Raw genomic sequence first — 110,386 nt, 5'->3', positions numbered from 1 at the left:
AAATAGCCGGTAAGGCGCCCGGAGCACGGGGCTGCCGGCCTATTGAGCTGCACGATACCGGCTCGTACAAACAAGGAAAAGAACCATGGGGAACATGCTCAGGAAAGGCCAGGTCGCGCTTGTCAGAATATTCAGTGGCGATGATCCCGTCCGTCTTTTCAGCCTGATGCTGGCGGCTTACCTGGGGATAAGTGCCAGCGCCATGCCTTCGTCGATGGCGTCCTGTTGCCAGCACCACACCACTCAAGCCTACTCAGGGCTGGCCTTGCCCATCAGTCGCGATTCCAACCTGACCCTGGACGCCGAACCGGTGCTGGGTCGGACAGCGCTACCTACGAACCTGCAGCAACCGGCCCCGCGTTGGGTCTTCTAGAGGGCGCGGCAATGATTCTGAACAAATATTGCAAATCCGTCGCAGCGTTCCGGCCAGCGTTACATTGCTCCCCGCTGAGTGGCACACGGGGGCACCTGGAAGTGCTCCGACACAGGGAGTGTCAACCGCCAGGCTGGCGGCACAACGCGCGCTTGCGTGCGTCGTTGAAGGGGAATACAGGGAGTGCCTCCTCAGGACTTTGGGCCGGGCGACCTGTCGCCCTGGTCCCGACACAGGGACGTGTCACTTTCTCCGGTTCCTGCCCCCTTCCCTCCCACGCCCGACCCGCACCCTCTCCTTGGGCGACGCCCCGCAGCGTCCGGCTTTCTGCCCATGCGCTGCCTCAGGTATGGTGCGTAGGATCTCGCTGTGGTTTCCCCAAAGGCTCAAAGCATATCCATGAATGACCTCTGCCCTTTTCCGTCCGCTGGCCGGCCTGCGCTGGCTCGTGTCGCACTGCTGGTGGCGGGGCTGATCCTGCCGCTGGCCGGGGTGCAGGCCGCGCCTTCACGACTGCCCTATATCGATGACAACCAGCAATGCCGCGGCCAGCCTCTGCCGGCGACGGTGGAACACTTGACCGGCGAAGCCTGGAAGCTCGACACCAAGGGCCGGGAAGTGGCTCTGGAAGAAGGCATGAGCATCGATGAGAAGGAAGGGATCAAGACCTCGCCTTCGGCATTTGTCAGCCTGTCCCTGGGAGACGGCTCGCGGGTGGTGCTGCCCTCCAGTTCCCAGGTCACTCTGCTGCTCAACGCCCAGTACGCGATTCCTCAAGTGGTGCTGGAGCAGGGCCAGATCGAATCCTATGTGATCAAGCGCAAGAGCGATCACGACCGCTTCCAGATCGTCACGCCAGTGGGCGTGCTGGGGGTTCGCGGCACCCACTTCCGGGTGCGCAATGATGATCAGCAGTCCCTGGTGGAAGTGCTTAATGGCCAAGTGGCGGTCAGCCGTACTGATGACTTGCCCGACCCGACGCCGCGCCGCAAGCGCCCTGTGGATAAACCGGCGGGCCCGGTGCCGGGGGAAGTTCAGGTCATGGCGCGTCAGGGGCTGCGGATCCACAAACAGGGCGAGCTCAAGCCGGTGGAACTGCTGGCCGCGCCACGGCTGCTGGGGCAGGCCGGGAAAACCGGTGAGCTGCCCGTCTGGCAACTGATCCTGCAACCGTTGCCCGGGGCCAGCCGCTATCGGGCCCAGGTCGCCACTGACAAGGATTTCCTGAACATCAAGCAGGAGCAGTTCTCCAGCAGCCCGCAAGTCAACTTCACCGGCTTGCAGGCATTTTTCTACCATGTGCGTCTCTCGGCGTTCGATGAGCACGGCCTGGAAGGCGAAACCGGGGTCTACGACATCTTCTACTACCCCAGGACCAGCCGTGTTGAATAACCCTTCGGTGGGCCATCGATGAGTCGGTGGCGCCTGCGGGCCGATGGCCGTGAACCGACCCAGGCCCAGCGTCTTTTTCGTGGCCTGGTGCGGGAGTGGTTGTGGGTCAGCCTGATCCTGCTGCCGTTGACGGCGGTGCTGTCCCTGAGCCATGGCCTGGCCCTGAATAACCTGTTCTACGACAACCTTCGGCGCTTCACCCCGCTGCCGGTGGACCCGCGAATCCTGCTGGTGACGATCGACGACTACAGCCTCCAGCAACTGGGGCGCTGGCCCTGGCCGCGGGCCGTTCATGGCCAGTTGCTGGACCGGCTGGGCGCGGCCGAGGCCAAGGGGGTTCTGTTCGATGTGATCCTCAGTGAACCCGGCAGCACGGTGGAAAACGACACCCGCCTGGCCAGCGCCTTGTGCCGGGCCGGCAACGTGTTCTTGCCGGTGCTGCGCCAGAGCGTTGCCCGCTACGGCCAGGACCTCGAGGAAATCCCGCCAGTGCCGTTGCTGAGCAATTGCGCCCGAGGGCTGGGCCATATCAATGCCGAAGCGGATGCCGACGGCACGGTGCGCAGTGTCTATCTGCGGGAAGGCCCGGTGCAGGCGCCTCGGGCGCAACTGACGTGGTTGCTGTACCAGCTGACCGAGGCCGATCCGCTTTCCTCGCAGATGCCCGGGCCCGGCAAGCCCCGGGTGGCGCAGGGCTGGCTGCGGGCCAACCCGGTGCGCATTCCCTTTATCAGCGCCGACGCCGGTTTCCCCAGCGTGCCCTATGTCAGCGTGTTGCGCGGCGAAGTGCCGCCGGAGCTGCTGCGTGGCCGGCTGATCCTGGTGGGGTCCACCGCGCCGGGGCTGGGAGACCGCTACGTGACTCCGCAGTCCGGCAGCCAGGGCACCACGCCGGGTGTGGAGATCCAGGCCAACCTGCTCAATGGCTTGCTCCAGCACCGGAGCGTGGTGGCCCTGGGCAAGTGGTCGGGGATGCTGCTGTCCATGGCCCTGACCGCTGTGTTGCTTGGGCTGCTGCTGTGGCGGCCGCGCCACGCGCTGTGGATAACCCTGGGGTGCATGGGCCTGGGCCTGGCGGGCTCGGTGCTGATGCTGCGGCAGGGCTACTGGTGGTCGCCGGTGGCCAGCCTGTTGGGCATGTTCCTGGCTTACCTGATCTGGAACTGGCGTCGGCTGAGCGTGATCCTGGCCTATTTCGGCTGGGAACTGGCGCGCCTGGACAGCGAACCCAAGGTGCTGCCGGAACGCCGCCACAGCCAGACCCCGGCCGGGGACGTGCTGCAGGGGCAGATCGTGGCCCTGGAGCAAGCCCTGAGCCGCACCCGCGACACCCGGCGTTTTATCGCCGATGGCCTGGAGTACCTGCCAGTGGCGACCCTGATCAGCGACCCCGACGGCAAGATCCTGTTGGCCAACCGCAACGCTCGGGAAGTCTTCGCCCATTCCCTGGTGGGCAAAGGGCTGGTTGCCCAGTTGGCTGCCCTGGGGTATCCGGGCCTGACGGACCCGGCCCAGTACCCGCGGCTGGAACAACTGCCGGCGGTGGAGTTCCGTGATGTTCAACAGCGCAGCCTGCGCATGGAACTGGCCCCGCTGCTACCGGTGGACAGCGATACCGCCATTGGCTGGCTGCTGAGCCTCACCGACCTCAGCGTCGAGCGCGATGCCGAGCAGCAACGCAGCGTGCTGCTGCGGTTTCTGTCCCACGATCTGCGTGCGCCGCATTCGGCGATCCTGGCGCTGCTGGATGTGCAACGGCATCAGCCGGCGATGCCCAGGCAGGTCTATGTGCAGATTGAACAGCAGGTGCGCCGGGCGCTGGGGCTGACCGAGGCTTTCGTGCAGTTGGCGAAGGCCGAGTCGGAGGTCTACCAGTTCGAGCCGAGCATGTTCGCCATGCTGGTGCTGGATGCGTTCGACCAGGCCACGACCCTGGCCCAACTGAAGGACATCCACCTTGAGCATGATCTGGATGACGAGGCCGAGAGCCTGGTCCTGGCGGATCAGTCGCTGCTGACCCGGGCCCTGTTCAACCTGCTGGAGAACGCCATCAAGTACAGCCCGGCCGAGTCCAGGGTGAGGGTGCAGGTCAGCTGTAGCCCGGGCTGGCTGCGCTGCGAGATCCGCGATGAAGGTCGCGGCATCGATGCCGCGGATATGCCCCAGCTGTTCGGCCAGTACCAGCGCTTCGCCTCGGCCAAGGGCATCGATGGCCTGGGCCTGGGCTTGTCCATGGTCAAGGCGGTGGTGGACCGGCATCAGGGGCGCATCAGTTGCCAGAGCGTGGTGGGCCGGGGCTCCTGTTTCATTCTCGAACTGCCCTTGCTGGAGCAATGACCTCCCCGGGATATCCGGGTCGAAAAAAAACCGGCTTCAAGGCCGGTTTTTTGTCTGCGGTAAAAACTTATGCACGTTTTTCCACATTTTATTAGTTTGAGAAATATATATATAAATCAGTAATTTATAAGCGAATTTCGGACCTCGTACGAATATTCGTACACAGGTTATCCACAGAAGCTCATACAGCAACCTTATCCGTGGAAGTGGGCAATGGTGGCAATGAGCCCATGTCCCGTTGAGCCTGCTCGTTCCACGCCGCGACCCGGTCATTGAGCTCGGCAATGGCCCGCGGGCCGCTGCCTTCGGCGTACATCGGTGCGCCAATGGTCACGGTGATGGTGCCGGGGCGCTTGGCCCAGCCGGTCTTTGGCCAGAACTTGCCGGCATTGTGCGCCACTGGCAGCACCGGCAGGTTGGCGTTTACCGCCAGGGCGCTGCCGCTGCGGGAGAACTTGCCGACGGTGCCATAGGGCACACGGGTGCCTTCGGGGAAAATCAGCACCCAGACGTTTTCCTTGAGCAACTCGTCGCCCTTGCTCGCCACTTGCTTGAGCGCAGCCTTGGGGTTGTCCCGGTCAATGGCGATGGGCCGTAGCATGGCCATGGCCCAGCCGAAGAAGGGTACGTACAGCAATTCGCGCTTGAGCACCTGGCTCAGGGGCTCGAAATAGGCCGAGAGGAAGAACGTCTCCCAGGTGCTCTGGTGATTGGAGACGATCACGCACGGCCGCTCGGGAACGTTTTGCGCACCCTTCACTTCCACGCGAATGTTCAAAAATACCTTGGTCAGCCACAGCGCGCAGCGACACCAGTAGACGTTGATAAAGCGGTAGCGCGCCTTGAAGGGCAGGAACGGCGCGATAAAAAAGCTCAGGGAGCACCACAGCAAGGAACTGGTGCCCAACAGCAGGTAAAAGAAAAAGGTTCTGATGGCCTGCAGGATCGACATAGCGGCATTTACCATTGCGGGCATGCCCGCCTGTTAAAAAGCGCTCTCCCGAACAGTCCTTGGTCAGGATGCCAGAAGGGGCCTAATTGTGGATAAGTTCAGCGGCAACGGCCGCCAGGTCGTCAAAAATCAAGGTGCCTACCGGCAGGGTTTTCCCCAGAGTCTTTTCGCCTTTCCCGGTCTTTACCAATACTGGCTGAGAGTCGACGGCTTTTGCGGCTTCCAGGTCACCGAGACTGTCACCGACAAACCATAGACCTGTCAGATCTGCCTGATAATGCTCGGCAATGGTCCGCAGCATGCCCGGTTTCGGTTTGCGGCAAGCGCAGCCTTCGTCGGGGCCGTGGGGGCAGTAGACGATCAGCCCGACCTCGCCGCCCTGCTCCGCCACCAGCTCGCGCAGGCGCGCGTGCATGGCGTCGAGGGTGGCCAGATCATAGTAGCCGCGAGCGATGCCGGACTGGTTGGTGGCCACCGCCACCGTCCAGCCGGCCTTGCTCAACTGCGCAATGGCTTCGATCGCGCCGGGGAGTGGAATCCACTCCTGCACCGATTTGATGTAGGCATCGGAGTCGTGATTGATCACGCCGTCACGATCGAGTATCAGCAGTTTCACAGCAGTTCCTTACCTGATCAGCTCAGTACCGAAATATCCGCCACGCCTAGGAACAGGCCCCGCAGGCGCGCCAGCAGCGCATAGCGGTTGGCCCGAACATTGGCGTCTTCGGCATTGACCATCACCGCCTCGAAGAAGGCGTCCACCGGCTCGCGCAGGGCCGCCAGGCGGGCCAGGGTCTCGCTGTACTGACGAGCAGCGGCCATGGGCTGTACCGCCTGGTCCGCCTGCTGGATCGCCGAGTACAGGGAGAACTCGTTGGCGTTGTCGAAGTACTTGGCTTCGACGGTGGTCGGCACGTTGCCTTCGATCTTGCTCAGCAGGTTCGACACGCGCTTGTTCACAGCGGCCAGGGCGGCGGCTTCCGGCAACTTGCGGAAGGCCTGCACGGCTTGCACGCGCTGGTCGAAGTCCAGGGCCGAACCCGGCTTCAGGGCACGCACCGACAGGTAGGTGGCGACATCCACGCCTTCGTCTTCGTAACGCGCACGCAGACGGTCGAAGATGAACTCCAGCACCTGGTCGGCCAGGCCGGCGGCCTTGACCTTGCTGCCGAAGGCGCTGACGGCGAAGGCCACGGCGTCGTTCAGGTCGAGGTCGAACTTCTTCTCGATGAGGATGCGCAGCACGCCCAGGGCCGCACGGCGCAGGGCGTAGGGGTCCTTGCTGCCGGTCGGCAGCATGCCGATGCCGAAGATCCCCACCAGGGTGTCCAGCTTGTCGGCGATGGCCACGGCGGCACCGGTCACGGTGCTCGGCAGCTCGGCGCCGGCGCCACGTGGCATGTACTGCTCGTTCAGGGCCAGGGCCACGTCTTCCGGCTCGCCGTCATTGAGCGCGTAGTAGTAGCCGGCTATGCCTTGCATCTCCGGGAACTCGCCGACCATTTCGGTGGCCAGGTCGCACTTGGACAGCAGGCCGGCACGGGCCGCGCGCTGGGCGTCGCCGCCGATGCGCGGGGCGATGAAGGCGGCCAGCTTGGAAATCCGTTCGGCCTTGTCGTAGACGCTGCCGAGTTTTTCCTGGAAGACCACGTTCTGCAGGCGCAGGTTGAAGTCTTCGAGTTTCTGCTTCTTGTCCTGCTTGAAGAAGAACTCGGCGTCGGTCAGGCGTGGGCGCACGACTTTCTCGTTGCCCTCGATGATCTGGCGCGGGTCCTTGCTCTCGATGTTGGCCACGGTGATGAAGCGCGGCAGCAGCTTGCCGTCCACGTCCAGCAGGCAGAAGTACTTTTGGTTGTCCTGCATGGTAGTGATCAGGGCTTCCTGGGGCACGTCGAGGAAACGTTCCTCGAACGAGCACACCAGCGGCACCGGCCATTCCACCAGGGCGGTGACTTCGTCCAGCAGGTCCGCCGGGACGATCGCCGTGCCTTCCTGCAGGGTCGCCAGTTCCGCGGTGCGCTTGCTGATCAGCTCGCGGCGCTCGTTGGCGTCGGCCAGCACGTAGGCGGCACGCAGGTCGGCCAGGTAGTTGGCTGGCGACGTGATGCGCACGCTTTGCGGATGATGGAAGCGATGGCCACGGGAATCGCGACCGGCCTTCTGGGCGAGGATGGTGCAGTCGATGACGGTGTCACCGAGCAGCATCACCAGCCATTGGGTCGGGCGCACGAACTCTTCCTTGCGCGCGGCCCAGCGCATGCGCTTGGGAATCGGCAGGTCGTTCAGCGAATCCTCGACGATGGTCGGCAGCAGGCTGGCGGTCGGCTTGCCCTTGATGCTCTGGCTGTAGCGCAGTTTCGGGCCGCTCTGGTCGATCTCGCTGAGGTCGACGCCGCACTTCTTGGCAAAGCCCAGGGCTGCCTGGGTCGGGTTGCCTTCAGCGTCGAAGGCCGCCTGGCGTGGCGGGCCGTCGAGGTTGATGCTGCGATCCGGCTGCTGGGTGGCCAGCTGGGTGATCAGCACCGCCAGGCGCCGTGGCGCGGCGTACACGTGCTTGGCCTGAAAGCTCAGGCCGGCGCTCTGCAGGCCTTTCTCGATGCCGGCCAGGAAGGCTTCGGCCAGGGTGTTCAGGGCTTTGGGTGGCAGTTCTTCAGTGCCCAGTTCAACCAGAAAATCTTGCGCACTCATTGTGCCGCCTCCAGCTTAGCCAACACTTCATCACGCAGATCCGGGGTCGCCATCGGGAAGCCCAGCTTGGCACGGGCCAGCAGGTAGGCTTGCGCAACGGAACGCGCCAGGGTGCGGACACGCAGAATATATTGCTGGCGCGCGGTGACCGAGATGGCACGGCGGGCATCCAGCAGGTTGAAGGTATGGGAGGCCTTCAACACCATTTCATAGCTCGGCAACGGCAGCGGCTGATCCAGCTCGATCAGGCGCTTGGCTTCGCTTTCGTAGAAATCGAACAGTTCGAACAGCTTCTCGACGTTGGCGTGTTCGAAGTTGTAGGTCGACTGCTCCACTTCGTTCTGGTGGAACACATCGCCATAGGTGACCTTGCCGAACGGGCCGTCGGCCCAGACCAGGTCGTACACCGAGTCCACGCCCTGCAGGTACATGGCCAGGCGTTCCAGGCCATAGGTGATTTCGCCGGTCACCGGGTAGCACTCGATGCCACCGGCCTGCTGGAAGTAAGTGAACTGAGTCACTTCCATGCCGTTGAGCCAGACTTCCCAGCCCAGGCCCCAGGCGCCCAGGGTCGGCGATTCCCAGTTGTCCTCGACGAAACGGATGTCGTGCACCAGCGGGTCCAGGCCCACGTGCTTCAGGGAACCCAGGTACAGCTCCTGGAAGTTCTCCGGGTTGGGCTTCAAGACCACCTGGAACTGATAGTAGTGCTGCAGGCGGTTGGGGTTTTCGCCGTAGCGGCCGTCAGTCGGGCGACGACTGGGCTGCACATAAGCGGCGTTCCAGGTTTCCGGGCCGATGGCCCGCAGGAAGGTAGCGGTGTGGAAAGTGCCGGCGCCTACTTCCATATCGTAGGGCTGAAGTACCACACAACCTTGCTCGGCCCAGTACTGCTGGAGGGCGAGGATCAAGTCTTGGAAGGTACGCACGGCTGGCGTAGGCTGGCTCACGAAATTCACCTGTTACTTGGGCTGCGATTTAAGGAGCGGGAGTATACCCGATTCAGTCCTGCGCACGCCCCCTGGAGCCTTATGCCACGCTGCTTTTGGTGTTCCGAAGATCCGCTGTACATGGCTTATCACGATCAGGAGTGGGGCGTGCCGCTGCGCGATGGGCAGCGCTTGTTCGAGTTGTTATTGCTCGAAGGGTTCCAGGCCGGGCTGTCATGGATCACTGTGCTGAAGAAGCGCGAGCACTATCGCCAGGTGCTGTTCGGCTTCGATGTGCAGCGCGTGGCGCAGATGAGCGACGCCGAGATCGACGATCTGATGCAGGACCCCGGCATCATCCGCAACCGCCTCAAGCTCAATGCCGCCCGGCGCAACGCCCAGGCCTGGCTGGAGCTGGAGGACCCGGTGGCCTTTCTCTGGTCCTTCGTCGACGGCGTGCCGAAGATCAATCATTTCAACGACCGCAGCGAAGTGCCGGCCGTGACCCCGGAGGCCGAAGCCATGAGCCGCGGCCTGCGCAAGGCCGGCTTTACCTTCGTCGGGCCGACCATCTGCTACGCGCTGATGCAGGCGTCGGGGATGGTCATGGATCACACCCGCGACTGTGATCGCTACGCCATCCTGGTCGATGCGCGGTTAGAATAGCCGGCTCGCGACACGCTTCATGACCGACAGATCAGGAGTCATTTGTGGATAAGTTCAAAGGCGCCCTGCTGGTGGGCGCTCTGCGGTTGTTTGCCCTGCTGCCCTGGCGCGCGGTGCAGGCGGTCGGCGCGGCCATCGGCTGGATCATGTGGAAGACACCCAATCGTTCCCGCGACGTGGTGCGCATCAACCTGGCCAAATGTTTTCCACAGATGGACCCGGCGGAGCGCGAGCGCTTGGTGGGCCAGAGCCTGAAAGACATCGGCAAGTCCCTGACCGAAAGTGCCTGCGCCTGGATCTGGCCGGCGGAGCGCTCCCTCGCCCTGGTGCGCGAAGTCGAGGGCCTGGACGTGCTCAAGGACGCCCTGGCCTCGGGCAAGGGCGTGGTCGGCATCACCAGCCACCTGGGCAACTGGGAAGTGCTCAACCACTTCTATTGCAGCCAGTGCAAACCGATCATTTTCTACCGCCCACCCAAGCTCAAGGCGGTGGACGAACTGCTGCGCAAGCAGCGGGTGCAACTGGGCAACCGTGTGGCGGCCTCCACCAAGGAAGGCATCCTCAGCGTCATCAAGGAAGTGCGCAAAGGCGGTGCAGTGGGCATCCCCGCCGACCCGGAACCGGCCGAATCCGCCGGGATCTTCGTGCCCTTCTTCGCCACCCAGGCGCTGACCAGCAAGTTCGTGCCGAACATGCTGGCCGGTGGCAAGGCGGTCGGCGTGTTCCTGCATGCCCTGCGCCTGCCCGACGGTTCCGGCTACAAGGTGATCCTCGAAGCGGCCCCGGAAGACATGTACAGCACCGATACCGAAACCTCCTGCGCCGCCATGAGCAAAGTGGTCGAGCGCTACGTGGGGGCTTATCCGAGCCAGTACATGTGGAGCATGAAGCGCTTCAAGAAGCGTCCGCCGGGTGAGGCGCGCTGGTACTGAGGGAGCTGGCACGATCTGTGGATAACCCCGTTCCGGAAGTTATCCACAGCACACTGAACAAGGGCGCAGAAGATGTCCGAGCACCGCAAGTCGTTTCGCATCAAGATTTCCCACGAAAGCATCGGCGAATGCCTGGGGCAGACCCGCAACCTGTCCGCTAGCGGCGTTTATGTGCAAAGCCCGGCCCTGGCGAAATTGCCCAAGGGCGCGGTGGTCTATGGCCAGGTGCAGGGCTTGCCAGTGGCGGCGCCCAGGGTGCGCATGGAAGTGGTCCAGGCGGATGCGGAAGGCATTGCCCTGCGCTACCTGTAAATCGCGGTAGCCGCTGCCGAGCGCTGCGCCAGCAGCTACAGGGTGATGTCAGCCTCGAGACTGGCGCTCCAGCTTTTTCAGGAACACGGTCATTTCCTTTTCCGCCTGTTTGTCGCCATGCCCTCGGGCCGCTTCCAGGCCCTGTTCCCAGGCCTGACGCGCCGCCGCCAGGTCGCCCTGCCCCTGGCAGGCCTTGCCCAGCAGTTTCCACGCCGCTGAATACTTGGGGTCGAAGCCTACGCAGCGCTGCAGATGCTCGGCGGCCTTGGCGAATTCGCCCTGATCCAGGTAACCCTTGCCCAGGCCAAAGCGCAGCAGAGCGTTATCCACACCCTTGGCGAGCATTTTTTCCAGCGACTCCAGCATCGTGGTCACTCCTGTGGATTCTGTAGCCGCTGCCGCAGGCGGCGATAAGGCACGGCGGCTACAGCGTGGTTGATCAGAAGAAGCTCAGGCCGACGTGGAACAGTTTCTCTACGTCGCGAATGTGTTTTTTATCCACAAGGAACAGGATCACGCGATCTCCGGCTTCGATCACCGTGTCGTCGTGGGCGATCAGCACTTCCTCATCGCGAATGATCGCGCCGATGGTGGTGCCCGGCGGCAGGCCGATGTTCTCGATGGCGCGGCCAATCACCTTGCTCGACTTGGCGTCGCCATGGGCAATGGCCTCGATGGCTTCCGCCGCGCCACGGCGCAGGGAGTGCACGCTGACGATGTCGCCGCGGCGCACGTGGGCCAGCAGGGTGCCGATGGTGGCCAGCTGCGGGCTGATGGCAATGTCGATGTCGCCGCCCTGGATCAGGTCGACATAGGCCGGGTTGTTGATGATGGTCATGACCTTCTTCGCCCCCAGGCGCTTGGCCAGCAGCGAGGACATGATGTTGGCTTCGTCGTCGTTGGTCAGGGCCAGGAAGATGTCGGCGTCGGCGATGTTCTCTTCCAGCAGCAGGTCGCGGTCCGAGGCGCTGCCCTGCAGCACCACGGTGCTGTCCAGGGTGTCGGACAGGTAGCGGCAGCGGGCCGGGTTCATCTCGATGATCTTCACCTGGTAGCGGCTCTCGATGGCCTCGGCCAGGCGCTCGCCGATCTGCCCGCCACCGGCGATGACGATGCGCTTGTAGGATTCCTCCAGGCGGCGCATCTCGCTCATCACCGCGCGGATGTGCGCCTTGGCGGCAATGAAGAACACCTCGTCGTCGGCCTCGATCACCGTGTCGCCCTTGGGCATGATCGGCCGGTCGCGACGGAAGATCGCCGCCACCCGGGTGTCGACGTTGGGCATGTGCTCGCGCAGCTGGCGCAGTTGCTGGCCCACCAGCGGGCCGCCGTAGTAGGCCTTGACCGCCACCAGTTGCGCCTTGCCTTCGGCGAAGTCGATCACCTGCAGGGCGCCGGGGTGCTCGATCAGGCGCTTGATGTAGTTGGTCACCACCTGCTCGGGGCTGATCAGCACGTCGACCGGGATCGCATCGTTGTCGAACAGCCCGGCGCGGGTCAGGTAGGCGGCTTCGCGGACCCGGGCGATCTTGGTCGGGGTGTGAAACAGGGTGTGGGCAACCTGGCAGGCGACCATGTTGGTTTCGTCGCTGTTGGTCACCGCCACCAGCATGTCGGCGTCGTCGGCACCGGCTTGGCGCAGCACGGTCGGGAAGGAGCCGCGGCCGTGCACGGTGCGGATGTCCAGGCGGTCGCCGAGGTCGCGCAGGCGTTCGCCGTCGGTGTCGACCACGGTGATGTCGTTGGCTTCGCTGGCCAAGTGTTCCGCCAGCGTGCCACCCACTTGCCCGGCGCCGAGGATGATGATTTTCATCCAGTCACTCCCTTAAAACCGTTTAGCCGCGTGCGGCGGCAATCTTGATCAGCTTGGCGTAGTAGAAGCCGTCGTGGCCGCCCTCTTGCGCCAGCAACTGGCGCCCGTGGGGCTGCTTGAGGCCGGCCGCAGGCTGCCCCAGTTGGCCGCCGATGTCCAATTCGCGAGCACCCGGGGTACGCGCCAGGAAGGCTTCGATGACCTCGGTGTTCTCGGTCGGCAGGGTCGAGCAGGTGGCGTAGAGCAGGATGCCGCCGACTTCCAGGGCCTGCCACATGGCATCCAGCAGTTCGCCTTGCAGTTGCGCCAGGGCGGCGATGTCTTCCGGCTGGCGGGTCAGCTTGATGTCCGGGTGGCGTCGGATCACCCCGGTGGCCGAACACGGTGCGTCCAGCAGGATCCGCTGGAACGGCTTGCCGTCCCACCAGGCCTGGGTGTCGCGGCCGTCGGCGGCGATCAATTGGGCATCCAGCCCCAGGCGGTCGAGGTTTTCCCGCACCCGCACCAGGCGCTTGGCCTCCAGGTCCACCGCCACCACGCCGGCCAGCTGCGGCTGCACTTCGAGGATGTGGCAGGTCTTGCCGCCGGGGGCGCAGCAGGCGTCCAGCACCCGTTGCCCCGGCGCCAGCTCCAGCAGCTCGGCGGCCAGTTGCGCGGCCTCGTCCTGCACGCTGATCCAGCCTTCGGCAAAGCCCGGCAGGCTGCGCACGTCGCCGGCCTCGTCGAGAACGATACCGTCCTGGCTGTAGACGCAGGCCTGGGCCGCCACGCCGGCAGCGCTCAGCAGTTGCAGGTAGGCGTCGCGCGAATGATGCCGGCGATTGACCCGCAGGATCATCGGCGGGTGGGCGTTGTTGGCGGCGCAGATGGCTTCCCATTGCTCGGGCCAGAAGGCCTTGAGGGATTTCTGCAGCCAGCGCGGGTGCGCGGTACGCACCACCGGGTCGTGTTCCAGCTCGGCCAGCAGCGCCTCGCTTTCGCGCTGGGCGCGGCGCAGCACGGCGTTGAGCAGGGCCTTGGCCCAGGGCTTTTTCAGCTTGTCGGCGCAACCCACGGTTTCGCCGATGGCGGCGTGGGCCGGCACGCGGGTGTAGAGCAACTGATAGAGGCCCACCAGCAGCAGCGCCTCGACATCGGCATCGGCGGTCTTGAACGGTTTCTGCAGCAGCTTGGTCGCCAGCGCCGACAGCCGCGGCTGCCAGCGCGCGGTGCCGAAGGCCAGGTCCTGGGTGAAGCCGCGATCCCGGGCTTCGACCTTGTCCAGTTGGGTCGGCAGCGAGCTGTTGAGCGAGGCCTTGCCGTTGAGTACCGCGGTCAGGGCCTTGGCGGCGGCCAGGCGCGGGTTCATTGGGCGTCCGCCGCTTGGCCGAGCACAGTGCCGAGGGCGAACTTCTCGCGGCGGCTGTTGAACAGGTCGCTGAAGTTCAGCGCCTTGCCGCCGGGCAGTTGCAGGCGGGTCAGGCACAGTGCCTGTTCCGCGCAGGCGACGAGCAGGCCGTCCTTGCTGGCGCCGAGGATCTGCCCCGGGGTGCCCTTGCCTTCGGCCAGGGTTGCGGCCAGGACTTTCAGGGCTTCGCCATTCAAGGTGCTGTGGCAGATCGGCCAGGGATTGAAGGCACGGATCAGGCGTTCCAGCTCCACGGCCGGGCGGTTCCAGTCGATGCGCGCCTCATCCTTGTTCAGCTTGTGGGCGTAGGTCGCCAGGCTGTCGTCCTGCACTTCACCTTCCAGGGTGCCGGCGGCCAGGCCTTCGATGGCTTGCAGCACGGCGGGCGGGCCCATTTCGGCCAGCCGGTCGTGCAGGCTGCCGCCGGTGTCTTCGGCGCTGATCGGGGTGCTGACCTTGAGCAGCATGGGCCCGGTGTCCAGGCCCGCTTCCATGCGCATCACGGTCACCCCGCTGTGCGCGTCGCCCGCTTCCACGGCGCGCTGGATCGGCGCCGCACCGCGCCAGCGTGGCAGCAGTGATGCGTGGCTGTTGATGCAGCCCAGGCGCGGGATATCCAGCACCACCTGGGGCAGGATCAGGCCGTAGGCCACCACCACCATCAGGTCCGGCTTGAGCGCCGCCAGTTCGGCCTGGGCCTCGGCATTGCGCAAGGTCGGCGGTTGCAGCACCGCAATGCCGTGCTCCAGGGCCAGTTGCTTGACCGGGCTGGGCATCAGCTTTTGCCCACGCCCGGCCGGACGGTCCGGTTGGGTGTAGACCGCGACGATCTGGTAAGGGCTGTCGAGCAGGGCCTTGAGGTGTTCAGCGGCGAATTCGGGGGTGCCGGCAAAGACGATGCGCATCATGGGTACTCGCTTAAAAAGGGGACGCAGGTGAAACGATCGCGGGCAAGCCCGCTCCTACACAAAACCACCATTGTAGGAGCGGGCTTGCCCGCGATGCACCACTGGATAAGGAATCAAGCCTGTTGGCGATGCTGCTTTTCCAGCTTCTTCTTGATCCGGTCACGCTTGAGCGTGGACAGGTAATCGACAAACAACTTGCCGTTCAGGTGGTCGCATTCGTGCTGGATGCACACCGCCAGCAAACCTTCGGCGATCAGTTCGTAAGGCTGGCCGTCACGGTCCAGGGCCTTGATCTTGACCCGCTGCGGGCGATCGACGTTTTCGTAGAAGCCCGGTACTGACAGGCAGCCTTCCTGATACTGGTCCATCTCGTCGGTCAGGGCTTCGAACTCGGGGTTGATGAACACCCGTGGCTCGCTGCGGTCTTCGGACAGGTCCATGACCACCACGCGTTTGTGCACGTTGACCTGGGTTGCCGCCAGACCGATGCCGGGGGCCTCATACATTGTTTCAAACATGTCGTCGACCAACTGACGCACTTCGTCGTCCACTACGGCCACTGGTTTGGCGATAGTGCGCAGGCGCGGATCAGGGAATTCGAGGATGTTTAAAATGGCCATAAGCGTAATTGCTACACGTGTGAAGTAAGGGCGGAGTCGGCGTTCACGCAGGTTCTGGACCTGGGTCGCCGATGCAAAACGTGCTCTGGGAGGGAGCGAGCCGCGCAGGCTCTGGCGTTTCACGCGAACGCACATAATAAAGGGATTCAGCCCATGAGGAAATCACTGTTCGCCCTGCTGGCGGTGGTCAGGAGCGGTGAACCCGTGCGCGACCCGGCTGGCCGCGGTGCCGTTGCAGAGCCCCGATGAGGCGGCCGGCTGGCTGAGGGTGTTTCGCCGCGACGACAGGCTTGGCCATGGTTGGGTACTCGCGGCCTCGCGCTCGCTGGCGCTGCTGGACAAGCTCCGGCGCCCCTGAGGAGGGTCGTTCCTCAACAAGTTACCAACAGAGTTATCCACAGCTTGTTCCAGCCTGGGCTGGAGCCCTGACGATCAAGGATGATCCATGTCGAACCCGATGACCGGCAGTATTTCCCCGGCGGAACTGGAGGCTCGCTTGCGCTTGCACGGCTTGCCCGAGCTCGGCCCCGTACGCTTTCAGCGCTTGCTTCAGGCGTTCGGTTGCGCCTCGAAAGCCCTGGCTGCGCCGGCCAGTGCCTGGCACTCGCTGGGCCTGCCGTTGGCCTGTAGCGAAGCCCGGCGCAGCAGCGAAGTGCGTGAGGGCGCCCGCCGCGCATTGGCCTGGATAGATAGCCAGGCCCAGCATTTATTGATGTGGGACCAGCCTGGCTACCCGCCTTTGCTGGCGCAGCTTGCCGACGCGCCGCCGCTGCTGTTCGTGGCTGGCGACCCTTCGATTCTCGAGTGGCCGCAGTTGGCGATGGTCGGCAGCCGTCGTGCTTCGCGGCCAGGGCTGGACAGCGCCGCGGCCTTTTCCCGAAGCCTGGCCGGTGCCGGTTTTGTCATCACCAGCGGCCTGGCCCTGGGCATTGATGGCGCTGCCCACCAGGCGGCGCTGGATGTCGGTGGGCGCACCGTGGGGGTGCTGGGCACCGGCCTGGAAAATTTTTATCCACAGCGGCATCGGGCCTTGGCCAGGGCCATGATCGACCAGGGCAGCGCGGTGGTTTCCGAGTTCCCGCTGGACACCCCCGCGCGCCCTGAACACTTCCCGCGGCGCAATCGAATCATCAGCGGCCTGTCTCTGGGCGTGCTGGTGGTGGAAGCCAGCGTCGCCAGCGGTTCGCTGATCACCGCCCGCCTGGCGGCGGAGCAAGGCCGCGAGGTGTATGCGATTCCCGGCTCGATCCACCACCCTGGCGCTCGGGGCTGCCATCAGTTGATCCGCGATGGCGCGGTGCTGGTGGAAAGCGTCCAGCATATTCTCGAAACCCTGACGGGCTGGCAAAACCTGCCGCCCAGCGCCGCGCCCCAGGCCGTGGCCAGCGCACACCCATTGCTGGCCCTGCTGCTGGCCGCGCCCCACAGCAGCGAAGCCTTGACCCGCGCCAGCGGCTGGCCCCTGCCGCGGGTGTTGGCGGCCCTGACCGAGCTTGAGCTTGAAGGCCGCGCGGTCCAGGAAAATGGGCATTGGTCTGCGCGTCTGAGCTAGGTTTTATAAGCAGGATCGGTAAACTGCGCACAGCTTTTATGTGGAGAGTCGGTAATGGTCAGCAGTTGGCGTGTGCAACAAGCCGCACGAGAGATTCGCGCAGGGGCGGTGATTGCCTATCCAACCGAAGCGGTCTGGGGCCTGGGGTGCGATCCGTGGAATGAAGAAGCGGTGGATCGCCTGCTGGCGATCAAGTCGCGGTCGGTGGACAAGGGCCTGATCCTGATCGCCGATAATATCCACCAGTTCGATTTCCTCTTCGAGGATTTCCCGGACACCTGGATCGATCGCATGTCCAGCACCTGGCCGGGGCCCAATACCTGGCTGGTGCCCCACCAGAACCTGTTGCCTGAATGGGTCACGGGGGTTCATGACACGGTGGCGCTGCGGGTCAGTGACCATCCGCTGGTGCGTGAGCTGTGCTCGCTGGTGGGCCCGCTGATCTCCACCTCGGCCAACCCCCAGGGGCGCCCGGCGGCGCGTACGCGGTTGCGCGTCGAGCAGTATTTCCGTGGGCAACTGGACCTGGTCCTGACTGGAAGCCTGGGTGGGCGCAAGAACCCGAGCCTGATCCGCGATCTGGCCACCGGCAAGGTGGTGCGGCCCTCCTGAGGCATCGGTGGCGAGGGCGCTTGCTCCCGCTCGGCCGGCCGGCGCCCCGGCGCGCAGCGGTCGTAAAGTCGGTTATCGCGGTGTTTCAGGCAGAGACGGGTCGCTGGTTTTGGGCTGGCTGCGCCATCCAGCGCGAGCAAGCTCGCTCGCCACAAGGGCCAGCCCGGTTTCCGGCAGCAGGTATTGACCTCAATCAGGCAAGAGCACCGTCGAACCCGTGGTGCGCCGCGCCGACAGCTCGATATGCGCCTTGGCCGCCTCCGCCAGGGCGAAGCGCTGGCCAATCTCGATCTTCAGCTTGCCGCTGGTAATCATGCCGAACAGGTCGTCGGCCATGCGTTGCAGGTTTTCGGCATTGTTGGCGTAGCTGGCCAGGGTTGGCCGGGTCACGTACAGCGAGCCCTTGGCCGAGAGAATCCCCAGGTTGACCCCGTCCACCGCGCCGGAGGCGTTGCCGAAGCTGACCATCAGCCCGCGCGGCGCCAGGCAGTCCAGGGAGGTCAGCCAGGTGTCCTTGCCCACGCCGTCGTAGACCACCGGGCACTTCTTGCCATCAGTCAATTCCAGTACCCGCTGGACCACGTCCTCATGGCTGTAGTCGATGGTTTCCCAGGCGCCCAGGGCCTTGGCGATGGCGGCTTTCTCCGGCGAGCTGACCGTGCCGATCAATTTCACCCCAAGGGCCTTGGCCCATTGGCAGGCCAGGGAGCCGACGCCACCGGCGGCTGCGTGGAACAGCACGGTTTCGCCGCCTTTGAGTTCGTAGGTCTGGCGCAGCAGGTACTGCACGGTCAGGCCCTTGAGCATCACCCCGGCCGCCTGTTCGAAGCTGATGGCGTCCGGCAGGTGCACCAGGTTGGCTTCCGGCAGCACGTGCACATCGCTGTAGGCGCCCAGTGGGCCGCTGCCATAGGCCACGCGGTCGCCGACCTTGAACCGGGTCACCGCGCTGCCCACCGCCTCGACCACGCCCGCGCCTTCGGCGCCCAGGCCCGAGGGCAGGGCCGGCGGTGCGTACAGGCCGCTGCGGAAATAGGTGTCGATGAAGTTCAGGCCGATGGCCTTGTTGTTGACGCGAACCTGTTGCGGGCCCGGTTCGGCGGGTTGGTAATCCACATACTCGAGTACTTCGGGGCCGCCATGGGCGCGGAACTGGATACGTTTGGCCATCTGTACTCACTCCTTGGTCGTCGCGTGAAAGGGTTCTATCGGACTCCTCTGCTTGACCTTCGTCAACTGCGGAGCGCCCCGGCGCGGTGTTATGCTACGCGCCCATTTGCGCCGGCCCGTGTTCCATCCCTAGCGCCGCGTAGTTTTGCCCGATTCAAGGTGATGCCATGACTACCCGCACCGAGGCCGTGAAAGCCTACCTGCTCGACCTGCAAGACCGCATTTGCGCTGCACTGGAAACCGAAGACGGTGGTGCGCGCTTCATCGAGGACGCCTGGACTCGCCCTGCCGGTGGCGGCGGACGCACCCGGGTGATCGGTGACGGCGCGGTGATCGAAAAGGGTGGGGTCAACTTTTCCCATGTGTTCGGCAGCGGCCTGCCGCCTTCGGCCAGTGCTCACCGGCCTGAGCTCGCCGGTCGCGGCTTCGAGGCCCTGGGCGTGTCCCTGGTGATCCACCCGCACAACCCCCACGTGCCGACCTCCCACGCCAACGTACGGTTCTTCATCGCCGAGAAGGAAGGCGAGGAGCCGGTCTGGTGGTTCGGTGGCGGTTTCGACCTGACCCCCTACTACGGCAACGTCGATGACTGCGTGCACTGGCACCGGGTCGCCGAGCGTGCCTGCGCGCCCTTTGGCGCCGATGTCTACCCACGCTACAAGGCCTGGTGCGACAGCTACTTCCACATCAAGCACCGCAATGAACCGCGGGGCATCGGCGGCCTGTTCTTCGACGACCTCAATGAGTGGGATTTTGACACCAGCTTCGCCTTCATGCGCGCCATCGGCGATGCCTACATCGAGGCCTACCTGCCCATCATTCAGCGCCGCAAGGCCTTGGCCTACACCGCCCAGCAGCGTGAGTTCCAGGAATTCCGCCGTGGCCGCTACGTGGAGTTCAACCTGGTCTACGACCGTGGCACCCTGTTCGGCCTGCAATCGGGCGGGCGCACCGAGTCGATCCTCATGTCGCTGCCGCCGCAAGTGCGCTGGGGCTACGACTGGAAGGCCGAGCCGGGCACAGAAGAAGCGCGCCTGACCGAGTACTTCCTGCAAGATCGCGACTGGCTGGCGGCCAGCAACTAAACCGCACCTACCGTGTAGGAGCCGGCTTGCCGGCGAAAAGGCCGTCACGGCGGGTGTTGAACACAGGAGGAACGATGGATCAGTACGTTGTCTTTGGTAATCCGATCGGCCACAGCAAGTCGCCGTTGATCCATCGGCTGTTCGCCCAGCAGACCGGCCAGCAGCTGGAGTACGACACCTTGCTGGCGCCCCTGGACGATTTCGCCGGCGCCGCTCGCCGTTTCTTCGCCCACGGGCGCGGGGCCAACGTCACGGTGCCGTTCAAGGAAGACGCCTATCGCCTGTGTGACAGCCTGACCGAACGCGCCCAGCGTGCCGGTGCGGTGAACACCCTGAGCAAGCAGGCCGATGGCCGCCTGCTGGGGGACAACACCGACGGCGCCGGGCTGGTACGCGACCTGACGGTGAACGCCGGGGTCAGCCTCAAGGGCAAGCGCATCCTCCTGCTGGGGGCCGGCGGCGCGGTGCGGGGCGCTCTGGAACCGCTGCTGGCGGAACAACCGGAAGCCGTGGTGATCGCCAACCGCACGGTGGAAAAGGCCGAGCGGCTGGCCGAGCTGTTCGCCGACCTGGGGCCGGTCTCGGCCAGTGGTTTCGATTGGTTGCAGGAGTCGGTGGACCTGATCATCAATGCCACCTCCGCCAGCCTGTCGGGCGAGCTGCCGCCGATTGCCAGCAGCCTGATCGAGCCGGGCAAGACCGTGTGCTACGACATGATGTACGCCAAGGAGCCGACGCCGTTCTGCCGCTGGGCCAGCGACCACGGCGCGGCGCGGGTGCTGGATGGCCTGGGCATGCTGGCCGAGCAAGCGGCGGAAGCCTTCTACCTGTGGCGCGGCGTACGCCCGGACAGCGCCCCGGTGCTGGCCGAACTGCGTCGCCAGCTGGCCCAGTAACCCCCTGAAGATCATGTGTGGCGAGGGAGCTTACTCCCGCTCGGCCGCGTAGCGGTCGTAAAGCCGGCTATCGCGGTGTTTCAGACAGAGACGGGGCGCGGGTCTTGGGCTGGCTGCACCATCCAGCGCGAGCAAGCTCGCTCGCCACAGGCAGCGCCCCGGCAGGCCGTGGGCTCAGTCTTCGAAGCGGATCGGGCAGTGCGCCGGCCCTTCCAGCCTGATCAATTCCTCCTTCACCGCCTGCCGCGCCCGGCGCAGGGTCAGGCTGCGGCCCTGACGCCGCAGTCGGCGCGCTTCCTGGTGCAGCATCGCCACCCCTGAATAGTCGATGAAGTTGATCTGCCGGGCGTCGATCACCAGTTTCGGTGCGTGGCAGCGCTGCAGGCGCACCTGCAGGTAATGGCTGGCGCCGAAGAAGATCGAGCCGCCCACCCGCAGGATGTCTTCGTCGCCTTCGCTGGACTGCTGCACCCGCGGTTGCGAAGTGCGCTTGAGGTAGAAGAACAGCGACGCCAGGACCCCGGCATAGATCGCGGTCTGCAACTCCAGGAGCAAGGTGGCGACACAGGTCAGGCTCATCACCACGAACTCGGCGCGGCTGACCCGGAACAGCGCGCGAATGCTCCGATGGTCCACCAGCCCCCAGCAGATCAGCAGGATGCTGCCGGCCATGGCCGGGATCGGGATATGCGCGATCAGCCCGGCGCCGGCCACGGCGAACAGCGCCACCCACAGCGCCGAGAACACCCCGGCCAGGGGCGAGCAGGCTCCGGCCTCGTAGCTCAGTCCGGAGCGGGTAAAGGACCCCGAGGACAGGTAGCCGGAGAAGAACGCGCCGACCATGTTCGACAGGCCCTGGGCGCGAATTTCCTGGTTGGCGTCCAGCAGTTGTTCCGAGCGCGCTGACAGCGAGCGGGCAATCGACAGGCTGGTCACCAGCCCCAGCATGCCCACCGCCACCGCGCTGGGCAGCAACCGCAGGATCAGTTCCAGGTCCAGTGGCAGTGGGCTCAGCGGCGGCAGCCGACCGACAAAGGCGCTGACCCGCTGCACATCGCCAAACAGCCCCGGCAACAGCCACGCCGCCAGGGTGCTGAGCACCAGGCAGATCAACAGGCTCGGCCAGCGCGGCGCCAACAGCTTCAGGGCAATACCCACCGCCAGGGTGGCCAGCCCCAGCAGCAGCGAAGGCCGGTCCACGGCACCCAGGTGTTGCAGCAACTGGCCCAGGCTATTCAGGGCCGTGGCCTGGTTCGGCAGATCCAGCCCCAGCAGGTTGGGCAACTGGCCAATGGCGATGACCACCGCCGCGCCGAGGGTGAAACCCAGCACCACCGAGTGCGAGACGAAGTTCACCAGGGCGCCGAAACGCAGCATCCCCAGCAGCCACTGAAAGACCCCGGCCAGCAGGGTCAGCAGCAGGATCAGGGTGATGTAGTCTTCGGACGCCGGCACCGCCAGGGGGCTGACGCTGGCGTACAGCACGATGGAAATCGCCGCCGTGGGGCCGCAGATCAGGTGCCACGACGAGCCCCAGAGGCAGGCGATCAGCACCGGGACGATGGCCGCGTACAGCCCGTATTCCGCCGGCAGGCCGGCGATCAGCGCGTAGGCGATGGATTGCGGCAGGGCGAGGATCGCACCGCTCAGGCCCACCAGCAGATCACGACCGACGCTGGCGCGGGTCTGGCGTGGCAGCCAGCCGAGAAAAGGCAGGAGTGAATGGCGGTTGGGCCAGGCCATGGTTGCTCACGGATGGGTGGATTCGAGGGGGCCAGGGTAAAGCATTGTCAGGCCTCGGGCATGTGCCGAGGCTGGCCCCTCGTCCCGGAGGAGCCGGCTTGCCGGCGAACGGCCGCTGGCTGGTGCTCTACAACATGCCCTTCACCGCGGCCAGGGCGTCCTTGCCGTCGAGGGTCCGGACCCCTTCCAGCCACTGCTCCAGCACCGCCGGGTTGGCCTTGATCCAGGCCTTGGCCGCGTCGGCATTGCTGAGTTTGCGGTTCACCACCTCGGCCATGATGCTGTTCTCCATGTCCTGGGTGAAACGCAGGTTGGACAGCAGCTTGCCGACATTCGGGCAGGCCTGTGCATAACCCTTGCGGGTCAGGGTGTAGACGCTGCCGCTGGCGCCGAAGTACTGCTCGCCGCCGGTGAGGTAGCGCATGTTCAGCTGCACGTTCATCGGGTGCGGGGTCCAGCCGAGGAAGGTGATGAAACGCTGCTTTTTCGTGGCCCGGGAGACTTCGGCGAGCATCGCCTGTTCGCTGGATTCGATCAGCTTCCACTGGCCCAGGCCGAACTGGTTGTGCTTGATGATTTGTTGCAGCGACAGGTTGGCCGGCGCGCCGGAACCGATGCCGTAGAGCTTCTTGTCGAACCGGTCGGCCAATCTGTTCAGGTCGGAAAAGTCATGCACCCCGGCCTCCCACACATAGTCCGGCACTGCCAGGGTGAATTCGGTGCCTTCAAGGTTCTTCGCCAGCTGGGTGACGTCGCCATTGGCCACGAACTTGTCGTAGAAGCCCTGCTGCGCCGGCATCCAGTTGCCCAGGAACACGTCCACCTGGCCATCCTTGAGGCCGCCGTAGGTAATGGGCACGGCCAGGGTGTCGATCTTGGCCTTGTAGCCCATGCCTTCGAGCAGGAAGCTGGCGATGGCGTTGGTCGCGGCGATGTCGCTCCAGCCCGGATCGGCCATCTTCACCGTCGCGCATGAGTCGGCCCAGGCGGATGCGCTGCCGAAGACCAGAAGCCCGAATGTCAGTGCTGTGGATAACCTTTGCATGCTCTTCCCCTCAGGTTTTATGGGTGTTGGCAGGGTTGTGGATAACGCGCCTTGCGCTCCAGATCGTCGAGGTCGATGTGGTTGCGCATGTACTGCGCACTGGCGTCTACCTGTGGCTGGTGGTCCCAGCTCTTGCGCGTGCCCCGGTTCAGGGCGTCGGCCACCAGTCGGCGGCGGCGCTGGCTGGCCAGGACCTGTTGGTGAATGGCCGGGATGTCCCACTTGGCCCGGGCCTCGGCGAGGAAGGCGTCGAACAGCGCGCGGTGCCCGGCCGACCGGCTGAGGTCGACGCGCTCTTGCGGGTCGTTGGCGACATCGAAGAGCAGGCACGGGTCGTCTTCGCTGTAGATGAATTTGTAGGCGCCGCGACGAATCATCATCAGCGGGCTGAGGGTGCCTTCGGCCATGTACTCGCCGAACACTTCATCGTGGCCGCCCTGCCCTTGCAGGTGCGGGACCAGGGAGCGGCCGTCCAGGGGCAGGTTGGGCTCCACATGGCCGCCGGCCAGTTCCACCAGGGTCGGCAGCAGGTCGGCGGTGGACACCGCGGCGCCGACCCGCCCGGCGGCGAACTGCCCCGGTGCCCAGATCAGCAGCGGCACCCGGGCAGCCATTTCGAACCAGTGCATTTTGTACCAGAGGCCGCGTTCGCCGAGCATGTCGCCGTGGTCGCCGGAAAACACGATCAGCGTGTCGTCCGCCAGCCCGGTGTCTTCCAGGGTCTGCAGCAGCGTGCCGACGTTGCTGTCGATGTAGCTGCAGGCGCCGAAGTAGGCACGCCGTGCGTCGCGGATCTTATCCACAGGCAGCGGCTTGTCCCACAGGTCGTAGACCTTGAGCAGGCGCTGGGAATGCGGGTCCAGCTCGCTCTGGGGCGGGGTCTGGGGCAAGGGGATTTCGTCGTCGCGGTACAGCTCCCAGAAGGCCTTGGGAATGGTGTACGGGTCGTGGGGGTGGGTCATGGAAACCGTCAGGCAGAACGGTTGGTCGCCGGCTTCGCGCACATGGTCGAACAGGTACTGCCGGGCCTTGAACACCACCTCTTCGTCGAAATCCAGTTGGTTGGTGCGCACGCAAGGGCCGGCCTGCAGCACCGAGGACATGTTGTGGTACCAGCTGGGGCGCACCTCGGGCTGGTCCCAGTTCACCGCCCAGCCGTAGTCGGCGGGGTAGATGTCGGTGGTCAGGCGCTCTTCGTAGCCGTGCAACTGGTCCGGGCCGCAGAAGTGCATCTTGCCCGACAGCGCGGTGCGGTAGCCCAGGCGCCGCAGGTAGTGGGCATAGGTGGGCACGTCGGCGGGGAAGTCGGCGGCGTTGTCGTAGGCGCCGATCTTGCTCGGCAACTGGCCGCTGACCAGGGTGAAGCGCGAGGGTGCGCACAGCGGGCTGTTGCAGTAGGCGGCGTCGAACACCACGCCCTGGGCGGCCAGGCGGCTGAGGTGCGGCAGCTTGATCGGCGATGGACCGTAGAACGGCAGCAAGGGCGCGGCCATCTGGTCGGCCATGATGAAAAGAATGTTCTTGCGCTTCATGGGCTCGCGGCATTCCATAGTCGATGGTTATGCGAAAGTGCTGCAATCGAGCATGGATTCCATGCCTTTGGCGGTAAAGCCCATGCACGGCAATGACTAGGATAAGCAACGCTTATGTATGAAGCCCTTGGTGACCTGTCCCTGGACCTGCTCCGGGTGTTTGAAGCGGCCGCGCGTCTGCGCAGCTTCACCGCCGCGGCGGTGGAACTGGGGACCACCCAGCCGGCCATCAGCCAGCAGATCAAGCGCCTGGAAGAGCAACTGGCGGTGCGCCTGTTCGACCGCATCTACCGGGGCATCGAGCTGACCGAGTCCGGCGCGCTGTTGCTGGAGCAGGTACAGGTCGGTTTGCAGAGCATCGATGCCGGCCTCAGCGCCCTCAGCCAGCAGCATCAGCACGAGGTGTTGCAGGTGGCCACGGATTTCGCGTTTGCCGCCTATTGGCTGATGCCACGCCTGCACCGCTTTCATCAGGCCAACCCGCAGGTGGATGTCAGCCTGGTGACCAGCGAGCGCAGCCACAGCATGTTGCGCAGCGATATCGACGTGGCGGTGCTGTTCGGCGAAGGGCGTTTCAAGCAAGGGGAAAGCCACTGGCTGTTCAGTGAGGAAGTGTTTCCGGTGTGCAGCCCGCTGCTGCTCAAGGACCGCGCCGCGCCGCTGCCTGCGCGCTCGCTGCTGGAGCTGCCGCTGCTGCACCTGCGGGGCGAGAACAGCAGCCACTGGTTCGATTGGAGCGGGGTGTTTCGCGAGCTGGGCCTGGCCGGCGCCCCGGCCCCGGGGCAACTGCGCTTCGACAACTACACGCTGCTGATCCAGGCAGCCATTGGCGGCCAGGGCGTGGCCATCGGCTGGCGTCACCTGGTGGACGACCTGCTGGAGCAGGGCCTGCTGTGTCGGCCGATCACCGAGCGAGCGCTGTCCGGCTACGGCTACTACGTGGTGCTGCCGCAGCGTAAGCGTCGTGGCCCGTTGATCCAGCGTTTCGTCGACTGGCTGATGGCCGAACAGGCCGACAGCGCCCAATCCCTCAAGGGGCTGGCGTTGCCGTCCATCGCTCTGTAGGCGGCTCATGGCACCATGGCGCGTGCACCGCGCTGGCCTGGGCCAGGACAATTTCATGAGGATTTCGACATGCAACGGATCAAGGGCTATCACGCCCATGTCTATTTCGACGCCAGCACCATCGATCAGGCCCGGGCCTTGTGCGAGCAGGCGGCGCAATTGTTCCCGCTGAAAATGGGCCGGGTTCACGAACGGCCAGTGGGGCCGCATCCGGACTGGAGTTGCCAGCTGGCGTTCAAGCCGGCGCTGTTCGCCGAGCTGGTGCCCTGGCTGATGCTCAATCGCCAGGGCCTGGTGGTGCTGGTGCACCCGATCACCGGCAGCGACCTGCGCGATCATCGCGATTACCCGATGTGGATGGGGGCGACCCGGCCGCTGGATCTCTCGGACCTCAGCGACGGGTCTGTGGACTATCAGCTCTAGGCTTCAGCCCAGGGCTTGCAGCACCTCCTCGGCGGCCCGTTCACCGGCCCGTACCGCGCCCTCGAGGTAGCCGCACCAGACGTCGGAGGTTTCACAGCCCGCCCAGTGCAGGCTGCCCACGGCGGGCCGCAGGTGCTGGCCATAGCGGCTGAGCACCTGCGGCTTGAGGGCGGTGACGCAGCCGGCACTCCAGGGTTCGCGCGACCAGTCCTGCTCGACATACCCCAGCGGCTGCCGCGCCGCCTCGCCAAACAGGGCCACCAGCTCTGCCAGCACCCGGGCGCGGCGTTGCTGCGGCTGGTCCCGCAGAACCTGCGGGTCGACGAACGCCAGCAGCACCCCGCCCCGGGCCGGATCGCCCGTGCTGTCGAAGGTCACCTGGACCAGGCCGCGGTCATTGCTGCTGGCGCCGCTGAGGCCGGCGTCGCGCCAGAACGGCCGCGAATAGTGCAGGTGCACTTTCATGCCGCTGTAGCCGCTCCAGTTTTCCTGCAGCGCCTGGCGCCCCGCCGGCAGCGGCGGCGAGAACTCGATCCGGCGGACATCGGCCGGCATCATCGCCACTATGGCGCGGCGGGCCCGGATCAGGCCCTGGCGGCAGTGCAGGAGCAGCGACTGGTCGTCGCGGGTGACGATGCGCTGTACCGGGCAATCCAGCCGCAGCCGGCCGTCCAACTGCTCGGCCAGGCGCAGGGATAGCGCCTGGGCACCGCCCTGCAACCGATACTGCTGGGCCTGTTCGTCCAGGGCGTCGAAGCCCCCGGCAGAGGCCAGGTAGAACAGCAGCCAGAGCAGCGAGACTTGCCCCGGTTCGGTGCTCAGGGTGGTGCCGATGGTGCTGGCGACGGCTTCCCGTGCGGCTTCGCTCAAGCCTTCGCGGTCCATCCAGGCTTCGACGCTCAGGGCATCCAGCGCCGCCGCGTCGGGCGCCAGCCAGGGCGCGCTGCCGGGCACGTGGTCCGCCATGGCTTCCAGGCGCCTTTGCACGTCCTGGCGCTCGCGGCGTGCCTGGGCGTCATCCCGCGGGCCGTCGCCCAGGACCACCGGCTCGCCTTCGTCGTATTGCTCCAGCAGCGGGATATCCAGCTCCCGGGCCAGTTCCAGCACCCGGCACTGGCTGGCGCCTATCCACTGGCCGCCGCCATCCACCCACAGGTTGTCGCCGATGGCCTGGTTCCAGGTACGCCCGCCTACCCGGTCGCGGGCCTCCAGGACCAGCACCCGCAGGCCCGCGTCCTGCAGGGCGCGGGCGGCCACCAGCCCGGACAGGCCCGCGCCGACCACAGCCACGTCGACTTCCGCCGGCCCCGGGCCGCCCGGGACACCGGCAGCGCCAGGCTGGTCGTGATGGGCAGCCAGCAGCTGCCGAGAAAAACCCACAGGATTCATCAGTTGATAGCGCATGTTACCTCCACTTGGTAACCAAGTTGCCACAGCCAAAAAAAGACCGCGTCCAGCGGTCGGGGTGAAAGGGTCAGCCTCGGGAAGTGCGCACCGAAGCCAGGTAATAGGGCAAGGGGTCCTGCCGGCTCGACAACTGCCTGGCCAGGGTCAGGTAGAACCAGCGCACGGTCTGGGGCTCGCCTTCCTGCGGTTGGGCCTTGTCGCTCCAGCGTTGCCAGAGGGCCATCTCCATTTGCAGGATGCGATTCTTCCCGGCCGCGGTAACGGCCTGCCAGAAGCGCTGGCTCAAGTGTTCGGCCTGTTGCGGGTCCAGGTCATCGGGATAGGCCTCCACCAACTGCAGCAGGCGTTGGCGCTGCTGGTCGCTGGCATGGCGCGCGGCAGCCTCCAGCAGCCCGGTGGCATACAGTTCCTGGTATTCGGCCAGGTCCTGCAGCAGGTCGCGGGCGGCGTCCGATTGCAGCTTGTCGGCGTGCCTTAGCAGCAGTTCCAGTACCCGGGCGTCGGCCTTGGCCGGATCGCAAACCTTGCTTGCGCCGCCCTGGCGGACTTCCACCAGGCCCAGGTCCTTGAGCTTGTGCACCGCCTGGCGCACGGTGATCCGCGAAACCCCGTAGCGCTCGGCCAGCAGGCGTTCGGCAGGCAGGGCTTCGCCCGGGGCCAGCAGGCCGTCGAAGATTTCCACGAACAGGCCCTGCAGCGCAGCGTCGCTGGCGTGTTCGGCGGTTGGGGGCGGAGTGTCGTCGAGAGTGTTCATGGGTGGAAAATTTACTTGGTTACCAAGTTAAGTCAAGGTCATTCCCAAGCATTTTTCCACGCGGTGCCGGGGGCTGGCAGGCCCCCAGGCCCCCAGGCCCCCAGGCCCCGCGAGGCGTCAGTAGAGCACGCCGTCGAGGATCTCGTAGACGATGCCGCTGCCGACTTCGATCAGGAAGATATCGCCCCCCATGCGCCGCCATTCATAGCCGCGGTACACCGGCAGGCGTGACAGGGCGCGAGGGTCCAGGCGTTCGCCGTAGTAGCCGCGTGGCAGCGGCTGGCCGCGCATCAGGCGGATGCCGGGAGGTGGCGGTGCACCCCGCACGAAGTAGCCGTGATTGTCGTGGATGGTCTGGCGTACCGGGCCGAAATCCCGCGGTGGGCCGCCGCGGCGATCATCCCCGGGCCCGCGATGTTCATTGCCGCGGTTGTCCCAATGGCCCTGCGGTGGGCCGCCGCGATCATGATCACCACGTTCGTCGGCCATGACGTGTAGCAACGGGCTGGCGCTGAGCATCAGCACTGCAGCACCGGCTATCAGACGCTTGGGCATTTTCATCAGGTATTCCTCGCAGCACAAACAGCAAAAAGGGTTTCAGAGCGGTGGCTCTGAAACCCTCGGTCTTGCCTGTTTAGTGTGTCTGCGCGGGCGCTAATTCCTCTGTATCAGGAACTTTACCCTCAGCTGACACGGGCCTGACGTACGCCCTCGGCCAGGGCCGCGCACAGGCTCAGGACACCGTCCACCGCTTGCTCGGAAGACTCGGCATGGGCGATCTGGTCGATCAGCGCCGAGCCCACCACCACGCCGTCTGCCAGCCGGGCGATGGCCGCGGCCTGCTCCGGGGTGCGGATGCCGAAACCGATGCTGATCGGCAGCTCGGTGTGGCGGCGCAGGCGGGCCACGGCTTCTTCCACGTGCTCCAGGGTGGCGGCGCCGGCACCGGTGACTCCGGCCACCGAGACGTAGTAGACGAAGCCGGAGCTGCCGTCGAGAACCTTCGGCAGGCGTGCATCGTCGGTGGTCGGTGTGGTCAGGCGGATGAAGTCGATGCCGGCGGCCTGGGCCGGGTCGCACAGTTCGCTGTTATGTTCCGGCGGCATGTCCACCACGATCAGGCCATCGACCCCGGCAGCCTTGGCGTCGGCAATGAAGCGCGGCACGCCGTAGTGGTGGATCGGGTTGAAGTAGCCCATCAGCACCAGCGGGGTGTCGCTGTTGCCCGCGCGGAATTCGCGAACCATCTGCAGGGTTTTCGCCAGATTTTGCTTGGCGCCCAGGGCGCGGATGTTGGCCAGCTGGATCGCCGGGCCGTCGGCCATCGGGTCGGTGAAGGGCATGCCCAGCTCGATCACGTCGGCGCCCGCCGCGGGCAGGCCCTTGAGGATCGCCAGGGAGGTGTCGTAGTTCGGGTCGCCAGCGGTGACGAAGGTCACCAGGGCGGCGCGGTTGGCTTCCTTCAGCTCGGCAAAGCGGGTTTGCAGGCGGCTCATCAGTGTTTCTCCTGCTGCGACTGTTGCATGTGGTGCATGACGGTTTGCATGTCTTTGTCGCCACGGCCCGAGAGGTTGACCACCATCAGGTGATCCTTGGGCAGGGTCGGCGCGCGCTTGAACACTTCGGCCAGGGCGTGGGCGCTTTCCAGGGCCGGGATGATGCCCTCCAGGCGGCAGCACTGGTGGAACGCGGCCAGGGCTTCGTCGTCGGTCACCGAGGTGTATTCGACGCGGCCGATATCGTGCAACCAGGCGTGTTCCGGGCCGATGCCGGGGTAGTCGAGGCCGGCGGAAATCGAATGGGCGTCGATGATCTGGCCATCGTCGTCCTGCAGCAGGAAGGTGCGGTTGCCGTGCAGCACGCCCGGTACGCCGCCGTTGAGGCTGGCGGCATGCTTGCCGGTCTCGATGCCGTAGCCGGCGGCTTCGACGCCAATGATCTGCACGCTTTTATCGTCGAGGAACGGGTGGAACAGGCCCATGGCGTTGGAACCGCCACCGATGCACGCCACCAGGCTGTCCGGCAGGCGGCCTTCCTGGGCTTGCATCTGCTCGCGGGTTTCCTTGCCGATCACTGCCTGGAAGTCGCGGACCATGGCCGGGTACGGGTGCGGGCCGGCCACGGTGCCGATCAGGTAGAAAGTGCTGTCGACGTTGGTCACCCAGTCGCGCAGGGCTTCGTTCATCGCGTCCTTGAGGGTGCCGGTGCCGGCCACTACCGGGATCACTTCGGCGCCCAGCAGCTTCATGCGGAACACGTTGGCTTGCTGGCGCTCGATGTCGGTGGTGCCCATGTAGATCACGCAGTCCAGGCCGAAGCGCGCGGCCACGGTGGCGGTGGCCACGCCGTGCATGCCGGCGCCGGTCTCGGCGATGATGCGTTTCTTGCCCATGCGCCGGGCCAGGAGGATCTGGCCGATGCAGTTGTTGATCTTGTGCGCGCCGGTGTGGTTCAGCTCTTCACGCTTGAGGTAGATCTTGGCGCCGCCGCAGTGCTCGGTCAGGCGCTCGGCGAAGTACAGCGGGCTTGGGCGGCCGACGTAGTCGCGCTGGAAGTAGGCCAGCTCCTTGAGGAACTCGGGATCTTCCTTGGCCTTTTCGTATTCGCGGGCCAGGTCGAGGATCAGCGGCATCAGGGTTTCGGCCACGTAACGGCCGCCGAACGTGCCGAACAGGCCGTTGTCGTCAGGGCCATTGCGTAAGTGGGACTGGGTCATTGCAGCGCTCCCGGGCAAGGGTGGGGAAAGACAGATTCGTGGAAGGACAATGGAGCCCACTCTACCCCTGACACCCGGTGCTGAAAACCGATAAGATCGCCACAACCTGTCAGGAAAACTCACAGATAAAATGAGCCGCGACCTGCCCCCCCTGAATGCCCTTCGGGCCTTCGAAGCCACTGCCCGGCTCAACAGTGTCAGCCAGGCTGCCGAACAACTGCACGTCACCCATGGCGCGGTGAGCCGGCAGTTGAAGGTGCTTGAAGAGCACCTGGGCCTGAGCCTGTTCGTCAAGGATGGACGTGGCCTTAAACTCACAGATGCCGGCGTTCGCCTGCGCGATGCCAGCAGCGAGGCCTTCGAGCGCCTGCGCGACGTCTGCGCCGAGTTGACCCAAGGCAGCGCCGACGCGCCTTTTGTCCTTGGTTGTTCCGGCAGCCTGCTGGCGCGCTGGCTGATCCCGCGCCTGGGGCGCTTGAATGCCGACCTGCCGGACCTGCGCCTGCACCTTTCCGCTGGCGAGGGCGACCTCGATCCTCGGCGCCCGGGCCTGGATGCCTTGCTGGTCTTCGCCGAGCCGCCGTGGCCGGCGGACATGCAGGTGTATGAACTGGCCAGCGAACGCATCGGCCCGGTGCTCAGCCCGCGCTACGCCGGTTATTCGCGCCTGCGCGAGGCGCCGGCCTCTGTCCTTGCGGCAGAGCCTTTGTTGCACACCACCTCGCGCCCTCAGGCCTGGCCCAGCTGGGCACGGCGCAACGGCCTGGATCCCGAGACGTTGAAGTACGGGCAGGGTTTCGAGCATTTGTATTACTTGCTGGAGGCGGCCGTGGCGGGCCTTGGGGTGGCGATTGCCCCGCAGCCGCTGGTGGCCGAGGACTTGGTGGCAGGCAGGCTGGTTGCCCCTTGGGGGTTTTCCGACACTCCGGGGCAACTGGCGCTGTGGTTACCCAAGCGCGCCGCTGATGGGCGCGCCCGGCAATTGGCTCAGTGGCTGAAAAACGAACTGCGCCAACAGGTCTAGTCGCCGCGTTTGCACAGCAGATAGGCGGCCAGCAGGCCCAGGGCGCCCACGGCTACGCCGGCGGTGGTCCAAGGGTGCTCCTGGGCATAGTCGCGGGTGGCGATCCCGGTTTCACGGGTTTTCACCTTGACCTCTTCATAGGCATCGCTGAGTAGGCTGCGCGAGTGCTTCAGGGCACTTTCGGCGTTGCTCTTGAGCGCCTTGAGGGTTTTGCGCGATTCGTCGGAAGCATCATCCTTGAGGCTTTCCAGCGATTTGAGCAGGCTTTCGATCTCGGCTTCCATACTTTCCAGTGAGGCTTTGCGTAACGAGGTGTTGGCCATGTTGGCGCTCCTGCAGGGGGGTGAATGGGCTGTGTAGGTTCCGACTGCGGGGCGCTGGGAAAGTGCAGAAAATCTGAACGTGCTGTTGGCGGTGGCGCCACGAGTAATAGGAAAAATCACTGCTAGGCTGTAATTCACAGCTAAAAAGGAGAGCGCCATGACTGATCATCACACCTACAAGAAAGTCGAACTGGTGGGTTCGTCGCCGAACAGCATTGAAGAAGCGATCAACAACGCGCTGGCGGAAGCGCACAAGAGCATCAAGCACCTGGAGTGGTTCGAAGTGACCGAAACCCGGGGGCATATCAAGGACGGCAAAGCCGCGCATTTCCAGGTCACGCTCAAGGTGGGTTTCCGAATTGCCAATAGTTGAAGGCTTGAGCTAGGCTCTGGAACTTGTGCGCTGGCCGAGTGCCATAGGAAGTGGCAAAGCGCTACAACTGTCTTGAGCCTCTGTCTGGCTGGCGTCAACGCCGCCTCTTTTGATCCGACCAGGGAATGTGACCGATGAAAAAACTAGTATTAGCTGCTGCTTTGTTGAGTCTTGCGGGAACAGCCCTTGCCGCTGGCAAGCCGTGCGAAGAGCTGAAAGGCGAGATTGCCGCCAAGATCGACGCCAAGGGCGCCAAGCACTACTCGCTGGAAGTGGTGGAAAAGGGCGCTGCGGCCGATGGCAAGGTGGTTGGCACCTGCGAAGCCGGTAGCAAGGAGATTGTCTACAAGCGCGGTTGAGCCCTTGTGGATGCCCATTGAAAAGCCGACGCGATGGCGTCGGCTTTTTTATGCCTGCCGTTCAGCCTTTCATCACCTGTGACAGCAGCTCGTAGGAGTGCAGCCGGTCGGCGTGCTCGTAGAGGTCGCAGGTGAAGATCAGTTCATCGGCCCCGGTCTGTTCGATCAGCACGTCGAGCTTGGCGCGGATTTTCGCCGGGCTGCCGATCATGGCCAGGCCGAGGAAACTCGACACCGCTTCCTTCTCGTGGGGCAGCCACAGGCCATCCATGCTCTTCACCGGCTTGCGCTGGACCAGGCTCTGGCCGCGCATCAGCGCGAGGATCCGCTGGTACACCGAGGTCGCCAGGTAATCGGCCTGCTCGTCAGTATCGGCTGCCACCAAGGGCACGCCGAGCATCACATAGGGCTTGTCGAGCACTGCCGAAGGCTTGAAGTGGTTGCGATACACGCGAATCGCTTCATGCAGGTAGCGCGGTGCGAAATGCGAGGCGAAGGCGTAAGGCAGGCCCCGCTCCCCCGCCAGCTGCGCGCTGAACAGGCTGGAGCCGAGCAGCCACACCGGCACGTGGGTGCCGGTGCCCGGCATGGCAATGACCCGTTGTTCCGGGGTGCGCGGGCCGAGGTAGGCCATCAGTTCGGCAACGTCCTCAGGGAAATCGTCGGCGCTGCCGGAGCGTTCGCGGCGCAGGGCGCGGGCGGTCATCTGGTCGGAACCCGGAGCGCGCCCCAGGCCCAGGTCGATGCGCCCCGGGTACAGGCTTTCCAGGGTGCCGAACTGTTCGGCGATCACCAGTGGCGCGTGGTTGGGCAGCATGACCCCGCCGGAGCCGACGCGAATCGTCGACGTGCCACCCGCCAGATAGCCGATCAGTACCGAGGTGGCAGAGCTGGCGATACCGTCCATGTTGTGGTGTTCGGCGACCCAGAAGCGTGTGTAGCCAAGCTTTTCCACGTGCTGCGCCAGGTCCAGGGAGTTGCGCAGGGACTGCCCCGGGCTGCCGTTTTCACGCACGGGCACCAGGTCGAGGGTCGAGTATTTAACAGCGGACAGCGGTTTCATAAGCCTGCTTCTCCTTGGGTACGCAGGCTTTTGTCATGAGCCAAAACCTGCCGAAGTCTGTAAGTCAGACCTATGCAATGTGGGCATATACCCGAGTTTCAATAGCCTGAGTGAACTTGTCGGGTAAACGGATGACGGCGACACCGGCTGAACTTTGCCGTCGGATCTATCCTCAGAACCCTTAGGCAGCAGAAACCAGCGCGGTGCGAACCTTCGCACCGGTTCTTGAGGAGAAAGCGATGAGTATCAAAAAGAAAGCCTCGGCGCATTGGCAAGGCGACCTGAAAACCGGCATCGGCTCGATCTCGACCGAAACCGGCGTGCTGCGCGAAGCGCCTTACGGCTTCAAGGCGCGCTTCGAAGGCGGCAAGGGCACCAACCCCGAAGAGCTGATCGGCGCGGCCCACGCGGGCTGTTTCTCCATGGCCTTTTCGATGATTCTCGGCGAGGCCGGGCTCAAGGCGGACAGCATCGACACCCAGGCGGAAGTGACCCTGGACCAGGTCGATGGCGGCTTTGCCATTACCGCGGTGCACCTGAGCCTCAAGGCGAAGATTCCCGGCGCCAGCCAGCAGCAGTTCGACGAGCTGAGCAAGAAGGCCAAGGAAGGTTGCCCGGTGTCCAAGGTGCTCAACGCCAAGATCAGCCTGGAGGCGACGCTGCTGAGCTGATTGTTTCGCCGGCCAGCCGGCTTCTGCACCGGTCTGTAGGAGCCGGTTGGCCGGCGAAGGTGCCTGTGCGGCGGACAAGCACCTGTGGTCGAATACGCGACGGCGGTTTCAGTGCACCCTCGTGCGCGCCGCAGCAAGGGAGCTTTAGATCATGAAACGTTTTGCCTTGGCGGTTGTTAGTTGCGTACTGGCCACATCGGCCCTGGCCGCCCCCAAGCCCTGCGAGGAACTCAAGGCCGAGATCGAAGCCAAGATCCAGGCCCAGGGCGTGCCTTCCTACACCCTGGAAATCGTCACCAACGACGAAGTCCACGACAACAACATGGTGGTCGGCAGCTGTGAGAACGGCACCAAGAAGATCATCTACCAGAAGAACGATCGCTGAGCCGCTTCAGGGCACGCAGTTGATCATGCGCTCCTCGGCAACGATCTCGCGCTGGGCGTTGTACAGCCGCGCGCTGGGGGTGAAGGCCAGGTTGCGCGCTTCCAGGCGATAGCGCTGGCCGGCCTGGAAATGGTCGTAGCGCAGGCTCAGGTAGCACAGGCGTTCCTGGGGATCGTTGTTCATGCCCATGCCGCCGGCGAACACTTCGAAGTCGAAGCGCACCATCAATTCATGGCTGCCGGGGCTGACCTGGAAGAAGCGGCCGTCTGCCAGGCGCTGGTTGTCCAGGCGCTCGGCCATGACCAGCTTGCCGCCGGGCGTCGGGGTGGCCAGGTCGACCCAGGCCTGTTGCGGATCGACGCTGGGCAAGGGCGTGGTACAGGCACTGAGGGTGGCAAGGGTGAGAAGCAGCAGGCGTGGGCGCATGACAGTGGCCGAATGAGCGAGAGGTGCTCAGCATAGCGCCGATCAACTGCGCTGGCAGCCTGCCGGTCGGGCTTTGTCGAGCAGGGTGTGTTGCTCGTCGTAGAGCCTGGCCCAAGGGTGGAAGCCGATGTTCCCGGCCTGTACCCGATAGCGCTGGCCAGCGCCAAAATCCTTGAATTTCACATTCAACTGGCAGTCACGCCACAGCGGTTCGGCGTCCGGCCCGATGTTGCCGGGCTGCACGGCGAACTGGTAGCGCAGGGTCAATTCATGGCTGCCGGGCTGGACCTGGAAGTAGCGCGGGTCGGCGATGGCTCGGTCGTCCACCTCCAGGGCTTGCAGGTGGCTGTCCCGGGGCGGGACGAGGTCGATCCAGGCCTGGGCCGGATCAGGGTCGGGCAGGCCGGCGCAACCGCCAAGGGTCAGCAGGCCGGTGGTCAACAGCAACACGCGCATGGCGAAACTCCAGGCTGGCGAGATAGTCTTGCGGGCAGACTCTCTGTGGATGATTCGATTTGACTAGGCCGTGTTCAAGCCATGGGTTACTTGATCCTCTTTTGCGGTTTTTGTTTCCGGCCCTGATGCTTTTGCTGCTCAACGGTTGCAGCAGCCTCGGTTATTACAGCCAACTGGCCGGCGGCCAGATGCAGTTGCTGCGGGCCCGTGTGCCGGTGGCCGAGGTGCTGGCCGACCCAAGCCGCGACCCGGCCCTGCGCGCTCATCTGGCCCAGTCGCAACAGGCCCGCACCTTTGCCAGCCAGCACCTGCACCTGCCGGACAACCGCAGCTACCGGCTGTACGTCGACATCGGCCGGCCCTATGTGGTGTGGAACGTGTTCGCCACCGCGGAGTTTTCCCTGAGCCCGCAAACCCACTGCTTTCCCATTGCCGGTTGCGTGGCCTATCGCGGCTACTACAACCAGGGCGCGGCTCGCGGCGAGGCGGCGTTGCAGCGCCTGAAGGGCATGGATGTGGCGATTGGCGGGGTCGAGGCCTACTCGACCCTGGGCTGGTTCGACGACCCGATCATCAGCTCGATGATGCACTGGGGCGACGAGCGCCTGGCGACCCTGATCTTCCACGAGCTGGCGCACCAGCGCTTTTATGTGAAGGACGACACCGAGTTCAACGAGTCCTACGCCACCTTCGTCGAGCAGCAAGGCACCCGCCAGTGGCGCGCCTATCGCGGGCTGGCGCCGTTGGGCGACGACGAGCTGCGCCAGCGTGACCAGTTCACCGAGCTGGTGCTCGCGACCCGCAAACGCCTGGAGCAACTCTATGCCCTGCCCTTGCCCGCCGAGCAGATGCGCCAGCGCAAGGCCGCGGAATTCGAACGCATGCGCCGCGAATATCGGCAGTTGCGCGACCATCAGTGGGCGGGTTCGAAACGCTATGACGCCTGGATCAACGCCCCGCTGAACAACGCCCGGCTGTTGCCTTTCGGCCTGTATGACCAGTGGGTGCCGGCGTTTGCCGCGCTGTTCAAGCAGGTGAACGGGGATTGGCCGGCTTTCTTTCGCGCCGTGGAAACGCTGGGGCACTTGCCGGCCGAGCAACGCAAGGCCGCTTTAGTGCGGCTGCAAGAGGCTGCACCCGCTTCGTAGGAGCTAGGGCGAATACCCTGTGGCGAGGGAGCTTGCTCCCGCTGGACTGCGTAGCAGTCCCATTTTCAGGGCCGCTGCGCGCCCCAGCGGGAGCAAGCTCTTACAGTGCTGTCCTTAACTGATCGGCATTAGCCCTGAGGGCGCAAAAACGCCTGATGCAGCTCGCCCAGGGTTTCGAAGTGATAGGCCGGCGCCTCGGCGCTCAATTCCTCGTGGCTGCCAAAGCCATAGCCCACCGCCGCCGCGTCCAGCCCGTTGCGCTTGGCACCGATCAGGTCGTGCTTGCGGTCACCGATCATCAGGGTGCTGGCCGGGTCGAGCTGTTCCTGCTCCAGCAGATGGGCAATCAGCTCGACCTTGTCGGTGCGGGTGCCGTCCAGTTCGCTGCCGTAGATCACCTTGAAGTGCTTGGCGAAGTCGAAGTGGCGGGCGATTTCCCGAGCGAAGACCCAGGGCTTGGAGGTTGCGATGTACAGCTGCCGCCCTTGCCCGCCGAGGGTTTCCAGCAGCGGCGTGACACCGTCGAAGACCCGGTTCTCATACAGGCCGGTGACCTTGAATCGTTCGCGATAGAAATTCACCGCCTCCCAGGCACGGGCCTCGTCGAAGCCGTAGAACTGCATGAAGGCCTGCAACAGCGGCGGGCCGATGAAGTGCTCCAGCTTGCTCAGGTCCGGCTCGTCGATCCCCAGTTTGCCCAGGGCGAACTGGATCGAGCGGGTGATGCCCTCGCGAGGGTCGGTGAGGGTGCCGTCGAGGTCGAACAGTACGGTTTGGTAATGCATGGGAATTCCTGGGCTGTACAACGGTTGATCAGGGCCGGTCGTAGCCTTCGGCCAGGTGCAGGTCCTTGAGTTTCACGTAGTTGGCGGCGCTGTAGGTGAAGAACGCCCGTTCCTTGTCGGTCAGCGGGCGTGCCTGTTTCACCGGGCTGCCGACATACAGGAAGCCGCTTTCCAGGCGCTTGCCCGGTGGCACCAGGCTGCCGGCGCCGACGATCACGTCGTCTTCCACCACCGCGCCGTCCATGACGATGCTGCCCATGCCGATCAGTACCCGGTTGCCGATGCTGCAGCCGTGGAGCATGACTTTGTGGGCGATGGTCACGTCGTCGCCGATCAGCAGCGGGAAGCCGTCGGGGTTGAAGGGGCCGGCGTGGGTGATGTGCAGCACGCTGGCGTCCTGCACGCTGGTGCGCGCGCCGATGCGGATGCGGTGCATGTCGCCGCGGATCACCGTCAGCGGCCAGACCGAGCTGTCGGCGCCGATTTCCACGTCGCCGATGACCACCGCCGAGTGGTCGACAAAGGCCCGCTCGCCCAGGAGCGGTGTCACGCCCTGGTATTTTCTTATCGCTTTCATGGACAGTCCTGTGGCGCGCTTTGCGCGTCGATGGTGGCTGGAGAGGGTGATCATGTGTTGGCAAAAAGCGTCGAAAATTCAGTATTTACCGGGATAAAACGGCTTTTTTGGCTAAAATGTCAATAATCTGGCATAGTGGCTGGCCGTCTCTGGAAAAGGAGTGTGTTTATGACTACCTTGCGTTTCAGATCTTCTGCAAGCAAGGCAGGAAATAAAGCGGCTGTTGAAACCCGTGAGTCGATCGCCGCGCATGTCGCGGTCTATCTTCATCGCGGAGGACAGATTCAGAAGATCGCCAGAGGCATCAGCGGTCTACCCAAGAACGGCTCCTGGAATGCGAACAGGAGACGAAAATAATTTCCGGAGGGGGCTTGCGCCCCCTCGCTGTTTCTTGCTGCTCTATTAAACCTCTACCCAGACGCAATCTACAGGTGAATGCCTTGAGCTCCAGCAATCCCCTCCTGCAGGACTTCGACCTGCCGCCCTATTCCGCCATCCGTCCCGAGCATGTCCAGCCTGCCATCGAGACCCTGCTGGCCGACAACCGCGTCGCAATCGCGCAACTGCTTGAGCAGCAACAGGGCACGCCGACCTGGCAGGGCCTGGTGCTGGCACTGGACGAGCTGGGTGCCCGTCTGGGACGCGCCTGGAGCCCGGTGAGCCACCTGAACGCCGTGTGCAACAGCCCCGAGCTGCGCGGCGCTTACGAGGCTTGCCTGCCCATGCTGTCCGAGTACTGGACCGAGCAGGGGCAGAACCGCGAGCTCTTCAAGGCCTATGAGGCGCTGGCGAACAGCCCCGAGGCCGCAGGTTTCGATGTGGCGCAAAAGACCATTCTCGAACACACCCTGCGGGATTTCCGCCTGTCCGGCATCGACCTGCCGGCGGACCAGCAGCAGCGCTATGGCGAAATCCAGATGAAGCTGTCCGAGCTGGGCAGCCGTTTCTCCAACCAGTTGCTGGACGCCACCCAGGCCTGGACCAAGCACATTACCGAGGAAGCGGCCCTGGCCGGCCTGACCGATTCGGCCAAGGCGCAAATGGCCGCCGCCGCCCAGGCCAAGGACCTGGAAGGCTGGCTGATCACCCTGGAGTTCCCCAGCTACTACGCGGTGATGACCTACGCCCAGGACCGAGCCCTGCGCGAGGAAGTCTATGCCGCCTACTGCACCCGCGCGTCGGACCAGGGCCCTAACGCCGGTCAGCACGACAACGGTCCGGTGATGGAAGAAATCCTCGGCCTGCGTCAGGAACTGGCCAAGCTCCTGGGGTTTGCCAGCTTCTCCGAACTGAGCCTGGCCACCAAGATGGCCGAGTCCAGCGATCAGGTGCTGAGCTTCCTGCGCGACCTGGCCAAGCGCAGCAAACCGTTTGCCGCCCGGGACCTGGAACAGCTCAAGGCCTACGCCGCAGAACAGGGCTGCCCTGACCTACAAAGCTGGGACAGCGGTTTCTATGGCGAGAAGCTGCGCGAGCAGCGTTACAGCGTGTCCCAGGAAGCCCTGCGCGCCTATTTCCCCATCGACAAGGTGCTGAGCGGGCTGTTCGCCATTGTCCAGCGCCTGTACGGCATCGAGATTGCCGAGCAGAAGGGTTTCGACAGTTGGCACCCGGACGTGCGCCTGTTCGAGATCAAGGAAAACGGCCAGCACGTCGGCCGCTTCTTCTTCGACCTCTATGCCCGCGCCAACAAGCGTAGCGGCGCCTGGATGGATGGCGCCCGTGATCGTCGCCGCACCCTGGGCGGCGTGCTGCAAAGCCCGGTGGCCAACCTGGTGTGCAACTTCACCCCGGCCGACAGCGGCAAGCCTGCCCTGTTGACCCACGACGAAGTCACCACCCTGTTCCACGAGTTCGGCCATGGCCTGCACCACCTGCTGACCCGGGTCGAGCATGCCGGTGTGTCCGGGATCAACGGCGTGGCTTGGGACGCCGTGGAGCTGCCGAGCCAATTCATGGAGAACTGGTGCTGGGAGCCGGAAGGCCTGGCGCTGATTTCCGGTCACTACGAAAGCGGCGAGCCGCTGCCCCAGGACTTGCTGCAGAAGATGCTGGCGGCGAAGAACTTCCAGTCCGGGCTGATGATGGTGCGCCAACTGGAGTTCTCGCTGTTCGACTTCGAGCTGCACGCCACCCACGGCGACGGCCGCAGCGTGCTGCAGGTGCTGGAAACCGTGCGCGATGAAGTCTCGGTGATGCGTCCGCCGGCCTACAACCGCTTCCCCAACAGCTTTGCGCACATCTTCGCCGGTGGTTATGCCGCGGGTTACTACAGCTACAAGTGGGCGGAAGTGCTGTCGGCCGATGCCTTCTCCAAGTTCGAGGAAGACGGCGTGCTCAACCCGGCCACCGGGCGTGCTTTCCGCGAGGCGATCCTGGCCCGTGGCGGTTCCCAGGAGCCGATGGTGCTGTTCGTCGATTTCCGCGGACGGGCGCCGTCGATTGACGCACTCTTGCGCCACAGCGGCCTCAGCGAGGACGCAGCAGCATGAGTGAAGCACCCGTGAAGACCAAGAAACGCTTTATCGCCGGGGCGGTGTGCCCGGCGTGTAGTGAGCAAGACAAGCTGATGATGTGGAGCGAGGACGATGTGCCGCATCGCGAATGCGTGGCCTGTGGCTACTCCGACACCCTCAACGAACAGGGCCTGTCGGTGCCCAAGGAACTCGGGACCCGGGTCAACAGCGCGGCACCCAAGGTGGCGGACACCAAGGTGCAATCGGTGCAGTTCTTCCCCAACCCCAAGTTGAAGAAAAAAACCGACTGACCACGCAGTAAAAAGCCGGCTCCCTCGCAGGAGCCGGCTTGCCGGCGAATCGATTCGCCACCCTTCCTTCTTTCGCCCCGCGTGTACTCGCGAGCAAGCCCGCGCCTACAGAAGGTGCGGTGTTCAGTGGCTCAGTGGCTTGCTGACACCTACCGTCTCGAACCAGCTCTTCACCGAACAGGTGGCGAACACGCTGGTGCTGCAATCGCCATTGGCCAGGGCCGTACGCAGTTTGTCGACATCGGCCTGCATCATGTAGCGAATGCCGTCCTTGAAGTGGGAACTGTCACCGAACCCGCCCTGGGTCATTTCGTTCAGCGCGTCTTCTTTGCTCCAGCCCTGGACCACCACCCGATACATGGCGGCCATCAGGCCGGTACGGTCCGAACCGTGTTTGCAGTGCATCAGCACCGGGCCCTGGGCTTCGGCGCTCTGGATGGCGCGCAGGGCCTTGAGCACATCGGCGTCATCGACATGGTTGGTGCGATAAGGCAGCTGCACCTGGTTGATGTCCGGGGCGGACAGCCAGCTGGCGTCGGATTCCGGCAGGAAGTTGATCACCGTGGCCACCTTGAGCTGCTGCAGCAGCGGCACGGCGCCTTTGTCCGGCAGGGCGCTGCGGTACAGCGTGGGGGACATCTGATACAGGTTGTATTGCGTCTCCACCGATTGTGCCCATTGCTCAGGGCGGCTGGAGGGGGCCTCGGCGGCGTGTACCTGTGGCCCGGCCAGCAGCGCCAGCAGCGCCAGCAACGACAGGCAAAGGGCTGGGATGAAACGAATGCTCGACATGCGTGGGATCACCGATGAGGGGATTCAATGCCGGGCAGTATCGGTCTGGAGGGGTCAAAGCCCTGTGAGCCCACTGTCAAAGAATCGTGAAGCTGATCCGTCATTCCCAGTGTTTACTGATCTTTTTTCCGCCTGAAACGATTCATCTTGATGCTTAGCCTGCTACCATTTGTAACTAAAGTTTGCTGATGTGTTCATAAAACCGGGGTCTCCCGGCCTTTTGCGTTGCCCCAACATAAAGCCGCGCCATGACGCGGCTGACCAATCCATCAATGCCTGATGAGGTGCACCCATGTCTGATCAAGATCGAGACAACCCGCGGCGTGAGTTTTTGCGTAAATCCCTGACCTTGATCCCCGTGGTCACCGTCGCCAGCACTGGCCTGGGTGGTTCCCTGCTGGCGGCCGCGCCTGAAACGGCCGTCGCCGCCACACCCGCTGCATCGGGCAAGCAGCCCGGCCGCGCCCAGGGCTACGAGCCGAGCTACTTCACTGCTGAAGAATGGGCCTTTATCAAGGCCGCGGTGGAGCGCCTGATCCCGGCCGATGAAATGGGCCCGGGCGCCTTGGAGGCCGGCGTGCCGGAGTACATCGACCGGCAGATGAACACCCCCTACGCCGCGGGAGCCCTGTGGTACATGCAAGGCCCGTTCAAGGCCGATGCCGCGCCGGAGATGGGCTGGCAGAGCAAGCTGGTGCCCAAGGACATCTATCGCCTGGGCATTGCCGCCGTGGATGCATGGTGCAAAGACCTCAAGGGTCAAGTTTTTGCCGCGCAAGACAGCGCTACCCGAGACGCTTTGCTCAAGCAGCTGGAGGCCGGAACCCCGCAGTTCGAGGCGGTCCCGGCCAAGCTTTTCTTCAATCTGCTGTTGCAGAACAGCAAGGAAGGCTTCTTCAGCGACCCGATCCACGGCGGCAATAAAGGCCTGGTCGGCTGGACCCTGATCGGTTTCCCCGGCGCGCGCGCCGATTTCATGGATTGGGTGGAACGCAACGAGCAATACCCCTTCCCGGCAGTTTCGATTCGCGGCGAGAGGGCTTGAGCATGGCAACGGTAATGAAGAAGGTCGACGCGGTGATCGTCGGTTTTGGCTGGACCGGCGCGATCATGGCCAAGGAACTGACCGAGGCCGGGCTCAATGTGCTGGCGCTGGAGCGCGGGCCGATGCAGGACACCTACCCGGACGGCAACTATCCCCAGGTGATCGACGAACTCACCTACAGCGTGCGCAAGAAACTCTTCCAGGACATTTCCAAGGAAACCGTGACCATCCGCCACAGCGTCAATGACGTGGCCCTGCCCAACCGGCAACTGGGGGCTTTCCTGCCGGGCAATGGCGTGGGCGGCGCCGGCCTGCACTGGTCCGGGGTGCATTTTCGGGTCGACCCCATCGAGTTGCGCATGCGCAGCCATTACGAAGAACGCTACGGCAAGAGCTTCATCCCCAAGGACATGACCATCCAGGACTTCGGCGTCAGCTATGAAGAGCTGGAGCCGTTCTTCGACTACGCGGAAAAGGTCTTCGGCACCTCGGGCCAGGCCTGGACCGTGAAGGGCCAGCTGGTAGGCGACGGCAAGGGTGGCAACCCGTATGCGCCGGATCGCTCGGACCACTTCCCGCTGGAGTCGCAGAAGAACACCTATTCCGCACAGCTGTTCCAGAAAGCTGCCAATGAGGTGGGCTACAAGCCTTACAACCTGCCGTCGGCCAATACCTCGGGGCCTTACACCAACCCCTACGGCGCGCAGATGGGGCCGTGCAACTTCTGCGGTTTCTGCAGTGGCTACGTCTGCTACATGTACTCCAAGGCCTCGCCCAACGTGAACATTCTGCCGGCCCTCAAGCCGCTGCCGAATTTCGAGTTGCGGCCCAATGCTCACGTGCTCAAGGTCAATCTCGACAGCAGCAGGACCCGCGCCACCGGCGTCACCTATGTCGATGGCCAGGGGCGCGAGATCGAGCAGCCGGCGGACCTGGTGATCCTCGGTGCCTTCCAGTTGCACAACGTGCGGCTGATGCTGCTGTCGGGCATCGGCAAACCCTACGACCCGATCAGCGGTGAAGGCGTGGTGGGCAGGAACTTCGCCTACCAGAACATGGCCACCATCAAGGCCTACTTCGACAAGGACGTGCACACCAACAACTTCATCGGCGCCGGCGGCAACGGCGTGGCGGTGGACGACTTCAACGCCGACAACTTCGACCACGGCCCGCACGGCTTCGTCGGCGGCTCGCCGATGTGGGTCAACCAGGCCGGCAGCCGGCCGATCGCCGGCACCTCGAACCCGCCGGGCACCCCGGCCTGGGGCAGTGCCTGGAAAAAAGCCACCGCCGACTACTACACCCACCAGGTGTCGATGGACGCCCATGGCGCGCATCAGTCCTACCGTGGCAACTACCTGGATCTGGACCCGGTGTACCGCGATGCCTACGGGTTGCCCCTGCTGCGGATGACCTTCGACTGGCAGGAAAACGACATCAAGATGAACCGCTTCATGGTCGAGAAAATGGGCAAGATCGCCCAGGCGATGAACCCCAAGGCCATTGCCTTGCTGGGCAAGAAGGTTGGCGAACACTTCAACACCGCGTCCTACCAGACCACCCACTTGAACGGCGGCGCGATCATGGGCACCGATCCCAAGACCAGCGCCCTGAACCGCTACTTGCAGAGCTGGGACGTGCACAACGTCTTCGTTCCCGGGGCTTCGGCCTTCCCCCAGGGCCTGGGCTACAACCCCACCGGCCTGGTGGCGGCACTGACCTACTGGTCGGCCCGGGCGATCCGCGAGCAGTACCTGAAGAACCCCGGCCCGCTGGTGCAGGCATAAGGAGCGATGACCATGAAAGCACTCGTTATCGCCAGCCTGGCGCTGCTGGGCAGCAGCCTTGTCAACGCCGCCGAGGTGGATCAGCAGGCCCTGGTGCAACAGGGCGAATACCTGGCCCGCGCCGGAGACTGCGTGGCCTGCCACACAGCCAAGGACGGCAAGCCGTTCGCCGGCGGGCTGCCGATGGAAACCCCCATCGGCGTGATCTATTCCACCAACATCACCCCGGACAAGACCGGTATCGGCGACTACAGCTTCGAGGACTTCGACCAGGCCGTGCGCCATGGCGTGGCCAAGGGCGGCAGTACCCTGTACCCGGCCATGCCCTTCCCGTCCTATGCCCGGGTCAGCGACGCCGACATGCAGGCGCTCTACGCCTACTTCATGAAGGGCGTGGCGCCGGTGGCCAGGGACAACCAGGGCAGCGACATTCCCTGGCCCCTGAGCATGCGCTGGCCGCTGTCGATCTGGCGCTGGATGTTCGCCCCCAGTGTGGAAACCCCGGCACTGGCGGCGGGCAGTGACCCGGTGATCAGTCGCGGAGCCTACCTGGTGGAAGGCTTGGGCCACTGCGGCGCCTGCCATACGCCACGGGCCCTGACCATGCAGGAGAAGGCCCTGAGCGCCAGCGACGGCAGTGCTTTCCTGTCCGGCAGCGCGCCGCTGGAAGGCTGGATCGCCAAGAGCCTGCGCGGCGATCACAAGGACGGCCTGGGTAGCTGGAGCGAAGAGCAGCTGGTGCAGTTCCTCAAGACCGGCCGCAGCGATCGCAGCGCGGTGTTCGGCGGCATGAGCGACGTGGTGGTGCACAGCATGCAGTACATGAGCGAGGCCGACCTGACGGCGATTGCCCGCTACCTCAAGTCGCTTCCGGCCAATGACCCCAAGGACCAGCCGCATGCCTACGACAAGCAGCTGGCCCAAGCCCTGTGGAACGGTGACGACAGCAAGCCGGGCGCGGCGGTGTACATCGACAACTGCGCGGCCTGCCACCGCACCGACGGCCATGGCTACACCCGGGTGTTCCCGGCGCTGGCGGGCAACCCGGTGCTGCAGTCGGCGGACGCCACCTCGCTGATCCATATCGTGCTCAAGGGCGGCACCTTGCCGGCCACCCACAGCGCGCCGTCGACCTTCACCATGCCGGCGTTTGCCTGGCGCCTGTCGGACCAGGAGGTGGCCGACGTGGTCAACTTCATCCGCAGCAGCTGGGGCAACCAGGCTTCGCCGGTCAACGCGTCGGACGTGGCCGGACTGCGGGGCAATGACCTGCAGAGCACGTCCAATGACGACCTGGGGCAGGTGATCAGCAAATGACGGCGTGGCCGGCGCTCCCGGGCGGGGCGCCGGCCAATTGCGCGGTTCAGTCTTGAACGAACGCTGGGCGATGTCCTGGGGGCCGAGGTCGAACTCACAGGCTAGCCCGCTCCTGTCAGGCCGGGGTTTCGGTCCGGCGGTGCTGGTCAGATAAATTCGGCTCCATTACTGTATGTGCATACAGTAATGGAGTGCCTTCTATGTACAGCCCCTTGCCGCCCCGTGGCCGTGGCACCGCGAGCAATCCGCACAACCGTTTCGCGCCCAATCGTTCGGTGGCCGAGGACGACGGCTGGTACCAGGAGGTGCCGCTGACCCAGGGCACCGAGGTGCGTTTTGAAACGGCGAAATCCATCATTACCCGCAACAGTTCGCCGGACCTGCCCTTCGACCGCTCGATCAACCCCTATCGCGGCTGCGAGCATGGCTGCATCTACTGCTACGCGCGGCCCAGCCACGCTTACTGGGACATGTCGCCGGGGCTCGACTTTGAAACCAAGCTGATCGCCAAGAGCAACGCCGCCGCCCTGCTGGAGCAGCAGTTGTCCAAGCCCGGTTATCGCTGTGCGCCGATCAACCTGGGGTCCAATACCGACCCTTACCAGCCCATCGAGCGCGAACAGCAACTGACCCGGCGCACCCTGGAGGTGCTGCTGCGCTATCGGCACCCGGTGACCATCGTCACCAAGGGCTCGTTGATCCTGCGCGACCTGGACCTGCTGGCCGAACTGGCCCGGCAGCGACTGGTGGCGGTGATGATCAGCCTGACCACCCTGGACGATGAGTTGAAGCGTATTCTCGAACCCCGGGCGGCGGCGCCCAAGGCGCGATTGCGGGCGATCCGGGTGATGCGTGAAGCAGGCATTCCGGTCGGGGTGCTGTGCTCGCCGATGATCCCGATGATCAACGACAGCGAGCTGGAAAGCCTGCTCGGCGAAGCCCACGCCGCCGGGGCGCAGAGCGCCGCCTACATGATGCTGCGCCTGCCCCTGGAAGTGGCGCCGCTGTTCGAGGAGTGGCTGGCGGCGCATTACCCGCAACGGGCTGCCCACGTGCTCAGCCTGATCCGTCAGAGCCGCGGCGGTGAGCTTTACGACAGCCGTTTCGGCGCCCGCATGCGCGGCGAGGGGCCGTTCGCCGACCTGCTGGCCCAGCGCTTTGCCAAGGCTCTCAAGCGCTTGGGGCTCAATCGCCGCGAAGGGTTTGATCTCGACTGCTCGGCCTTCTGTCCGCCGGGTGGGCAGATGTCGTTGCTGTGAGCGGCGTTGGCCTATCGTTTGGTCACAGCCGGCGGCTCGGCTATTTTTTAATCGATTGCTGGCGTCGTGCCGGATAATTCTGGAAAATTCACCAAATCCGACAGAGAGGCTGAATCATGAGTGACAAGGATAAACAGCCGTTGGCTGCGTCGGCTCCCGCACCCACCGAGGTTGCCGAAACCGCCGATGCAGCGTTGCAGCATATCGTTGACGGCTTTTTGCATTTTCATCATGAAGTCTTCCCGCAGCAGGAAGAGTTGTTCAAGAAACTCGCCACGGCCCAGCGGCCACGGGCGATGTTCATTGCCTGTGCCGATTCGCGCATCGTTCCCGAACTGATCACCCAGAGCTCCCCGGGCGACCTGTTCGTGACCCGCAACGTGGGCAACGTGGTGCCGCCCTACGGGCAGATGAACGGGGGTGTTTCCACGGCGATCGAGTACGCGGTGCTGGCCCTGGGGGTGCATCACATCATCGTTTGCGGGCATTCGGACTGCGGTGCCATGCGCGCCGTGCTCAACCCGCAGAGCCTGGAGAAGATGCCCACGGTCAAGGCCTGGCTGCGTCATGCCGAAGTGGCGCGGACCATGGTCCACGAGAACTGCGATTGCGCCGACGAGTCTTCCAGCATGCATGTGCTGACCGAAGAGAACGTCATCGCCCAGTTGCAGCACTTGCGCACTCACCCTTCCGTGGCCTCGCGCATGGCCAACGGGCAGTTGTTCATCCACGGCTGGGTCTATGACATCGAGACCAGCTCGATCAAGGCCTATGACGCCGACAAGGGTTGTTTCCTGCCGCTCGATGGCAGCCACCCGATCCCGGTGGCGACGCCCAAAGCGCGCTTCTGATCCCTTCCGGCAAGCCCCTGTGAAGTCGAGCCCGGACGGCCTTGTGCGCGCGCAAGGATTCGAGGCGCGGGGCTTGAAGGGTCATCTGGAGGGCTGGCTGGGCAGCGCGGGCGGGGCTGGAACGTAGTAGATGCGGTCGGCCCCTTCGCCACAAGGCTCGGCGCGAGCCTTGCTGGCGAGGAGTGGGTCAGGCGGCGGGCTGATCGAGTTCCAGTTCCACGCCCAGCTGGCGCGACAGGCAAGGCCAGCGTTTCCAGGCGGCCTCGGTGTCCGGGCTGTTGAGTGTGTCGCGGTAGGCTTCGACTGATTCCAGGGCGAAGCTTTCTTCGTTGAGCATCGCGTCGACGGCATGGTGCACCGCTTCGTCCAGCTGGTTGGCGAAGGTTTCGCCGATCAGTTGGTGGGCGATGAGGTTGGCAACCGTCATGTCCAGAGGGATCAGCGGACGGCTGAAATGCTTGATGTACAGATCATTCACTTCCTCTACCAGGCGCAGGGCCAGGTAGGCCTCATCCAGCAGGCTGTCGAGCCCGACGTGGCCGTCCATGATGGCGGGCGGCTGGAGGAAGAATTGCTCGGCGATCTTCAGTACCGGTTTGATCTGCGATTCGATGCCGGCTTCCCGGGCTACAGAGTGGGCGGCGTCCAGAAGGTCTGGGACCTGGTCGATATAGGCGCTGACGAAACGGGTCATGACGCCCTTGGCGTCGACTTCGGGCAGCGAGATGGCTGGGTGCAGGTGTGGTAGTTGGCTCTCCAGCTGACGGGTCAAGAGACCGGTACTGGCTTCGTGTTGCTGGGCCAGTTTGATCTGCTCGCGCAATGCGGCGGTGTTCATGAAAACTCCAGGTTACAAGGACATGAATAGGGAGCACATAAGTTAGCGTGCTTACAAAAGCAGTTAAGACGCATTTGTCATAATTATTTCATGCTTAGTCATCGCGGTTATATCGCTTTGTCGGTGCTGAACCCTGATCCCTTTTTCTCCGTGGCCTGCAAACCCCTTTCCCAGTGTTTCAGCTGATTTACGCCCTCGCGTTGCGAGGTGAGAGTCGCTGTCTATACTCGCCAAGGAATGAAGTTAGCTGATGACGCTCGACTGCAGACGCAGCGAGGCCCCGGCCGGTTTAAGTTCGTAGTCTAGGCAGCCGCTCCCTTGCCGCAGGTGTTGAGCCTCCGGGATAACAAGAACGATAAGGGGAACCCGCAATGATGCGACATCCACATGTCTGGATGGGCCTGCTGTTGTGGTCGGTATTCAGCCAGGCGCAAGCCGCCTGGACGGTGAATATGACGCCTGGGGCGACCGAGATAAGCCACGCGGTATTCGACCTGCACATGACCATCTTCTGGATCTGTGTGGTGATCGGGCTCATCGTCTTCGGCGCGATGTTCTGGTCGATGATCGTGCACCGTCGCTCCACCGGCCAGGTCCCGGCCCGCTTCCACGAAAGCACCACGGTGGAAATCCTCTGGACCATCATTCCCTTCCTGATCCTGGTGGCCATGGCCGTGCCCGCCACGGCAACGCTGATCAAGATGTACGACACCAGCGAGCCGGACGTGGACATCCAGATCACCGGCTACCAGTGGAAGTGGCACTACAAGTACCTGGGCCAGGATGTCGAGTTCTTCAGCAACCTAGCCACGCCCGCCGAGCAGATCCACAACAAGACCGCCAAGGGCGAGCACTACCTGTTGGAAGTCGACCAGCCGCTGGTGCTGCCGGTGGGCGCCAAGGTGCGCTTCCTGGTGACCGCCGCCGACGTCATTCACTCCTGGTGGGTGCCGGCCTTCGCGGTCAAGCGCGATGCCATTCCCGGCTTCGTCAACGAGGCCTGGACCCGGGTCGACAAGCCTGGCATCTACCGCGGCCAGTGCGCCGAGCTGTGCGGCAAGGACCACGGCTTCATGCCGATCGTGGTCGAGGTCAAGAGCCAGGCCGACTACGACACCTGGCTCGGCGAACGCAAGGCCGAGGCGGCCAAGCTCAAGGAACTGACCAGCAAGGAATGGACCCTGGACGAGCTGGTGGCCCGTGGCGACAAGATCTACCACACCACCTGCGTTGCCTGTCACCAGGCCGAGGGCCAGGGCCTGCCACCGATGTTCCCGGCGCTCAAGGGTTCGAAGATTGCCACCGGTCCCAAGGAGGCTCACCTGAGCCTGGTGTTCCACGGCAAGCCGGGCACCGCCATGGCGGCGTTCGGCAAGCAGCTCTCGGAAGTCGACATCGCCGCCGTCGTCACTTACGAGCGCAATGCCTGGGGCAACAACAAGGGCGACATGGTGACGCCCAAGGATGTCCTGGCGCTGAAACAGGCGGAAAGCAAATGAGCCGGTTCATCGAGTATTTGCGCAAGCGGTCGCGGCACGTCGCTGCCGATCATCCCGTCCATTCGCTCGCAGGAGACAGGACATGAGTGCTGTGATCGATGACCACGGCCACGCCGGCCATGATGACCACGCCCACGGTCCCGCCAAGGGGCTGATGCGCTGGGTATTGACCACCAACCACAAGGACATTGGCACCCTGTACCTGTGGTTCAGCTTCTGCATGTTTCTCCTCGGCGGCTCGTTCGCCATGGTGATCCGTGCCGAGCTGTTCCAGCCCGGGCTGCAGATCGTCGAGCCGGCGTTCTTCAACCAGATGACCACCATGCACGGCCTGGTGATGGTCTTCGGCGCGGTGATGCCGGCCTTCGTCGGCCTGGCCAACTGGATGATCCCGCTGATGATCGGCGCCCCGGACATGGCCCTGCCGCGGATGAACAACTTCAGCTTCTGGCTGCTACCGGCGGCTTTCCTGCTGCTGGTCTCGACCCTGTTCATGCCCGGTGGCGGGCCGAACTTCGGCTGGACCTTCTACGCCCCGCTGTCCACCACCTACGCCCCGGAAAGCGTGACCTTCTTCATCTTCGCCATCCACCTGATGGGCATCAGTTCGATCATGGGCGCGATCAACGTGATCGCCACCATCCTCAACCTGCGTGCCCCGGGCATGACCCTGATGAAGATGCCGCTGTTCGTCTGGACCTGGCTGATCACCGCCTTCCTGCTGATTGCGGTGATGCCGGTGCTGGCCGGTTGCGTGACCATGATGCTGATGGACATCCACTTCGGCACCAGCTTCTTCAGTGCCGCCGGCGGTGGCGACCCGGTGTTGTTCCAGCACGTGTTCTGGTTCTTTGGCCACCCCGAGGTGTACATCATGATCCTGCCGGCCTTCGGCGCCGTCAGTTCGATCATCCCGACCTTCAGCCGCAAGCCGCTGTTCGGCTACACCTCGATGGTCTACGCCACCGGGGCGATTGCCTTCCTGTCGTTCATCGTCTGGGCGCACCACATGTTCGTGGTGGGCATCCCGCTGGTGGGCGAGCTGTTCTTCATGTACGCCACCCTGCTGATTGCCGTGCCCACCGGGGTCAAGGTGTTCAACTGGGTGAGCACCATGTGGCAGGGCTCGCTGACCTTCGAGACGCCGATGCTGTTCGCCGTGGCCTTCGTCATCCTGTTCACCATCGGCGGTTTCTCGGGGCTGATGCTGGCCATCGCCCCGGCGGACTTCCAGTACCAGGACACCTACTTCGTGGTGGCGCACTTCCACTACGTGCTGGTGCCGGGGGCGATCTTCGGGATCTTCGCCTCGGCCTATTACTGGCTGCCCAAGTGGACCGGGCACATGTACGACGAAACCCTGGGCAAGCTGCATTTCTGGCTGTCCTTCGTCGGCATGAACATGGCGTTCTTCCCCATGCACTTCGTCGGGCTGGCGGGCATGCCGCGGCGGATTCCGGACTACAACCTGCAGTTCGCCGACTTCAACATGGTGTCCTCCATCGGCGCCTTCACCTTCGGCGCCACGCAGATCTTCTTCCTGTTCATCGTCATCAAGTGCATTCGCGGTGGCAAACCGGCCCCGGCCAAGCCGTGGGAAGGCGCCGAGGGCCTGGAGTGGAGCATCCCTTCGCCGGCGCCCTACCACACCTTTGTCACCCCACCGGAAGTGAAATGAACATCTGTGTTGTAGGAGCGAGCTTGCTCGCGAAGGCGTCGGGCCAGGCGCTAGAAGGCGTCGCCCGGTTCGCTGGCAAGCCAGCTCCTACAGGTTCGGGAGGGCGTTGAGATGGCCGAGATTTCGCTGAAGAAACTGGTGACCCGCCTGTTGCTGGTGGTGACGGCGATGTTTGTCTTCGGTTTTGCCCTGGTGCCGATCTACGACGTGATGTGCAAGGCCCTGGGGATCAACGGCAAGACCGGCGGGCAGTACGCGGACCAGAGGCAGCAGGTGGATGAATCGCGCCAGGTGCGGGTGCAGTTCCTGTCCACCAACGCCATCGACATGGTCTGGGATTTCTATCCCAAGTCCGATGACATCGTGGTCCATCCGGGGGCGGTGAACGAGATGATCTTCATCGCCCGCAACCCCAGCGACCACCCGATGAGCGCCCAGGCTATCCCGAGCATTTCCCCCAGCAGCGCGGCCACGTACTTCCACAAGACCGAGTGCTTCTGCTTTACCCAGCAGGTGCTGCAGCCCGGGGAGAAGATCGAGATGCCGGTGCGTTTCATCGTTGACCGCGACATGCCCAAGGATGTGAAGCACCTGACGCTGGCTTACACGCTGTTCGATATCACCGCGCGTCATCCACCGGTGGCGGTTGCCACCAAGACCGGTGGCTGAACGACCTAGCGTGCCCGATAAGGAGAACAACCCATGGCGACTCATGAGCACTATTACGTTCCCGCCCAGAGCAAGTGGCCGATCATCGCGACGGTGGGCATGTTCGTCACCGTGTTCGGCCTGGCGACCTGGTTCAACGACCTCAAGGCGGCGCGCCCGGAATCCCATGGGCCACTGATCTTTTTCGTCGGCGGCCTGCTGCTGGCCTACATGCTGTTCGGCTGGTTCGGCGCGGTGGTCAAGGAAAGCCGCGCCGGGTTGTACAGCGCCCAGCTCGATCGCTCGTTCCGCTGGGGCATGAGCTGGTTCATCTTTTCCGAAGTGATGTTCTTCATGGCCTTCTTCGGCGCGCTGTTCTATGTGCGGCACATGTCCGGGCCCTGGCTCGGCGGTGAGGGGCACAAGGGCATCGCCCACATGCTCTGGCCGAACTTCGAGTTCGTCTGGCCGCTGCTCAACAACCCCGATCCGAAACTCTTTCCACCGCCCAAGGCCACCATCAGCCCCTGGGGCCTGCCGCTGCTCAACACCGTGCTGCTGGTCAGCTCCAGCGTCACCGTGACCATCGCCCACCATGCCTTGAAGAAAGGCCATCGCGGCGCGCTGAAGATCTGGCTGGCGCTGACCGTGCTCCTGGGCTGCGCCTTCCTCGGCTTCCAGGCCGAGGAATACATCCATGCCTATCACGAACTGGGGCTGACCCTGGGCTCGGGGATCTACGGCGCGACCTTCTTCATGCTCACCGGTTTCCACGGGGCCCACGTGACCATCGGCACGCTGATCCTGTTCGTGATGCTGATGCGCATCATGCGTGGGCATTTCGACGCCGAGCACCAGTTCGGCTTCGAGGCCGCCAGTTGGTACTGGCACTTCGTCGACGTGGTCTGGATCGGCCTGTTCGTGTTCGTCTACGTGCTCTGAGGCGCTGTTTAGGCGTTGCTGCGCCCTACCAGGGCGCGTGGGAGACCAGCTGGCCGCTGAAGAAACCCCAGGCGATCAAGCCGACGGTGATCACGGCCAGGCCCACCCGAATGCTCAGTGACGTCACCAGGCGCTTGGATGAGCTGTCGTCCTTGACCAGAAAGAACAGGCCGCTGAACAGGCTGACAACCGTGGCAATCAGCATCAGGACGATGGCTGCTTTGAGCATGGTGGGACTCCGGGGAGAACGCGATGTACAGCAGTATAGCGAGTCGAATTCTCAGCTTTGCGGGCCGGCCATGAAGGGCTTCCGGCCAGGCATCGTGCCGACTCTGGTGGTGCTGTTGCTGCTGCCGATGCTGGTGGCCCTGGGGTTCTGGCAGTTGGGCCGCGGCGAGCAGAAGCGCCAGCTGCTGGCCAGCTACGCCGAGCGTCGCGCAGCCGAACCGGTGGCCTTGTTCGAGCTGCTGGCCGCCGAGGATCCGGCCTTTCGCCGGGTGCGCCTGCACGGGCATTTCGACGCCGACCACAGCCTGTTGCTGGATAACCGCCTGCATGACGGCAAGGTCGGGGTCGAACTGCTGCAACCCTTCCTCGATCAGGCCAGCGGCCGCTGGTTGCTGGTCAATCGCGGCTGGCTGCCCTGGCCCGACCGGCGCACGCCACCGGTGTTCAGCACCCCACAGCAGAGCCTGAGCCTGGATGCCTGGGTCTACGTGGCGCCGGGCGCGGCGTTCCAGCTGCATGCCGACCCTAGCGGCGCGCGCTGGCCTCGGCTGATCACCGCCGTGGCTCCGCAGGCGCTGTGGACCGAGTTGGGGCGCAGCGGCTTCAACCATGAAGTGCGCCAGGAGTCCGGCCCCGGCGCCTACCTGACCGAGTGGCCGGTGGTCGCCATGGGCCCGGAAAAACACCAGGCCTACGCGGTGCAGTGGTTTGCCCTGGCCCTGGCCCTGTTCGCTCTCTACCTCTACTTCGGCTGGCACAACGCACGGGAGAAACGCCATGGGAACGGCCATGAATCCACCCAACATCTCTGACGCCCAGGCGCCGAACCGGCGTCGCGGCCGCTGGCAACTGGTGCTGATCCTGCTGATGGTGATCGGCCCGATGATCCTCGCCACCGGCATGTACAAGCTGCAGTTCTGGGTGCCGGAAAGCCGCAGCTATCACGGCGAACTGATCGGCAACGGCCAGACCCGCGCCGAGATCGGCGTGCAGTCGCAAGAGGATCGCTGGCAGATCCTGGTCACTGCGCCCAAGGAATGCGCGGCGGATTGCCAGCAACTGGTGTACCTGGCGCGGCAGATCCAGGTGGCCCTGGGGCGCGATGCTTCACGGGCCAGCCATGCCCTGGCCAGCGCCCAGCCGCTGAGTGCCGAGTACGAAGCCAGGCTGCAGCGCGAATACCCGCAGTTGCAGCGCTACCCCCTGGACCTGGCGACCTTCACCCGGGGCGCCCGTGACCAGGACGCACCGCAGCTGTGGATCGTCGACCCCCACAGCAACCTGGTGCTGCGCTACGACGCCCGGGTCAAGGGCAAGGACCTGCTCAATGACCTGCGCCACCTGCTGAAACTGTCGAACATCGGATAAGGGCATCGTCATGGCCAAACCTGGATTTCGCCTCGCGTTGTTTGCCACCTTGCTGGCACTGATTGTGGTGTTGCTCGGCGCCTACACCCGGTTGACCCACGCCGGCCTCGGTTGCCCGGATTGGCCGGGCTGCTATGGCTTTATCAGCGTGCCGCAGAGCGAAGCCCAGTTGGCCCATGCCGAGCGGCACTTTCCCGATACCCCGGTGGAGGCCCACAAGGGCTGGAACGAGATGGTCCACCGTTATTTCGCCGGCACCCTGGGGCTGCTGATCGTGCTGCTGGCGGCTCGCGCCTGGAGCCATCGCCGGCATCCCGGGCAGCCGTTGAAGTTGCCGCTGTTCCTCTTGGCCGTGGTGTTCGCCCAGGCGGCCTTCGGCATGTGGACGGTGACCCTCAAGCTCTGGCCGCAGGTGGTCACCGCGCACCTGCTGGGCGGTTTTGCCACCCTGAGCCTGTTGTTCCTGCTGACCTTGCGCCTGTCCGGCGTATTGCCGGCGCTGATCGTGCCGCGGCGCCTGCAGTACTGGGCCACGGCCGGGCTGGTGCTGGTGATCGGGCAGATCGCCCTGGGCGGCTGGGTCAGCTCCAACTATGCGGCGGTGGCCTGCATTGACCTGCCCACCTGTCATGGCCAGTGGTGGCCGAACATGGATTTCGCCAACGGCTTCCACCTGACCCAGCACATCGGCCCCAACTACCTGGGCGGGCAACTGGACAGCGATGCGCGTACCGCCATCCACATGACCCACCGGGTGGGCGCGGTGCTGGTGACCCTGGTGCTGCTGGGGCTGGCCTGGCAGCTGCGGCAGACCGGCATGAGCCGCCTGGCCGGCCTGGTGCTGGTGGCGCTGGGGGTGCAGGTCACCCTGGGGGCCAGCAACGTGCTGCTGCACCTGCCGCTACCTGTGGCGGTGGCCCACAACGCTGGGGGCGCGGCGCTGCTGCTGACCCTGGTGCTGGTTAACTATCACGCCCGTACCAGCCTGGTACAGGCTCGGGACCGCCTGCCCCTGGGCTGGCGGCTCAGCCCGCGCAAACAGATGGCGGGTCCCATCACCATCAAAGGAGAGATGCCATGGCGACTCTGACCGGCACCCGCCAGCACCCCCAGGCGTTCTGGCGCGATTACCTGGAACTGACCAAGCCCAAGGTGGTGGTGCTGATGCTGATCACCTCGCTGGTGGGCATGTTCCTCGCCACCCGCGCCGGGGTGCCGTGGACCGTGCTGGTGTTCGGCAACCTGGGCATCGCCCTGTGCGCGGGTGGGGCGGCGGCGGTCAACCATGTGGTGGACCGGCGCATCGACGCGGTGATGGCCCGGACCCACAAGCGGCCCCTGGCCGAAGGCCGGGTCTCGCCACGGGCGGCGCTGGCCTTTGCGCTGTTGCTGGCGCTGGCCGGGCAGGCGCTGCTGCTGGCCTTTACCAACCCGCTCACGGCCTGGCTGACCCTGGCGTCCCTGTTGGGCTATGCGGTGGTCTACACCGGCTTTCTGAAGCGCGCGACGCCGCAGAACATCGTGATCGGCGGGTTGGCCGGCGCGGCCCCGCCATTGCTGGGCTGGGTCGCCGCCACCGGGCACCTGAGTGCTGAGCCACTGCTGCTGGTGCTGATCATCTTCGCCTGGACCCCACCGCACTTCTGGGCCCTGGCCATCCATCGCAAGGAGGAGTACGCCAAGGCCGATATCCCGATGCTGCCGGTGACTCACGGCGAGCACTACACCAAGGTGCATATCCTGCTCTATACCTTCGCCCTGCTGGCGGTGAGCCTGCTGCCTTATGCCATCCACATGAGCGGCCTGCTGTACCTGATGTGCGCCCTGGCCCTGGGCGGGCGCTTCCTGCAATGGGCCTGGGTGCTGTACCGTGGCACTCGGCCGCACGCGGCGATCAACACCTTCAAGTACTCTATTTATTACTTGTTCCTGCTGTTCATCGCCCTGCTCGTAGACCACTACCTATTGTTGAACCTATGACTCGAACTCAGAAAACCGTCTTTATTCTCGTTGCCCTGGTGGCCCTGGTGCTGGGGCTTACCGTCAACAAAGTACTGTCCGGCAAGGGTCAAGGCGACCCCACTGCACTGATCGATGCCGGCATCATCCTGCTGCCGCAAAGCCGTACTTTGCCGGCGGTGAAAATGCTCGATCAGGACGGCCAGCCGGTGGTGATCGACGAGTTGAAGGGCAAATGGTCGCTGCTGTTCTTCGGCTACACCTTCTGCCCGGACATCTGCCCGACCACCCTGGCCCAACTGCGGCAGATCAAGAGCGAGCTGCCCAAGGAGGCGGTGGACCAGTTGCAGGTGGTTCTGGTCAGCGTCGACCCCAACCGCGATACGCCGCAGCAGCTCAAGCAGTACCTGGGCTATTTCGACAAGGACTTCAAGGGCCTGACCGCCGCCTCGGTGGAAGACCTGCAGAAGCTCGCCAACGCCGTGAGCATTCCGTTCATTCCGGCGGATACCAGCAAGCCCAACTACACCGTCGACCACAGCGGCAACCTGGCGGTGATCGGCCCGGACGGCACCCAGCGCGGCTTTATTCGCGCGCCGCTGAACAACCAGAAACTGGTGGCCCAGCTGCCGGTGATGCTGCAACGCAAATAACCCGCAGCAGCCGGCGTGCCGGCGAATGCACGGCTACAAACAAAACGGGGCGCCCCAAGGCGCCCCGTTTGTGTTTCTGCAACCGATCAGAACGCCGGCACGATGGCGCCTTTGTACTTCTCGAGAATGAATTGCTTCACTTGCGGGCTGTGCAGGGCGCCGATCAGTTTTTTCATGGCATCCGAATCCTTGTTGTCAGGACGGGCCACCAGGATGTTCACGTAAGGCGAATCCTTGCCTTCGATCACCAGGGCGTCCTTGGACGGATCCAGCTTGGCTTCCAGCGCGTAGTTGGTGTTGATCAGCGCCAGGTCGACCTGGGTCAGCACGCGCGGGATGGTGGCGGCTTCCAGTTCACGGAACTTCAGGTCCTTGGGGTTCTCGGTGATGTCCTTGACGGTGGCCAGGATGTTGTTGGAGTCCTTGAGCTTGATCAGGCCGGCCTTGTCCAGCAGCAGCAGTGCACGGCCGCCGTTGGTGGCGTCGTTGGGGATCACCACGGTGGCGCCGCCCGGCAGTTCGGAGAGCTGCTTGTGCTTGTTGGAGTAAGCGCCCAGTGGCTCGACGTGCACACCGGCAACGCTGATCAGCTGGGTGCCCTTGGATTTGTTGAACTCATCCAGGTACGGCTGGTGCTGGAAGAAGTTGGCGTCCAGGCGCTTTTCGGCGACTTGCACGTTGGGCTGCACGTAGTCGGTGAAGACCTTGACCTTCAGGTCCACGCCTTCTTTGGCCAGGGCCGGTTTGACGAATTCCAGGATCTCGGCGTGGGGCACCGGAGTGGCGGCCACGGTCAGGGTTTCAGCAGCGTGCGCGGAGAATGCGGCAACGGCTGCGAAAGCGACGAGTAGTTTTTTCATCGATCAAGCTCCTTGTAAGTCGCCCGACCCCGGGCGCCTGCCGGCCTGGGCCGGCAATGTTATTTGCGGGAAAAGTGCACCACCAGCTTATCGCCGAAGGTTTGCAGAACCTGAACCAGCACCAGCAGCAACACCACGGTCACCACCATCACATCGGTCTGGAAACGCTGGTAGCCGAAGCGGATCGCCAGGTCGCCGAGGCCGCCGGCACCCACCACGCCCGCCATGGCGGTGTAGGACACCAGGGTAATGGCGGTCACGGTGATAGCGGCAAAGATGCCCGGGCGGGCTTCCGGGAGCAAGGCGTTGGTAATGATCTGCCGAGTGCTGGCGCCCATGGACTGGGTGGCTTCGATGATGCCGCGGTCGACTTCGCGCAGGGCGGTTTCCACCAACCGGGCAAAGAACGGCGTGGCGCCCACCACCAGCGGCGGAATGGCCCCGGCGACCCCCAGCGAAGTGCCGGTGATCAATACGGTGAAGGGAATCATCACGATCAGCAGGATGATGAACGGCAGCGAGCGCAGGATGTTCACCATCAGCGACAGCAGCGCGTAGAGGCTCTTCTGCTCCAGCAGTTGGCGCGGGCTGCAGAGGAACAGCAGCACGCCCAGGGGCAGGCCCAGGAGCACGGTGAACAGCAGCGAACCGCCGAGCATCATCAGGGTGTCGCCGGTGGCCAGCCAGATTTCCAGCCAGTCGATGTTGGCGAAGAAGGTATCCATCAGCGCAGCACCTCCATGTGGACATCCGCCGCGGTGAAGCGGGCGAAGGCCGCTTCCATGTCACCGCCGGTGATGGCCAGGGTCAATTGCCCGTAAGGGGTGTCTTTGATGCGGTCGATGCGTCCGGCGAGGATGCTGTAGTCGACCCCGGTCTCCCGGGCCACGGTGCCCAGCAGCGGCGCGTAGGTGGCGTCGCCCTGGAAGGTCAGGCGCACGATGCGCCCCGGTACGTGGGCGAAGTCGTCGCGCTGCTCATTCTCGTCGACCTGCTCGTCTTCCTGGACGAAACGCTTGGTGGTCGGGTGCTTGGGGTGCAGAAACACCTCGGCCACCGGACCTTGCTCGACGATCTTGCCGGCGTCCATGACCGCCACCTGATCGCAGACGCGACGGATCACGTCCATCTCGTGGGTGATCAGGACGATGGTCAGGTTCAGCTCGCGGTTGATCTCGGCCAGCAGTTGCAGGACCGAGGCCGTGGTCTGTGGATCGAGGGCACTGGTGGCTTCGTCGCACAGCAGGATCTTCGGCTTGGTGGCCAGGGCGCGGGCGATGCCGACGCGCTGCTTCTGGCCGCCGGACAGCTGCGCCGGGTATTTCTTCGCGTGGTCGGCCAGGCCGACCCGGTCCAGCAGTTCGGCCACACGGCGCTCGATCTCGCTGCGCGACAGCTCGCCGGCCAGGGTCAGCGGCAGGGCGACGTTGTCGGCCACGGTCTTGGAGGACAGCAGGTTGAAGTGTTGGAAAATCATCCCGACCTGTTGCCGGAAGCGGCGCAGGCCATTGGCATCCAGCGCGGTGACTTCTTCGTCGTCGACGATGATCTGGCCGCCACTGGGGTTTTCCAGGCGGTTGATCAGGCGCAGCAGGGTACTTTTACCCGCGCCGGAGTGGCCGATCAGGCCGAACACCTGGCCATTCTCGACCCGAAGACTGGTCGGGTGCAGGGCGGGAATATCCTTACCGGCGACCCGGTAGGTTTTATGGACGTTTTGAAACTCGATCACGTAGCGAACCTTGTGGGGCGCGTTAGAAAAGGATCAGCGGTTAGCCGGGCGCGCATTTTAGCCTGTCCGTATAGAGGTTCTTAGCATTTATTTCGCAATCATCCTGCCATTTGGCAATAACGCGATCAAAGGTCATAAAAAAGGAACGCTCGCGCTTTGCGATCAGGTGCCATGCCTGGAGGCCTCGCCCCGGCCAAGCTGATCCCCGAGGAACGGGGGCCGATCACACCCTTGGGCAAGAGGGTGCTGGAGCGCAACCCGGACAATTATTTCGCCGGAACCGAGCGGGTCGCCTTTTGCCGGGGGCACATCGGGTCGGGGATCGAGAGGAAAAGGCCAAGGCCATCCCGGCCTGAACAGCGGTTCGCGGCAAGCCTGCTCCTGCGCTGGAGCCGGCTTGCCGGCGAAGGCTTTACTGCGCCTTGCGCGGCGTCAGCACCATCTGCGCCGGTACATGGCGCACGATCTGCCGGCTGATCTTCTGTTCAAAGTCCGGGTCGAGCTTCTTCACCCGCTTGCCGAGCAAGGTCGACAACCAGGGGTAATCCTCGGTGCGCGGCACCTGGATGCGCACATCGCACTGATAATTCACCACGTCGGCGGCCAGGGCATCGAGCTGATGCCGCAGCTTGCGGATGTCGGTGACGTTCAAGGCAATGGTGCTGCTCTGGGCTGCAGGGTCGATCAGCTTGGCCGGTGGGCGCGCCTCGGCTGCTTTCAGCGCCGCTTCGGCCTTCTCCAGCTCGGCTTTGCGGGCGTGGGCGATGGCGTTGTTGACCCCGCCGGTCAGCGCTGGGGCCTTGGGCATCAGCGCCCGGGCACGGCTTAGGGCGGTGGCGGCGGCATTCACGTCGCCCTTTTGCAGGACGATCTGGCTGCGCTGCAGATAAGCCTCGGCCAACTGCCGCTGGTACTGCACCAGTTGCGGGTCGTCGGGCGTCTGCGCCTGCAAGGCGCTCAGTTGGTCTTCAGCGGTGGCCAGTTCGCTGCTGGCGATGTTTTGTTCCAGCTGCGCGATGGCCGTGGCCCGCGCATCAGGGACCTCGGTGGCCGCTGGTGGCGTGCTTTGGCAGGCTCCCAGCAGCAGGGAAAATGCGACAAGGAGCAGATAACGGGAGGCGAACGGCTTCATTCCTGCGACTCTCTAATTGCGCAAAAAGCGAGCAAGTCTACACCCCTCGACGGGGCAGAACAAAACTCAGCAGAAACAGTGCGGCGGCCGTGACCACGATCGACGGCCCGGCCGGCGTGTCCTTGAACCAGGACAGCGCCAACCCGCCGCAGACCGCGAGCATGCCCAGCAGGCTGGCGCCCAGGGCCATCTGTTCCGGCGAGCGGGCGTGACGCTGTGCCGCAGCGGCCGGAATGATCAGCAACGAGGTGATCAGCAACACCCCGACAATCTTCATCGCCACGGCAATCACCACGGCGATCAGCAGCATCAGTACCAGGCGCAGCGAGGCCACGGGCAGGCCTTCGACCTTGGCCAGTTCCTCGTGCACGGTGATCGCCAGCAACGGGCGCCACAAGGCGGCCAGCAGCAACAATACCGCCGTGCTGCCACCGAGAATCCACGCCAGGTCGCCCGGGCTGATCGCCAGCAGGTCGCCGAACAGGTAGGCCATCAGGTCGATCCGCACTTCATGCATGAAGCTTAGTACCACCAGGCCCAGAGACAGGGTGCTGGGTGCAAGAATCCCCAGCAGCGTGTCGGAAGCCAGGGGCTGGCGCTGTTGCAGGGTGACCAGCAGCACCGCCAGCAGCAGGCAGCCGACCGTGACCGCGACCGCCGGGCTGACATCCAGCAGGAAACCCAGGGCCACCCCGAGCAGCGCGGCGTGGGACAGGGTGTCGCCGAAATAGGCCATGCGCCGCCAGACCACGAAGGACCCCAGGGGGCCGGCAACCACCGCGAGGGCCAGACCTGCGAGCAGGGCGTAGAGCAAAAAATCAGCCATGCTTGCAGTGTTCTCCGTGGACGTGGCCCGAGGCGGGCTGGGTGACGACCGAGCCATGCAGGTCGTGGGCATGGTCGTGATGGTGATGGTAGATCGCCAGGCTCGGCGCGTTCTTGCCGAACAGCTCGACGAAGGCCGGGTCGCCGCTGACCTGTTCCGGGTGCCCGGAGCAGCAGACGTGGCGATTCAGGCACACCACCTGATCGGTGGTGCTCATCACCAGGTGCAGGTCGTGGGAGACCATCAGCACGCCACAACCGTGACGGTCCCGCAGGCGGGTGATCAGGCTGTAGAGCTCGGCCTGGCCGGCCACGTCGACGCCTTGCACCGGCTCATCGAGGACCAGCAACTCCGGTTCGCGCAGCAGGGCCCGGGCCAGCAGCACGCGCTGCATCTCGCCACCGGAAATGCTCTGCACCGGGCTGTCGATCACCTGTTCGGCACCGACTTCCTTGAGCGCCGCCAGCGCTCGCGTGCGGTCCACTCCCGGCACCAGGCGCAGAAAACGCAGCACCGACAGCGGCAGGGTCGGGTCGACATGGAGTTTCTGCGGCATGTAGCCCACCCGCAGCCTGGGCTTGCGCCAGACACTGCCGGTATCGGGCTTGAGCAGGCCGAGCACGGCGCGCACCAGGGTGGTCTTGCCGGCGCCGTTGGGGCCGATCAGGGTGACGATCTGCCCCGGTTCGACGCTGAGCTGGATGTTGTCCAGCACGCTTTGGCCGGCAAACGTTACCCCGACCTGCTCGAGGCGGATCAACGCAGTGCTCATCAAGCCCCCTGGCAGCCCGAGCAGAGCCCGACCACTTCGACGGTCTGGCCCTCGACCACGAAGCCGACGTCGCGGGCGCTGGTGATGATGGCGTCGCTGATGGATTTCTGTTCCAGCTCGATGGCTGCGTGGCATTCGCGGCAGATCAGGAACTGGCCCTGGTGCGCGTGCTCCGGGTGGTTGCAGCCAACGAACGCGTTAAGCGAAGCGATGCGGTGCACCAAGCCGTTTTCCAGGAGGAAATCCAGGGCCCGATAAACCGTCGGTGGTGCTGCGCGCCGCCCGTCCTGCTCGCTGAGCACGGCCAGGATGTCGTAGGCCCCCAGGGGCTTATGGCTTTGCCACACCAGCTCCAGCACCCGCCGGCGCAGCGCGGTCAGGCGCAGGCCTTGCCGTGCGCACAGGGCGTCGGCCTCAGACAGTGCGCTGTGCACGCAGTGAGAGTGGTCGTGTGGACGGCTGGCAAGGGGTGTTTTAGGCATGAGCGGCGACGAGGTTTGTGAGAGACGTTATTATGTTACCCGTTCTCGCCTCTTCGAGTGTCCATCGTGCCCAGACTTTTTCGCCTTTTTGTCGCTTTTACCTTCAGCCTGTTCGCGATCGGCTCGGCCCAGGCCGAAGTTCGGGTACTGACCAGCATCAAGCCGCTGCAATTGATTGCCGCCGCCGTGCAGGACGGCGTGGCGGTGCCCGAGGTGCTGCTGCCGCCGGGGGCTTCGCCGCACAACTATGCGCTGCGCCCTTCGGACGTGCGCAAGGTGCAGACCGTAGACCTGTTGTACTGGATCGGCCCGGACATGGAAGGCTTCCTGCCGCGGGTACTCAAGGGTCGTAGCCTGCCTTCGGTGGCGGTGCAGGACCTGCCAGGCATGAAGCTTCGTCACTTCGCCGAAGATAGCCACTCTCACGCCGAAGATGCTGACGAACATGACCATGATCATCGCCCCGGCACCCTGGATGCGCACCTGTGGCTGTCGCCAGTCAACGCTCGGGTGATCGCCACCCGCATGGCTGCCGACCTGAGCGCCGCCGACCCGGCCAATGACGCCCGCTACCAGAGCAACCTGAAGGCGTTCGGCGAGCGCCTGGATGCTCTGGACGCCCGCTTGAAAACCCGTCTGGCGGGGATCGCCGGCAAGCCCTACTTCGTGTTCCACGAGGCCTTTGACTACTTCGAAGAGGCCTACGGCCTCAAGCACACCGGGGTGTTCAGCGTTGCGGCTGAAGTCCAGCCGGGTGCCCAGCACGTTGCCGCCATGCGCGCGCGGTTGCAGCAGGTGGGCAAGACTTGTGTGTTCAGCGAGCCGCCTCTGCGTCCACGGTTGGCGGAAACCCTGGTGGCCGGGTTGCCGGTGAAACTGGCGGAGCTGGATGCCCTGGGTGGGTACACGCCGGCGACCGCTCAGGGGTATGAGCAGGTGCTGGAGAAATTGGGGAATGATCTGGCGGGCTGCCTGGAGCAGCTTTAAGCACGCCTTTCGCGAGCCCGCCCGCTCCCACGGGCGCAGGAGCGGGCGGGCTCGCGAAGCGTTTACAGGGCGAACGGCAGCGCGATGCTGATCTGTTGCCGCTGTGCCAGGCGCTGCTGGAATTCCATCGGGTCGTGAATCAGCACGTCTTGCCCGGCGAAGCTCTCGGCGGCAATCAGCCGTGACAGCCAGAAGCGCACGCAAGCTACCCGCAGCATGGTCGGCCAGAGTTCAGCCTCTGTTGCAGTGAAGGGCCGCAGCGCCGCATAGGCGCCCAGCAGGGCTCGCGCGCGCTGGCCGTCGATCACCCCCTCAGCGTCAGAACACCAGTCGTTCAGGGCGATCGCCACGTCGTAGAGCATCGGTCCCGAACAGGCGTTGTAGAAGTCGATCAGGCCAGTCAGGTGGGTGCCTTCGAACATCGCGTTGTCGCGAAACAGATCGGCGTGGATGTTGGCCCGGGGCAGCGCCAGGATCTTGGCCTTCTGCGCGGCGATTTCATCCAGTGCGCGTTGCAGCAGGTCCTGGGCGGTCGCATCCAGATGCGTCAGCAGCTGTGTGCCCTCTTCTTGCATCCAGTCCAGGCCACGATCGGTCTTGCGCTTGATCATGTTGTCCTTGGTGGCCACGTGCAGGTGGCCCAGCAGTTCGCCGACCTGGGCGCAGTGCTGGGCATTGGCCTGCTTGATGTGCTTGCCCGCCAGCCGCGGTTGCAGCAGCGCCGGCTTGCCCGCCAGCTCGCGCAGGGCGACGCCATCGGTGGTGCGCAGGGCGTAGGGCACCGGCAGATTGGCCTGGTGCAGCACGTCCAGCAGCTCGATGAAGAACGGCATTTCCTGAACGGGGCCGCGTTCCACCAGGGTCAGGACGAACTCGCCCTGTTCCAGGCTAATGAAGAAGTTGGTGTTTTCGCTACCAGCGGCGATCCCCTGGAAGTCAAGCAGGCGGCCGAGCCCATACGGGGCGAGAAAGGTTTCCAGCTCGGGCCGAGCCAGGGGGGTGAACACAGACATGGTTAAAAACTGCCAGTACGGGCGCCGCTATTCAGCCAGCGCCATTGAGTTGAAGTCGGAGTGGTTTACCACTCAAAGATTTTCCACGCTGGGATCAGCATATCCGGCTGATCCGAGCGGATGAAGTTGCCGTCGGAGCCATCAGCGCGCACCAGGAAATAGGGTTTGCCGCCCTTTGGTGTGACCTTGATGGCATACAGGAAGCCATTTTGCCGGTATTCCTGGATGGTCTTGTCGCCTTCCGTGCGAATGGTCACTTGTGGGTCCGCGGATGGCGCATCTTCTGCGGCGATCGCGGCCAATGGAGCGATTGCAATCAAGCCGGTCAGCAGCAAGCGATTTAGTGTGCGCATGATAACCTTGTCCCTTTGTCGTCAACGGTCCCGCTATTCTAGCGCCGGACCCGCCGAAAAGGTTGATCCCGCTCATGAGCCAAGCCCCCCTCGTCCTGGTGGACGGTTCTTCTTATCTGTACCGCGCGTTCCACGCGTTGCCACCGCTGACCACCTCCAAAGGCCTGCCTACCGGCGCGGTCAAGGGCGTGTTGAACATGCTCAAGAGCCTGCGCAAGCAGTATCCGGACAGTCCGTTCGCGGTGGTCTTCGATGCCAAGGGCGGGACCTTCCGCGACGACATGTATGCCCACTACAAGGCCAACCGCCCGAGCATGCCCGACGACATGCGGGTGCAGATCGAGCCGCTGCACGCCAGTGTGATCGCCCTGGGTTTTCCGTTGCTGTGTGTGGAAGGGGTCGAGGCCGACGATGTGATCGGCACCCTGGCCCGCAGCAGCGCGGCGGCGGATCGCCCGGTGGTGATTTCCACCGGTGACAAGGACATGGCGCAGCTGGTGGATGGGCACATTACCCTGGTCAACACCATGTCCGGTAGCAGCATGGATGTGGAAGGCGTGAAGGAGAAATTCGGCGTCGCTCCCGAGCAGATCATCGATTACCTGGCGCTGATGGGCGACTCTTCCGACAACATTCCGGGGGTGCCGGGCATTGGTCCGAAGACCGCTTCTGGCCTGCTGGTCGGGGTCAACGGTGGCCTGAAGGAGCTCTACGAGCAGCTCGATATCGTACCGACCCTGCCGATCCGCGGAGCCAAGACCCTGCCGGCCAAGCTCGAAGAGCACAAGGAGATGGCTTTCCTCTCCTATCAGTTGGCGACCATCAAGGTGGACGTGCCGCTGGATATCGGCCTCGACGACCTGCACCTGGGCGAGCCGGACCGCGAGAAACTGGTGGAGCTGTACAGCCTGCTGGAGTTCAAGAGCTGGCTCGACGAGTTGCAGCGCGACGCCAAGCGCGTCGAGCTCAGTGATGCCGAGGCGGCACCAACCGCAGCGCCGCAGCCGCCGGCCGCCGAGCAGGCACCGCTTGAGTTGCAGTACGAAACCATCCTCGACCAGGAGCGTTTCGACGCCTGGTTGGAAAAGCTGAAGAACGCCAAGCTGATCGCCTTCGATACCGAAACCACCGGCATCGATGCGCAACAGGCGCAGCTGGTGGGCCTGTCCTTCTCGGTCAAGGCCGGCGAAGCCGCCTACGTTCCCCTGACTCATTCCTACATGGGCGCGCCGGAGCAACTGGATCGCGACAGTGTGCTGCTGGCCCTCAAGCCGTTGCTGGAAGATCCGACGCTGCTCAAGGTTGGCCAGCACGCCAAGTTCGACATGAACATCCTGGCCAATTGCGCGATTGGCGGCGATCAGGCCAACGGCATCACCGTGCGCGGCGTGGCTTTCGACACCATGCTTGAGTCCTACGTGCTCAACTCCACCGCCACCCGCCATGACATGGACAGCCTGGCGCAGAAGTACCTGGACCACAGCACCGTGAGCTTCCAGGACATCGCCGGCAAGGGCGCCAAACAACTGACCTTCGACCAGATCCCGCTGGAACAGGCCGGGCCTTATGCGGCGGAAGATGCTGATGTGACCTTGCGCCTGCATCAGGTCCTGTTCGACAAGCTGACAGCCATTCCGAGCCTGGCCAGCGTGCTGACCGACATCGAGATGCCGTTGGTGCCGGTCCTGGCACGCATCGAGCGCCAGGGCGCACTGGTGGATGACAAGCTGCTGGGCGTGCAGAGCATCGAGTTGGGGGACAAGATGGTGGCCCTGGAGCGCGAAGCCTTCGAGATCGCCGGTGAGGAGTTCAACCTGGGGTCGCCCAAGCAACTGGGCAGCATCCTCTACGACAAGCTCGGCCTGCCGGTGCTGAAAAAGACCGCCAAGGGCCAGCCTTCCACGGCTGAAGAGGTGCTGGCCAAGCTCGCCGAAGACGACTATCCGTTGCCGCGGGTGCTGATGCAGTACCGCTCCATGAGCAAGCTGAAAAGCACCTACACCGACCGTCTGCCGGAGCAGATCAACCCGCGCACCGGGCGTATCCACACCTCCTATCATCAGGCGGTGGCATCCACTGGCCGGTTGTCGTCCAGCGATCCGAACCTGCAGAACATTCCCGTGCGCACCGCCGAGGGCCGGCGCATTCGCCAGGCCTTTATCGCCCCGCCTGGCTACAAGCTGCTGGCGGCGGACTATTCGCAGATCGAGCTGCGGATCATGGCTCATCTGTCCCGGGACGAAGGCCTGCTCAATGCCTTCCGCAACAACCTGGACGTGCACACCGCCACGGCGGCCGAGGTATTCAAGGTCGAGCTCAAGGACGTCACTTCCGATCAGCGTCGCAGCGCCAAGGCCATCAACTTCGGCCTGATCTACGGCATGGGCGCGCAGAAACTGGGCAAGGACATTGGCGTCGATACCAAGCAGGCCAAGGCCTACATCGATACCTACTTCGCGCGCTACCCGGGGGTTCGTGAGTACATGGACCGCACCCGCGCCCAGGCCGCGGACCAGGGGTATGTCGAGACCATCTTCGGTCGTCGGCTGTACCTGCCGGAGATCAACTCCAACAAGCCTCAGGAACGTGCCGGTGCCGAGCGCACTGCGATCAACGCGCCAATGCAGGGCACCGCCGCGGACATCATCAAGAAAGCCATGGTGGCGGTGGACAACTGGCTGGAGTCTTCGGGGCTGGATGCTCGGGTGATTCTCCAGGTGCACGACGAACTGGTGCTGGAGGTGCGCGAGGACCTGGTGGACCAGGTTCGCGAAGAGATTCGCGGGTACATGAGCGGTGCCGCGACCCTGGACGTGCCGTTATTGGTCGAAGTCGGGGTGGGAAATAACTGGGATGAGGCCCATTAAGGGCGCTTTTCAGCGGTTCTTACCGCGGCATAGTGTCGCGGCAAGAACCAGCGAAGGACTGTTAGCACGAAAAACTTCATCGTTTATTGCCAATAGTTTTTGCAACGCGCCGGAACTAAATCGGCGAACGCCTACTCAGAGTTACTGAATGGCTGGTGAAGCCCTTCGATGCTCCTATGTTGTGTTAAGTGTTGGCAGATATCTGGACCCCGCCCTAGCGGTCTAGAACTTGAACCCCGAACTTCCCCCTCCCCATACGAAGTCCGGGGTTTTTTTTGCCCGAAAACTGCCTGGGAAATGATCATGCTGCGTTAAAAGCGCGGCGCGAAATGCTCATTTACAGCCAGTAAACTCCGCTTTCGCACCGCGCTTTTGTCTTGCCTGATCATCCCCCAGACAGTTTTTCCGATGGCTCTCAGGCCTCGGTTTCAGCGCCTTTGTCGGCCAGTTCCATCCAGCCCGCCAGTACGGTGTAAGCCTCTTCCAGGCCCATGCGCTTGGGCGCCGAGAACAGTTGGATGGTGACCGCTTCGCCCCAGCCCTTGCGGATCTGCGACTGAACCTTGAGCAGGGTGTTCTTGGCCGCGCCGTAGGTCAGTTTGTCGGCCTTGGTCAGCAGGATGTGCATCGGCATGCCGCTGGCTACCGCCCAGTCCAGCATCAGCAGGTCGAAATCAGTCATGGGATGACGGATATCCATCATCAGAATCAGGCCTTTAAGGCTCTCGCGGCTGCCCAGGTAGGCTTCCAGGTGACGCTGCCAGTGCTGCTTCAGCGGGATTGGCACTTTGGCGTAACCGTAGCCCGGCAGGTCGACCAGACGGCGATCGTCGTCTAGCTTGAAGAAGTTCAACAACTGCGTGCGCCCCGGGGTTTTCGAGGTGCGTGCCAGGCTGGCGTGGGTCAGGGTGTTCAGGGCGCTGGATTTGCCGGCGTTGGAACGCCCGGCAAAGGCCACTTCAAAGCCGTCGTCGTCAGGGCATTGATCGACTTTGGCGGCGCTGAGCATGAACGTAGCCTGTTGGCACAGACCGAGGATGGGGTTCTTGAGTTGCATGGGATTTCCGATTGGGGCGATGCCGAGAGTGGACGCGGCGAGCGGTGTCGTTTCCGTTTCAGTAACGCCAGTATATAATGCCGCAGATTTTGTGTGCGCTTTGTCCCAGCGTAGGATGAAGTTCACGAGAGCGATAAACCTTGAATGCGCATCAGAACGCAGCACGCTCTCAACCCTGAAAAGGTCGTTTTATGACGAAATGGCTGCTAGCTGCCGGTGTCTTGATGCCGTTTTACGGCGCTCAGGCTACACAGGATCCGGAAGCTGTGTACAACCGTGTTTGTGGGGCTTGTCATTCCGGCCAACTACCCACGGCGCCCCGCAAGGGCGACCAGGAAGCTTGGGCGCCGAGGTTGGCGCAAGGTATGGAGACGCTGGTGCAACACGTGACCCAGGGTTTCAAGGCGATGCCGCCGCGTGGTTTGTGCATGGACTGCAGTGCCGAGGATTACCGAGCCATCATCCACTGGATGAGCGAGTGATCCCGGTCCATAACTCTTAACCCTTAGCCGTAGTTGGATTAGCTGATGAACAAATTACTCGTGAGTCTGCTGTTGACCTTGGGCATCACAGGTGTCGCCCATGCCGCAGGCGACGCTGCTGCTGGTCAGGCGAAAGCCGCAGTCTGTGGCGCATGCCACGGCCCTGATGGGAACAGCATGGCGCCAAACTTTCCCAAGCTGGCCGGTCAGGGGGAAAAGTACCTGGACAAGCAGTTGCACGATATCAAGTCCGGCAAGCGCCAAGTGCTGGAGATGACAGGCCTGTTGACCAACCTGAGCGATCAGGACCTGGCTGACATTGCCGCCTACTTCGCCAGCCAGAAAGGCAGTGTCGGCGCAGCAGATCCTAAAGTTGTGGCCCGCGGTGAAGAACTGTTTCGCGGCGGCAAGCTGGATCAGGGCATGCCAGCCTGCACCGGTTGCCACTCGCCAAACGGCGCGGGTAACGCCGCAGCCGGTTTCCCTCATCTGGGTGGCCAGCACGCCCAGTACGTGGCCAAGCAGCTGACCGACTTCCGCGAAGGCAACCGCACCAACGATGGCGACACCCTGGTCATGCGCAGCATCGCTGCCAAGCTGAGCAACAAAGACATCGAAGCGGTGTCCAGCTATATTCAGGGCCTGCACTAAGGCCGGCTCGATCAGCGTTGTCGAAGGTGCTAAGCCACGGCAACGTTAATGATCGATTAATCTGACGGTGCAAGCATAAAGGGTGGCTCAGGCCGCCCTTTTTTATGGCGTCTGCCGCTACACTAGCGAACTAAAGCCCGCCATGACCTGTGCAAATCCAGGTCGCGCGAGGCGCCAAAATTGTCCAGGAGTAAAGCATGCGTAATCTGATTCTCAGCGCCGCACTCGTCACCGCCAGCCTGTTTGGCGTGACCGCTCAAGCCGCCGAACCGCTTGAAGCCGGAAAACAATATGTCGAGTTGAGCAGCGCCGTTCCGGTTGCCGTGCCAGGCAAGATCGAGGTGGTTGAGCTGTTCTGGTACGGCTGCCCACACTGCTACGCCTTCGAGCCAACCATCAACCCATGGGTTGAAAAGCTTCCTGCCGACGTCAACTTCGTCCGCATTCCGGCAATGTTCGGCGGTATCTGGAACGTCCACGGCCAGCTGTTCATCACCCTCGAAGCCATGGGCGTCGAGCACAAGGTGCACAAGGCCGTATTCGAGGCCATCCACAGCGGCAAGAAACTGGCGACCCCAGAAGAAATGGCCGAATTCCTGGCTGGCGAAGGCGTCGACAAGGACAAGTTCCTGAGCACCTACAACTCCTTCGCCGTCAAAGGCAAGGTTGAAGACGCCAAGAAAAAGGCCCAGGCCTACCAGATCACTGGCGTACCGACCATGGTGGTCAATGGCAAGTATCGCTTCGACCTGGGCACTGCCGGTGGTCCTGAAGGTGCGCTGAGCGTCGCCGAGCAGTTGATTGCCAAAGAGCGCGCAGCCAAGTAAGCGCCGCCGCCATGCCGCGCTGGAGCTCGGAACGCATCGTTGGCCTGCATGATCCGCAGGTCAATGAGCACCATTTAGCGTCGTCCGGGCTCCCGACGGACAGTCGCCTGCGCTTGCTCAGTTTCAATATCCAGGTCGGCATCAGTACCGAGCGTTATCGCCACTATCTGACCCGTGGCTGGCAGCACCTACTGCCGCACAACGGGCGTGCCGACAACTTGCAGAAGATCGGCAACCTGCTCGGTGATTTCGACCTGGTGGCCTTGCAGGAAGCCGATGGTGGCAGCCTGCGTTCCGGCTACGTCAATCAGGTGGAGCACCTGGCCCAGCTGGGCGCCTTCCCCTACTGGTACCAACAGCTCAACCGCAACCTGGGACGCTTGGCGCAGCACAGCAATGGCGTGCTCAGCCGTTTGCGCCCCTGGGCTATCGAAGACCACCCGCTGCCCGGCCCCAAGGGGCGCGGCGCGATCCTCGTGCGTTTCGGCGAGGGCCCCGAGGCACTGGTGGTGGTGATGATGCACCTGGCGCTGGGCGCCCGTACTCGAACCCGGCAGCTGGCGTATATCCGCGAGTTGATCGGTGGTTACAAGCATCAGGTGCTGATGGGGGACATGAATACCCACGCCAGCGACCTGCTGGAGCATTCCCCTCTGCGCGATCTCAGCCTGTTGGCGCCGCAACTGCAGGCGACCTTTCCCAGCTGGCGTCCGCAACGTTGCCTGGATCACATTCTGCTCAGCCCCAGCCTGACCCTGGAGCGTGTCGAAGTCCTGGCCCAACCCATATCCGATCACCTGCCGGTCGCGGTAGAGATTCGTCTGCCGGGTTCGCTCACGGCTGATGCATTGCCCGCGTTGAGTCCTGCCCCTCGCGGAACCGATGAATGAGCGACGACGCCCAACGCTGGAAAGAGAAGTACCTCAAAAGTATCGAACAGCAGGAAAAGTTAGAACGCCGCTGGGCGGCTCGTCTGGACTTGCTGCGTCGTGGCCTGGTGCGCAGCACCCTGGCGGCGGAAGGCACTGATCGCGCGGTCGATCAGTGCATGAAGGAAATGCGCGAGGTCGTGCGCACCGACGACATGGACGCCGGGCTCGCGGCCTTGTTGCCGCGCCTGGAAAAGGCCGTGCTGGACTCCGAGCAACGGCGGGAAACCCGAGTCGAGCAGATGAGCAGCGCCCTGACGGCGCTGGTCAGCCAACTGCAGACGCTACCCTTGCCCAGGGAAGTCAGTCGCCCGCTGAAGGTCTTTGCCAAGCAGCTGGATGGCCGGGTTGGCCAGGCGCGGGAAATCCCCTTGTTGCTTGGGGAACTGAGCAGCCTGCAGGGCAAGGCGTTGAGCCAGTTGGACACCCCGGCCGAGCCCGAGCGGCCGAGCCTGTTGCAGCGTCTGTTCGGCGGCCGCGATGCCAGCGAGGCGCCCGCCCCGGCGGAGGCCGCCGTGGTGCATCCGCCACTCCCGGCTGCCGTGGCAGAAGAGGTGCATCCGCAGACCGAAGAAGTCGCGGTCGCGGATGACGTGGTTCGCGAGCACTATCAGACGCCAATCCAGGCCTTGCCCGAAGTGGCCGAGGCGGCTCCGGCGCCTGCTGCACCCGCTCCTGCTGCACCCACCCCGGTCAAGCATGAAGCGCCGCCCCTGGTACAACCTGATGCCGAGCCGCTCGCCAAGGAAGCGCCAGAGGTTGGCGTAGCCCCGGCGCCGGCTCCGGTGGTGGCATTCGTACCACCCGTGCTGGCACAGGAAAAAACCGCCGAACCTGTGCCCGTGATCGAGGCCGCATCTCAAGCGTCCGTGCCTCTTGCCGCCGAGCTTCACGCGCCCACCGAAGCGGCGGCCGTGGCCATTGCTGAGGAGGCGCCTCCGGAACCTGCCGCCGAGGCCCCGGGCGATCCTGTTGCGCTCAACCCCGACGAATTGCAGGCGCTGCCGGTGGCTTCTCCGGTGGTGCTGCTCGACAGTCTGCCCCTGCCGCCGGTCATGGCCGAAGCCCTGGCGGCCATCGATCCGGAGCAGTCGGAGCACGATGTGCTCTACGCACTGCCGGACTCCCCCGAACCTTCCTACAGTTCGGTGGCCAAGCATATCGAGCACACCCTGCTGGGGCTGCTGGACGATCTGAGCCTGCCGGAGCGCCATCGGCCCCAGGCCGAAGCCATGCGCGATCGTCTGCAACATGGCTTGAACTGGTACGAATTGCTGCCGATCCTCGATGATCTGGCCGTGTTGATGCTGGCCATTACCGACTCGGGCCAGCATGAGTTCGAGACCTACCTCAAGCAGCTCAACGAGCGCCTGGAAGCCTTTCAAAGCAACCTGCAGGCGGCCAGCGACGGTCATGCCGACAGCAGCTCGGCGGCGCGAGCCATGGACACGCAGATCCGCGAGCAGGTCGACGGCCTGCAAAGCAGCGTGCAGGAGGCCGCCGACCTGGATGACCTCAAGCAGGTGCTGGAAAGCCACCTGGAAGGCCTGCTGGGCACCATGGACCACCACCAGAAGCAGCGCGACGAGCGTGAGCGGGAAGTCGCCGCCCGCCTGCAAAGCCTGGCGGAGCGGGTCTCGAGCATGGAGCAGGAGGCCCAGGGCTACCGTGAACACCTCGAAGAACAACGGCAGAAGGCGTTGATCGACCCACTCACCGGGCTGCCCAACCGCGCCGCCTGGAGCGAGCGCCTGGAGCATGAGGTCGGCCAATGGCAGCAACATGGCAACAGCCTGCTGCTGGCGATGCTCGACCTCGATCATTTCAAGCGGATCAACGACAACTACGGCCACCTGGCCGGCGACAAGGTGTTGAAGATCATCGCCAACGTGCTGCGCAAACGCCTGCGGGGCAGCGATTTCATCGCGCGCTTTGGCGGCGAGGAGTTTGTCCTGCTGTTGCCCAACACGCCCTGGCCGGTGGGCGTGCGGATAGTGGAAGCGCTGCGCGCGGCCATCGAGGCGTGCCCGTTCCACTTCAAGGGGGAACCGGTGACCATCACCGTGTCGGTCGGCTTGAGTGCGTTCAAGGCTGGCGATCGTAGCGATCTGGTGATCAAAAGAGCCGATCAGGCGCTGTACCGGGCCAAAGACGCCGGACGCAATCGGGTTGAGGCCGGCTGAGGCCGTGGCCGATTCCTCGATCACCCCGTTGTTTTGCCCATGATCGCGGGGGCAGTACGTTACACTGTTGCATTGTCGTCTTCAGCGTACTGCTCTCTGCCATGAAATTTCTTGCTCTTGCCTTCTCCCTGCTGATCCTCGCCGGCTGCGCCAGCGGCCCGCGCATTGATACCAGCCATCCTTCGGTCAATTACGACCAGCGTGCCCAGTTCATCATCGTTCACTACACCTCGGCGTCCCTGGAGCGTTCCCTGGCCCTGCTGACTCATGGCCAGGTCAGCAGCCACTACCTGATCGGTGACGACAAGTCCGCGACCATCTACAAACTGGTGGATGAGCAATACCGTGCCTGGCATGCCGGCGATAGCCAATGGCAGGGCCGCACCTGGCTCAACTCCAGCTCGATCGGCATCGAAATCGTCAACCCGGGCTTTCGCGATGGCCCCAACGGCCGACTCTGGTATCCCTACAGCGAAGCGCAGATCCAGAACCTGATCGTGCTGCTCAAGGACATCAGCCAGCGCAACAACATCTCGCCGCGCCACATCATCGGCCACAGCGACATTGCCCCCGCGCGCAAGCTCGATCCGGGCCCGTTGTTTCCCTGGAAGCGCCTGGCCGAGGCCGGGCTCGGCTTGTGGCCCGATGCCCAGGCCGTCGCGCGTCAGCAGGCGTTCTTTACCGTGAGCCCGCCGAGCATCAGTTGGTATCAGCAACAACTGGCACAACTGGGCTACGCCACCCCGCAGACCGGTGAACTGGACGCGGCCACCCGCCACGTCCTGGCCGCGTTCCAGATGCACTATCGCCCGGGGCGTTTCGACGGCGTGCCGGATGCGCAAAGCGCGGCGATCCTGATGGTGCTCAACCAGACAAAATAATGACGCCGCCGGACGGTTCGGGCCGATTGTCCAATCAGTTGCTATAACTCATTGGTAATCCTTCGGATCTCCCCATGATGCCGGCTGCCCGCGCGCCCTTGCGTACCTGGTTCTATCGCCCTTGGTCGCTGGCGATAGTGGCGGCTGCGTTGAGTGCGGTGGTTCTGCTGCTGGGCAGCGTCGGGCTGGCGATGCATCAGGTCCAGCAGCGCGAAAGCGAGCAGATGAACGCCCAGGGGCAACGTTTCCTGGAGCGCCTGGAGCAGTTGTTCGGGCAACTGCGCGAGGGGCTCGACGTGCTGGAGGCGCAGCCGCTGCGCGAGTGTGACGCCGAGCTGATCACGACCCTGCAGCAGGTCAGCTACAGCTATCGCTTCATTTATGAAGCGGCCTACATGGACGCCACCCAGAGCTGCTCCAGCTGGCCACGGCAAAACCTCCTGCCGGCGCTCAGGCCACCGGATATCCGCGGGCCGACTTACAGCTACTGGCTCAACACTTCGACCCAGCCCAATGAAAACCTCGCCGCGCTGATGCTGGGGCGAGGCAACTTTCGCGTGGCCACTTCCCGCGGGCACCTGACCGATGTGGTCGACCTGCCGGCGGACGGCAGCCTGATGGTGGTGGTCGATCATGGAACCCGGGCGATCCCGGTGCTGGGCCCGGCCCGCGCCTGGCCACCGGTCGAGCCCTGGCGGGCCGGGCGTGATGGCCCTTTGCAGGTCACGCCGGACCTGCTGATCTATCGCATGCCGACCCGCAACCCCGAGTACCAACTGGTGCTGGTCACTCCCCGGGCCAGCCTGCAGGCGGAAATTCTCGACGACTGGTGGTGGTTGCTGCCGGCCAGCCTGGCGCTGTCGGTGTTCATTGGTGGGCTGGTGTATCAGTTGGCCCGCCAGCGCCAGTCCCTGGGCGCTGAGCTGCAGGGGGCGCTGCGGCGCGGTGAATTGCAGGTGCTGTACCAGCCGATCTTCGATCTCAGCAGCCGGCTCTGCGTCGGCGCCGAGGCCTTGCTGCGCTGGCGCCGTCCGGACGGCACCCTGACCAGCCCCGACCTGTTCATCCCGCTGGCGGAGAACACCGGGCAGATCCGCCAGATCACCGACTTCGTCCTGCAGCGCCTGCTGGAGCAGCTGGGGCACGTGCTACGGGCCAATCCGCAGCTGTACATCTCGGTCAACCTGGCGGCCTGCGACGTCATGGTGCCGCGCATTGGCGTGGTCATGGCGCAGTTGCTGGCGAGGCACAAGGTGGCGGCCCGGCAGATCGCGTTCGAGGTGACCGAGCGAGGGCTGATCGATGTGGTGGTGGCGCGCAACAACCTGCAGGCCCTGCGGGATGTCGGGCATCAGGTGCTGATCGATGATTTCGGCACCGGTTATTGCAGCCTGGCCTATCTGCAGAGCCTGCCGGTGGACTGCCTGAAGATCGACAAGGCCTTCATCGATGCCCTGGGGCATGACGCCGCCAGCAGTGGCGTGGCGCCGCACATCATTCGCATGGCCCATGCCCTGAAACTCAAGGTGATTGCCGAGGGCATCGAGTGTGAGGATCAGGCCCTGTTGTTGAGCAGCGAAGGCGTGAGCTTCGGCCAGGGCTGGTTGTTTGCCCACGCCCTGAGTGCCTCGCAATTCATCGAACTGATTACCCGTGGCCGGCGGCTGGTGGCCAGGCGCCTGGATGACGAGGCGTGAAGCCCTACAGTGGCAGGGCCAGATAGAACTGGGTGCCCTGCCCCGGTCTTGAGTACACGCCCATGCGGCCGCCATGCAGCTGGACAATTTCCTTGCACAGCGCCAGCCCCAGCCCGGCCCCGCCCTTTTTGCGCCCGACCTGGACGAAAGGTTCGAAGATCCGCCCCTGCTGGCCGTAGGCGATGCCCTCGCCATTGTCTTCGACGCTGACGATCACCCGTTCGCCATGGCGTCGGGCCTGCAGGCGGATCTGGCCGTCGCTGGCGGTGTGGCGCAAGGCGTTGTCGATCAGGTTGTCCAGCACCCGCTCCAGCTGTGCCCGATCGGCATGCAGGCGCGGCAGCGGCGCCTGGATCTCCAGTAGCAGGTCGACGCCTTGCCGCTGTGCCTGTTCGCGGAAGCGGTCTTGAGCCTGTTCCAGCAGTTCTTCCAGGAGGCAGGGAGCGAGGGTGAGCTTCTGCAGGCCGTTCTGGTAACGCGAGAAGTTCAGCAGGTCGTTGATCAGTTGCATCAGGCGCTGCATTTCCTCGTTGACCGTAGTCAGCAGGTCGGCTTCCCGGGATTCTTCGGGAAAGCGCAGACGTTCCTGGAGCAGGCCGAAGGCCATGTGCATGCCGGTGACGGGAGTGCGCAGTTCGTGGGAGGCGCGCAACACGAACTCACTGCGAACCCGTTCGAATGCCCGCTGCTCGGTGACATCGTGGAGCACCATCACCGCGCCAAGAATATGCCCTTGGGTGTGGCTGACCGGCGTCAGGCTGTAGGTCAGCAGGCGCGACTCGCCGTCGACCTCGATATCCAGGTCGTCCGGCGCCCGCTCCAGATTGCCGCCGCGCAGCACCAGTTGCAGCTGTTCATCCAGCTCGGGACGTTGCAGGGCGCTGCCCAGGCCCTGGCCCAGGCGCGCCTGGTCCCAGCCCAGCTGCCGCTGCGCTACCGGGTTGAGGTGTTCCAGGCGGCCCTGGCGGTCGATCATCAGCAGGCCGTCGTCGATGCTGTCGAGCACGGCCTGCAAGCGCTGCTGGCCGGCCAGCAATTCATCGACGTTGGTGGCCTGATGCTGACGCAAGGCCTCGGCCATGATGCCGAAGCGCCGGGTCAGCAGGTTCATTTCCGCCGCCGCCGAGATCGGCAGGGTGACGTCGAAGTTGCCTTGGCCGATCTTGTCTGCGGCCTTGGCCAGGGCCTCGATCGGCCCGCCGAAACGCCGGGCGATGGCATGGGCGGTGACGAATCCGATGATCAGCACCGCTAGGGCCACGAAGCCCAGCAGGCCGGCCACCAGCAACGCGCGGTTGCGGGCCTGCTGCTCGACCTGGCTGATGTTGTCCAGGGCGCGCTTGTGCTCGCTGATCAGCCCGCCGCGCAAGGCGTTGAAGCGTTCGGTCAGCTCGTTGTGGCCATTGAGCCCAGCCTCGGTGCTGTTGCGCTCGAAGGCCTGGTAGAAGCTCAGGTAGTCGCTGCGCGCCTGCTGAAAGCCGCTGGGTGCCTGGCCCTGCTGATCATGGGCGATGCCCTGGTCGAGCAGGTCCAGGTAGTGCTCGCGGGAGGCGGCCAGGGCTTCGCGATCAGGCTTGTTGCTGAGCATGATGATCAGCTGGTCGCCCAGGGTCTGGCGCAGCTTGAGGCCCAGGTCCAGGGTGATGAAGTTGTTGCGGATCAGCGCTTCCTGGGTGCTGGCCATCTGCATCACGCTGACCAGCCCCAGCACCAGGCCCAGCAGGGCCACGGTGATCAGGGCCGAGATGCTCAGAAACAGCCGGGTGCGCAGTTTCATCGCTAACTTCATAGGGTGTTGCTCACAGGTTGTACTGTTTGCGTTTGCGGTACAGCGTCGAAGCGTCGATGCCCAGGGTCTTGGCGGCCTGGTCCAGGGTGTCGCTGGTGGCCAGGACCGCGCCGATGTGGGCTTTTTCCAGCTCGTCCAGGCTCAGCGCGGCTCCGATCCGCGGCGCGTTGTTGGTGGGTTGCTCGGCCATGCCCAGGTGGCTGATTTCCACCCGTTCCTGAGGGCAGATGATGCTCGCCCGCTCCACCACGTTGCGCAGTTCGCGGATGTTGCCCGGCCAGCGGTAGTTCAGCAGGGCTTCCCGGGCTTCGTCGCTGAACCCGCGGGCGGGTCGCGAATACTCTTTGACGAAGCGCGCGAGGAAGCGGTCGGCCAGGGTCAGGATGTCTTCGCTGCGCTCGCGCAGGGGCGGCAGGTGCAGGGTGATGACGTTCAGCCGGTACAGCAGGTCTTCGCGAAAGCGCCCGTCGCGCACCATGTCCTCGAGGTTGAGGTTGGTGGCCGCGAGGATGCGTACGTCGGCGCGGCGGGTGACCGGGTCGCCGACGCGCTCGTATTCCTTGTCCTGGATAAAGCGCAGCAGCTTGGGTTGCAGGGTCAGCGGGAAGTCGCCGATTTCATCGAGGAACAGGGTGCCGCCGTCGGCCTGGTTGACCCGGCCCAGGGTGCTCTCGCTGGCCCCGGTGAAGGCGCCGCGGCTGTGGCCGAAAAGCTCGCTTTCCATCAACTCGGCGGTCAATGACGGGCAGTTGATGGTCACGCAGGACTTCTTGGCGCGTTTGCTCCAGCCATGAATAGCCCGCGCCAGTTCGCCCTTGCCGGTACCGGATTCGCCGAGGATGAGGATGTTGGCGTCGGTGGTGGCTACCTGGCGTGCGGTTTCCAGCACCACTTTCATGGCCGGGCTGTGGGAGTCCAGGCCGTCCTTGGGTTTGCGTACCTCGCCTTCAAGGGCTTCCAGGCGTGCTGAAAGCTGGCGCACTTCCAGCTGCTTGGCGGTGGCCAGGCGCAGTTGGTCGGGGCTGCAGGGCTTGACCAGGTAGTCGGCGGCGCCGGCCTGGATCGCATCCACCGCGGTGTCCACGGCGGAATGGGCGGTGACGATCACCACCCGCATCCAGGGCGCCTGGGTCCGCATTTGTGCCAGTACATCGAGGCCGTTGTCCTCGCCCAGGCGCAGGTCGAGGAAGCACAGGTCGAAGACCTGGCGTTGCAGCAGGGCATCGGCCTGGGCTGCGCTGTTGGCGGTGGCCACGGTGTAGCCCTCGTCTTCCAGGCAGTAGCGGAAGGTGCGAAGGATTGCGGATTCGTCATCCACCAGAAGGATGCGGCCTTGATTCTCCGGCGCTGACTCCATTTTCCAAGGCTCCTTTACGAATGATCTTTATTTAGTCCCGGAAAAATCGGGCAAGTTGCAAGGTTGATTCTGATCCATTCCACGAGCAGCAGGTTAGATATCTCCGGCTGAAATGGCTAACAGGCTGAAATTCCGCATGTTTTACCGAGAGTGGCTGCTGGGTGGGTCTGTATCAGGCTGCTGGCCGTTGCGCAAAGTTCCCCCTGTGATCAAAAAGCATCCACTGCGGCAAAGGGCGATCGTGCATTTCGCACGGTCTGCCTGGGGGCATCGTGCAGGATGCGTCTCGGGCGCTGTTCTTGGTTATTCATAACTTATTGATTTTATTGAATTTAATGCTCTGCCTAAAGCTGGCATGCAGCCTGCAATCACCCTCTCATCGAGAAGCGCCTACCGAGGCTTCCATAACAACATCACCACCAGTGTGGGAGGAGCTTCAGGATGAATCGCCAACGTCTTGCCCAATTGCGTATTGCGCCACTGCATCTCCAGCAAGGCCTCTTCGCCAGCCTGGCATTGCTGGTCACCCTGGTCGCCGGGCAGCAGTTCCAGCGCTGGCAGGACAGCCAGGCACCCGCGCCGCGCGTGCCGGCTCAGCACTTTACCCAGACCCATTTCAGTTCGGTGAGCCGCCAGCTCAGCGAGCAGGCTCCCATGCAACTGATGGCCGTCGACCAGGCACAGCCGGTGGCGGATGCGCCACGTCAGGAACGCTGGGTGTTCTAGCACCAAGGCCGGGCTCGCAATCGGCGGCGCCGGGCTGGCTCCACAGGCAGCACCACTTATAGAAGAGTAAGGAGAATCATCATGCTGAGCTGGGCAATCACATTCCTGATCATTGCCATTGTCGCTGCGGTACTGGGCTTCGGTGGTATCGCGGGCACCGCCACGGGTATCGCCAAGATTCTCTTTGTCGTGTTCCTGGTGATGTTCATCGCTTCGTTCTTCTTTGGCCGTCGTGGCCGAGGCTGACCATGAGCCTTTCGTTGAAGACCTTGGCTGCCACGCTGTTGCTGGGCGCCAGCGCCCTGGCGTCGGCGGCCAATGATGGCCAGGCACGAGCCAACCAACTGCTGAGTTCGGACCCGCAGTTTCGTCAGACCTGGCAGGGGGTTGTGCACAAGGAAGAGCGCCTGCCCGAATGGGTGATGAACCTTTCGGGCGATGCTCAGCAGCAGATGAATGCCGTGACTGAGGACGGCGATCAGTACCTGGTGGGGCCGCTGTGCGAAACCGCGCAGAGCTGCCAGAACCAGCGCCTGATCGTGGCCTTCAGCTTCGACAAGAAGCATGCCTACGCGATGCTGGTGGAGGTGCCGGCGGGCTTGCCTGCGGACAAGTCACCGACCCGCCATGCCAACTACCGCTTCCTCGGCAAGCCCGATGCCGGCATGCAGGCGTTGCTGCAGGAACAGTTGCGCAAGGATCCGAACTGGTACTGAGGTACGAATTGCCGATATTGCATAACAGATAGACGAAAGGGCCGCCCTGGCGCTTTCGGCTGTTGCACCGCCCGAGGAGGGCGAGTGCATGACCAAGGGGCCGGGATGTTCTGATCCACAGGTGATCGGAGTGACCTAGGGGTACAAGGAGTGCCTCCGCAAGGGCCGGGTCAGGAAAGAGCGGCGGCGCAAGCTCCCAGGTCGGCAGCGGCTTGACGAGCTTGCGCTGTGCTTGAATGTCGAAGTCCCGTTCTAGAGCCGTCCGTCGGTCATTTCTGTCGACCGGGCGCGAAAAAATCTTCCTTTGACTCCGATCAAACGTTTCCTGGTGTTTCTCTGCGACCGTATATCGAGAAACTTTGCGCAAGTTACCCAGCGTTTCCGGGCACCCGAATCAGAGTAATCCTAACTTTTTTAAGCCCTTTTCCTGACCTCTCCGACAAGCCTGCACACCGCCTGAAATGGCCGTTTCACGGCATTTTTGCCTGCCGAAATGTCGTATTCGAACCGCTTGGGACGCTCGTTTTGTTTGGAAAAACTCATGCCGATTCGGCATAGGGTAGGCGTTTACGGCATTAGACGCGCCTCCCTTGCATCGGAATAGTTGCGCCTTTTTTCGCCCGCAGAGAGCTGTAAATACTCGGCCGGGATGACCTTATACGGGGGCTGATGCACAAACTTTTCCGCCATTGAGCGTTCCAGTTCGCGCATCAGCCCGAGTCCAACTGAAGTAAGGGTAATGATATGAAGAAGGCAAAATTAAGCCTCGCCTGGCAGATCCTCATTGGTCTGGTCCTGGGGATTGCGATTGGCGCGCTGCTCAATCATTTCAGTGCTGAAAAAGCCTGGTGGATCAGCAACGTCCTGCAACCTGCGGGCGATATCTTTATCCGCTTGATCAAGATGATCGTGATCCCGATCGTCATCTCCTCGCTGATTGTCGGCATTGCCGGTGTCGGCGACGCCAAGAAGCTTGGCCGCATTGGCCTGAAGACCATCATCTACTTCGAAATCGTCACCACCGTCGCCATCGTCGTCGGCCTGCTGCTGGCCAACCTGTTCCATCCGGGCGCCGGCATCGACATGAGCACCCTGGGCACCGTGGACATCTCCAAGTACCAGGCCACCGCGGCCGAGGTGCAGCATGAACACGCGTTCATCGAGACCATCCTCAACCTGATCCCGTCGAACATCTTCGCGGCCATGGCCCGCGGCGAGATGCTGCCGATCATCTTCTTCTCGGTGCTGTTCGGCCTGGGCCTGTCGAGCCTGCAGTCCGACCTGCGCGAGCCGCTGGTGAAGATGTTCCAGGGCGTTTCGGAAAGCATGTTCAAAGTCACCCACATGATCATGAACTACGCCCCTATCGGCGTGTTCGCACTGATCGCGGTGACCGTCGCCAACTTCGGTTTCGCCTCCCTGCTGCCATTGGCCAAGCTGGTGATCCTGGTGTACGTGGCCATCGCCTTCTTCGCCTTCGTGATCCTCGGCCTGATCGCCCGCCTGTTCGGCTTCTCGGTGATCAAGCTGATGCGCATCTTCAAGGATGAGCTGGTGCTCGCCTACTCCACCGCCAGCTCGGAAACCGTGCTGCCGCGAGTGATCGAGAAGATGGAAGCCTACGGCGCGCCGAAAGCCATCTGCAGCTTCGTGGTGCCCACCGGCTACTCCTTCAACCTCGACGGTTCGACCCTGTACCAGAGCATCGCGGCGATCTTCATCGCCCAGCTGTACGGCATCGACCTGTCCATCAGCCAGCAACTGCTGCTGGTGCTGACCCTGATGGTTACCTCCAAAGGCATTGCCGGGGTTCCGGGCGTGTCCTTCGTGGTGCTGCTGGCCACCCTGGGCAGCGTTGGCATTCCTCTGGAAGGCCTGGCCTTCATCGCCGGTGTCGACCGTGTGATGGACATGGCGCGTACCGCCCTGAACGTGATCGGCAACGCCCTGGCGGTACTGGTCATCTCCCGCTGGGAAGGCATGTACGACGACGCCAAGGGCCAGCGCTACTGGAACTCCCTGCCGCACTGGCGCAGCAAAGAGCAACTGCCAGCCGGCGAAACCACCAAGGGCTGAGCGCCCTCTGTGTAGGCGCTGGCGTGCCAGCGAAGCGGCCCCAAGCCCTTCACATGGCTGAAGACCGCCTTCGCCGGCCAGCCGACACCTACAGATGACAGACCCCGGTTAATCCGGGGTTTGTCGTTTCTGCCCACCCCGCTATCATTCGCCGCATCTTTCGAGGGGTATGACCGATGCTCAATGGCCTGTGGCTTGGCTTCTTTGTCGTGGCGACCGTGTCGGCCCTGGCCCAGTGGCTGGTGGGCGGTAATGCCGGGATCTTCGCCGCCATGGTGGAAAGCATCTTCGCCATGGCCAAGCTGTCGGTGGAGGTGATGGTGCTGCTGTTCGGCACCCTGACCCTGTGGCTGGGCTTTCTGCGCATCGCCGAGAAGGCCGGGATTGTCGAATGGCTGGCCAAGGTCCTGGGGCCGCTGTTCAAGCGCCTGATGCCGGAGGTGCCGCCCGGCCACCCGGCCCTGGGCCTGATCACCCTGAACTTCGCTGCCAACGGCCTGGGCCTGGACAACGCTGCCACGCCGATCGGCCTCAAGGCCATGCGCGCCCTGCAGGAGCTCAATCCCAGCGCCACCACCGCGAGCAATGCGCAGATCCTGTTCCTGGTGCTCAATGCGTCGTCCCTGACCCTGCTGCCGGTGACCATTTTCATGTACCGCGCGCAGCAAGGCGCGGCCGACCCGACCCTGGTGTTCCTGCCGATTCTCCTGGCCACCAGCGCCTCGACCCTGGTGGGCCTGCTGTCGGTGGCGGTGATGCAGCGCCTGCGCCTGTGGGACCCAGTGGTGCTGGCCTACCTGATCCCCGGGGCCCTGGCCCTGGGCGCCTTCATGGCGTTGCTGGCGACCCTCTCGGCCACGGCCCTGGCGTCGCTGTCGTCGATCCTTGGCAACCTCACGCTGTTCGGCCTGATCATGCTGTTCCTGGTGATTGGCGCGCTGCGCAAGGTCAAGGTCTACGAGGCCTTTGTCGAGGGGGCCAAGGAAGGTTTCGAGGTGGCCAAGAACCTGCTGCCGTACCTGGTGGCGATGCTCTGCGCCATCGGCGTGCTGCGGGCTTCCGGGGCCCTGGATTTCGGCCTCGACGGCATCCGTCACCTGGTGGAATGGGCCGGTTGGGACACGCGCTTCGTCGATGCCCTGCCCACCGCCATGGTCAAGCCGTTCTCCGGCAGCGCGGCCCGGGCCATGCTGATCGAGACCATGAAGACCGAGGGTGTGGACAGCTTCCCGGCCCTGGTGGCGGCGACCATCCAGGGCAGCACCGAAACCACCTTCTATGTGCTGGCGGTGTACTTCGGCGCGGTGGGCATCCAGCGGGTGCGGCACGCCGTGGGCTGTGCCTTGCTGGCGGAATTCGCCGGCGTGGTGGCGGCGATTGGTGTCTGCTACTGGTTCTTTGGATGAGCTGACCGGCCCGTCCGCAGCAGGGGCCGGCTTGCCGGCGAAACGGCCCTCAGCGTTTCAACGCCTGGTTGCCCTGCCCCACCGCCCAATCCACCACCTGCCGGCTCAGCGTGTCGCTGGCCTGGCCAAATCCCGTCACCACCGCCGGCACCCCGGTTTCAGCCAGCGGCTGGCGCACTTCGAAGCGCCGGCTGGCGAGGATCTTCTGGTCGTTGCCCCGAATCAGCCGGGCGTCCAGGCGGATCACCACGTGGACCGCACTGCCCTGGTATTCGGTCTGGAAGGCTTGCAGGTCGCCACCCAGCGCCAGGTCGGTCTGCAGGTTGCTGTCATCGGTACTCAACAGCTGCACCCGGCCATCGCGCTGGAAGCCATCCAGCAGGCGGTTGCGCAGCAGGATCGGGGCCGGGTCGCTCCAGCGCGATGCCTTGTAGCTGCTGATCAGATTGCCCTGGGGAATTACCGCAATCCGCGCGCTGTTCAGCGCATCGCTGGCCTGGGGCTTGAGCAACTGCAAGGACCACGGCAGGGCCTGGCTCGGGGCCGTGGCAGCGGCCTGGCCCACTGGCAGCCGATAGGTGTCCAGCGGCTCGCCCTTGGGCAGGATCGAGCAGGCGCTGGTCAGGGCCAGGGCGGCACTCAAGGCCAAGGGGGCAAACGGGCGATAGGCACGCTTCATGGCGTGAACTCCTTGTTCTTCTCGTTACCCAGCAAGTAACCGCCGGGGTTGGCTTCCAGGCGGCGGGTGATGGCCCGCAGCGAGCTCAGGGTTTCACGCAGTTCGCGCACCGCTGGCGCCAGGCCATTGAGGCCCTGCATGCCGTTGTTCAGCGAGTCCTGATTGTCGCTCAGCAGCTTGTTCAGGGTGGCGCTGCTCTGCTCCAGCGAGCGCATGGCCTGTGCCGCGCTGCCGACCATCTGCTTGCCCTGGTCGCTGAGCAGGCCGTTGGCGTTGCGCATCAGCGCGGTGGTCTGTTCCAGCATGGCGCTGGTCTGCTTGCTGATGGTGCCCAGTTGCTGCATCAGCTGGCGCAGGTCATCACGTTGCCCGGCGATGCTCGCCGAGGTTTTCTGCAGGTTGTCCAGGGTGTTGCTGACCCGTTCCACGTTGTCCGGGGAGAACATGCGGTTGGCGTTGTGCAGCAGCAGGTTGACCCCGGTCATCAGGTCGTTGCTGTTGTTCAGCAGGCGGGCGATGGGCGATGGCGAGGCGATGATGGTCGGCAGGTGGCCATCCTTGCCCTTGAGGGGCGGGCTTTGCGGCGTGCCACCGCTGAGCTGGATGATCGAGGTGCCGGTGATGCCGGTCAGGGCCAGCTTGGCCTGGGTGTCTTCCTTGATCGGCGTCTCACTGCCCAGGCGGATCTGCGCCAGCACCCGGCGCGGGTCCTTGGGGTCCAGGCGCAGGTTGACCACATCGCCGACCTTGATCCCGCTGTATTGCACGGCACTGCCCTTGGACAGGCCGCTGACCGCCTCGTTGAAGACGATCTGGTAGTCCTGGAAGGCGCTGTCGACGCTGGACTTGGCCAGCCACAGGCCGAACAGCAAGGCGCCGGCCACCACGATCACGGTGAACAGGCCGATCAGTACATGATGGGCTCGGGTTTCCATGTCATCCCTCGTTGGTCTGTGTAGCGGCCTGGTAGGCCGCGCGGCCGCGAGGGCCATGGAAGTACTGGTGGATCCACTCGTCGTCGGTCTCGGCGACGATATCGATGGCGTCTGCCACCAGCACCTTTTTCTGCGCCAGCACCGCCACTCGGTCGGTGATGGTGTAGAGGGTGTCCAGGTCGTGGGTGACCAGGAACACGCTCAGGCCCAGGGCATCGCGCAGGGTCAGGATCAACTGGTCGAAGGCAGCGGCGCCCACCGGATCGAGGCCGGCGGTGGGTTCGTCGAGAAACAGGATGTCCGGGTCCAGGGCCAGGGCCCGGGCCAGGGCGGCACGCTTGATCATGCCGCCGGACAGCGAGGCTGGGTATTTGTCCGCCGCCGACAGCGGCAGCCCGGCCAACGCCAGCTTGACCGCTGCCAGGTGCTCGGCATCGGCGCGGGACAGCCCGGCATGTTCGATCAGCGGCAGGGCGACGTTCTCGGTCACGGTCAGCGAGGTGAACAGCGCGCCCTTCTGGAACAGCACGCCGAAGCGCCGCTCGATCAGCGAGCGCTGTTGTTCCGGCAGGCTCGGCAGATCCTGGCCAAAGACCCGCACCGAGCCCTCGCTGGGCTGGCGCAGGCCGACGATGCTGCGCAACAGCACCGACTTGCCGCTGCCCGAGCCGCCGACCACGCCGAGGATCTCGCCCTTGTACACGTCCAGGTCGAGGTTCTCGTGCACGCTCTGCTTGCCGAAGCGGTTGCACAGGCCGCGCACCTCGATCACCGCCTCGGCAGGCGCGCGTGGCGGGCGGCTCACCAGCCCATCTCCATGAAGAACAGCGCGGCCACGGCGTCGATGACGATCACCACGAAGATCGACTGGACCACGCTGGAGGTGGTGTGAGCGCCCACCGACTCGGCGCTGCCACTGACCTTGAAGCCTTCCAGGCAGCCGATGGCGGCGATCAGGAAGGCGAAGATCGGCGCTTTCACCAGGCCCAGCAGAAAGTGTTTCACGCCGATGTCCGAATGCAGCAGTGACAGGAACATCGCCGGCGAGATGTCCAGGGACAGGGCGCAGACCACCGCGCCGCCGACGATCCCGGAGAGCATCGCCAGGAAGGTCAGCATCGGCAGTGACACCAGCAACGCCAGAACCCGGGGCAGCACCAGCAGCTCCACCGGGTCCAGGCCCAGGGTGCGGATTGCGTCGATTTCTTCGTTGGCCTTCATCGAGCCGATCTGCGCGGTGAAGGCACTGGCGGTGCGTCCGGCCATGAGAATCGCGGTGAGCAGTACACCGAATTCCCGCAGGAAGGAAAACGCCACCAGGTCCACGGTGAAGATGCTGGCGCCGAAATTGGCCAGCACCGTGGCCCCGAGAAAGGCCACCACCGCGCCCACCAGGAAGGTCAGCAAGGCCACGATGGGCGCCGCGTCGAGACCAGTCTGTTCGATGTGCGCCACCACCGGGGTGATGCGCCAGCGCTTGGGGCGCAGCAGGCCGCGGGCCAGGGTTTCGAGGATCAGGCCGATAAAGCCCAGGACCTTCAGGGTGTCCTGCCAGACGGTGTAGACCGCGCTGCCAATGCGCGAGAGCAGTTGCACGCTGACCGAGACTTCCGGTTCCTTGACCGGCACGCAGAAGTCGTTGAGCGAGGTGTAGACCGTGTGCAGCAGCGCGCGGTCGGCGGCGGACAGGGTGCAATCGGGGTGTTCCGCGGACTGGCCCAGGCGTTCGGCGCCGAGCAGTTCCACCAGCAACGAGGCGCCGGCGGTGTCCAGGGCGCCAAGGCCGTTGAGGTCGATGTGAGTGCTGCCGTCGTAACGGCCCACCAGGGATTGGCTGAGGCGCTTGAGGTCGCTGTAGTGCGCCAGCGTCCAGTCGCCACCGATGCGCAATTGCGCCGGGGAGTGGGCAAGGTCCAGTTGTGCGGTGCCGGGCGTCACGCTGCTAGTCATAAGCTCCAAGCTTGTGTGGCCATTTCGCAGTGCTACGTAATAGCACGATCCCGTCTACTTTGCCTCGCCGGGCCTGGCCGTGTCTTGATCTGGAGCGGTGATCTCGAAGCGCAGCACGCCGATCACTTGACCGTCCTCGGTGACCACCCGCACTTGCCAGTCGCCCGCCGGGTTGGCGGGAAAGTTCTGTTTGTAGGACCAGGCGCGGTAGCCCTCCTTGCGCCCGCCGTGGATATCCAGGGCGATGCGGTCCACTTCGCTGCCGTTGAATTGCCAGACGTGGTAGATGCGCTCGTCCAGGCCTCGGGGGGCGTTGATCGCGGTGTAGGCGTACAGGCCGTTGTTGCGCACCTGGCTGGTGCTGACCTGTTCCAGGCTGGCGCCCGGGGTACGACCCTGGAGCTGGGTGCTGATGGCGTCCTCGGTCAGCCACAACGTGGCCGGGGGCACCCAGGAGCGCAACAGCCAGCCGGTGCTGCCGATGGCCAGGGTAATGGCCAGGACGGTCAGGGCGCTGCGCAGGCCGCGGATCGGCAGGATCGAGGCCAGGCTTGGAAAGGACAGGAGCATGGCGGTGCCCAGGGCCAGCTTGAAGCTCTGCGCGGTGGTCAGGTGCAGGATCAGCGGCAAGGCCGTGAGCAAGGCGGCGAACAGGGTCAGGGTATGCAGCGCCAGGAACAGCCAGCGGCGCGGCGCCAGCCATTTGTAGTACAGCGGGTCGGTGATGGAAATCAGCGCCGCGGCGCCGAGCAGGCCGGTGAACACCAGTTGGCCGCTGTTCCAACGGGTGGTGATGAAGAAAAACGGCAGGACGAAGAACAGGCTTTCCTGGTGGATCATCTGCGTGGCGTAGCGCAGCAGGGGCTGCGGGATCTCGCGCTTGAAGACCTTGGTGAACAGTTGGGTCAGGCTGTTTTCCAGCATCAGCCAGACCCAGCTCACCAGCAGGATCACGGCGATCCACGAGGCCAGGCTCTGTTGCCGGTCCACCAGGATGAAGCTGCTGACCCCGGAAATGAAACCGCCGAGCGCGATGATCCCTGGATAGCGCTTCATCAGTTCGAGAATGCGCTGGATAGAGTGGTTCAGGTTCGGCATCGGGGGGGATCACAGTCAGGGCAGGAAAAACCGCGACAGGATAACGTCGGTGGCTGTCCGTGGCGAGGGAGCAAGCTCCCTCGCCACGGCTCAGTGCGCTCGGCGGCGCAGCCGGTAAACGCCGAAACCGCCGAGCAGGACCAGGGCCAGCAGGCCGCTGATCAGCCACAACGCCTGTTCATCACTGAGCAGCGGCTTTTCGATGCGCAGGTAACCCGGCTGCTGCAGCAATTGGCGCAGGGCCTGGTTGGCCTGTTCCAGGCTTACCGCCTTCAGGCGCTTGGCCGGATCGCTGAAACGGCCGTTGTCGAAGTCCCCCAAGGCGCTCCAGTAGTAATCCGCCAGGGCGCTGTTGCCCTGCACGGCCCAGGCCTGGCGATCGATGGCGGCCTGTTTCAGGCGGGCGAAGGTGGCCGGGTCGAGGCCGTCCTTGAGCAGCCGAGCCTTGAGTTGTTCCACAACGTGCCGGGCCTGGGGCAGGTTGTCGCGTTCAAGGTCGGCATTGAGGCTGAGAAAGCCCACGCCACCGAAGACCTCCCGGTCGCTCCAGGGGCCGTAGGACAGTTCGTGTTCAAGGCGCAACTGGCGATACAGCGCCCAGTCCAGGTAATCCTTGAGCAGGTCGAAGGTCTCGTCGTGCTGCTGCTCCAGCACGGGCTCGGGGAACAGCCAGTGCAACTGGGCGCTCTGCCCGACCCAGCCATGGATCAGTTCGCGCTCGGCGGCGGCCGCCCCCTCTATCTGCGGCAAGTCGGGGTGTTCGCTGGGCTCCACTGGCTTCAGGGCCCCGTAGGTGCGCTCCAGGTAGGCCGGCAGAAGGCGGTCGAGGTCGCCGACCACGATCAGGGTCATGTTGTTGGGCGCGTACCAGTCCTTGCGGACCTGTTCCAGCTGCGCCAGGGTCAGGTTGTCGACTTCAGCGCGCTCGGCGCACTTGAGCCCCAGTTCCACCGCCAACTGGTTGCTGGCCTTGTGTCCAAGGTCCTGGCGGTCAAGCCAGCGCTGCAGGTGCGAGTAGTGGCCGCCGCCTTCGCGCTCCACCACTTGCTTGGCCGCGGCCACGGCGTTGTCGTCCAGGCGGGTATGGGTCAGCAGGGACAGCAAGAGGTCCAGGACCTTGCGCTGGTTGCGCGCTGGCGCCTCGATGACGAAGGTGGTGTCGGCATTGCTGGTGTAGGCATTCCACTCCCCGCCCAGGGCCTGCATGCGCTCTTCCAGGCCGCCTTCGCCGCTGTCGTCCACGCCGCTGAACAGCAGGTGCTCCAGCAGGTGCGGCAGTTCCTTGTCGGCGCAGGCGAAGTCGTCCAGGCCCACCCCCACCACCAGACGGATCGCCACGTGGCCGCGTTCGCTGCCCGGCTTGAGCAGCAGCTGCAAGCCGTTGGGCAGGGTGTAGCCTTCGACCTGGAAGCGATCCAGGGCCCATCCTTGTGCACTGCCCAGCAACAGGCAGGCGAATAACAGACAACGCATAACAAGTTCCTTACGGCGTGCGTAAGTTCTACAGACTTCGTGGGACTGTGGACGTTCAGGGTGAATGAGTGATGTCAGCCATGTCTTCGACTTCCAGCGCGCCGGTGTCCGAGGTTTCCAGGACCACATAGGCACTGCTGCAGAACAGCGAGTTGAGACGCTTCATGTCGGCGATCAGCTCCAGGTGCAGGGAGCTGGTTTCGATGCTCTGGACGATCTTGCGCTGCAGGCGGCTGACGTGGGCATGGGCCAGGCGCCGCTCCTGGGCGCGGAAGCGGCGCTTCTCACGCAGCAGTTGGCGTGCGCTTTCCGGGTCGGCGCTGAGGAATACCGAGAGCCCCAGGCGCAGGTTGGCGATCAATTGCGCGTGCAGCCCGGTCAGCTCTTCCAGGCCGACTTCGGAGAAGGAGCGGCGCTGGGAAGTCTTCTGCTGCTGGACCTTGCGCAGCATGCGTTCGATCAGGTCGCTGGCCAGCTTGAGGTTGAACGCCAGTTCGATGATCTCGGCCCAGCGCCGGCTGTCCTGGTCGCTGAGGTCTTCCCGGGGCATCTGCGCCAGGTACAGCTTGATGGCGCTGTACAGGGCTTCGACGTCGTCGCTCAAGGCGCGCAGTTCCTGGGTGATGGCGGTCTGCTTGCCGTGCAGCGCATCGCGCATCGCTTCCAGCATGTTGTCGATCAAGTCGCCGATGCGCAGGGTTTCCCGCGCGGCGTTGGCCAGGGCCAGGCTCGGCGTGGCCAGGGCGGTGGGGTCCAGATGGCGGGGCCGGGCGCGGCCGTTTTCCTGTGGGCGCTCCGGCAGCAGCCAGGCGCAGAGCCGGGCCATGGGGCCAACGGTGGGCAGCAGCAACAGGCAGCGCGCGGTGTTGTACAGCAGGTGGAAGCCGATCACCACTTCTTGGGGGCTGAAATCCAGGCTGTCCATCCAGTGGGCCAGCGGGTTGAGCACCGGGATGATCAGCAGCAGGCCGATGAGCTTGTACAACAGGCTGCCCAGGGCCACCTGGCGCCCGGCGGCGTTCTGCATGCTGGTGCTGAGGAAGGCCAGCACCCCGCTGCCGATGTTGGCGCCGATCACCAGGCCGATGGCCACCGGCAGGCTGATCACCCCGGCGCCGGCCAGGGTCGCCGTGAGCAGCACCGCGGCCAGGCTGGAGTAGGACACCATGGCGAACACCGCGCCCATCAGTGCGTCCAGGAGGATGTCGCCGGTCAGCGAGGCGAACAGCACCTTCACCCCTTGGGCGTGGGTGATCGGTGCGGCGGCTTCGACGATCAGTTGCAGGGCCAGGATGATCAGCCCCAGGCCGATGCCGACCCGCCCCAGTTGGCCGACGCGGGTCTGCTTGCGCGAGAGGAAGAGGATCACCCCGAGGAAGATCAGCAGCGGCGACAGCCACGACAGGTCGAAGGTCAGCACCCGGGCCATCAGCGCGGTGCCGACATCGGCGCCGAGCATGGTCGCCAGGGCCGGGGTCAGGGCCATCAGGCCCTGGCCGACAAAGGAGGTCACCAGCATCGCCGTGGCGTTGCTGCTCTGGACCATCGCCGTCACCAGAATGCCGGCGACGAAGGCCAGTGGTCGCCGGGCCATGTTCTGGCCGATCACGTGGCGCAGGTTGGAGCCGTAGACCCGCAGGATGCCGGTACGGACGATGTGCGTGCCCCAGATCAGCAGGGCCACGGCGGAAAGCAGATTGAGCAGGGTCAGCATAGAGGGCCCCCCTGGGGTGACGCGCCCCAAGCGGGGCCAGTGGACGTTATCGCGCGACGTTCTACGTTATGTACTTAAGCTGTAGTTGGCTAACGCACGAGGCGCCAGCATCGCATAGCCAAACTCGTGATTGAAACAAAAGCGTCATGAAAACAACTTCCTGCAGACGCGAAAAAGGGGCTCGAAAGCCCCTTTTTGATTCAGCGCATTCTCGGATTATTGACCAGGAATGTCCTTGCGCAGTTTCACCGGCTCCTGCTGCTTTTTCTTTTTCGCGATGGCGGTGCGCATCTTGATGTTGATGGCTTCCACCGCCAGCGAGAAGGCCATGGCGAAGTACACATAGCCTTTGGGCACGTGCACGTCGAAGGCTTCGGCGATCAGTACCGTACCCACCACCAGCAGGAACGACAGTGCGAGCATCTTCAGCGACGGGTGCTTGTCGATGAACTCGCTGATGGTGCCGGCCGCCAGCATCATCACCAGGACCGCGACGATGATTGCCGCCACCATCACCGGTACATGGGAGACCATGCCCACCGCAGTGATCACCGAATCCAGGGAGAAGACGATGTCGATGATCGCGATCTGGATGATGGTATAGAAGAAGTTGCCACCCTTGCCTTTGGGTTCGTCCAGGGTTTCGTCCTCGCCTTCCAGGGCGTGGTACATCTCCTGGGAGCTTTTCCACAGCAGGAACAGGCCGCCGAAGAACAGGATCAGGTCACGCCCGGAAATGCCCTGGCCGAAGACCACGAACAGGTCGGCGGTGAGGCGCATGACCCAGGTGATCGACAGCAGCAACAGAATGCGCGTGACCATGGCCAGCGCCAGGCCGAAGATCCGCGTGCGCGGCTGCATGTGCTTGGGCATGCGGCTGACCAGGATCGAGATCATGATGATGTTGTCGATGCCCAGGACGATTTCCAGGGCGGTCAGGGTGAAGAAGGCAACCCAGATTTCCGGGTTGGTCAGCCATTCCATGTGTAGTCCTTTGCGCGAGTGTTATGGCCCGGGCCGTGAAGCCGGCCCGGGCGGGGAATCATTGCCTTTAAAGCGTGCTGAACAGCGGAAAGATCCCCATCAGCAAAGCGGCGAACATTATGCACAGGCAGACCAGCACTGCCCACTTGAGGGTGAAGCGCTGATGGTCGCCAAACTCGATGCCGGCCAGGGCCACCAGCAGGTAGGTCGAGGGTACCAGCGGGCTGAGCAGGTGCACCGGTTGGCCGACGATCGACGCCCGGGCCATTTCCACGGCGGTGATGCCGTAGTGGCTGGCGGCTTCGGCCAGCACCGGCAGCACGCCGTAGTAGAAGGCATCGTTGGACATGAAGAACGTGAACGGCATGCTCACCAGCGCGGTGATCACCGCAAGGTACGGCCCCAGGGCGTCCGGGATCACCGCCAGCAGGCTCTTGGACATGGCATCGACCATGCCGGTGCCGGACAGGATGCCGGTGAAGATGCCCGCCGCGAAGATCAGCCCGACCACCGCCAGCACGCTGCCGGCGTGGGCCGCGACCCGGTCCTTCTGCTGCTGCAGGCAGGGGTAGTTGACGATCATGGCGATACTGAACGCCACCATGAACAGCACCGGCAGCGGCAGCAGGCCGGCAATCAGGGTGCACATCAGGGCGAAGGTCAGCGCACCGTTGAACCAGATCAGCTTCGGCCGGCGCGCATCCGGGTACTGCGACACGCTGATTTCGCTGTGGTCGATCTCATCGCCCGCCAGGTGCAGTTCGCCCAGGCGCGCGCGCTCACGCTTGCCGTACAGGTAGGCGATCAGCAGGATCGCCACCACGCCGGCGAGCATCGCCGGAATCATCGGTACGAAGATGTCCGAAGGGTCCACGTGCAGGGCGCTGGCGGCCCGGGCGGTGGGGCCGCCCCAGGGGGTCATGTTCATCACCCCGCCGGCGAGAATGATCAGCCCGGCCATGATCCGTGGGCTCATGCCGATGCGGCTGTACAGCGGCAGCATGGCGGCCACGCAGATCATGTAGGTGGTGGCGCCGTCACCGTCCAGGGACACCACCAGGGCCAGCACCGCGGTGCCGACCGAGACTTTCAGCGGGTCGCCCTTGACCAGCTTGAGGATCTTGCGCACCGCCGGGTCGAACAGGCCGGAGTCGATCATCAAGGCGAAATACAGAATGGCGAACATCAGCATCACGCCGGTGGGCGCCAGCTTGGTGATGCCTTCGAGCATCATCGGGCCGATTTTCGGCGCGAAGCCGCCGAACAGGGCGAACAGAATAGGCACGATGATCAGCGCGATCAGCGCCGACAGGCGCTTGGTCATGATCAGGAACATGAAGGTGATGACCATGGCAAAGCCAAGGAAAGTCAGCATGGGAATACTCCAGGCGTAGCGCGGCTAGGGAATGGCGAACCGGGTGGGATCAGCGCAGAACGGCAAGCACGAGGCGTACGGGAGGTGTTGCAGCGAACAGGCGGGTACGAGCGGACATCAGAATCACCATTGTTGTTGTTAATAGGGCCGGGAGCGCGAGAAGCGCCCGCTGTGGCCAACCGGTCTGTTGCCGGTAGTGGAGGCGATCCTAATCGGGGAAGCTTTCAGCCAGCTTTCGCCGTTGAAAGGAAACAGCGGATGTTCCGGCAGGCGACCAGCGGCATAAAGTGACGGGCATTGGCCCACAGGAGGAATGCACATGAGTGAGTTGCACACCGGAGGCTGCCACTGCGGGCGGCTGCGTTACCAGTTCAGCGGGCCACTGCGGGATATCGCCCACTGCCATTGCTCGATCTGCCGCCGGACCAGTGGTGGCCTGGTGACCACCTGGATCACCCTGTCCGCCTCGGCTTTCACCTGGCTGGAGGGCGTTCCCGCCCGCTACGACTCATCTGCCAGTTGCGCGCGCTATTTCTGCGGCAACTGTGGTGCCCACCTGGCGCTGGTCACCCACCTGAGCCCGCACAGCATCGATGTCACCATCGCCACCCTGGACCACCCGGAGCTGGCGCCGGCGGACCGGCACATCTGGACCGACAGCCGCCTGCCCTGGCTGCGCCTGGACGAGCACCTGCCGCAAGAGCCGCAAGAAACCCTGTAGCCGCTGCCGCAGGCTGCGCACGAGCGCGCAGCGGTCGCGAGGCTCTCAAGGTCGCCCAGCAAGGCCCTTCGATCCTTTTCGCAGCCTCGCGGGCTCGGCTACGGCAGCTCCAGCCCGCCCGCCGCCTTGTGCAGAGCCCGCAGATGCTCGCCCACCAACTTCAGGTTGGCCTCGTTGGCGGCAATCTCAGCGGCCCGCTCCGGCTCCAGCAGGGCCCGCACTTCCTTGTCCAGGTCACCGGTCAAGGATTGCAACTGCTTCTGCCGCTGGCTGCTTTCGGACTCCAGGCGTTGCCATTCACCGGGTTGCGGCAAGCCATAGCCGCTGCTGCCCAGCAGTTCCGCCGGGCGGCTGAGGAAGCCGCTGTTGGCGAGAATTTCCTGCAAGGTCTTGTTGGCCTTTTCCATGCCGCCGTTCTTCAGCTCGCGAGCGCCCAGGTAGCGCTGCTTGACCTCGTCCTGGGCCAGCAGCAGTTGCCGGCGATAGCTGGCCTGCTCCAGCAGCAGCAAGGCGGCGCTGGTGCGCAGGTCGGCCTGGTCGAACCAGCGCCGGCGCTCCTCGGCGCTCAGCGACAGCCAGTCCTCGACGCTGGCCTGCTGGATCGGCAGGTGCTTTCTGATCACCTCGAACATCGCCTGGTAGCGGTCGCGGAAGGAGTCGAAGCGATAGCCCAGGCGCAGTGCCTCGCGCGGATCGTCGAGCACGCTGGTGTCCGCCAGCCCCCTGCCCTTGAGCACTTCCAGCAAGCCGTTGGGCATGATGCTGTCGAGGCCGATCAGTTGCTTGTTGTTGCTGCCGCTGCGCAGCAGCTTGAGGCTTTCCACCGCGCAGTTGTTGGACAGGAAGTAATAGTTGCCGTCGTAGCTCCAGTGCATTTCCGCGGCGTGCTCCACCACCTCCTCGATCTCGCTGCGCGACAGTTTCAAGGGCACCGAGGCCAGGCTGCGCAGTTCGGTCTTGGTGTATTCGTCGATGACCTGCGACAGCGGCAGGACAAACAGCCGCGACGGGTACTTGCCCACTAGGCCGTCCCAGCTGGACAGCTGCACGTCGCCGACAAAGGCGCGATAGGACAGCACCAGGTGCTGGTCCAGGTCGAGGCGGCAATCCGGCCCGCGGGGGCGACCCGGGGCGCAGATCACCAGGCGCAGCATGCTGTGGCCCCAGCGGCTGACCCAGTTCTGGTTGGCTTCGGCCAGCAGGTAGTCCACCGCGTAGACCCGCTCCGGGTCCACCTTGCCCAGCGGCGTCTTGGCGAAGTCGTTGCCGGCGTTGAGGAAGGCGAAGGACTGGGCGCACTTGTCCTTGGCGGCCGGGGCCCAGCCGAAATGCTCCTGGTAGTAGCGGTACAGCGCCGGGCGGCGACAGGCGTAGCTCGGGTCGAGGAGGAAGTACTCCATGTTCACCGCGACGAATTCCTTCGGGTTGGTGATCTCGTAGAGGTCCGGGCTGCGCGCGACCTGGCGGTTGTGCTGCTCACGCTCGCCGCGGCGGCCGACGTACTGCGGCCAGCCGGCCAGGTCCAGCAGGCGCGGGTCGTCACTGAGGGTGAAGCGCCGGTCGTTCTGGCCACGGCATTCATCAGGCAGGCCGATCAGGCCGGAGGTGTTGTTCTTGCGGGTGCAGCGCTGGATCAGGCGGCGCTCGGCACTGGGCCATAAGCGCGCGCGATCATAAATGTGGGTCAGTTCATGGAGCACGGTGGCGAGCATTTCCCGACGCACGGTGCCATGGGGACGACGGGTCTTCTGGGTGGCGGCGGAACCGTCGGCCAGGCTGGGCAGCAAGGCGCGGTTGAGGTCCAGCTCCGACACCAGGGACGCCTCGCCGTAGGCGTTGTCGGGCATCTGGTCGGTCCAGCCGACGTCAATGGTGCGATCCAGTTGCTGGATGAAGCGCGGCGGCAAGGCCTGCATCGCTTCATCCAGCAGGGCCTGGCTGGCTTGTTGTTGCGCAGGGCTCAAGCCATCGGTCTTGAGGCGCAATTGCAGGTCGGCCTGGGCGGTGCCGCAGAGCAGCCCCAGGGTCCCGGCCAGCAGCCAGGCAAGGAATGGTTTCACAGAGCGAGGATGGCTTCGGCGAGCACCTGATCGCTGGCGTCACGGGCTTCCGGCAGTTGCGTGCGCAGGGCATTGAACGCCGCTTCCAGTTGCGCGCCACGGATATCACCGTGGCTGGCGACGAAGCTGGCGGCATCGTCGTGGGCTTCGCGCACGACTTTCGAGTCACGGATCGAGGTGGTGGTGTCCGAGGTGAAATCGATCGTGCGGCCGGAGGCACGGACGATGATGTTACTGGTGGCCACCAGGGTGTGTGCCTGGGCCACGTCGGCCAACAACAGCAGGCCAAGGGTGGCGGCAATCAGCGGGCTACGCATGGAACGACTCCGGAAGAACAGGGATGGTTATTGGACGAGAATTGCCTGCGCCAGTTCAAGGTCGCTGGCATGAAGTTTTGCCGGGCCCTGGCGCAGGTACTGCAACGCGGACTCCAGGCGGGCGCCACGCAGTTGGCCGTGGGTGGCCACGAAGGCGGCGGCGTCATCCTGGGCGGCAAGCAGCAGTTTATGGTCGAAGGGCGCCGAGGTCACCTGGCTTGTGGCGTAGACGGTGACGACCAGGCTTTGCGTGGTCAGGTCGAATGCCTGCACCGAACCGGCCCAACACGCGGCGATCAATACGGGAACGAAAAGCGAAATTCGGAACAAACCCAAGAGTCTCGACAGCTGAAAATCAGCGCCAAGGCTAGCGCAATGGTCCGGACAGGGCCAGCGCAGAGGGTTTTAGGTGCGTGGGCGCACCTGAAATCTTCGCTCAGATCGCCAGGATTGCCTGGGCCAGTTGTGCATCAGTGGCATGCAATTGAGGCGCCTGTTGGCGAATGTGGTCGAAGGCGCTTTCCAGTTTTACCCCGCGAATGGCGCCGTCGGTGGCGACGAAACTGGCGGCATCATCCCGGGCGGCACGGACAATCTTGTGGTCGCGCAGGGAGGAAGTGGCATCGGACGTGGCGTCGCTGGTGGCCTTGAGCGCGCCGACAATGGCGTCGGTGGTCACGATCAGGCTGGTGGCGTGGGCGTTGGCAGCCAGGGCCAGCAGGGCGGCGGCGCTGAGCAGGCGGAGACGGGACATGGGTAACTCCTGTGAATGAACAGACAGATGAAAGGGCGCTGAGTGAGACGCCGGGCAGCCACTGCGAGGTGCTGTGTCTGATTGTTCTGACGCAACCCGGGTGAAAATCGCTACGTCGCTTCAGATATTAGGCTGAGCTGTTGCGTTCGCACAGCGCTGCTTCAGGTCTTATCGCCAAAAAGGCTTGTGCAGTTCTGCTGCCCGTTCGCCGTGGCTGATGCCGCTGTCCGAGAGTTGTCGTTCATCCATCTGTGCCAGCAAATGGCGAGTACGGGCGCGTTCCGCCATGTTGCCGAGTGCCGTTATCCAGCGCTTGAAGGACGTGCTGCGTGGGGTTGCCTGAGGGCCGGGGCCAGGATTGCTGAGGTATGTAGGCATGATGCTGTCCTCGTTGAGCAGTCGAGCGGTGGGCTGGCTGCAGCATCATGGTGCGGGGGTTCGATAAGGCTATACAGATACACCAATGCTAAATTGTACTGGTAGATTGTTATGTTTTTTCAAACTGTACCTGTCACGATGAACCTGGCTGTATTTGAGTCATCAAGCACTTTTCCCGACCCCAAACGACAAGACCCGTCGCGGTTTCCCGCGACGGGTCTTGTGTGTGCAATTCGGGGTGCTGGCGGTGGGCCCGGTGGGTCAGAGCCAGCGACGCTGAGTTAGCGCCAGAACGGCTTGCTCAGCTCTTCGTAGCGTTGTGCTTCGCTGATCCCGGCATCGGCCAGCAGACGCGAATCCAGACGAGCCAGTTGGTGGCGGCTGGAGATGCGGCGCTGCCACAGCATCAGGTTGGCGATAACGCGCAGAGGCAGGGAAGCCTGGGTTTTTGCAGCTTTGTCTTCGAAGAACAGTTCGGAACTGAGTGTACGTTCCATGGTTGACATCCTTCCGCTTGTGGCGGGATCAGGTAGTGGTTTAACTGATGCCAATGATCCTCTTCCCGCGCAAGACTCTGTAGATACAGTTCACCTGTATTGTGAAGGACCAGTTAACTGTTTATAGGGGCTGTACTGTTCGGAAAAGGCGCAACTGTACCTGTCGGCACCTTTTTGGTGCGTTCAAGGGCTTTTAGGCGAAGGAAAGGTGGTTTTAGGTGGGGAAAAGACCGGTACAGCAGTACAGTTTTTGTAGCTTGTTGGTGGGCAGTCGGCAAGCTGACGAAACTGTGTTTGCGTCAGCTGCCGACTGTATCAATCACTCGGCGAGCATTTTCCCGGTTTCTTCCAGGTTGATGTGCCAGCTCAGGGCATCACGCAGGATGTGCGGCGTGTGACCACCCAGGGCGCAAGCCTTGGTGAAGTAGTCGTTCAGCGCTTCGCGGTAGGACGGATGCACACAGTTGTCGATGATCACCCGGGCCCGTTCACGTGGCGCCAGGCCACGCAGGTCGGCCAGGCCGATTTCGGTCACCAGGATGTCGACATCATGCTCGGTGTGGTCCACGTGGCTGACCATCGGCACCACGCTGGAAATCGCCCCGCCCTTGGCAATCGACTTGGTGACGAAGATCGCCAGGTGCGCGTTGCGGGCGAAGTCGCCGGAACCGCCGATGCCGTTCATCATCCGCGTGCCGCAGACGTGGGTGGAGTTGACATTGCCGTAGATATCGAACTCCAGCGCGGTGTTGATGCCGATGATGCCCAGGCGGCGTACCACTTCGGGGTGGTTGGAGATTTCCTGCGGGCGCAGCACCAGCTTGTCCTTGTAGCGCTCCAGGTTGCCGAACACATCGGCGTTGCGCCGGCTCGACAGGGTGATGGAGCTGCCCGAGGCGAAGCTCAGCTTGCCGGCGTCGATCAGGTCGAAGGTCGAGTCCTGCAGGACTTCGGAGTACATGGTCAGGTTCTCGAACGGCGACTCGATCAGGCCGCACATCACCGCGTTGGCAATGTTGCCGATACCGGCCTGTAGCGGGCCGAGCTTGTTGCTCATGCGCCCGGCATCCACTTCCTGCTTGAGGAAGTCGATCAGGTGGTTGGCGATGCCCTGGGTCTCGCTGTCCGGGGTGGAGACGGTGGATGGCGAGTCCGACTGGTTGGTGATGACGATGGCGACGATCTTTTCCGCCGGGATCGGAATCGCCGTGCTGCCGATGCGATCGTCGACCTTCACCAGGGGAATAGGTGTACGGGTCGGGCGATAGGTCGGGATATAGATGTCGTGCAGGCCTTCCAGGTTCGGGTTGTGCGCCAGGTTGATCTCGACGATCACCTGCTTGGCGAAGATCGCGAAACTGGCGGAGTTGCCCACCGAGGTGGTGGGCACGATATGGCCTTGTTCGGTGATGGCCACGGCCTCGATCACCGCAATGTCCGGCAGCTTGAGCTGCTGGTTACGCAACTGTTCTACGGTTTCCGACAGGTGCTGGTCGATGAACATCACTTCGCCGGCGTTGATCGCCTTGCGCAGGGTGCTGTCGACCTGGAACGGCATGCGCCGGGCCAGGACACCGGCCTCGGTGAGTTGCTTGTCCAGGTCGTTGCCCAGGCTGGCGCCGGTCATCAGGCTGATTTTCAGCGGGGTCACCTTGGCCCGTTCGGCCAGGGCATGGGGCACGGCCTTGGCTTCACCGGCGCGGGTGAAGCCGCTCATGCCGACGGTCATGCCGTCCTCAATCAGAGCGGCAGCGTCGGCGGCGCTCATCACCTTATCCAACAACGAAGGCAAGCGGATACGATCACGGTACATGGATTGTTATCTCGGGCAACGGAAGCAAGAAGCGCAGTCTAGTGATTTCAAAAAAAAACACCGCGCGACAAAGGTCGAATGAAAGGTACTGATCTAGAGCCTTCTGTCGGCTTTATGAGGTCAATAAAAAACCTCAGCCTACTAAAGGCTGAGGTTTTGGGTATTGCGCTACAGCAGCTTTACTCGACAGCTTTGACCATGTCTTCGATGACCTTCTTCGCGTCGCCGAAAACCATCATGGTCTTGTCCAGGTAAAACAGTTCGTTGTCCAGGCCGGCATAGCCGCTGGCCATGGAGCGCTTGTTGACGATGATGGTCTTGGCCTTGAAGGCTTCGAGGATCGGCATGCCGGCGATGGGCGACTTGGGGTCGTTCTTCGCCGCCGGGTTGACCACGTCGTTGGCGCCCAGTACCAGCACCACGTCGGCCTGGCCGAACTCGGAGTTGATGTCTTCCATCTCGAACACCTGGTCGTAAGGCACTTCGGCCTCGGCCAGCAGCACGTTCATGTGGCCGGGCATGCGCCCCGCTACCGGGTGGATCGCGTACTTCACGGTGACGCCGCGGTGGGTCAGCTTCTCGGTCAGCTCTTTCAGCGCGTGCTGGGCCCGTGCTACCGCCAGGCCGTAGCCGGGAACGATGATCACGGTGTCAGCGTTGGTCAGCAGGAAGGTCGCATCGTCAGCCGAACCGGATTTGACCGGGCGGGCCTCCTTCGAACCTGCCGGGCCGCCGGCATCGGCCGCGTTGCCGAAACCACCGAGCAGCACGTTGAAGAACGAGCGGTTCATGGCCTTGCACATGATGTACGAGAGAATCGCGCCGCTGGAGCCCACCAGGGAGCCGGCGATGATCAGCATCGAGTTGTTCAGCGAGAAACCGATCCCTGCCGCGGCCCAGCCCGAGTAGCTGTTGAGCATCGACACCACCACCGGCATGTCGGCGCCGCCGATCGGGATGATGATCAGCACGCCCATGACGAAGGCCAGGGCCAGCATCAGGGCAAAGGCGCCGAGGTTGCCGGTGACCATGAAGGTCACGCCCAGGCCAAGGGTGGCCAGGCCCAGCACCAGGTTGAGTTTGTGCTGGCCGGCGAACTGTACCGGTGCGCCCTGGAACAGGCGGAACTTGTACTTGCCCGAGAGCTTGCCGAAGGCGATCACCGAGCCGGAGAAGGTGATGGCACCGATGGCAGCGCCGAGGAACAGCTCCAGGCGGTTACCGGCGGGGATCGCGTCGCCCAGGTGTTTGACGATGCCCAGGGACTGCGGCTCGACCACGGCGGCAATGGCGATGAATACCGCGGCCAGGCCGATCATGCTGTGCATGAACGCCACCAGCTCCGGCATCTTGGTCATTTCCACGCGTTTGGCCATGATCGAACCGGCGGTGCCGCCGATCAGCAGGCCGACGATGACGTAGCCGATGCCGGCGGTCGCCAGTTCTGCGCTCAGCTTATAGATGAGGCCAATGGTGGTGAGTACCGCCAGGGCCATGCCCAGCATGCCGAACAAGTTGCCGCGTCGGGACGTGGTCGGGTGCGAAAGCCCCTTGAGCGCCTGGATAAAGCACACCGAGGCGATCAGATAGAGGGTTGTTACCAGGTTCATGCTCATTATTTCTGCACCTCTTCTTTCACGGCTTTGGGCGCTTTCTTCTTAAACATTTCCAACATGCGGCGGGTTACCAGGAAGCCACCGAACACGTTGACCGCGGCCAGAGCCACGGCCAGGGTGCCCATGGTCTTGCCCAGCGGCGTCACGGTCAGCGCGGCAGCCAGCATGGCGCCGACGATGACGATCGCGGAAATGGCGTTGGTCACTGCCATCAGAGGGGTGTGCAGTGCGGGTGTAACGTTCCAGACCACGTGGTAACCGACATAAATCGCCAGCACGAAGATGATCAGGTTGTAGATACCGGGGGAGATAAGCTCTTCCATCGTCTGAATCCCTGCTTAGGCGTTTTTGCGGATGACTTGGCCGTCGCGGCACATCAGGCACGCGGCGACGATGTCGTCTTCTAGGTTGACTTCGAACTGCCCTTCTTTGGTGAAGACAAGCTTCAGGAAGTCCAGCAGGTTGCGGGCGTACAGTGCCGAGGCGTCGGCGGCGACCGCGCCGGCCAGGTTGGTCGGGCCAACGATGGTCACGCCGTTTTCCACCACCACCTGATCCGCCACGGTCAGCGGGCAGTTGCCACCCTGCGCGGCTGCCAGGTCGATGACCACCGAGCCAGGCTTCATCTGGGCCACGGTTTCGGCGCTGAGCAAGGTCGGCGCCTTGCGGCCTGGAATCAGTGCGGTGGTGATGACGATATCGGCCTGCTTGGCACGCTCGTGCACTGCCAGTGCCTGGCGCTGCATCCAGCTGGCCGGCATGGGGCGGGCATAACCGCCGACACCGACGGCGCATTCGCGCTCTTCATCGGTCTCGTAAGGCACGTCGACGAACTTGGCGCCCAAGGATTCGATCTGCTCCTTCACCGCCGGACGCACGTCCGAAGCCTCGATCACCGCGCCCAGGCGCTTGGCCGTGGCGATGGCCTGCAGGCCGGCAACACCGGCGCCAAGAATCAGCACCCGGGCGGCCTTCACCGTACCGGCAGCGGTCATCAGCATCGGCATGAAGCGCGGGTAGTAGTGGGCGGCCAGCAGCACGGCCTTGTAACCGGCGATGTTGGCCTGGGACGACAGCACGTCCAGGCTCTGGGCCCGAGAGGTACGTGGCGCCGCTTCCAGGGCGAAGGCGGTAATGCCGCGTTCGGCCAGTTTGGCGATGGTTTCATTGCTGAATGGGTTGAGCATGCCCACCAGCACGGTGCCGCTCTTGATCAGCGCCAGTTCGCTGTCGCTGGGCGCCACGACCTTGAGAATCAGCTCGGCGCCAAAGGCATCGTTGGCGCTGCCAATGGTGGCTCCTGCCGCTTCATAGGCACTGTCGACCACGCTGGCGTTAATGCCGGCGCCGCTTTGCACAGTGACTTTATGACCCTGGCCGATCAGCTTCTTGATGGTTTCCGGGGTTGCAGCAACCCGTGTTTCACCCGTCTGGGTTTCGAGAGGAACACCAATGTGCACGTCAAATCTCCTGCTTGATCTTATTGCTTTCGATCTTTCTTAGAAGGCCAGCGCACTGCGGAGGGTGCGACTGGGGCGGCCGATCAGCACGATCCCGCTGAAATCACAGCGGGGCGCGGCATTTTGCAGGCGAACTTTGAGCCCTTCAAGGGATTCTGACTAGTGACGGAAAATTAACTACAAGTCACCCCGTGACCGAATGTCGCAAGGGGTGGGGTTAAGCCCTTGTAAGCCGTGCCTTTCAAGGCTTTTATCACGCAAATAAGATTTTTCTCATCTGCTGTGTGAATAGTCTTACATTACTGTCAAATAAACCCTACAGGCCGCGTGGTTAGGCGCTTTTAGGACTATTGTTCGAGGTGTCGGTACAGTCTGTCGAAATGCGACAAATACTTATATCTGTAGGGCTTTTGATTTTCTGACTACGGGGTCAATTAATCGCTGGAAGCCTTTACCTTTCTAGGTTGTAGCTGTGTGCCTGATTCACCAGCCAATCGCGAAAAGCCCGTAAAGAGGCAGATTCCACTTTGCGCTCGGGAATCATCAGGTAATACGCCTTGATGCTGGTCAGTGCCTGGGGGTTGGCTATCACCAGGCGTTTTTCCGCCAGCTCGCGCTGGATGAGGAAGGCCGGAATCAGGGCGATGCCCATGTCGTGCATGGCTGCCTGGGCGAGCATGGAGAATAGCTCGTAGCGGGGGCCTGTCATGTCGCGGGGGACGTTCAGCTGTTGCGAGTTGAACCATTGGCGCCAGGCATAGGGCCGTGTGGTCTGCTGCAGCAGGGGCAATTCGGCGATGTTCTCGGCGCTCAGTTGCTGCTGGTTGCCCAGCATTGCCGGGCTGCACACCGGTACTGGGTGCTCGCCCATCAGGCGGTGGGATTGGGTGCCTGACCAGTCGGCATCGCCAAAGTAGATGGCGGCGTCAAACGCGGTATCGGCAAAGAGGAAGGGGCGCGTGCGGTTGGTCAGGTTGACGGTGACTTCAGGGTGCTGCTGTTGGAAGTCTTTCAGGCGTGGCAACAGCCATTGCGTGCCAAAGGTTGGAACCACGGCCAGTTCGATGACGTTGGCCCCCTGCTGCCCCATTACTGAAAGCGTGTCGCGCTCCACGGCATCCAGCTGTGTGGCCACCCGGCGGCTGTAGGAGAGCCCTGCTTCGGTCAGCTTGACCCCTCTTCGGGAGCGGCGGAACAGTTCCACGCCGAGGAACTCTTCAAGGCTGGCGATCTGTCGGCATACGGCGCCCTGGGTCAGGGAAAGCTCCAGGGCTGCCTTGGTAAAGCTCTCATGACGGGCCGCAGCCTCGAAGCTGATCAGGGCGGCGGTGCTGGGGATCTTCCTGCGCATGTACTGCAATCTCACTAATACGAGCTGTAAAAGGCGTTTTAGGTCATTTCGGAGTGAGAAATTAGCACAACAGCATGCGAAATCCTCGTTTGCCCGAAGGTTCGTGGTGGGCCTAGGATCTGTTCCACGATAGTTGACCTACTTCACGAGGATTCACTCATGGGCGGTAAAGCAAGCTTCAACTGGATCGATCCCCTTCTGCTGGACCAGCAGCTCACCGAAGAAGAGCGCATGGTTCGCGACAGTGCCGAGCAGTTCGCTCAAGACAAGCTGGCGCCACGGGTTCTGGAAGCTTTCCGTCATGAGAAGACCGATCCGGCCATCTTCCGGGAAATGGGTGAAGTCGGCCTGTTGGGCGCGACCATTCCCGAGCAGTACGGCGGCAGCGGCCTGAACTATGTGTGCTATGGCCTGATCGCTCGTGAAGTGGAGCGTGTGGATTCGGGTTACCGCTCCATGATGAGTGTGCAATCGTCCCTGGTGATGGTGCCGATCAACGAGTTCGGCACCGAAGCGCAAAAACAGAAGTACCTGCCGAAGTTGGCGTCTGGCGAATGGATTGGCTGCTTTGGTCTGACCGAGCCGAACCATGGTTCTGACCCGGGTGCGATGATTACTCGCGCACGCAAAGTGGACGGTGGCTACAGCCTGACCGGCAGCAAGATGTGGATCACCAACAGCCCGATCGCCGATGTGTTCGTGGTCTGGGCCAAGGATGACGCCGGTGACATCCGTGGTTTCGTGCTGGAGAAAGGCTGGAAAGGCCTGAGCGCGCCTGCGATCCACGGCAAGGTGGGCCTGCGTGCGTCGATCACCGGTGAGATCGTCATGGACAACGTATTCGTGCCGGAAGAAAACATCTTCCCGGATGTGCGTGGGCTCAAGGGGCCATTCACCTGCCTGAACTCGGCACGTTACGGCATCTCCTGGGGCGCATTGGGCGCTGCCGAGTTCTGCTGGCACACGGCGCGTCAATACACCCTTGATCGTCAGCAGTTCGGTCGCCCTCTGGCGGCAACTCAGTTGATTCAGAAGAAGCTGGCGGACATGCAGACCGAAATCACCCTCGCCCTTCAAGGCTGCCTGCGTCTGGGGCGGATGAAGGATGAAGGCACTGCTGCAGTGGAAATCACCTCGATCATGAAGCGCAATTCCTGCGGCAAGTCGTTGGATATCGCCCGCGTGGCACGTGACATGCTGGGTGGTAACGGGATTTCTGATGAGTTCGGCATTGCCCGTCATCTGGTGAACCTGGAAGTGGTTAACACCTACGAAGGCACCCACGATGTGCATGCGCTGATTCTCGGGCGTGCGCAGACCGGCATCCAGGCGTTCTATTAATAGGAGAGCGGCCATGGGCGCGTTATCGCATCTGCGGGTACTGGATTTATCGCGGGTTCTGGCTGGGCCCTGGTCCGGGCAGATCCTCGCGGACCTCGGGGCCGAGGTGATCAAGGTCGAGCGCCCTGGCAATGGTGACGATACCCGCGCCTGGGGGCCGCCCTTCTTGAAGGACGCCTATGGTGAGAACACCACGGAGGCTGCTTATTATCTGTCGGCCAACCGTAACAAGCAGTCGGTGACCATCGACTTCACCCGTCCCGAAGGGCAGCAATTGGTGCGCGAGCTGGCGGCTAAGTCGGATATCGTCATCGAGAACTTCAAGGTGGGTGGGCTGGCGGCTTATGGGTTGGACTATGAGTCACTCAGGGCGGTCAATCCGCGGCTGATCTATTGCTCGATCACCGGTTTTGGCCAGACCGGTCCTTATGCCAAGCGTGCGGGTTATGACTTCATGATCCAGGGGCTGGGTGGTCTGATGAGCCTGACCGGGCGCCCTGAGGGCGATGAGGGGGCTGGGCCGGTAAAAGTGGGTGTGGCCTTGACCGACATCCTCACCGGGCTCTACTCCACTGTCGCGATTCTGGCGGCCTTGGCTCATCGGGATCAGGGTGGCGGTGGCCAGCACATCGATATGGCATTGCTGGATGTGCAGGTCGCTTGCCTGGCCAACCAGGCCATGAACTACCTGACGACGGGGGTCGCTCCCAAGCGTCTGGGCAACGCGCACCCTAATATAGTGCCTTATCAGGATTTTCCGACTGCTGATGGTGACTTCATCCTCACCGTGGGTAATGACGGGCAGTTTCGCAAGTTTGCCGAGGTGGCGGGTCAGCCGCAGTGGGCGGATGATCCTCGGTTTGCCACCAACAAGCTGCGGGTGGCCAATCGGGCGCTGCTCATTCCGCTGATACGTCAGGCGACGGTGTTCAAGACTACGGCTGAATGGGTGAGCCAGCTGGAACAGGCGGGTGTGCCTTGTGGGCCGATCAATGACCTGGCGCAGGTGTTTAGCGACCCTCAGGTCGTAGCTCGAGGCCTGGCTGTAGAGTTACCTCATGCCCTGGCCGGGATGGTGCCCCAGGTGGCGAGTCCTATTCGCCTGTCCGAGACACCTGTTGAGTATCGCAATGCCCCTCCTCTATTGGGTGAGCACACTGCACAGGTTCTACAGCGGGTATTGGGGATGGAGGTTGAGGCGGTCAAGGCTTTGAGGCAGTCGGGAGTGCTGTAGGGCGTCTCTTCTATATAGAGAAGCGTATTGCCACTTCCATGTGGCGCGCTAAGGCGCCCCTTTTGGGGCGCTTTCTAGCTTATTCATAGAAAATTCAAATTAAGGGTTGACGGCAGATTCTACAGGCCTATAATTCGCCCCACTTCCGGCGCAGTCGAAACGGAAAACTCCTTGAGATTCAATGAGTTGCACGATTTTCGACAGCGGTTACGCTTCAGTTCATCGAAGCCAGAAACAGTTGGTAAGGCAGTGAGTATTCGCCTTATTAACGATTCGATCCTCTCGGTCGAAAGCGGTTAAAAAGG

General features: G+C 63.8%; 112 protein-coding genes and 1 pseudogene. 53 read left to right on the top strand and 60 right to left on the bottom strand.

What is annotated here, in order from left to right:
* The first annotated feature begins 85 nt into the window (after nt 1–85).
* From LXM55_RS12260 to LXM55_RS12250, 3 genes are all read left to right on the top strand, one after another.
* A complete protein-coding gene (locus LXM55_RS12260; protein ID WP_233320622.1) occupies nt 86–373 on the top strand; it encodes a hypothetical protein in 288 nt (95 codons plus the stop codon).
* 399 nt (nt 374–772) lie between these two features.
* Nucleotides 773–1,765, top strand: coding sequence for a FecR family protein (locus tag LXM55_RS12255; RefSeq protein ID WP_233320621.1), 993 nt, complete (start codon nt 773–775; stop codon nt 1,763–1,765).
* Between the two features lie 18 nt (nt 1,766–1,783).
* Nucleotides 1,784–4,102: a CHASE2 domain-containing protein gene (locus LXM55_RS12250; protein ID WP_233320620.1), complete on the top strand. Its 2,319-nt coding sequence runs from the start codon at nt 1,784–1,786 to the stop codon at nt 4,100–4,102.
* 181 nt (nt 4,103–4,283) lie between these two features.
* On the opposite strand, the gene LXM55_RS12245 is transcribed toward LXM55_RS12250, so the two are convergent.
* The 4 genes from LXM55_RS12245 to glyQ form a co-directional block, all read right to left on the bottom strand.
* A complete protein-coding gene (locus tag LXM55_RS12245) occupies nt 4,284–5,054 on the bottom strand; it encodes a lysophospholipid acyltransferase family protein (RefSeq protein ID WP_233320619.1) in 771 nt (256 codons plus the stop codon).
* An 82-nt stretch (nt 5,055–5,136) separates the two neighbouring features.
* On the bottom strand, nt 5,137–5,670 hold the full coding sequence (gmhB, locus tag LXM55_RS12240) for a D-glycero-beta-D-manno-heptose 1,7-bisphosphate 7-phosphatase (protein WP_233320618.1): 534 nt from the start codon (nt 5,668–5,670) through the stop codon (nt 5,137–5,139).
* Between the two features lie 17 nt (nt 5,671–5,687).
* A complete protein-coding gene (glyS, locus tag LXM55_RS12235) occupies nt 5,688–7,742 on the bottom strand; it encodes a glycine--tRNA ligase subunit beta (RefSeq protein ID WP_233320617.1) in 2,055 nt (684 codons plus the stop codon).
* Nucleotides 7,739–8,692 carry a glycine--tRNA ligase subunit alpha gene (gene glyQ / locus LXM55_RS12230; RefSeq protein WP_003177094.1) on the bottom strand — a complete coding sequence of 318 codons (954 nt, stop codon included), beginning with the start codon at nt 8,690–8,692 and terminating at the stop codon, nt 7,739–7,741. The genes glyS and glyQ overlap by 4 nt, the downstream gene beginning before the upstream one ends.
* An 81-nt stretch (nt 8,693–8,773) precedes the next feature.
* Here glyQ and LXM55_RS12225 point away from each other — a divergent pair, with 81 nt between their 5' ends.
* From LXM55_RS12225 to LXM55_RS12215, 3 genes are all read left to right on the top strand, one after another.
* Nucleotides 8,774–9,337: a DNA-3-methyladenine glycosylase I gene (locus LXM55_RS12225; protein ID WP_233320616.1), complete on the top strand. Its 564-nt coding sequence runs from the start codon at nt 8,774–8,776 to the stop codon at nt 9,335–9,337.
* A 44-nt stretch (nt 9,338–9,381) separates the two neighbouring features.
* A complete protein-coding gene (locus LXM55_RS12220) occupies nt 9,382–10,269 on the top strand; it encodes a lysophospholipid acyltransferase (protein ID WP_233320615.1) in 888 nt (295 codons plus the stop codon).
* A gap of 72 nt (nt 10,270–10,341) precedes the next feature.
* Nucleotides 10,342–10,581, top strand: coding sequence for a PilZ domain-containing protein (locus LXM55_RS12215; RefSeq protein WP_233320614.1), 240 nt, complete (start codon nt 10,342–10,344; stop codon nt 10,579–10,581).
* Nucleotides 10,582–10,629: 48 nt separating this feature from the next.
* Here the strand turns inward: LXM55_RS12215 and LXM55_RS12210 are convergent, their stop codons facing one another.
* The 5 genes from LXM55_RS12210 to def all read right to left on the bottom strand — a co-directional run bounded on the left by LXM55_RS12210 (nt 10,630) and on the right by def (nt 15,309).
* Nucleotides 10,630–10,947 (bottom strand): tetratricopeptide repeat protein, encoded by a 318-nt coding sequence (locus tag LXM55_RS12210; RefSeq protein ID WP_233320613.1) that lies wholly within the window; start codon nt 10,945–10,947, stop codon nt 10,630–10,632.
* Nucleotides 10,948–11,020: 73 nt separating this feature from the next.
* Nucleotides 11,021–12,394 (bottom strand): Trk system potassium transporter TrkA, encoded by a 1,374-nt coding sequence (trkA, locus tag LXM55_RS12205; protein ID WP_233320612.1) that lies wholly within the window; start codon nt 12,392–12,394, stop codon nt 11,021–11,023.
* Between the two features lie 22 nt (nt 12,395–12,416).
* Complete coding sequence (gene rsmB, locus LXM55_RS12200; protein WP_233320611.1) at nt 12,417–13,742, bottom strand: 16S rRNA (cytosine(967)-C(5))-methyltransferase RsmB; 1,326 nt, start codon at nt 13,740–13,742, stop codon at nt 12,417–12,419.
* Entirely contained in the window at nt 13,739–14,689 is a 951-nt protein-coding gene (fmt, locus tag LXM55_RS12195; RefSeq protein WP_233320610.1) for a methionyl-tRNA formyltransferase, read from the bottom strand. The genes rsmB and fmt overlap by 4 nt, the downstream gene beginning before the upstream one ends.
* A 113-nt stretch (nt 14,690–14,802) precedes the next feature.
* Nucleotides 14,803–15,309, bottom strand: a complete 507-nt coding sequence (gene def, locus LXM55_RS12190; protein WP_011058411.1) for a peptide deformylase — start codon at nt 15,307–15,309, stop codon at nt 14,803–14,805.
* 445 nt (nt 15,310–15,754) lie between these two features.
* Between def and dprA the strand changes: the two genes are divergently transcribed.
* Nucleotides 15,755–16,861, top strand: coding sequence for a DNA-processing protein DprA (dprA, locus tag LXM55_RS12185; RefSeq protein ID WP_233320609.1), 1,107 nt, complete (start codon nt 15,755–15,757; stop codon nt 16,859–16,861).
* A gap of 54 nt (nt 16,862–16,915) precedes the next feature.
* Nucleotides 16,916–17,473, top strand: a complete 558-nt coding sequence (locus LXM55_RS12180) for an L-threonylcarbamoyladenylate synthase (RefSeq protein WP_233320608.1) — start codon at nt 16,916–16,918, stop codon at nt 17,471–17,473.
* Between the two features lie 189 nt (nt 17,474–17,662).
* Here the strand turns inward: LXM55_RS12180 and LXM55_RS12175 are convergent, their stop codons facing one another.
* Entirely contained in the window at nt 17,663–18,643 is a 981-nt protein-coding gene (locus tag LXM55_RS12175; RefSeq protein ID WP_233320607.1) for an NADPH:quinone reductase, read from the bottom strand.
* Nucleotides 18,644–18,810: 167 nt separating this feature from the next.
* Between LXM55_RS12175 and hemF the strand changes: the two genes are divergently transcribed.
* On the top strand, nt 18,811–19,728 hold the full coding sequence (hemF, locus tag LXM55_RS12170; protein ID WP_233320606.1) for an oxygen-dependent coproporphyrinogen oxidase: 918 nt from the start codon (nt 18,811–18,813) through the stop codon (nt 19,726–19,728).
* 74 nt (nt 19,729–19,802) lie between these two features.
* Nucleotides 19,803–20,624, top strand: coding sequence for a shikimate dehydrogenase (gene aroE / locus LXM55_RS12165; RefSeq protein ID WP_233320605.1), 822 nt, complete (start codon nt 19,803–19,805; stop codon nt 20,622–20,624).
* Between the two features lie 174 nt (nt 20,625–20,798).
* Here the strand turns inward: aroE and LXM55_RS12160 are convergent, their stop codons facing one another.
* The 3 genes from LXM55_RS12160 to betC all read right to left on the bottom strand — a co-directional run bounded on the left by LXM55_RS12160 (nt 20,799) and on the right by betC (nt 24,944).
* On the bottom strand, nt 20,799–22,367 hold the full coding sequence (locus LXM55_RS12160) for a SulP family inorganic anion transporter (RefSeq protein ID WP_233320604.1): 1,569 nt from the start codon (nt 22,365–22,367) through the stop codon (nt 20,799–20,801).
* A 127-nt stretch (nt 22,368–22,494) separates the two neighbouring features.
* The gene (gene choX, locus LXM55_RS12155; protein WP_233320603.1) at nt 22,495–23,412 is read right to left on the bottom strand and encodes a choline ABC transporter substrate-binding protein; all 918 of its coding nucleotides are present in this window, start codon (nt 23,410–23,412) and stop codon (nt 22,495–22,497) included.
* A 17-nt stretch (nt 23,413–23,429) separates the two neighbouring features.
* Nucleotides 23,430–24,944, bottom strand: coding sequence for a choline-sulfatase (gene betC / locus LXM55_RS12150; protein ID WP_233320602.1), 1,515 nt, complete (start codon nt 24,942–24,944; stop codon nt 23,430–23,432).
* Nucleotides 24,945–25,058: 114 nt separating this feature from the next.
* On the opposite strand from betC, the gene LXM55_RS12145 reads away from it, so the two are divergent.
* Nucleotides 25,059–26,009, top strand: coding sequence for a choline sulfate utilization transcriptional regulator (locus tag LXM55_RS12145; RefSeq protein WP_233320601.1), 951 nt, complete (start codon nt 25,059–25,061; stop codon nt 26,007–26,009).
* 69 nt (nt 26,010–26,078) lie between these two features.
* Complete coding sequence (locus tag LXM55_RS12140) at nt 26,079–26,432, top strand: DOPA 4,5-dioxygenase family protein (protein WP_233320600.1); 354 nt, start codon at nt 26,079–26,081, stop codon at nt 26,430–26,432.
* Nucleotides 26,433–26,435: 3 nt separating this feature from the next.
* On the opposite strand, the gene LXM55_RS12135 is transcribed toward LXM55_RS12140, so the two are convergent.
* The 5 genes from LXM55_RS12135 to trpB form a co-directional block, all read right to left on the bottom strand.
* Nucleotides 26,436–27,836: a flavin monoamine oxidase family protein gene (locus LXM55_RS12135; RefSeq protein ID WP_325169896.1), complete on the bottom strand. Its 1,401-nt coding sequence runs from the start codon at nt 27,834–27,836 to the stop codon at nt 26,436–26,438.
* A 70-nt stretch (nt 27,837–27,906) separates the two neighbouring features.
* Entirely contained in the window at nt 27,907–28,593 is a 687-nt protein-coding gene (locus LXM55_RS12130; RefSeq protein ID WP_233320599.1) for a FadR/GntR family transcriptional regulator, read from the bottom strand.
* Nucleotides 28,594–28,710: 117 nt separating this feature from the next.
* Complete coding sequence (locus tag LXM55_RS12125; RefSeq protein ID WP_233320598.1) at nt 28,711–29,154, bottom strand: RcnB family protein; 444 nt, start codon at nt 29,152–29,154, stop codon at nt 28,711–28,713.
* Nucleotides 29,155–29,276: 122 nt separating this feature from the next.
* Nucleotides 29,277–30,089, bottom strand: coding sequence for a tryptophan synthase subunit alpha (gene trpA / locus LXM55_RS12120; protein ID WP_233320597.1), 813 nt, complete (start codon nt 30,087–30,089; stop codon nt 29,277–29,279).
* Nucleotides 30,089–31,309: a tryptophan synthase subunit beta gene (gene trpB / locus LXM55_RS12115; protein WP_233320596.1), complete on the bottom strand. Its 1,221-nt coding sequence runs from the start codon at nt 31,307–31,309 to the stop codon at nt 30,089–30,091. The genes trpA and trpB overlap by 1 nt, the downstream gene beginning before the upstream one ends.
* Before the next feature lie 130 nt (nt 31,310–31,439).
* Between trpB and LXM55_RS12110 the strand changes: the two genes are divergently transcribed.
* Nucleotides 31,440–32,333: a LysR family transcriptional regulator gene (locus tag LXM55_RS12110; RefSeq protein WP_233320595.1), complete on the top strand. Its 894-nt coding sequence runs from the start codon at nt 31,440–31,442 to the stop codon at nt 32,331–32,333.
* On the opposite strand, the gene LXM55_RS12105 is transcribed toward LXM55_RS12110, so the two are convergent.
* Nucleotides 32,330–32,656, bottom strand: a complete 327-nt coding sequence (locus LXM55_RS12105) for a DUF883 family protein (RefSeq protein WP_233320594.1) — start codon at nt 32,654–32,656, stop codon at nt 32,330–32,332. The two genes, LXM55_RS12110 and LXM55_RS12105, sit on opposite strands and share 4 nt — an antisense overlap.
* Before the next feature lie 157 nt (nt 32,657–32,813).
* On the opposite strand from LXM55_RS12105, the gene LXM55_RS12100 reads away from it, so the two are divergent.
* Together LXM55_RS12100 and LXM55_RS12095 are read left to right on the top strand one after the other, a co-directional pair.
* A complete protein-coding gene (locus LXM55_RS12100) occupies nt 32,814–33,029 on the top strand; it encodes a dodecin (protein ID WP_016965134.1) in 216 nt (71 codons plus the stop codon).
* 134 nt (nt 33,030–33,163) lie between these two features.
* Nucleotides 33,164–33,388, top strand: a complete 225-nt coding sequence (locus LXM55_RS12095) for a DUF1161 domain-containing protein (RefSeq protein ID WP_233320593.1) — start codon at nt 33,164–33,166, stop codon at nt 33,386–33,388.
* Between the two features lie 61 nt (nt 33,389–33,449).
* Here LXM55_RS12095 and LXM55_RS12090 read toward each other — a convergent pair whose 3' ends face one another.
* Complete coding sequence (locus LXM55_RS12090; protein WP_233320592.1) at nt 33,450–34,451, bottom strand: LLM class flavin-dependent oxidoreductase; 1,002 nt, start codon at nt 34,449–34,451, stop codon at nt 33,450–33,452.
* A gap of 239 nt (nt 34,452–34,690) precedes the next feature.
* On the opposite strand from LXM55_RS12090, the gene LXM55_RS12085 reads away from it, so the two are divergent.
* The gene (locus LXM55_RS12085) at nt 34,691–35,122 is read left to right on the top strand and encodes an OsmC family protein (RefSeq protein ID WP_233320591.1); all 432 of its coding nucleotides are present in this window, start codon (nt 34,691–34,693) and stop codon (nt 35,120–35,122) included.
* 151 nt (nt 35,123–35,273) lie between these two features.
* Complete coding sequence (locus LXM55_RS12080) at nt 35,274–35,507, top strand: DUF1161 domain-containing protein (RefSeq protein ID WP_233320590.1); 234 nt, start codon at nt 35,274–35,276, stop codon at nt 35,505–35,507.
* 6 nt (nt 35,508–35,513) lie between these two features.
* On the opposite strand, the gene LXM55_RS12075 is transcribed toward LXM55_RS12080, so the two are convergent.
* Nucleotides 35,514–35,933: a PA0061/PA0062 family lipoprotein gene (locus tag LXM55_RS12075; RefSeq protein ID WP_233320589.1), complete on the bottom strand. Its 420-nt coding sequence runs from the start codon at nt 35,931–35,933 to the stop codon at nt 35,514–35,516.
* A 42-nt stretch (nt 35,934–35,975) separates the two neighbouring features.
* Nucleotides 35,976–36,389 carry a PA0061/PA0062 family lipoprotein gene (locus LXM55_RS12070; RefSeq protein ID WP_233320588.1) on the bottom strand — a complete coding sequence of 138 codons (414 nt, stop codon included), beginning with the start codon at nt 36,387–36,389 and terminating at the stop codon, nt 35,976–35,978.
* 59 nt (nt 36,390–36,448) lie between these two features.
* On the opposite strand from LXM55_RS12070, the gene LXM55_RS12065 reads away from it, so the two are divergent.
* On the top strand, nt 36,449–37,537 hold the full coding sequence (locus LXM55_RS12065) for an aminopeptidase (protein WP_233320587.1): 1,089 nt from the start codon (nt 36,449–36,451) through the stop codon (nt 37,535–37,537).
* A gap of 128 nt (nt 37,538–37,665) precedes the next feature.
* On the opposite strand, the gene LXM55_RS12060 is transcribed toward LXM55_RS12065, so the two are convergent.
* Both LXM55_RS12060 and LXM55_RS12055 read right to left on the bottom strand, forming a co-directional pair.
* Nucleotides 37,666–38,322, bottom strand: a complete 657-nt coding sequence (locus tag LXM55_RS12060) for an HAD family hydrolase (protein WP_233320586.1) — start codon at nt 38,320–38,322, stop codon at nt 37,666–37,668.
* Between the two features lie 28 nt (nt 38,323–38,350).
* On the bottom strand, nt 38,351–38,899 hold the full coding sequence (locus tag LXM55_RS12055) for a gamma carbonic anhydrase family protein (RefSeq protein ID WP_233320585.1): 549 nt from the start codon (nt 38,897–38,899) through the stop codon (nt 38,351–38,353).
* A gap of 168 nt (nt 38,900–39,067) precedes the next feature.
* Between LXM55_RS12055 and LXM55_RS12050 the strand changes: the two genes are divergently transcribed.
* The 3 genes from LXM55_RS12050 to LXM55_RS12040 all read left to right on the top strand — a co-directional run bounded on the left by LXM55_RS12050 (nt 39,068) and on the right by LXM55_RS12040 (nt 41,666).
* Complete coding sequence (locus LXM55_RS12050; RefSeq protein ID WP_092318162.1) at nt 39,068–39,256, top strand: hypothetical protein; 189 nt, start codon at nt 39,068–39,070, stop codon at nt 39,254–39,256.
* A gap of 83 nt (nt 39,257–39,339) precedes the next feature.
* Complete coding sequence (prlC, locus tag LXM55_RS12045) at nt 39,340–41,391, top strand: oligopeptidase A (RefSeq protein WP_233320584.1); 2,052 nt, start codon at nt 39,340–39,342, stop codon at nt 41,389–41,391.
* Nucleotides 41,388–41,666 (top strand): YheV family putative zinc ribbon protein, encoded by a 279-nt coding sequence (locus LXM55_RS12040; protein ID WP_233320583.1) that lies wholly within the window; start codon nt 41,388–41,390, stop codon nt 41,664–41,666. Before prlC ends, LXM55_RS12040 begins: the two co-directional genes overlap by 4 nt.
* 123 nt (nt 41,667–41,789) lie before the next feature.
* Here the strand turns inward: LXM55_RS12040 and LXM55_RS12035 are convergent, their stop codons facing one another.
* Nucleotides 41,790–42,458 (bottom strand): dual specificity protein phosphatase family protein, encoded by a 669-nt coding sequence (locus tag LXM55_RS12035; RefSeq protein WP_233320582.1) that lies wholly within the window; start codon nt 42,456–42,458, stop codon nt 41,790–41,792.
* Nucleotides 42,459–42,750: 292 nt separating this feature from the next.
* Between LXM55_RS12035 and LXM55_RS12030 the strand changes: the two genes are divergently transcribed.
* From LXM55_RS12030 to LXM55_RS12010, 5 genes are all read left to right on the top strand, one after another.
* Entirely contained in the window at nt 42,751–43,503 is a 753-nt protein-coding gene (locus LXM55_RS12030; protein WP_233320581.1) for a gluconate 2-dehydrogenase subunit 3 family protein, read from the top strand.
* 2 nt (nt 43,504–43,505) lie between these two features.
* Nucleotides 43,506–45,290: a GMC family oxidoreductase gene (locus tag LXM55_RS12025; protein WP_233320580.1), complete on the top strand. Its 1,785-nt coding sequence runs from the start codon at nt 43,506–43,508 to the stop codon at nt 45,288–45,290.
* Between the two features lie 12 nt (nt 45,291–45,302).
* Entirely contained in the window at nt 45,303–46,607 is a 1,305-nt protein-coding gene (locus LXM55_RS12020; RefSeq protein ID WP_233320579.1) for a c-type cytochrome, read from the top strand.
* Nucleotides 46,608–46,807: 200 nt separating this feature from the next.
* Nucleotides 46,808–47,866, top strand: coding sequence for a PA0069 family radical SAM protein (locus LXM55_RS12015; protein WP_233320578.1), 1,059 nt, complete (start codon nt 46,808–46,810; stop codon nt 47,864–47,866).
* A gap of 116 nt (nt 47,867–47,982) precedes the next feature.
* Nucleotides 47,983–48,717 (top strand): carbonic anhydrase, encoded by a 735-nt coding sequence (locus tag LXM55_RS12010; RefSeq protein ID WP_011058446.1) that lies wholly within the window; start codon nt 47,983–47,985, stop codon nt 48,715–48,717.
* A gap of 187 nt (nt 48,718–48,904) precedes the next feature.
* On the opposite strand, the gene LXM55_RS12005 is transcribed toward LXM55_RS12010, so the two are convergent.
* Entirely contained in the window at nt 48,905–49,555 is a 651-nt protein-coding gene (locus LXM55_RS12005) for a hypothetical protein (RefSeq protein WP_233320577.1), read from the bottom strand.
* Nucleotides 49,556–49,926: 371 nt separating this feature from the next.
* Between LXM55_RS12005 and coxB the strand changes: the two genes are divergently transcribed.
* From coxB to LXM55_RS11985, 4 genes are all read left to right on the top strand, one after another.
* A complete protein-coding gene (coxB, locus tag LXM55_RS12000) occupies nt 49,927–51,054 on the top strand; it encodes a cytochrome c oxidase subunit II (RefSeq protein WP_233320576.1) in 1,128 nt (375 codons plus the stop codon).
* Between the two features lie 82 nt (nt 51,055–51,136).
* Nucleotides 51,137–52,732 (top strand): cytochrome c oxidase subunit I, encoded by a 1,596-nt coding sequence (gene ctaD, locus LXM55_RS11995; RefSeq protein WP_092318196.1) that lies wholly within the window; start codon nt 51,137–51,139, stop codon nt 52,730–52,732.
* 111 nt (nt 52,733–52,843) lie between these two features.
* Nucleotides 52,844–53,401 carry a cytochrome c oxidase assembly protein gene (locus tag LXM55_RS11990; RefSeq protein ID WP_233320575.1) on the top strand — a complete coding sequence of 186 codons (558 nt, stop codon included), beginning with the start codon at nt 52,844–52,846 and terminating at the stop codon, nt 53,399–53,401.
* Between the two features lie 33 nt (nt 53,402–53,434).
* The gene (locus LXM55_RS11985; RefSeq protein WP_233320574.1) at nt 53,435–54,322 is read left to right on the top strand and encodes a cytochrome c oxidase subunit 3; all 888 of its coding nucleotides are present in this window, start codon (nt 53,435–53,437) and stop codon (nt 54,320–54,322) included.
* A 25-nt stretch (nt 54,323–54,347) separates the two neighbouring features.
* Here the strand turns inward: LXM55_RS11985 and LXM55_RS11980 are convergent, their stop codons facing one another.
* The gene (locus LXM55_RS11980; protein WP_233320573.1) at nt 54,348–54,551 is read right to left on the bottom strand and encodes a twin transmembrane helix small protein; all 204 of its coding nucleotides are present in this window, start codon (nt 54,549–54,551) and stop codon (nt 54,348–54,350) included.
* A gap of 70 nt (nt 54,552–54,621) precedes the next feature.
* On the opposite strand from LXM55_RS11980, the gene LXM55_RS11975 reads away from it, so the two are divergent.
* Genes LXM55_RS11975 through LXM55_RS11955 form a run of 5 tightly spaced genes read left to right on the top strand, consistent with a single transcriptional unit; the run spans nt 54,622 to nt 58,530 of the window.
* Complete coding sequence (locus LXM55_RS11975; protein WP_233320572.1) at nt 54,622–55,362, top strand: SURF1 family protein; 741 nt, start codon at nt 54,622–54,624, stop codon at nt 55,360–55,362.
* A complete protein-coding gene (locus LXM55_RS11970; protein ID WP_233320571.1) occupies nt 55,328–55,918 on the top strand; it encodes a hypothetical protein in 591 nt (196 codons plus the stop codon). Before LXM55_RS11975 ends, LXM55_RS11970 begins: the two co-directional genes overlap by 35 nt.
* A gap of 10 nt (nt 55,919–55,928) precedes the next feature.
* Entirely contained in the window at nt 55,929–57,008 is a 1,080-nt protein-coding gene (locus tag LXM55_RS11965; protein ID WP_233320570.1) for a COX15/CtaA family protein, read from the top strand.
* Nucleotides 56,996–57,898, top strand: a complete 903-nt coding sequence (gene cyoE / locus LXM55_RS11960) for a heme o synthase (protein ID WP_233320569.1) — start codon at nt 56,996–56,998, stop codon at nt 57,896–57,898. Before LXM55_RS11965 ends, cyoE begins: the two co-directional genes overlap by 13 nt.
* Entirely contained in the window at nt 57,895–58,530 is a 636-nt protein-coding gene (locus tag LXM55_RS11955) for an SCO family protein (RefSeq protein ID WP_233320568.1), read from the top strand. Before cyoE ends, LXM55_RS11955 begins: the two co-directional genes overlap by 4 nt.
* Before the next feature lie 86 nt (nt 58,531–58,616).
* Here LXM55_RS11955 and LXM55_RS11950 read toward each other — a convergent pair whose 3' ends face one another.
* Genes LXM55_RS11950 through LXM55_RS11940 form a run of 3 tightly spaced genes read right to left on the bottom strand, consistent with a single transcriptional unit; the run spans nt 58,617 to nt 61,122 of the window.
* A complete protein-coding gene (locus LXM55_RS11950; protein ID WP_233320567.1) occupies nt 58,617–59,390 on the bottom strand; it encodes a MetQ/NlpA family ABC transporter substrate-binding protein in 774 nt (257 codons plus the stop codon).
* A 59-nt stretch (nt 59,391–59,449) separates the two neighbouring features.
* Nucleotides 59,450–60,115 carry a methionine ABC transporter permease gene (locus tag LXM55_RS11945; protein ID WP_233320566.1) on the bottom strand — a complete coding sequence of 222 codons (666 nt, stop codon included), beginning with the start codon at nt 60,113–60,115 and terminating at the stop codon, nt 59,450–59,452.
* Nucleotides 60,115–61,122 carry a methionine ABC transporter ATP-binding protein gene (locus LXM55_RS11940; protein WP_233320565.1) on the bottom strand — a complete coding sequence of 336 codons (1,008 nt, stop codon included), beginning with the start codon at nt 61,120–61,122 and terminating at the stop codon, nt 60,115–60,117. The genes LXM55_RS11945 and LXM55_RS11940 overlap by 1 nt, the downstream gene beginning before the upstream one ends.
* 183 nt (nt 61,123–61,305) lie before the next feature.
* Here LXM55_RS11940 and LXM55_RS32520 point away from each other — a divergent pair.
* Nucleotides 61,306–61,449 (top strand): annotated as a pseudogene (locus LXM55_RS32520) (catalase); the annotation flags it as partial.
* Nucleotides 61,450–61,534: 85 nt separating this feature from the next.
* Here LXM55_RS32520 and LXM55_RS11930 read toward each other — a convergent pair.
* From LXM55_RS11930 to zur, 4 genes are read right to left on the bottom strand one after another with little or no spacing between them, the layout of a single operon-like run.
* Nucleotides 61,535–62,254 carry a PA5502 family lipoprotein gene (locus LXM55_RS11930; protein WP_233320563.1) on the bottom strand — a complete coding sequence of 240 codons (720 nt, stop codon included), beginning with the start codon at nt 62,252–62,254 and terminating at the stop codon, nt 61,535–61,537.
* Between the two features lie 37 nt (nt 62,255–62,291).
* Nucleotides 62,292–63,080, bottom strand: coding sequence for a zinc ABC transporter permease subunit ZnuB (gene znuB, locus LXM55_RS11925; RefSeq protein WP_233320562.1), 789 nt, complete (start codon nt 63,078–63,080; stop codon nt 62,292–62,294).
* The gene (znuC, locus tag LXM55_RS11920; RefSeq protein WP_233320561.1) at nt 63,073–63,852 is read right to left on the bottom strand and encodes a zinc ABC transporter ATP-binding protein ZnuC; all 780 of its coding nucleotides are present in this window, start codon (nt 63,850–63,852) and stop codon (nt 63,073–63,075) included. The genes znuB and znuC overlap by 8 nt, the downstream gene beginning before the upstream one ends.
* Nucleotides 63,852–64,334, bottom strand: a complete 483-nt coding sequence (gene zur, locus LXM55_RS11915; RefSeq protein ID WP_060836879.1) for a zinc uptake transcriptional repressor Zur — start codon at nt 64,332–64,334, stop codon at nt 63,852–63,854. Before zur ends, znuC begins: the two co-directional genes overlap by 1 nt.
* Nucleotides 64,335–64,400: 66 nt before the next feature.
* Between zur and LXM55_RS11910 the strand changes: the two genes are divergently transcribed.
* A complete protein-coding gene (locus LXM55_RS11910) occupies nt 64,401–65,321 on the top strand; it encodes a zinc ABC transporter substrate-binding protein (protein WP_233320560.1) in 921 nt (306 codons plus the stop codon).
* 62 nt (nt 65,322–65,383) lie between these two features.
* Here the strand turns inward: LXM55_RS11910 and LXM55_RS11905 are convergent, their stop codons facing one another.
* Together LXM55_RS11905 and LXM55_RS11900 are read right to left on the bottom strand one after the other, a co-directional pair.
* Nucleotides 65,384–66,334, bottom strand: coding sequence for a homoserine kinase (locus LXM55_RS11905; protein WP_233320559.1), 951 nt, complete (start codon nt 66,332–66,334; stop codon nt 65,384–65,386).
* Between the two features lie 65 nt (nt 66,335–66,399).
* Nucleotides 66,400–66,687: a DUF2782 domain-containing protein gene (locus LXM55_RS11900; protein WP_233320558.1), complete on the bottom strand. Its 288-nt coding sequence runs from the start codon at nt 66,685–66,687 to the stop codon at nt 66,400–66,402.
* 74 nt (nt 66,688–66,761) lie between these two features.
* Between LXM55_RS11900 and polA the strand changes: the two genes are divergently transcribed.
* Nucleotides 66,762–69,554, top strand: a complete 2,793-nt coding sequence (gene polA, locus LXM55_RS11895; protein ID WP_233320557.1) for a DNA polymerase I — start codon at nt 66,762–66,764, stop codon at nt 69,552–69,554.
* A 415-nt stretch (nt 69,555–69,969) separates the two neighbouring features.
* Here polA and yihA read toward each other — a convergent pair whose 3' ends face one another.
* Nucleotides 69,970–70,611: a ribosome biogenesis GTP-binding protein YihA/YsxC gene (gene yihA / locus LXM55_RS11890; RefSeq protein WP_060836883.1), complete on the bottom strand. Its 642-nt coding sequence runs from the start codon at nt 70,609–70,611 to the stop codon at nt 69,970–69,972.
* 191 nt (nt 70,612–70,802) lie between these two features.
* Between yihA and LXM55_RS11885 the strand changes: the two genes are divergently transcribed.
* The 7 genes from LXM55_RS11885 to LXM55_RS11855 all read left to right on the top strand — a co-directional run bounded on the left by LXM55_RS11885 (nt 70,803) and on the right by LXM55_RS11855 (nt 78,261).
* Complete coding sequence (locus tag LXM55_RS11885) at nt 70,803–71,093, top strand: c-type cytochrome (protein WP_233320556.1); 291 nt, start codon at nt 70,803–70,805, stop codon at nt 71,091–71,093.
* A gap of 45 nt (nt 71,094–71,138) precedes the next feature.
* Nucleotides 71,139–71,744, top strand: coding sequence for a c-type cytochrome (locus tag LXM55_RS11880; protein WP_233320555.1), 606 nt, complete (start codon nt 71,139–71,141; stop codon nt 71,742–71,744).
* Between the two features lie 197 nt (nt 71,745–71,941).
* Entirely contained in the window at nt 71,942–72,571 is a 630-nt protein-coding gene (locus tag LXM55_RS11875) for a thiol:disulfide interchange protein DsbA/DsbL (RefSeq protein ID WP_233320554.1), read from the top strand.
* Between the two features lie 11 nt (nt 72,572–72,582).
* On the top strand, nt 72,583–73,461 hold the full coding sequence (locus LXM55_RS11870; protein ID WP_233320553.1) for an endonuclease/exonuclease/phosphatase family protein: 879 nt from the start codon (nt 72,583–72,585) through the stop codon (nt 73,459–73,461).
* On the top strand, nt 73,458–75,683 hold the full coding sequence (locus tag LXM55_RS11865; RefSeq protein WP_233320552.1) for a GGDEF domain-containing protein: 2,226 nt from the start codon (nt 73,458–73,460) through the stop codon (nt 75,681–75,683). Before LXM55_RS11870 ends, LXM55_RS11865 begins: the two co-directional genes overlap by 4 nt.
* A gap of 101 nt (nt 75,684–75,784) precedes the next feature.
* Nucleotides 75,785–76,564: an N-acetylmuramoyl-L-alanine amidase gene (locus LXM55_RS11860; protein WP_233320551.1), complete on the top strand. Its 780-nt coding sequence runs from the start codon at nt 75,785–75,787 to the stop codon at nt 76,562–76,564.
* 74 nt (nt 76,565–76,638) lie between these two features.
* Nucleotides 76,639–78,261: an EAL domain-containing protein gene (locus LXM55_RS11855; protein ID WP_233320550.1), complete on the top strand. Its 1,623-nt coding sequence runs from the start codon at nt 76,639–76,641 to the stop codon at nt 78,259–78,261.
* Nucleotides 78,262–78,265: 4 nt separating this feature from the next.
* Here LXM55_RS11855 and LXM55_RS11850 read toward each other — a convergent pair whose 3' ends face one another.
* Nucleotides 78,266–80,050, bottom strand: coding sequence for an ATP-binding protein (locus LXM55_RS11850; protein ID WP_233320549.1), 1,785 nt, complete (start codon nt 80,048–80,050; stop codon nt 78,266–78,268).
* 10 nt (nt 80,051–80,060) lie between these two features.
* Entirely contained in the window at nt 80,061–81,407 is a 1,347-nt protein-coding gene (gene algB / locus LXM55_RS11845) for a sigma-54-dependent response regulator transcription factor AlgB (protein ID WP_233320548.1), read from the bottom strand.
* Nucleotides 81,408–81,848: 441 nt separating this feature from the next.
* Here algB and LXM55_RS11840 point away from each other — a divergent pair, with 441 nt between their 5' ends.
* From LXM55_RS11840 to LXM55_RS11830, 3 genes are all read left to right on the top strand, one after another.
* The gene (locus LXM55_RS11840; RefSeq protein ID WP_233320547.1) at nt 81,849–82,133 is read left to right on the top strand and encodes a hypothetical protein; all 285 of its coding nucleotides are present in this window, start codon (nt 81,849–81,851) and stop codon (nt 82,131–82,133) included.
* An 81-nt stretch (nt 82,134–82,214) separates the two neighbouring features.
* Nucleotides 82,215–82,379 (top strand): DUF1328 domain-containing protein, encoded by a 165-nt coding sequence (locus tag LXM55_RS11835; protein WP_003170804.1) that lies wholly within the window; start codon nt 82,215–82,217, stop codon nt 82,377–82,379.
* 2 nt (nt 82,380–82,381) lie between these two features.
* Nucleotides 82,382–82,849 (top strand): inhibitor of vertebrate lysozyme family protein, encoded by a 468-nt coding sequence (locus tag LXM55_RS11830; RefSeq protein ID WP_233320546.1) that lies wholly within the window; start codon nt 82,382–82,384, stop codon nt 82,847–82,849.
* Nucleotides 82,850–83,416: 567 nt separating this feature from the next.
* On the opposite strand, the gene LXM55_RS11825 is transcribed toward LXM55_RS11830, so the two are convergent.
* Nucleotides 83,417–83,560 (bottom strand): hypothetical protein, encoded by a 144-nt coding sequence (locus LXM55_RS11825; RefSeq protein WP_233320545.1) that lies wholly within the window; start codon nt 83,558–83,560, stop codon nt 83,417–83,419.
* Between the two features lie 33 nt (nt 83,561–83,593).
* Here LXM55_RS11825 and gltP point away from each other — a divergent pair, with 33 nt between their 5' ends.
* Entirely contained in the window at nt 83,594–84,925 is a 1,332-nt protein-coding gene (gltP, locus tag LXM55_RS11820; RefSeq protein WP_233320544.1) for a glutamate/aspartate:proton symporter GltP, read from the top strand.
* Between the two features lie 176 nt (nt 84,926–85,101).
* Nucleotides 85,102–86,331, top strand: coding sequence for a nucleoside recognition domain-containing protein (locus LXM55_RS11815; protein WP_233320543.1), 1,230 nt, complete (start codon nt 85,102–85,104; stop codon nt 86,329–86,331).
* A 49-nt stretch (nt 86,332–86,380) separates the two neighbouring features.
* Here LXM55_RS11815 and LXM55_RS11810 read toward each other — a convergent pair whose 3' ends face one another.
* The 9 genes from LXM55_RS11810 to LXM55_RS11770 all read right to left on the bottom strand — a co-directional run bounded on the left by LXM55_RS11810 (nt 86,381) and on the right by LXM55_RS11770 (nt 96,539).
* A complete protein-coding gene (locus tag LXM55_RS11810; protein WP_233320542.1) occupies nt 86,381–87,010 on the bottom strand; it encodes an ABC-type transport auxiliary lipoprotein family protein in 630 nt (209 codons plus the stop codon).
* Entirely contained in the window at nt 87,007–87,945 is a 939-nt protein-coding gene (locus tag LXM55_RS11805) for an MlaD family protein (protein WP_233320541.1), read from the bottom strand. The genes LXM55_RS11810 and LXM55_RS11805 overlap by 4 nt, the downstream gene beginning before the upstream one ends.
* Before the next feature lies 1 nt (nt 87,946).
* Nucleotides 87,947–88,750, bottom strand: coding sequence for an ABC transporter ATP-binding protein (locus tag LXM55_RS11800; RefSeq protein ID WP_233320540.1), 804 nt, complete (start codon nt 88,748–88,750; stop codon nt 87,947–87,949).
* Complete coding sequence (locus tag LXM55_RS11795) at nt 88,747–89,895, bottom strand: ABC transporter permease (RefSeq protein WP_233320539.1); 1,149 nt, start codon at nt 89,893–89,895, stop codon at nt 88,747–88,749. The genes LXM55_RS11800 and LXM55_RS11795 overlap by 4 nt, the downstream gene beginning before the upstream one ends.
* Nucleotides 89,896–89,949: 54 nt before the next feature.
* Nucleotides 89,950–90,993 carry a DUF5924 family protein gene (locus LXM55_RS11790; protein WP_233320538.1) on the bottom strand — a complete coding sequence of 348 codons (1,044 nt, stop codon included), beginning with the start codon at nt 90,991–90,993 and terminating at the stop codon, nt 89,950–89,952.
* Nucleotides 90,994–91,083: 90 nt separating this feature from the next.
* Nucleotides 91,084–92,466 carry a M16 family metallopeptidase gene (locus tag LXM55_RS11785; RefSeq protein WP_233320537.1) on the bottom strand — a complete coding sequence of 461 codons (1,383 nt, stop codon included), beginning with the start codon at nt 92,464–92,466 and terminating at the stop codon, nt 91,084–91,086.
* Nucleotides 92,467–92,521: 55 nt separating this feature from the next.
* The gene (locus LXM55_RS11780) at nt 92,522–94,180 is read right to left on the bottom strand and encodes a Na/Pi cotransporter family protein (protein ID WP_233320536.1); all 1,659 of its coding nucleotides are present in this window, start codon (nt 94,178–94,180) and stop codon (nt 92,522–92,524) included.
* Nucleotides 94,181–94,396: 216 nt separating this feature from the next.
* Complete coding sequence (locus LXM55_RS11775) at nt 94,397–95,164, bottom strand: TerC family protein (protein WP_233320535.1); 768 nt, start codon at nt 95,162–95,164, stop codon at nt 94,397–94,399.
* A gap of 67 nt (nt 95,165–95,231) precedes the next feature.
* Nucleotides 95,232–96,539 carry a CitMHS family transporter gene (locus LXM55_RS11770; RefSeq protein WP_233320534.1) on the bottom strand — a complete coding sequence of 436 codons (1,308 nt, stop codon included), beginning with the start codon at nt 96,537–96,539 and terminating at the stop codon, nt 95,232–95,234.
* Nucleotides 96,540–96,858: 319 nt separating this feature from the next.
* On the opposite strand from LXM55_RS11770, the gene LXM55_RS11765 reads away from it, so the two are divergent.
* The gene (locus LXM55_RS11765) at nt 96,859–97,260 is read left to right on the top strand and encodes a GFA family protein (protein WP_233320533.1); all 402 of its coding nucleotides are present in this window, start codon (nt 96,859–96,861) and stop codon (nt 97,258–97,260) included.
* Between the two features lie 98 nt (nt 97,261–97,358).
* Here LXM55_RS11765 and LXM55_RS11760 read toward each other — a convergent pair whose 3' ends face one another.
* From LXM55_RS11760 to LXM55_RS11710, 11 genes are all read right to left on the bottom strand, one after another.
* A complete protein-coding gene (locus tag LXM55_RS11760) occupies nt 97,359–99,320 on the bottom strand; it encodes a DUF7844 domain-containing protein (protein ID WP_233320532.1) in 1,962 nt (653 codons plus the stop codon).
* The gene (locus tag LXM55_RS11755; RefSeq protein WP_233320531.1) at nt 99,317–99,637 is read right to left on the bottom strand and encodes a DUF2388 domain-containing protein; all 321 of its coding nucleotides are present in this window, start codon (nt 99,635–99,637) and stop codon (nt 99,317–99,319) included. Before LXM55_RS11755 ends, LXM55_RS11760 begins: the two co-directional genes overlap by 4 nt.
* A gap of 27 nt (nt 99,638–99,664) precedes the next feature.
* Nucleotides 99,665–99,973: a DUF2388 domain-containing protein gene (locus tag LXM55_RS11750; protein WP_233320530.1), complete on the bottom strand. Its 309-nt coding sequence runs from the start codon at nt 99,971–99,973 to the stop codon at nt 99,665–99,667.
* A 100-nt stretch (nt 99,974–100,073) separates the two neighbouring features.
* On the bottom strand, nt 100,074–100,391 hold the full coding sequence (locus LXM55_RS11745) for a DUF2388 domain-containing protein (protein WP_233320529.1): 318 nt from the start codon (nt 100,389–100,391) through the stop codon (nt 100,074–100,076).
* Between the two features lie 168 nt (nt 100,392–100,559).
* Nucleotides 100,560–100,769: a DUF1127 domain-containing protein gene (locus LXM55_RS11740; protein ID WP_233320528.1), complete on the bottom strand. Its 210-nt coding sequence runs from the start codon at nt 100,767–100,769 to the stop codon at nt 100,560–100,562.
* 281 nt (nt 100,770–101,050) lie between these two features.
* On the bottom strand, nt 101,051–101,266 hold the full coding sequence (locus tag LXM55_RS11735; RefSeq protein ID WP_003220409.1) for a DUF1127 domain-containing protein: 216 nt from the start codon (nt 101,264–101,266) through the stop codon (nt 101,051–101,053).
* A 319-nt stretch (nt 101,267–101,585) separates the two neighbouring features.
* On the bottom strand, nt 101,586–103,079 hold the full coding sequence (locus LXM55_RS11730) for an acetyl-CoA hydrolase/transferase family protein (RefSeq protein ID WP_060836908.1): 1,494 nt from the start codon (nt 103,077–103,079) through the stop codon (nt 101,586–101,588).
* Between the two features lie 179 nt (nt 103,080–103,258).
* Nucleotides 103,259–104,695, bottom strand: a complete 1,437-nt coding sequence (locus LXM55_RS11725) for an NAD(P)(+) transhydrogenase (Re/Si-specific) subunit beta (RefSeq protein WP_233320527.1) — start codon at nt 104,693–104,695, stop codon at nt 103,259–103,261.
* A complete protein-coding gene (locus tag LXM55_RS11720) occupies nt 104,695–105,018 on the bottom strand; it encodes an NAD(P) transhydrogenase subunit alpha (protein ID WP_005783507.1) in 324 nt (107 codons plus the stop codon). Before LXM55_RS11720 ends, LXM55_RS11725 begins: the two co-directional genes overlap by 1 nt.
* Nucleotides 105,019–105,033: 15 nt before the next feature.
* Nucleotides 105,034–106,155: a Re/Si-specific NAD(P)(+) transhydrogenase subunit alpha gene (locus tag LXM55_RS11715; RefSeq protein WP_060836909.1), complete on the bottom strand. Its 1,122-nt coding sequence runs from the start codon at nt 106,153–106,155 to the stop codon at nt 105,034–105,036.
* 451 nt (nt 106,156–106,606) lie between these two features.
* A complete protein-coding gene (locus tag LXM55_RS11710; RefSeq protein WP_233320526.1) occupies nt 106,607–107,506 on the bottom strand; it encodes a LysR substrate-binding domain-containing protein in 900 nt (299 codons plus the stop codon).
* Between the two features lie 159 nt (nt 107,507–107,665).
* Here LXM55_RS11710 and LXM55_RS11705 point away from each other — a divergent pair, with 159 nt between their 5' ends.
* The gene (locus LXM55_RS11705; protein ID WP_075122137.1) at nt 107,666–108,847 is read left to right on the top strand and encodes an acyl-CoA dehydrogenase; all 1,182 of its coding nucleotides are present in this window, start codon (nt 107,666–107,668) and stop codon (nt 108,845–108,847) included.
* Between the two features lie 13 nt (nt 108,848–108,860).
* Nucleotides 108,861–110,081 carry a CaiB/BaiF CoA transferase family protein gene (locus LXM55_RS11700; protein ID WP_233320525.1) on the top strand — a complete coding sequence of 407 codons (1,221 nt, stop codon included), beginning with the start codon at nt 108,861–108,863 and terminating at the stop codon, nt 110,079–110,081.
* The last annotated feature ends 305 nt before the right edge of the window (nt 110,082–110,386 follow it).

The organism is Pseudomonas sp. Au-Pse12 (assembly GCF_021341665.1).
Classification (GTDB): Bacteria; Pseudomonadota; Gammaproteobacteria; order Pseudomonadales; family Pseudomonadaceae; genus Aquipseudomonas.
Note: the sequence above shows the minus strand (reverse complement) of the source record. Positions and strands in the feature narration are given on the sequence as shown.

Coding starts and splice junctions, on each gene's coding strand:
- LXM55_RS12125 (WP_233320598.1), bottom strand. CDS start 29,154: ATGAAAATGCCCAAGCGTCTGATAGCCGGTGCTGCAGTGCTGATGCTC.
- LXM55_RS11900 (WP_233320558.1), bottom strand. CDS start 66,687: ATGCGCACACTAAATCGCTTGCTGCTGACCGGCTTGATTGCAATCGCT.
- rsmB (WP_233320611.1), bottom strand. CDS start 13,742: ATGAACCCGCGCCTGGCCGCCGCCAAGGCCCTGACCGCGGTACTCAAC.
- LXM55_RS12035 (WP_233320582.1), bottom strand. CDS start 42,458: ATGTCGAGCATTCGTTTCATCCCAGCCCTTTGCCTGTCGTTGCTGGCG.
- LXM55_RS11765 (WP_233320533.1), top strand. CDS start 96,859: ATGAGTGAGTTGCACACCGGAGGCTGCCACTGCGGGCGGCTGCGTTAC.
- LXM55_RS12105 (WP_233320594.1), bottom strand. CDS start 32,656: ATGGCCAACACCTCGTTACGCAAAGCCTCACTGGAAAGTATGGAAGCC.
- LXM55_RS11770 (WP_233320534.1), bottom strand. CDS start 96,539: ATGCTGACTTTCCTTGGCTTTGCCATGGTCATCACCTTCATGTTCCTG.
- LXM55_RS12260 (WP_233320622.1), top strand. CDS start 86: ATGGGGAACATGCTCAGGAAAGGCCAGGTCGCGCTTGTCAGAATATTC.
- LXM55_RS11730 (WP_060836908.1), bottom strand. CDS start 103,079: ATGTACCGTGATCGTATCCGCTTGCCTTCGTTGTTGGATAAGGTGATG.
- LXM55_RS12100 (WP_016965134.1), top strand. CDS start 32,814: ATGACTGATCATCACACCTACAAGAAAGTCGAACTGGTGGGTTCGTCG.
- LXM55_RS12145 (WP_233320601.1), top strand. CDS start 25,059: ATGTATGAAGCCCTTGGTGACCTGTCCCTGGACCTGCTCCGGGTGTTT.
- LXM55_RS12090 (WP_233320592.1), bottom strand. CDS start 34,451: ATGAAACCGCTGTCCGCTGTTAAATACTCGACCCTCGACCTGGTGCCC.
- ctaD (WP_092318196.1), top strand. CDS start 51,137: ATGAGTGCTGTGATCGATGACCACGGCCACGCCGGCCATGATGACCAC.
- LXM55_RS12245 (WP_233320619.1), bottom strand. CDS start 5,054: ATGTCGATCCTGCAGGCCATCAGAACCTTTTTCTTTTACCTGCTGTTG.
- LXM55_RS11855 (WP_233320550.1), top strand. CDS start 76,639: ATGATGCCGGCTGCCCGCGCGCCCTTGCGTACCTGGTTCTATCGCCCT.
- LXM55_RS11740 (WP_233320528.1), bottom strand. CDS start 100,769: ATGCCTACATACCTCAGCAATCCTGGCCCCGGCCCTCAGGCAACCCCA.
- LXM55_RS11815 (WP_233320543.1), top strand. CDS start 85,102: ATGCTCAATGGCCTGTGGCTTGGCTTCTTTGTCGTGGCGACCGTGTCG.
- LXM55_RS12015 (WP_233320578.1), top strand. CDS start 46,808: ATGTACAGCCCCTTGCCGCCCCGTGGCCGTGGCACCGCGAGCAATCCG.
- LXM55_RS11700 (WP_233320525.1), top strand. CDS start 108,861: ATGGGCGCGTTATCGCATCTGCGGGTACTGGATTTATCGCGGGTTCTG.
- LXM55_RS11840 (WP_233320547.1), top strand. CDS start 81,849: ATGAATCGCCAACGTCTTGCCCAATTGCGTATTGCGCCACTGCATCTC.
- LXM55_RS11870 (WP_233320553.1), top strand. CDS start 72,583: ATGCCGCGCTGGAGCTCGGAACGCATCGTTGGCCTGCATGATCCGCAG.
- LXM55_RS11785 (WP_233320537.1), bottom strand. CDS start 92,466: ATGCGTTGTCTGTTATTCGCCTGCCTGTTGCTGGGCAGTGCACAAGGA.
- LXM55_RS11980 (WP_233320573.1), bottom strand. CDS start 54,551: ATGCTCAAAGCAGCCATCGTCCTGATGCTGATTGCCACGGTTGTCAGC.
- LXM55_RS12010 (WP_011058446.1), top strand. CDS start 47,983: ATGAGTGACAAGGATAAACAGCCGTTGGCTGCGTCGGCTCCCGCACCC.
- znuB (WP_233320562.1), bottom strand. CDS start 63,080: ATGGCTGATTTTTTGCTCTACGCCCTGCTCGCAGGTCTGGCCCTCGCG.
- LXM55_RS12070 (WP_233320588.1), bottom strand. CDS start 36,389: ATGCGCGTGTTGCTGTTGACCACCGGCCTGCTGACCCTTGGCGGTTGC.
- LXM55_RS11970 (WP_233320571.1), top strand. CDS start 55,328: ATGGGAACGGCCATGAATCCACCCAACATCTCTGACGCCCAGGCGCCG.
- LXM55_RS12005 (WP_233320577.1), bottom strand. CDS start 49,555: ATGAACACCGCCGCATTGCGCGAGCAGATCAAACTGGCCCAGCAACAC.
- betC (WP_233320602.1), bottom strand. CDS start 24,944: ATGAAGCGCAAGAACATTCTTTTCATCATGGCCGACCAGATGGCCGCG.
- hemF (WP_233320606.1), top strand. CDS start 18,811: ATGACTACCCGCACCGAGGCCGTGAAAGCCTACCTGCTCGACCTGCAA.
- coxB (WP_233320576.1), top strand. CDS start 49,927: ATGATGCGACATCCACATGTCTGGATGGGCCTGCTGTTGTGGTCGGTA.
- gltP (WP_233320544.1), top strand. CDS start 83,594: ATGAAGAAGGCAAAATTAAGCCTCGCCTGGCAGATCCTCATTGGTCTG.
- LXM55_RS11850 (WP_233320549.1), bottom strand. CDS start 80,050: ATGAAGTTAGCGATGAAACTGCGCACCCGGCTGTTTCTGAGCATCTCG.
- LXM55_RS11905 (WP_233320559.1), bottom strand. CDS start 66,334: ATGTCTGTGTTCACCCCCCTGGCTCGGCCCGAGCTGGAAACCTTTCTC.
- LXM55_RS12160 (WP_233320604.1), bottom strand. CDS start 22,367: ATGGCCTGGCCCAACCGCCATTCACTCCTGCCTTTTCTCGGCTGGCTG.
- LXM55_RS11930 (WP_233320563.1), bottom strand. CDS start 62,254: ATGAAGCCGTTCGCCTCCCGTTATCTGCTCCTTGTCGCATTTTCCCTG.
- LXM55_RS11950 (WP_233320567.1), bottom strand. CDS start 59,390: ATGAAAAAACTACTCGTCGCTTTCGCAGCCGTTGCCGCATTCTCCGCG.
- cyoE (WP_233320569.1), top strand. CDS start 56,996: ATGGCGACTCTGACCGGCACCCGCCAGCACCCCCAGGCGTTCTGGCGC.
- LXM55_RS12110 (WP_233320595.1), top strand. CDS start 31,440: ATGAGCCGCGACCTGCCCCCCCTGAATGCCCTTCGGGCCTTCGAAGCC.
- trpA (WP_233320597.1), bottom strand. CDS start 30,089: ATGAGCCGCCTGCAAACCCGCTTTGCCGAGCTGAAGGAAGCCAACCGC.
- zur (WP_060836879.1), bottom strand. CDS start 64,334: ATGCCTAAAACACCCCTTGCCAGCCGTCCACACGACCACTCTCACTGC.
- LXM55_RS12080 (WP_233320590.1), top strand. CDS start 35,274: ATGAAACGTTTTGCCTTGGCGGTTGTTAGTTGCGTACTGGCCACATCG.
- LXM55_RS12255 (WP_233320621.1), top strand. CDS start 773: ATGAATGACCTCTGCCCTTTTCCGTCCGCTGGCCGGCCTGCGCTGGCT.
- LXM55_RS11865 (WP_233320552.1), top strand. CDS start 73,458: ATGAGCGACGACGCCCAACGCTGGAAAGAGAAGTACCTCAAAAGTATC.
- LXM55_RS11875 (WP_233320554.1), top strand. CDS start 71,942: ATGCGTAATCTGATTCTCAGCGCCGCACTCGTCACCGCCAGCCTGTTT.
- LXM55_RS11955 (WP_233320568.1), top strand. CDS start 57,895: ATGACTCGAACTCAGAAAACCGTCTTTATTCTCGTTGCCCTGGTGGCC.
- LXM55_RS12095 (WP_233320593.1), top strand. CDS start 33,164: ATGAAAAAACTAGTATTAGCTGCTGCTTTGTTGAGTCTTGCGGGAACA.
- LXM55_RS12055 (WP_233320585.1), bottom strand. CDS start 38,899: ATGAAAGCGATAAGAAAATACCAGGGCGTGACACCGCTCCTGGGCGAG.
- LXM55_RS11985 (WP_233320574.1), top strand. CDS start 53,435: ATGGCGACTCATGAGCACTATTACGTTCCCGCCCAGAGCAAGTGGCCG.
- LXM55_RS12075 (WP_233320589.1), bottom strand. CDS start 35,933: ATGCGCCCACGCCTGCTGCTTCTCACCCTTGCCACCCTCAGTGCCTGT.
- algB (WP_233320548.1), bottom strand. CDS start 81,407: ATGGAGTCAGCGCCGGAGAATCAAGGCCGCATCCTTCTGGTGGATGAC.
- LXM55_RS12180 (WP_233320608.1), top strand. CDS start 16,916: ATGGTCAGCAGTTGGCGTGTGCAACAAGCCGCACGAGAGATTCGCGCA.
- yihA (WP_060836883.1), bottom strand. CDS start 70,611: ATGCAACTCAAGAACCCCATCCTCGGTCTGTGCCAACAGGCTACGTTC.
- fmt (WP_233320610.1), bottom strand. CDS start 14,689: ATGATGCGCATCGTCTTTGCCGGCACCCCCGAATTCGCCGCTGAACAC.
- LXM55_RS12030 (WP_233320581.1), top strand. CDS start 42,751: ATGTCTGATCAAGATCGAGACAACCCGCGGCGTGAGTTTTTGCGTAAA.
- LXM55_RS12210 (WP_233320613.1), bottom strand. CDS start 10,947: ATGCTGGAGTCGCTGGAAAAAATGCTCGCCAAGGGTGTGGATAACGCT.
- LXM55_RS12250 (WP_233320620.1), top strand. CDS start 1,784: ATGAGTCGGTGGCGCCTGCGGGCCGATGGCCGTGAACCGACCCAGGCC.
- LXM55_RS11705 (WP_075122137.1), top strand. CDS start 107,666: ATGGGCGGTAAAGCAAGCTTCAACTGGATCGATCCCCTTCTGCTGGAC.
- choX (WP_233320603.1), bottom strand. CDS start 23,412: ATGCAAAGGTTATCCACAGCACTGACATTCGGGCTTCTGGTCTTCGGC.
- LXM55_RS11745 (WP_233320529.1), bottom strand. CDS start 100,391: ATGTCCCGTCTCCGCCTGCTCAGCGCCGCCGCCCTGCTGGCCCTGGCT.
- dprA (WP_233320609.1), top strand. CDS start 15,755: ATGTCGAACCCGATGACCGGCAGTATTTCCCCGGCGGAACTGGAGGCT.
- LXM55_RS11725 (WP_233320527.1), bottom strand. CDS start 104,695: ATGAGCATGAACCTGGTAACAACCCTCTATCTGATCGCCTCGGTGTGC.
- LXM55_RS12020 (WP_233320579.1), top strand. CDS start 45,303: ATGAAAGCACTCGTTATCGCCAGCCTGGCGCTGCTGGGCAGCAGCCTT.
- LXM55_RS12175 (WP_233320607.1), bottom strand. CDS start 18,643: ATGGCCAAACGTATCCAGTTCCGCGCCCATGGCGGCCCCGAAGTACTC.
- LXM55_RS12215 (WP_233320614.1), top strand. CDS start 10,342: ATGTCCGAGCACCGCAAGTCGTTTCGCATCAAGATTTCCCACGAAAGC.
- LXM55_RS11825 (WP_233320545.1), bottom strand. CDS start 83,560: ATGCGCGAACTGGAACGCTCAATGGCGGAAAAGTTTGTGCATCAGCCC.
- LXM55_RS12040 (WP_233320583.1), top strand. CDS start 41,388: ATGAGTGAAGCACCCGTGAAGACCAAGAAACGCTTTATCGCCGGGGCG.
- LXM55_RS11775 (WP_233320535.1), bottom strand. CDS start 95,164: ATGGAATGGCTGACCAACCCGGAAATCTGGGTTGCCTTCTTCACCCTG.
- trpB (WP_233320596.1), bottom strand. CDS start 31,309: ATGACCCAGTCCCACTTACGCAATGGCCCTGACGACAACGGCCTGTTC.
- LXM55_RS11780 (WP_233320536.1), bottom strand. CDS start 94,180: ATGCTGACCCTGCTCAATCTGCTTTCCGCCGTGGCCCTGCTGATCTGG.
- LXM55_RS11835 (WP_003170804.1), top strand. CDS start 82,215: ATGCTGAGCTGGGCAATCACATTCCTGATCATTGCCATTGTCGCTGCG.
- LXM55_RS11810 (WP_233320542.1), bottom strand. CDS start 87,010: ATGAAGCGTGCCTATCGCCCGTTTGCCCCCTTGGCCTTGAGTGCCGCC.
- LXM55_RS12085 (WP_233320591.1), top strand. CDS start 34,691: ATGAGTATCAAAAAGAAAGCCTCGGCGCATTGGCAAGGCGACCTGAAA.
- polA (WP_233320557.1), top strand. CDS start 66,762: ATGAGCCAAGCCCCCCTCGTCCTGGTGGACGGTTCTTCTTATCTGTAC.
- aroE (WP_233320605.1), top strand. CDS start 19,803: ATGGATCAGTACGTTGTCTTTGGTAATCCGATCGGCCACAGCAAGTCG.
- LXM55_RS11795 (WP_233320539.1), bottom strand. CDS start 89,895: ATGACTAGCAGCGTGACGCCCGGCACCGCACAACTGGACCTTGCCCAC.
- LXM55_RS11790 (WP_233320538.1), bottom strand. CDS start 90,993: ATGCCGAACCTGAACCACTCTATCCAGCGCATTCTCGAACTGATGAAG.
- LXM55_RS11720 (WP_005783507.1), bottom strand. CDS start 105,018: ATGGAAGAGCTTATCTCCCCCGGTATCTACAACCTGATCATCTTCGTG.
- LXM55_RS11805 (WP_233320541.1), bottom strand. CDS start 87,945: ATGGAAACCCGAGCCCATCATGTACTGATCGGCCTGTTCACCGTGATC.
- znuC (WP_233320561.1), bottom strand. CDS start 63,852: ATGAGCACTGCGTTGATCCGCCTCGAGCAGGTCGGGGTAACGTTTGCC.
- LXM55_RS12060 (WP_233320586.1), bottom strand. CDS start 38,322: ATGCATTACCAAACCGTACTGTTCGACCTCGACGGCACCCTCACCGAC.
- LXM55_RS11735 (WP_003220409.1), bottom strand. CDS start 101,266: ATGGAACGTACACTCAGTTCCGAACTGTTCTTCGAAGACAAAGCTGCA.
- LXM55_RS11710 (WP_233320526.1), bottom strand. CDS start 107,506: ATGCGCAGGAAGATCCCCAGCACCGCCGCCCTGATCAGCTTCGAGGCT.
- LXM55_RS12050 (WP_092318162.1), top strand. CDS start 39,068: ATGACTACCTTGCGTTTCAGATCTTCTGCAAGCAAGGCAGGAAATAAA.
- def (WP_011058411.1), bottom strand. CDS start 15,309: ATGGCCATTTTAAACATCCTCGAATTCCCTGATCCGCGCCTGCGCACT.
- LXM55_RS11975 (WP_233320572.1), top strand. CDS start 54,622: ATGAAGGGCTTCCGGCCAGGCATCGTGCCGACTCTGGTGGTGCTGTTG.
- LXM55_RS12225 (WP_233320616.1), top strand. CDS start 8,774: ATGCCACGCTGCTTTTGGTGTTCCGAAGATCCGCTGTACATGGCTTAT.
- LXM55_RS11945 (WP_233320566.1), bottom strand. CDS start 60,115: ATGGATACCTTCTTCGCCAACATCGACTGGCTGGAAATCTGGCTGGCC.
- LXM55_RS12140 (WP_233320600.1), top strand. CDS start 26,079: ATGCAACGGATCAAGGGCTATCACGCCCATGTCTATTTCGACGCCAGC.
- LXM55_RS11755 (WP_233320531.1), bottom strand. CDS start 99,637: ATGCGTAGCCCGCTGATTGCCGCCACCCTTGGCCTGCTGTTGTTGGCC.
- LXM55_RS11830 (WP_233320546.1), top strand. CDS start 82,382: ATGAGCCTTTCGTTGAAGACCTTGGCTGCCACGCTGTTGCTGGGCGCC.
- trkA (WP_233320612.1), bottom strand. CDS start 12,394: ATGAAAATCATCATCCTCGGCGCCGGGCAAGTGGGTGGCACGCTGGCG.
- LXM55_RS12025 (WP_233320580.1), top strand. CDS start 43,506: ATGGCAACGGTAATGAAGAAGGTCGACGCGGTGATCGTCGGTTTTGGC.
- glyS (WP_233320617.1), bottom strand. CDS start 7,742: ATGAGTGCGCAAGATTTTCTGGTTGAACTGGGCACTGAAGAACTGCCA.
- LXM55_RS12130 (WP_233320599.1), bottom strand. CDS start 28,593: ATGAACACTCTCGACGACACTCCGCCCCCAACCGCCGAACACGCCAGC.
- LXM55_RS11860 (WP_233320551.1), top strand. CDS start 75,785: ATGAAATTTCTTGCTCTTGCCTTCTCCCTGCTGATCCTCGCCGGCTGC.
- LXM55_RS12135 (WP_325169896.1), bottom strand. CDS start 27,836: ATGCGCTATCAACTGATGAATCCTGTGGGTTTTTCTCGGCAGCTGCTG.
- LXM55_RS11885 (WP_233320556.1), top strand. CDS start 70,803: ATGACGAAATGGCTGCTAGCTGCCGGTGTCTTGATGCCGTTTTACGGC.
- LXM55_RS11965 (WP_233320570.1), top strand. CDS start 55,929: ATGGCCAAACCTGGATTTCGCCTCGCGTTGTTTGCCACCTTGCTGGCA.
- LXM55_RS11990 (WP_233320575.1), top strand. CDS start 52,844: ATGGCCGAGATTTCGCTGAAGAAACTGGTGACCCGCCTGTTGCTGGTG.
- LXM55_RS11880 (WP_233320555.1), top strand. CDS start 71,139: ATGAACAAATTACTCGTGAGTCTGCTGTTGACCTTGGGCATCACAGGT.